The organism is Streptomyces sp. 2P-4 (assembly GCF_030167965.1).
Taxonomy (GTDB): domain Bacteria; phylum Actinomycetota; class Actinomycetes; order Streptomycetales; family Streptomycetaceae; genus Streptomyces; species Streptomyces globosus_A.
In genome coordinates this window covers 2808834-2922496 of sequence record NZ_CP095011.1, presented here as the reverse complement: position 1 = coordinate 2922496, position 113663 = coordinate 2808834, and the positions used below count along the sequence as shown (strand labels likewise).

Annotated in this window: 110 protein-coding genes and 2 pseudogenes (2 of these 112 cut by a window edge); 90 read left to right on the top strand and 22 right to left on the bottom strand. The window is 73.4% G+C overall.

Annotated features, from left to right (window positions below; genetic code table 11):
• The 42 genes from MUK52_RS12490 to glmM all read left to right on the top strand — a co-directional run.
• Positions 1-1108, top strand: partial view of a lipopolysaccharide biosynthesis protein gene (locus MUK52_RS12490; RefSeq protein ID WP_216827052.1) — the 3' portion only. The gene continues 221 nt to the left of window position 1, outside the view; 1108 of the gene's 1329 nt are visible here — the last part of the coding sequence; its start codon lies beyond the left edge, outside the window; its stop codon occupies positions 1106-1108.
• A 68-nt stretch (positions 1109-1176) separates the two neighbouring features.
• Positions 1177-1863: a glycosyltransferase family 2 protein gene (locus MUK52_RS12485; protein WP_216827053.1), complete on the top strand. Its 687-nt coding sequence runs from the start codon at positions 1177-1179 to the stop codon at positions 1861-1863.
• Positions 1863-2270, top strand: coding sequence for a DUF2304 domain-containing protein (locus tag MUK52_RS12480; protein ID WP_114053730.1), 408 nt, complete (start codon positions 1863-1865; stop codon positions 2268-2270). The genes MUK52_RS12485 and MUK52_RS12480 overlap by 1 nt, the downstream gene beginning before the upstream one ends.
• Before the next feature lie 4 nt (positions 2271-2274).
• Positions 2275-3180: a glycosyltransferase family 2 protein gene (locus tag MUK52_RS12475; RefSeq protein WP_114053731.1), complete on the top strand. Its 906-nt coding sequence runs from the start codon at positions 2275-2277 to the stop codon at positions 3178-3180.
• Between the two features lie 75 nt (positions 3181-3255).
• On the top strand, positions 3256-5169 hold the full coding sequence (locus MUK52_RS12470) for a hypothetical protein (protein ID WP_114053732.1): 1914 nt from the start codon (positions 3256-3258) through the stop codon (positions 5167-5169).
• Positions 5170-5359: 190 nt separating this feature from the next.
• Positions 5360-7963, top strand: a complete 2604-nt coding sequence (locus MUK52_RS12465; RefSeq protein WP_284576256.1) for an N-acetylmuramoyl-L-alanine amidase — start codon at positions 5360-5362, stop codon at positions 7961-7963.
• Between the two features lie 539 nt (positions 7964-8502).
• Entirely contained in the window at positions 8503-8811 is a 309-nt protein-coding gene (gene rpsJ / locus MUK52_RS12460; protein ID WP_003948644.1) for a 30S ribosomal protein S10, read from the top strand.
• Positions 8812-8825: 14 nt separating this feature from the next.
• Complete coding sequence (gene rplC / locus MUK52_RS12455) at positions 8826-9470, top strand: 50S ribosomal protein L3 (RefSeq protein ID WP_114053734.1); 645 nt, start codon at positions 8826-8828, stop codon at positions 9468-9470.
• A 4-nt stretch (positions 9471-9474) separates the two neighbouring features.
• A complete protein-coding gene (gene rplD / locus MUK52_RS12450; protein WP_114053735.1) occupies positions 9475-10125 on the top strand; it encodes a 50S ribosomal protein L4 in 651 nt (216 codons plus the stop codon).
• A complete protein-coding gene (gene rplW / locus MUK52_RS12445; RefSeq protein WP_114053736.1) occupies positions 10125-10448 on the top strand; it encodes a 50S ribosomal protein L23 in 324 nt (107 codons plus the stop codon). Before rplD ends, rplW begins: the two co-directional genes overlap by 1 nt.
• Positions 10449-10488: 40 nt before the next feature.
• Positions 10489-11325 carry a 50S ribosomal protein L2 gene (gene rplB / locus MUK52_RS12440; RefSeq protein WP_114053737.1) on the top strand — a complete coding sequence of 279 codons (837 nt, stop codon included), beginning with the start codon at positions 10489-10491 and terminating at the stop codon, positions 11323-11325.
• A 12-nt stretch (positions 11326-11337) separates the two neighbouring features.
• Complete coding sequence (rpsS, locus tag MUK52_RS12435) at positions 11338-11619, top strand: 30S ribosomal protein S19 (protein ID WP_114053738.1); 282 nt, start codon at positions 11338-11340, stop codon at positions 11617-11619.
• A gap of 43 nt (positions 11620-11662) precedes the next feature.
• Positions 11663-12010 carry a 50S ribosomal protein L22 gene (rplV, locus tag MUK52_RS12430; protein WP_030201575.1) on the top strand — a complete coding sequence of 116 codons (348 nt, stop codon included), beginning with the start codon at positions 11663-11665 and terminating at the stop codon, positions 12008-12010.
• Positions 12010-12849 (top strand): 30S ribosomal protein S3, encoded by an 840-nt coding sequence (rpsC, locus tag MUK52_RS12425; protein WP_114053739.1) that lies wholly within the window; start codon positions 12010-12012, stop codon positions 12847-12849. Before rplV ends, rpsC begins: the two co-directional genes overlap by 1 nt.
• Before the next feature lie 5 nt (positions 12850-12854).
• Positions 12855-13274, top strand: a complete 420-nt coding sequence (gene rplP / locus MUK52_RS12420; protein ID WP_114053740.1) for a 50S ribosomal protein L16 — start codon at positions 12855-12857, stop codon at positions 13272-13274.
• The gene (rpmC, locus tag MUK52_RS12415) at positions 13274-13498 is read left to right on the top strand and encodes a 50S ribosomal protein L29 (protein ID WP_114053741.1); all 225 of its coding nucleotides are present in this window, start codon (positions 13274-13276) and stop codon (positions 13496-13498) included. The genes rplP and rpmC overlap by 1 nt, the downstream gene beginning before the upstream one ends.
• Entirely contained in the window at positions 13498-13779 is a 282-nt protein-coding gene (rpsQ, locus tag MUK52_RS12410) for a 30S ribosomal protein S17 (protein WP_079429300.1), read from the top strand. Before rpmC ends, rpsQ begins: the two co-directional genes overlap by 1 nt.
• A gap of 103 nt (positions 13780-13882) precedes the next feature.
• Complete coding sequence (rplN, locus tag MUK52_RS12405) at positions 13883-14251, top strand: 50S ribosomal protein L14 (RefSeq protein ID WP_003956455.1); 369 nt, start codon at positions 13883-13885, stop codon at positions 14249-14251.
• Positions 14252-14253: 2 nt separating this feature from the next.
• Positions 14254-14565, top strand: a complete 312-nt coding sequence (gene rplX, locus MUK52_RS12400; protein ID WP_114053742.1) for a 50S ribosomal protein L24 — start codon at positions 14254-14256, stop codon at positions 14563-14565.
• The gene (gene rplE, locus MUK52_RS12395) at positions 14565-15116 is read left to right on the top strand and encodes a 50S ribosomal protein L5 (protein WP_114053743.1); all 552 of its coding nucleotides are present in this window, start codon (positions 14565-14567) and stop codon (positions 15114-15116) included. The genes rplX and rplE overlap by 1 nt, the downstream gene beginning before the upstream one ends.
• Positions 15117-15121: 5 nt before the next feature.
• Positions 15122-15307: a type Z 30S ribosomal protein S14 gene (locus MUK52_RS12390; RefSeq protein WP_003956452.1), complete on the top strand. Its 186-nt coding sequence runs from the start codon at positions 15122-15124 to the stop codon at positions 15305-15307.
• Positions 15308-15525: 218 nt separating this feature from the next.
• Positions 15526-15924 carry a 30S ribosomal protein S8 gene (gene rpsH, locus MUK52_RS12385; RefSeq protein ID WP_042812335.1) on the top strand — a complete coding sequence of 133 codons (399 nt, stop codon included), beginning with the start codon at positions 15526-15528 and terminating at the stop codon, positions 15922-15924.
• Between the two features lie 20 nt (positions 15925-15944).
• Positions 15945-16484 (top strand): 50S ribosomal protein L6, encoded by a 540-nt coding sequence (gene rplF, locus MUK52_RS12380; RefSeq protein ID WP_114053744.1) that lies wholly within the window; start codon positions 15945-15947, stop codon positions 16482-16484.
• A 4-nt stretch (positions 16485-16488) separates the two neighbouring features.
• Positions 16489-16872, top strand: coding sequence for a 50S ribosomal protein L18 (rplR, locus tag MUK52_RS12375; RefSeq protein ID WP_114053745.1), 384 nt, complete (start codon positions 16489-16491; stop codon positions 16870-16872).
• A 45-nt stretch (positions 16873-16917) separates the two neighbouring features.
• Positions 16918-17520, top strand: coding sequence for a 30S ribosomal protein S5 (gene rpsE / locus MUK52_RS12370; protein WP_114053746.1), 603 nt, complete (start codon positions 16918-16920; stop codon positions 17518-17520).
• Positions 17520-17702, top strand: coding sequence for a 50S ribosomal protein L30 (rpmD, locus tag MUK52_RS12365; RefSeq protein ID WP_005313525.1), 183 nt, complete (start codon positions 17520-17522; stop codon positions 17700-17702). The genes rpsE and rpmD overlap by 1 nt, the downstream gene beginning before the upstream one ends.
• A 2-nt stretch (positions 17703-17704) precedes the next feature.
• Positions 17705-18160 (top strand): 50S ribosomal protein L15, encoded by a 456-nt coding sequence (gene rplO, locus MUK52_RS12360; protein ID WP_114053747.1) that lies wholly within the window; start codon positions 17705-17707, stop codon positions 18158-18160.
• Positions 18161-18349: 189 nt separating this feature from the next.
• Positions 18350-19663 carry a preprotein translocase subunit SecY gene (gene secY, locus MUK52_RS12355; RefSeq protein ID WP_114053748.1) on the top strand — a complete coding sequence of 438 codons (1314 nt, stop codon included), beginning with the start codon at positions 18350-18352 and terminating at the stop codon, positions 19661-19663.
• A complete protein-coding gene (locus tag MUK52_RS12350) occupies positions 19663-20310 on the top strand; it encodes an adenylate kinase (protein WP_114053749.1) in 648 nt (215 codons plus the stop codon). Before secY ends, MUK52_RS12350 begins: the two co-directional genes overlap by 1 nt.
• Positions 20311-20407: 97 nt before the next feature.
• The gene (gene map / locus MUK52_RS12345) at positions 20408-21244 is read left to right on the top strand and encodes a type I methionyl aminopeptidase (protein WP_284576219.1); all 837 of its coding nucleotides are present in this window, start codon (positions 20408-20410) and stop codon (positions 21242-21244) included.
• A gap of 127 nt (positions 21245-21371) precedes the next feature.
• A complete protein-coding gene (gene infA / locus MUK52_RS12340) occupies positions 21372-21593 on the top strand; it encodes a translation initiation factor IF-1 (protein WP_003956442.1) in 222 nt (73 codons plus the stop codon).
• A gap of 73 nt (positions 21594-21666) precedes the next feature.
• Positions 21667-21780, top strand: coding sequence for a 50S ribosomal protein L36 (gene rpmJ / locus MUK52_RS12335; protein ID WP_003956441.1), 114 nt, complete (start codon positions 21667-21669; stop codon positions 21778-21780).
• Positions 21781-21974: 194 nt separating this feature from the next.
• Positions 21975-22355 carry a 30S ribosomal protein S13 gene (gene rpsM, locus MUK52_RS12330; RefSeq protein ID WP_079429308.1) on the top strand — a complete coding sequence of 127 codons (381 nt, stop codon included), beginning with the start codon at positions 21975-21977 and terminating at the stop codon, positions 22353-22355.
• Positions 22356-22409: 54 nt separating this feature from the next.
• Complete coding sequence (gene rpsK / locus MUK52_RS12325) at positions 22410-22814, top strand: 30S ribosomal protein S11 (protein WP_003956432.1); 405 nt, start codon at positions 22410-22412, stop codon at positions 22812-22814.
• 147 nt (positions 22815-22961) lie between these two features.
• Positions 22962-23984: a DNA-directed RNA polymerase subunit alpha gene (locus tag MUK52_RS12320; protein WP_003956430.1), complete on the top strand. Its 1023-nt coding sequence runs from the start codon at positions 22962-22964 to the stop codon at positions 23982-23984.
• Positions 23985-24116: 132 nt separating this feature from the next.
• Complete coding sequence (rplQ, locus tag MUK52_RS12315) at positions 24117-24593, top strand: 50S ribosomal protein L17 (RefSeq protein WP_114053751.1); 477 nt, start codon at positions 24117-24119, stop codon at positions 24591-24593.
• A gap of 107 nt (positions 24594-24700) precedes the next feature.
• On the top strand, positions 24701-25552 hold the full coding sequence (gene truA / locus MUK52_RS12310) for a tRNA pseudouridine(38-40) synthase TruA (protein ID WP_114053752.1): 852 nt from the start codon (positions 24701-24703) through the stop codon (positions 25550-25552).
• Between the two features lie 70 nt (positions 25553-25622).
• The gene (locus tag MUK52_RS12305; RefSeq protein WP_284576141.1) at positions 25623-27260 is read left to right on the top strand and encodes an ABC-F family ATP-binding cassette domain-containing protein; all 1638 of its coding nucleotides are present in this window, start codon (positions 25623-25625) and stop codon (positions 27258-27260) included.
• A gap of 37 nt (positions 27261-27297) precedes the next feature.
• Positions 27298-28584 (top strand): glycosyltransferase family 87 protein, encoded by a 1287-nt coding sequence (locus MUK52_RS12300; RefSeq protein ID WP_246042291.1) that lies wholly within the window; start codon positions 27298-27300, stop codon positions 28582-28584.
• A 238-nt stretch (positions 28585-28822) separates the two neighbouring features.
• Positions 28823-29266, top strand: a complete 444-nt coding sequence (rplM, locus tag MUK52_RS12295; protein WP_114053754.1) for a 50S ribosomal protein L13 — start codon at positions 28823-28825, stop codon at positions 29264-29266.
• 42 nt (positions 29267-29308) lie between these two features.
• Complete coding sequence (gene rpsI, locus MUK52_RS12290; RefSeq protein ID WP_114053755.1) at positions 29309-29824, top strand: 30S ribosomal protein S9; 516 nt, start codon at positions 29309-29311, stop codon at positions 29822-29824.
• Between the two features lie 125 nt (positions 29825-29949).
• Positions 29950-31308, top strand: a complete 1359-nt coding sequence (gene glmM, locus MUK52_RS12285) for a phosphoglucosamine mutase (RefSeq protein ID WP_114053756.1) — start codon at positions 29950-29952, stop codon at positions 31306-31308.
• 113 nt (positions 31309-31421) lie between these two features.
• Here the strand turns inward: glmM and coaA are convergent, their stop codons facing one another.
• Positions 31422-32360 carry a type I pantothenate kinase gene (gene coaA / locus MUK52_RS12280; protein ID WP_216827121.1) on the bottom strand — a complete coding sequence of 313 codons (939 nt, stop codon included), beginning with the start codon at positions 32358-32360 and terminating at the stop codon, positions 31422-31424.
• A 344-nt stretch (positions 32361-32704) separates the two neighbouring features.
• Here coaA and MUK52_RS12275 point away from each other — a divergent pair, with 344 nt between their 5' ends.
• The 8 genes from MUK52_RS12275 (at position 32705) to MUK52_RS12240 (ending at position 40627) form a co-directional block, all read left to right on the top strand.
• Entirely contained in the window at positions 32705-33475 is a 771-nt protein-coding gene (locus MUK52_RS12275; RefSeq protein WP_114053758.1) for a hypothetical protein, read from the top strand.
• 112 nt (positions 33476-33587) lie between these two features.
• Positions 33588-35435: a glutamine--fructose-6-phosphate transaminase (isomerizing) gene (glmS, locus tag MUK52_RS12270; protein ID WP_114053759.1), complete on the top strand. Its 1848-nt coding sequence runs from the start codon at positions 33588-33590 to the stop codon at positions 35433-35435.
• A gap of 24 nt (positions 35436-35459) precedes the next feature.
• Positions 35460-35828, top strand: coding sequence for a holo-ACP synthase (locus MUK52_RS12265; RefSeq protein ID WP_114053760.1), 369 nt, complete (start codon positions 35460-35462; stop codon positions 35826-35828).
• 35 nt (positions 35829-35863) lie between these two features.
• Positions 35864-37267, top strand: coding sequence for an NAD(P)H-hydrate dehydratase (locus MUK52_RS12260; protein ID WP_284576136.1), 1404 nt, complete (start codon positions 35864-35866; stop codon positions 37265-37267).
• Positions 37268-37391: 124 nt separating this feature from the next.
• Positions 37392-38540: an alanine racemase gene (gene alr, locus MUK52_RS12255; RefSeq protein ID WP_284576134.1), complete on the top strand. Its 1149-nt coding sequence runs from the start codon at positions 37392-37394 to the stop codon at positions 38538-38540.
• Between the two features lie 11 nt (positions 38541-38551).
• Positions 38552-39760 carry an alpha/beta fold hydrolase gene (locus tag MUK52_RS12250; RefSeq protein WP_114053763.1) on the top strand — a complete coding sequence of 403 codons (1209 nt, stop codon included), beginning with the start codon at positions 38552-38554 and terminating at the stop codon, positions 39758-39760.
• Positions 39705-40265, top strand: a complete 561-nt coding sequence (tsaE, locus tag MUK52_RS12245) for a tRNA (adenosine(37)-N6)-threonylcarbamoyltransferase complex ATPase subunit type 1 TsaE (RefSeq protein WP_428985476.1) — start codon at positions 39705-39707, stop codon at positions 40263-40265. Before MUK52_RS12250 ends, tsaE begins: the two co-directional genes overlap by 56 nt.
• Positions 40266-40420: 155 nt before the next feature.
• Positions 40421-40627, top strand: coding sequence for a hypothetical protein (locus MUK52_RS12240; protein ID WP_114053765.1), 207 nt, complete (start codon positions 40421-40423; stop codon positions 40625-40627).
• Positions 40628-40683: 56 nt separating this feature from the next.
• Here MUK52_RS12240 and MUK52_RS12235 read toward each other — a convergent pair whose 3' ends face one another.
• Complete coding sequence (locus tag MUK52_RS12235; protein ID WP_174250337.1) at positions 40684-41235, bottom strand: hypothetical protein; 552 nt, start codon at positions 41233-41235, stop codon at positions 40684-40686.
• Between the two features lie 157 nt (positions 41236-41392).
• Between MUK52_RS12235 and tsaB the strand changes: the two genes are divergently transcribed.
• The 4 genes from tsaB to MUK52_RS12215 all read left to right on the top strand — a co-directional run bounded on the left by tsaB (position 41393) and on the right by MUK52_RS12215 (position 44016).
• Positions 41393-42055, top strand: coding sequence for a tRNA (adenosine(37)-N6)-threonylcarbamoyltransferase complex dimerization subunit type 1 TsaB (gene tsaB / locus MUK52_RS12230; protein WP_284576131.1), 663 nt, complete (start codon positions 41393-41395; stop codon positions 42053-42055).
• A gap of 68 nt (positions 42056-42123) precedes the next feature.
• Positions 42124-42615, top strand: a complete 492-nt coding sequence (gene rimI, locus MUK52_RS12225) for a ribosomal protein S18-alanine N-acetyltransferase (RefSeq protein WP_114058420.1) — start codon at positions 42124-42126, stop codon at positions 42613-42615.
• On the top strand, positions 42608-43744 hold the full coding sequence (tsaD, locus tag MUK52_RS12220; RefSeq protein WP_114053768.1) for a tRNA (adenosine(37)-N6)-threonylcarbamoyltransferase complex transferase subunit TsaD: 1137 nt from the start codon (positions 42608-42610) through the stop codon (positions 43742-43744). The genes rimI and tsaD overlap by 8 nt, the downstream gene beginning before the upstream one ends.
• Positions 43745-43758: 14 nt before the next feature.
• Positions 43759-44016 (top strand): hypothetical protein, encoded by a 258-nt coding sequence (locus MUK52_RS12215; protein ID WP_114058421.1) that lies wholly within the window; start codon positions 43759-43761, stop codon positions 44014-44016.
• A gap of 16 nt (positions 44017-44032) precedes the next feature.
• Here MUK52_RS12215 and MUK52_RS12210 read toward each other — a convergent pair whose 3' ends face one another.
• Complete coding sequence (locus MUK52_RS12210) at positions 44033-45244, bottom strand: class I SAM-dependent methyltransferase (protein WP_350205320.1); 1212 nt, start codon at positions 45242-45244, stop codon at positions 44033-44035.
• Positions 45245-45345: 101 nt separating this feature from the next.
• Between MUK52_RS12210 and MUK52_RS12205 the strand changes: the two genes are divergently transcribed.
• Both MUK52_RS12205 and MUK52_RS12200 read left to right on the top strand, forming a co-directional pair.
• The gene (locus tag MUK52_RS12205; protein ID WP_114053770.1) at positions 45346-46299 is read left to right on the top strand and encodes a polysaccharide deacetylase family protein; all 954 of its coding nucleotides are present in this window, start codon (positions 45346-45348) and stop codon (positions 46297-46299) included.
• A complete protein-coding gene (locus tag MUK52_RS12200) occupies positions 46296-47183 on the top strand; it encodes a polysaccharide deacetylase family protein (RefSeq protein WP_246042294.1) in 888 nt (295 codons plus the stop codon). The genes MUK52_RS12205 and MUK52_RS12200 overlap by 4 nt, the downstream gene beginning before the upstream one ends.
• 124 nt (positions 47184-47307) lie before the next feature.
• Here the strand turns inward: MUK52_RS12200 and MUK52_RS12195 are convergent, their stop codons facing one another.
• The gene (locus tag MUK52_RS12195) at positions 47308-48723 is read right to left on the bottom strand and encodes an FtsW/RodA/SpoVE family cell cycle protein (protein WP_114053771.1); all 1416 of its coding nucleotides are present in this window, start codon (positions 48721-48723) and stop codon (positions 47308-47310) included.
• Between the two features lie 334 nt (positions 48724-49057).
• Here MUK52_RS12195 and groES point away from each other — a divergent pair, with 334 nt between their 5' ends.
• Both groES and groL read left to right on the top strand, forming a co-directional pair.
• Positions 49058-49366 carry a co-chaperone GroES gene (gene groES, locus MUK52_RS12190; protein WP_114053772.1) on the top strand — a complete coding sequence of 103 codons (309 nt, stop codon included), beginning with the start codon at positions 49058-49060 and terminating at the stop codon, positions 49364-49366.
• A gap of 113 nt (positions 49367-49479) precedes the next feature.
• Entirely contained in the window at positions 49480-51111 is a 1632-nt protein-coding gene (groL, locus tag MUK52_RS12185; RefSeq protein WP_114053773.1) for a chaperonin GroEL, read from the top strand.
• A 115-nt stretch (positions 51112-51226) separates the two neighbouring features.
• On the opposite strand, the gene MUK52_RS12180 is transcribed toward groL, so the two are convergent.
• The 3 genes from MUK52_RS12180 to MUK52_RS12170 are packed head-to-tail and all read right to left on the bottom strand — an operon-like array spanning position 51227 to position 53469.
• The gene (locus MUK52_RS12180; RefSeq protein ID WP_284576128.1) at positions 51227-51919 is read right to left on the bottom strand and encodes an ester cyclase; all 693 of its coding nucleotides are present in this window, start codon (positions 51917-51919) and stop codon (positions 51227-51229) included.
• A gap of 50 nt (positions 51920-51969) precedes the next feature.
• A complete protein-coding gene (locus MUK52_RS12175) occupies positions 51970-52743 on the bottom strand; it encodes an SDR family NAD(P)-dependent oxidoreductase (RefSeq protein WP_114053775.1) in 774 nt (257 codons plus the stop codon).
• Positions 52744-52788: 45 nt separating this feature from the next.
• A complete protein-coding gene (locus MUK52_RS12170; RefSeq protein ID WP_114058423.1) occupies positions 52789-53469 on the bottom strand; it encodes an MOSC domain-containing protein in 681 nt (226 codons plus the stop codon).
• A gap of 89 nt (positions 53470-53558) precedes the next feature.
• Between MUK52_RS12170 and MUK52_RS12165 the strand changes: the two genes are divergently transcribed.
• Positions 53559-54491 carry a LysR family transcriptional regulator gene (locus MUK52_RS12165; protein ID WP_114053776.1) on the top strand — a complete coding sequence of 311 codons (933 nt, stop codon included), beginning with the start codon at positions 53559-53561 and terminating at the stop codon, positions 54489-54491.
• Positions 54492-54565: 74 nt separating this feature from the next.
• Here MUK52_RS12165 and MUK52_RS12160 read toward each other — a convergent pair whose 3' ends face one another.
• Positions 54566-54892, bottom strand: a complete 327-nt coding sequence (locus MUK52_RS12160) for a WhiB family transcriptional regulator (RefSeq protein WP_114053777.1) — start codon at positions 54890-54892, stop codon at positions 54566-54568.
• A gap of 392 nt (positions 54893-55284) precedes the next feature.
• On the opposite strand from MUK52_RS12160, the gene MUK52_RS12155 reads away from it, so the two are divergent.
• The 4 genes from MUK52_RS12155 to MUK52_RS12140 all read left to right on the top strand — a co-directional run bounded on the left by MUK52_RS12155 (position 55285) and on the right by MUK52_RS12140 (position 59849).
• A complete protein-coding gene (locus tag MUK52_RS12155; protein WP_003948568.1) occupies positions 55285-55896 on the top strand; it encodes a response regulator transcription factor in 612 nt (203 codons plus the stop codon).
• Between the two features lie 399 nt (positions 55897-56295).
• Positions 56296-56925, top strand: coding sequence for a sigma-70 family RNA polymerase sigma factor (locus MUK52_RS12150; RefSeq protein WP_114053778.1), 630 nt, complete (start codon positions 56296-56298; stop codon positions 56923-56925).
• A 162-nt stretch (positions 56926-57087) separates the two neighbouring features.
• Positions 57088-58593 carry an IMP dehydrogenase gene (gene guaB / locus MUK52_RS12145; RefSeq protein ID WP_114053779.1) on the top strand — a complete coding sequence of 502 codons (1506 nt, stop codon included), beginning with the start codon at positions 57088-57090 and terminating at the stop codon, positions 58591-58593.
• Between the two features lie 131 nt (positions 58594-58724).
• Positions 58725-59849 (top strand): GuaB3 family IMP dehydrogenase-related protein, encoded by a 1125-nt coding sequence (locus MUK52_RS12140; RefSeq protein ID WP_114053780.1) that lies wholly within the window; start codon positions 58725-58727, stop codon positions 59847-59849.
• A gap of 84 nt (positions 59850-59933) precedes the next feature.
• On the opposite strand, the gene MUK52_RS12135 is transcribed toward MUK52_RS12140, so the two are convergent.
• A complete protein-coding gene (locus MUK52_RS12135) occupies positions 59934-61163 on the bottom strand; it encodes a nucleotide sugar dehydrogenase (protein ID WP_114053781.1) in 1230 nt (409 codons plus the stop codon).
• Positions 61164-61425: 262 nt separating this feature from the next.
• Between MUK52_RS12135 and MUK52_RS12130 the strand changes: the two genes are divergently transcribed.
• The 7 genes and pseudogenes from MUK52_RS12130 to MUK52_RS12105 all read left to right on the top strand — a co-directional run bounded on the left by MUK52_RS12130 (position 61426) and on the right by MUK52_RS12105 (position 74946).
• Positions 61426-63132: a glycerol-3-phosphate dehydrogenase/oxidase gene (locus MUK52_RS12130; RefSeq protein ID WP_284575967.1), complete on the top strand. Its 1707-nt coding sequence runs from the start codon at positions 61426-61428 to the stop codon at positions 63130-63132.
• 176 nt (positions 63133-63308) lie between these two features.
• Complete coding sequence (locus MUK52_RS12125; RefSeq protein ID WP_284575966.1) at positions 63309-66281, top strand: serine/threonine-protein kinase; 2973 nt, start codon at positions 63309-63311, stop codon at positions 66279-66281.
• 93 nt (positions 66282-66374) lie between these two features.
• Positions 66375-67046 (top strand): annotated as a pseudogene (locus MUK52_RS33300) (protein kinase); the annotation flags it as partial.
• 1400 nt (positions 67047-68446) lie between these two features.
• On the top strand, positions 68447-69580 hold the full coding sequence (locus MUK52_RS33295; RefSeq protein WP_502963560.1) for a serine/threonine kinase C-terminal domain-containing protein: 1134 nt from the start codon (positions 68447-68449) through the stop codon (positions 69578-69580).
• Between the two features lie 124 nt (positions 69581-69704).
• Positions 69705-71330 (top strand): serine/threonine-protein kinase, encoded by a 1626-nt coding sequence (locus MUK52_RS12115; RefSeq protein ID WP_114058424.1) that lies wholly within the window; start codon positions 69705-69707, stop codon positions 71328-71330.
• 120 nt (positions 71331-71450) lie between these two features.
• Complete coding sequence (locus MUK52_RS12110) at positions 71451-73079, top strand: succinic semialdehyde dehydrogenase (RefSeq protein ID WP_284575965.1); 1629 nt, start codon at positions 71451-71453, stop codon at positions 73077-73079.
• 64 nt (positions 73080-73143) lie between these two features.
• Entirely contained in the window at positions 73144-74946 is a 1803-nt protein-coding gene (locus MUK52_RS12105) for a GMC family oxidoreductase N-terminal domain-containing protein (RefSeq protein ID WP_114053786.1), read from the top strand.
• A 451-nt stretch (positions 74947-75397) separates the two neighbouring features.
• Here the strand turns inward: MUK52_RS12105 and MUK52_RS12100 are convergent, their stop codons facing one another.
• A complete protein-coding gene (locus MUK52_RS12100) occupies positions 75398-75700 on the bottom strand; it encodes a chorismate mutase (RefSeq protein WP_114053787.1) in 303 nt (100 codons plus the stop codon).
• Positions 75701-76002: 302 nt separating this feature from the next.
• On the opposite strand from MUK52_RS12100, the gene guaA reads away from it, so the two are divergent.
• From guaA to MUK52_RS12080, 4 genes are all read left to right on the top strand, one after another.
• Complete coding sequence (gene guaA, locus MUK52_RS12095; RefSeq protein ID WP_284575963.1) at positions 76003-77595, top strand: glutamine-hydrolyzing GMP synthase; 1593 nt, start codon at positions 76003-76005, stop codon at positions 77593-77595.
• A 184-nt stretch (positions 77596-77779) separates the two neighbouring features.
• Positions 77780-78547 carry a class II aldolase/adducin family protein gene (locus MUK52_RS12090; protein ID WP_284575962.1) on the top strand — a complete coding sequence of 256 codons (768 nt, stop codon included), beginning with the start codon at positions 77780-77782 and terminating at the stop codon, positions 78545-78547.
• Between the two features lie 138 nt (positions 78548-78685).
• Positions 78686-79951 carry a hypothetical protein gene (locus tag MUK52_RS12085; RefSeq protein ID WP_174250338.1) on the top strand — a complete coding sequence of 422 codons (1266 nt, stop codon included), beginning with the start codon at positions 78686-78688 and terminating at the stop codon, positions 79949-79951.
• Between the two features lie 118 nt (positions 79952-80069).
• Positions 80070-80561 carry a DoxX family protein gene (locus tag MUK52_RS12080; RefSeq protein ID WP_114058425.1) on the top strand — a complete coding sequence of 164 codons (492 nt, stop codon included), beginning with the start codon at positions 80070-80072 and terminating at the stop codon, positions 80559-80561.
• Here the strand turns inward: MUK52_RS12080 and MUK52_RS12075 are convergent.
• Entirely contained in the window at positions 80480-80731 is a 252-nt protein-coding gene (locus tag MUK52_RS12075) for a cytochrome c oxidase subunit II (RefSeq protein WP_284575961.1), read from the bottom strand. The two genes, MUK52_RS12080 and MUK52_RS12075, sit on opposite strands and share 82 nt — an antisense overlap.
• Positions 80718-82079 carry a PspC domain-containing protein gene (locus tag MUK52_RS12070; protein ID WP_284575960.1) on the bottom strand — a complete coding sequence of 454 codons (1362 nt, stop codon included), beginning with the start codon at positions 82077-82079 and terminating at the stop codon, positions 80718-80720. Before MUK52_RS12070 ends, MUK52_RS12075 begins: the two co-directional genes overlap by 14 nt.
• Before the next feature lie 132 nt (positions 82080-82211).
• Here MUK52_RS12070 and MUK52_RS12065 point away from each other — a divergent pair, with 132 nt between their 5' ends.
• From MUK52_RS12065 to MUK52_RS12055, 3 genes are all read left to right on the top strand, one after another.
• The gene (locus tag MUK52_RS12065; protein WP_114058426.1) at positions 82212-83519 is read left to right on the top strand and encodes an ATP-binding protein; all 1308 of its coding nucleotides are present in this window, start codon (positions 82212-82214) and stop codon (positions 83517-83519) included.
• A complete protein-coding gene (locus MUK52_RS12060) occupies positions 83516-84220 on the top strand; it encodes a LuxR C-terminal-related transcriptional regulator (RefSeq protein WP_284575959.1) in 705 nt (234 codons plus the stop codon). The genes MUK52_RS12065 and MUK52_RS12060 overlap by 4 nt, the downstream gene beginning before the upstream one ends.
• Positions 84221-84348: 128 nt before the next feature.
• Positions 84349-85458: an alpha/beta hydrolase gene (locus tag MUK52_RS12055; RefSeq protein WP_342777087.1), complete on the top strand. Its 1110-nt coding sequence runs from the start codon at positions 84349-84351 to the stop codon at positions 85456-85458.
• 19 nt (positions 85459-85477) lie between these two features.
• Here MUK52_RS12055 and MUK52_RS12050 read toward each other — a convergent pair whose 3' ends face one another.
• Together MUK52_RS12050 and MUK52_RS12045 are read right to left on the bottom strand one after the other, a co-directional pair.
• A complete protein-coding gene (locus tag MUK52_RS12050) occupies positions 85478-86521 on the bottom strand; it encodes a C40 family peptidase (RefSeq protein ID WP_284575955.1) in 1044 nt (347 codons plus the stop codon).
• A gap of 125 nt (positions 86522-86646) precedes the next feature.
• On the bottom strand, positions 86647-87000 hold the full coding sequence (locus MUK52_RS12045; RefSeq protein ID WP_284575954.1) for a hypothetical protein: 354 nt from the start codon (positions 86998-87000) through the stop codon (positions 86647-86649).
• A gap of 121 nt (positions 87001-87121) precedes the next feature.
• Here MUK52_RS12045 and pcrA point away from each other — a divergent pair, with 121 nt between their 5' ends.
• The gene (gene pcrA, locus MUK52_RS12040; protein ID WP_284575952.1) at positions 87122-89668 is read left to right on the top strand and encodes a DNA helicase PcrA; all 2547 of its coding nucleotides are present in this window, start codon (positions 87122-87124) and stop codon (positions 89666-89668) included.
• 74 nt (positions 89669-89742) lie between these two features.
• Here the strand turns inward: pcrA and MUK52_RS12035 are convergent, their stop codons facing one another.
• Both MUK52_RS12035 and MUK52_RS12030 read right to left on the bottom strand, forming a co-directional pair.
• Positions 89743-91230: a peptidoglycan DD-metalloendopeptidase family protein gene (locus MUK52_RS12035; RefSeq protein WP_246042298.1), complete on the bottom strand. Its 1488-nt coding sequence runs from the start codon at positions 91228-91230 to the stop codon at positions 89743-89745.
• A gap of 221 nt (positions 91231-91451) precedes the next feature.
• Positions 91452-92237, bottom strand: coding sequence for an esterase/lipase family protein (locus MUK52_RS12030; RefSeq protein ID WP_114053798.1), 786 nt, complete (start codon positions 92235-92237; stop codon positions 91452-91454).
• A 209-nt stretch (positions 92238-92446) separates the two neighbouring features.
• On the opposite strand from MUK52_RS12030, the gene icmB reads away from it, so the two are divergent.
• Positions 92447-92848 carry a coenzyme B12-dependent isobutyryl CoA mutase small subunit gene (gene icmB, locus MUK52_RS12025; RefSeq protein ID WP_114053799.1) on the top strand — a complete coding sequence of 134 codons (402 nt, stop codon included), beginning with the start codon at positions 92447-92449 and terminating at the stop codon, positions 92846-92848.
• An 83-nt stretch (positions 92849-92931) separates the two neighbouring features.
• Here icmB and MUK52_RS12020 read toward each other — a convergent pair whose 3' ends face one another.
• Together MUK52_RS12020 and MUK52_RS12015 are read right to left on the bottom strand one after the other, a co-directional pair.
• Positions 92932-94494, bottom strand: a complete 1563-nt coding sequence (locus tag MUK52_RS12020; protein WP_502963559.1) for a DUF5691 domain-containing protein — start codon at positions 94492-94494, stop codon at positions 92932-92934.
• 239 nt (positions 94495-94733) lie between these two features.
• Positions 94734-95858 (bottom strand): SWIM zinc finger family protein, encoded by a 1125-nt coding sequence (locus MUK52_RS12015; RefSeq protein ID WP_284575948.1) that lies wholly within the window; start codon positions 95856-95858, stop codon positions 94734-94736.
• Positions 95859-95992: 134 nt separating this feature from the next.
• Between MUK52_RS12015 and MUK52_RS12010 the strand changes: the two genes are divergently transcribed.
• The 5 genes from MUK52_RS12010 to sucD all read left to right on the top strand — a co-directional run bounded on the left by MUK52_RS12010 (position 95993) and on the right by sucD (position 103066).
• The gene (locus MUK52_RS12010) at positions 95993-97099 is read left to right on the top strand and encodes an ATP-binding protein (RefSeq protein WP_284575947.1); all 1107 of its coding nucleotides are present in this window, start codon (positions 95993-95995) and stop codon (positions 97097-97099) included.
• On the top strand, positions 97096-99414 hold the full coding sequence (locus MUK52_RS12005) for a DUF5682 family protein (protein ID WP_284575946.1): 2319 nt from the start codon (positions 97096-97098) through the stop codon (positions 99412-99414). The genes MUK52_RS12010 and MUK52_RS12005 overlap by 4 nt, the downstream gene beginning before the upstream one ends.
• 104 nt (positions 99415-99518) lie before the next feature.
• Positions 99519-100700 (top strand): VWA domain-containing protein, encoded by a 1182-nt coding sequence (locus MUK52_RS12000; RefSeq protein ID WP_284575945.1) that lies wholly within the window; start codon positions 99519-99521, stop codon positions 100698-100700.
• Between the two features lie 273 nt (positions 100701-100973).
• The gene (gene sucC / locus MUK52_RS11995) at positions 100974-102155 is read left to right on the top strand and encodes an ADP-forming succinate--CoA ligase subunit beta (RefSeq protein WP_114053805.1); all 1182 of its coding nucleotides are present in this window, start codon (positions 100974-100976) and stop codon (positions 102153-102155) included.
• Positions 102156-102178: 23 nt separating this feature from the next.
• The gene (gene sucD / locus MUK52_RS11990; RefSeq protein WP_114053806.1) at positions 102179-103066 is read left to right on the top strand and encodes a succinate--CoA ligase subunit alpha; all 888 of its coding nucleotides are present in this window, start codon (positions 102179-102181) and stop codon (positions 103064-103066) included.
• Here sucD and MUK52_RS11985 read toward each other — a convergent pair.
• Entirely contained in the window at positions 103053-104642 is a 1590-nt protein-coding gene (locus tag MUK52_RS11985) for a helix-turn-helix domain-containing protein (protein ID WP_284575944.1), read from the bottom strand. The genes sucD and MUK52_RS11985 overlap by 14 nt on opposite strands.
• Positions 104643-104770: 128 nt before the next feature.
• Between MUK52_RS11985 and MUK52_RS11980 the strand changes: the two genes are divergently transcribed.
• Positions 104771-106534, top strand: coding sequence for a cell division protein PerM (locus MUK52_RS11980; protein WP_284575943.1), 1764 nt, complete (start codon positions 104771-104773; stop codon positions 106532-106534).
• 55 nt (positions 106535-106589) lie between these two features.
• On the opposite strand, the gene MUK52_RS11975 is transcribed toward MUK52_RS11980, so the two are convergent.
• Complete coding sequence (locus MUK52_RS11975) at positions 106590-107228, bottom strand: hypothetical protein (RefSeq protein WP_284575942.1); 639 nt, start codon at positions 107226-107228, stop codon at positions 106590-106592.
• Between the two features lie 323 nt (positions 107229-107551).
• On the opposite strand from MUK52_RS11975, the gene purN reads away from it, so the two are divergent.
• Positions 107552-108175 carry a phosphoribosylglycinamide formyltransferase gene (gene purN / locus MUK52_RS11970; protein WP_114053810.1) on the top strand — a complete coding sequence of 208 codons (624 nt, stop codon included), beginning with the start codon at positions 107552-107554 and terminating at the stop codon, positions 108173-108175.
• Positions 108172-109749: a bifunctional phosphoribosylaminoimidazolecarboxamide formyltransferase/IMP cyclohydrolase gene (gene purH / locus MUK52_RS11965; RefSeq protein ID WP_114053811.1), complete on the top strand. Its 1578-nt coding sequence runs from the start codon at positions 108172-108174 to the stop codon at positions 109747-109749. The genes purN and purH overlap by 4 nt, the downstream gene beginning before the upstream one ends.
• Before the next feature lie 88 nt (positions 109750-109837).
• Here purH and MUK52_RS11960 read toward each other — a convergent pair whose 3' ends face one another.
• A complete protein-coding gene (locus tag MUK52_RS11960; RefSeq protein ID WP_284575940.1) occupies positions 109838-110473 on the bottom strand; it encodes a hypothetical protein in 636 nt (211 codons plus the stop codon).
• A 296-nt stretch (positions 110474-110769) separates the two neighbouring features.
• Between MUK52_RS11960 and MUK52_RS11955 the strand changes: the two genes are divergently transcribed.
• From MUK52_RS11955 to MUK52_RS11945, 3 genes and pseudogenes are all read left to right on the top strand, one after another.
• Complete coding sequence (locus MUK52_RS11955) at positions 110770-111633, top strand: bifunctional methylenetetrahydrofolate dehydrogenase/methenyltetrahydrofolate cyclohydrolase (protein WP_114053813.1); 864 nt, start codon at positions 110770-110772, stop codon at positions 111631-111633.
• Complete coding sequence (locus MUK52_RS11950) at positions 111623-112063, top strand: DUF3017 domain-containing protein (RefSeq protein ID WP_284575938.1); 441 nt, start codon at positions 111623-111625, stop codon at positions 112061-112063. Before MUK52_RS11955 ends, MUK52_RS11950 begins: the two co-directional genes overlap by 11 nt.
• A gap of 246 nt (positions 112064-112309) precedes the next feature.
• Positions 112310-113245: pseudogene (locus tag MUK52_RS11945) on the top strand (malate dehydrogenase); the annotation flags it as partial.
• An 82-nt stretch (positions 113246-113327) separates the two neighbouring features.
• Here the strand turns inward: MUK52_RS11945 and MUK52_RS11940 are convergent.
• Positions 113328-113663: the 3' portion of a carboxymuconolactone decarboxylase family protein gene (locus MUK52_RS11940; protein WP_114053816.1), read on the bottom strand. The gene runs 180 nt beyond the window's last position; the window shows 336 of its 516 coding nt (coding positions 181-516); the start codon falls outside the window, past its right edge; its stop codon occupies positions 113328-113330.

Sequence of the window (113663 nt, the reverse complement as noted above, 5' to 3'; positions counted from 1 at the left end):
CGTCGCCGCCCGCACGGTCCTCGGCCAGGGCGCCGCCCCCGTGCTGCGCCGGGCCACCCTGATGACCGCGGCGATGCTCGGCGCGACCCTGCTCGTCCTCGCCCTCGGCGCCGGCCCGATCGCCGACCTCCTCTTCCAGGGCGACCGCGGCCTGGTCGCCGCGCTCGGCGGCGCCTTCACCGGCATGGCCGTCTGCTACCTGACGCGCGGCGTGCTCGCCGGCCTCGGCCGGTTCGGCGCGTACGGGCTCCAACTCGGCCTCGACGGCGGCCTGCGGATCCTCCTCGCCTTCGGCTGTGCAGTGCTCGGACTGGACTCCGCGCTCGCCTTCAGCCTCGTCCTCGCGCTCGCGCCCGTCGCCGCGATGCTCGTCACGCTGCCGCCGCTGCTGCGCGCCGCCGGGCCCGGCGGCGCCGTCTCCTGGCGGGAGCTGACGGGCGGTCTGGGCCTGCTGATCCTCTCGACGCTGCTGTCGCAGGTCGTCGTCAACGCCGCGGTGATGAGCACCAAGCTGCTCGCCCCGACCGACAGCGTGCTGATCGCCGCCCTGCTCAACGCCCTCGTCCTGGCCCGTGTGCCGCTGTTCGTCTTCGGCTCGCTCCAGGCCTCGCTGCTGGGCGGGCTCACCGCCGCGTTCACCGCAGGCGACAGGGCGGCGTTCTCGGCGATGCTGCGCCGGATCGCCGTCGTCGTCGGCATGCTCGGCCTGGCCGGCGGCATCCCCGCGACGGCGCTCGGCCCCTGGCTGATCGAGGTCCTCTTCGGGGCCCGCCCCGTCCTGGGCTGCCTCGACTTCTTCCTGCTGTCCGCCGGCACCGTGGCGTACATGTTCGCGATGGTGCTCGGCCAGGCGCTGATGGTCTTCAAGCGGCACCACCTGCAGCTGCTGTGCTGGGCCGTCGGCACCGCCGTCCTCGTGGGCGTCACCTTCGCGCCGGGCGAGGTGGCCCTGCGCGTCATCCTGGCCTACGCCCTCGGCTCCCTGGCGACCGTGCTCGGTATGCTGGCCGTGCTGAGGCTGAGGTTCCCCGGGGCTCCGGGCGCAACCGGGGGGTCCGGGCACGAGGGCGCCGCACGCCCGCTGGGCGCCGGGGCGGTCGGGGAGTGACCATGCCGGCCCACGACGTCCCACCGATCAACGCGCACGCGAACGTGCCACTTTCCGCTGGAGCTACCGTGTCCCAATACGACGATGTCTGGCTGGTCATACCGGCCTATAACGAGGGCCAGGTGATCGCCGGGGTCGTCGAGGATGCGCGCAAGACGTTCCCCCACATCGTCGTCGTCGACGACGGCAGCACCGACGACTCCGCCGAGCACATCGCCACCACCGGCGCCCACCTGGTGCGCCACCCGGTCAACCTCGGCCAGGGCGCCGCCCTGCAGACCGGCCTGAAGTACGCCCTGGCCCAGCCCGGCGCCCGCTACTTCGCCACCTTCGACGCGGACGGCCAGCACCAGACCGCCGACGTCGAGAAGATGGTCGAGGTCCTGCGCCGCGACGAGGCCGACGTCGTCCTCGGCTCCCGCTTCATCGAGCAGAACGGCCAGGTGCCGTGGATCAAGCGGGTCGTGCTGCGCACCGCCGCCGCCGTCAGCCCGACGGCCCGCAAGCTGAAGCTGACCGACGCGCACAACGGCCTGCGCGTGCTGAGCCGCAAGGCCGCCGAGCAGCTGAACATCACCATGAACGGCATGGCGCACGCGTCGGAGATCGTCGGCTTCCTCGCCGGGTCCGACCTGCGCGTCGCGGAGGTCCCCGTGGACATCCTCTACACCGAGTACTCGCGCGCCAAGGGCCAGTCCCTGATCAACGGCGTGAACATCGTCTTCGACATCACCATGCGGGAGCGTGACCGCTGATGAAGTACTTCTGGATTCAGCTGCTCCTCATCGCGGGCTCGCTGTCGATGGCCCTGGTCTTCATACGGACCTGGGGCCAGGCCAAGAACCGGGCGTGGAAGCGCATCGCGTTCTCCGTGTTCGTCGTCGTCAACGTCTACGCGGTGCTCCGCCCGACGGACGTCACCTGGCTCGCCCACAAGCTCGGCGTCGGCCGCGGCACCGACCTCGTGCTGTACGTGATGGTGCTGGCGATGGGCTTCCTGACGCTCAACACCTTCCTGCGCTTCCGCTCGCTGGAGAAGAAGATCACCGACCTGGCCCGCACGGTCGCGCTCAACGAGGGCGCCCGCCACAACGACGAGCGCCTCGGCAAGCCCGAGGAGGGTGCCGGCGCCGGTGCCGGCTCCACGAAGGTGAAGGCCTGACACCGTGGCGACGTTCGACTTCATGCTCCCCTACTACGGGGACGTGCAGCTGATGCAGGACGCCGTCCGCAGCGTCCTGGCCCAGACGGACCCCGACTTCCGCCTCGTCGTCATCGACGACGGGAAGGAGCCGGACGTCCCGGGCTGGTTCGAGTCGCTCGGCGACCGCCGCGTCACCTACCTGCGCAACGAGCAGAACCTCGGCATCACCAGGAACTTCCAGAAGTGCGTCTACCTCTCCGAGGCCGACCACGTCGTCATCATGGGCTGCGACGACCTGCTGCACCCCCACTACCTGGAGACCGTCCGCGGCATCCTCGCGGAGCACCCGGGCATCGGCATGGTCCAGCCCGGCGTCGAGGTCATCGACGGCGAGGGCAGGCCGGCCCACGGACTCGCCGACCAGGCCAAGCGGCGCCTGTACGCCCCGCAGGTCGACGGCCGGCGCGTGATGGGCGGCGAGGAGCTCGCCACCAGCGTGCTGCGCGGCAACTGGCTGTACTTCCCGTCGATCTGCTGGCGCGGCGACGCCCTCCGGAAGATCAACTTCCGGGACGAGTACAGCGTCATCCAGGACCTGGCACTCGTCGTCGACCTCCTGGAGGCCGGCGAGGACATGGTCGTCGACGAGTCGACGACCGTCTTCCGCTACCGCCGCCACGCCGTCAGCGAGTCCTCGCTCCAGGCGTTCTCCGGCACCCGCTTCACCGAGGCCGAGCGGTACTTCTCCGCCGTCGCCGCCCGCATGGACGCCCGCGGCTGGCACAAGGCCGCCAAGGCGGCCCGCTTCCGCAGCGCCTCCCGCCTCCACGCGATCACGATGCTGCCGGGCGCGCTGCGCCGCGGGAACCGCGAAGGCCTGCGTACGCTCGCGCGGCACGCGTTCACGGCCGGACAGCGAGCCGACTGACGCCCCGCACACCCCAGACCGCGGCCCCCCCCCGGCCCCGCCGCGCGGTTCCCCCCGCATCCGGATTGGACGGACATGACACACCTGGCCCCCGAGGCCATCGCAGAGCCCGGTGCCACGCGCGGCGGCACCGCAGCCGGAACGAGGACGGGGGCCGGCCCGGCCGCGGCGGCCGCCGGGCGCCTGCGGGAGTGGTTCTCCCGCCGCTGGGTGCGCGCCCTCGCCGAGGCGGTCGTCAGCCTGGCGGCCGCCCTCGGCTTCATGCTGCTGAGCCGGCACATCGTGGTGAACCCGATCGTCCGCCTCGGACAGGTCAGCGGCCTCGCCGCGCTCCAGAAGTACGCGGCCGTCCTCGGCCTGCCGCTCCTCGCCCTCCTCCTCTACACCGCCTACCGCGGCTCGGCCCGGCGGCACGCCCTGGCCAAGCGCCTGGTGTGCGCGGCGCTGGCCGGCCTGGCCACCGGCATCATCGCCGGCGGGGTCGTCGTCGCCCTGCGCGGCACGCCCCACCCGCTCGGCGGGCAGGACGGCGACCCGGGCGTCCTGATCGCCATGGCCAACTCGTTCCTCCACGACGAGGGGATGTCGGGCATCTACCCGCCCGCCTTCCCGGCCCTGATGGCCCTCTGGGCCAAGATCCGCTACCACGGCCGCGGCGAGACCGGCTTCGCCCTGCACGACCTGCAGATCTTCTTCACCGCGGTCGCCGGGCCGATGGCGTACCTCGCCTGGCGGACCCTGCTGCGCCCCTTCTGGGCGCTGCTCATCGCGGTGCCGGCGGCCGTGCTGTTCCTCGACCCGATCCGCCCGTACAGCCACGTCGTCATGATCGTGCTGCTGCCGCTGCTGGGGTACTGGCTGCGGCAGATGCGCCGGCCCGAGGGCCGCACCACCCGGCAGCTGGTGCTGCGCGGGGCCGGCTTCGGCGTCGTCTTCGGCGCCCTGTTCCTGTGGTATTCCGGCTGGTACGTGTGGGCCGCCCCCGGCGTCGCCGTCCTCGCGCCGTTCCTCTTCCCGTGGCGCCGCGGCGGCGGGGCCGCCCGCAAGGCCGGCCTGTTCGTCGGCTCCACCGTGGCCGTGGCCGGGGCCGTCGCCTCGCCGCTGCTGTACCAGATGGTGCGGCTGGGCGCGGAGAACCCCGACCGGTACGCGTTCCTCTCCGTGTACGCCGACCCCGGCTACGTCCTCGGCTGGGTCTCGGACCGGTCCGGGACGCTGACGTACCAGACCTGGCCGGCCGCCGGCGAGATGGCCGGGCAGAGCGGCTTCGCCCTGCTCCTGCTGTTCGCCGTGGGCCTCGGCCTGGGCCTGGGGCTGCGGAGCATCATGGTCCGCACGGCGGCGGCGGTCCTCGCGGGGGCCTGGTTCGCCCGCTTCTGGTTCGCCTCGCAGATGGCCCACGAGAAGGCCGTGCAGCTCTACCCCCGCACCACCTGGATCATCATGTACTGCCTGATGATCCTGGCCGTGCTCGGCATGATGGCCGCCGTCGGCCGCGGCTCCGGGTGGGTCGAGCGGACCCTGCGCCCGCGGACCGGCCCGGACGGCGGCCCGCCCGCGGGCCGGGTCGTCCCGCAGCGCGTGGTGCGCCAGCTCGCCGCCGGCATGATCTGCGTGACCGCCCTGTTCGCGGCGATGGGCGCCTCCTGGTCGGTCAACCGCTACATGCCCTCGCAGGACGTCGACCAGATGGGCATCGACGCCTACCGGGCGCACACCCTGAAGGAGCGCGACGGCACCTGCCCGCGCTACTCGCCCGTCAAGGGGGAGTGCGAGGACATCAAGAAGCGGGACTGGAAGCCCGCCCCCATCCAGGACTTCATCTGGTGCGCGGGCATCCTGGCCGACGAATGGCCGTCCGTCTGCGGGCACAGGGCGCCCGAGGGCGTCCGGTCGCGGACGGACATCGAGCGGGACCGGATGGCGGAGCTCGCCGAAGCCGTCAGGAAGGCCGAGGCCGCGAAGAAGGCCGAGTCCGGGAAGAAGTAGGCGCCGCCGGAAGGCTGCCCGGGCCCCCGGCCCACCGCGTGCGCGCGGCGGACCGGGGGCCCTCGCGTTCCCTCCCTCCCGGCAGCCGCCCGGACCCCACCCGATCCCCTGTTCGAGCGGGCAAGTAGCATCCGCCCCAACAACCGTGTCTTCACCGGGTCGTACGGGCCCAAGGGGTGGGAAGGACAACGTGAAACTGAATCGTGTACGGGGGACGGCTCTGGCTGCCGTGCTCGGTGCCGCCGCGGTCCTGGGCGTCCAGGCCACGGCGGGCGCCGAGCCGGGGCCCGGGGCAGGCACAGGCGGATCGACGGCCTACAGCAGCAAGTCGAAGGCCAGGGGGCCGGTCGCGAGCGAGGTGCACAAGCTCGCGCTGAAGGCCAAGGGCGCCGGCGAGGCCGGTCTCGCCCGGCAGGACACCGAGCCGTTCGGCCTCCTCGGCGTCTCCTGGACGGACCCGGCAGCCAAGGTCGAGGGGACCATCGAGGCCCGCGCCCGCGACGCCCGCACGGGCAAGTGGTCGCGCTGGATCGAACTGGAGCCCATCAAGCCCGGCATGGACGGGCCGCGCCCCGGCGCGAAGGGTGCGACCGAGCCCGTGTGGGTCGGCGCCTCCGACGGCGCCGAGGTCCGCGTCAAGGGCGGAGCGATACCCGCCGGCATGGAGCTCAACCTGGTCGACCCGGGCGGCAAGGCCGGCGCCGCCGAGCGCAGCGGCACCCTGAACGCGGACCCGGCGGCCTTCGCCGCGACCACCGCGGAACCGGGACCGCCGTCCACCGCCCCCAAGCCGGCCGTCGTCACGCGGCAGGAGTGGGGCGCCGACGAGTCCCTCAACGACGAGGGGCCGATCTACCTCCCCGGGGGCCAGGTCAAGGCCGTCTTCGTCCACCACACCGCGGACACCCAGCCGTACGACTGCTCGCAGTCGGCCGCGATCGTCCAGGGCATCCACGTCTACCACGTGAAGACCAACGGCTGGCGCGACCTCGGCTACAACTTCCTCGTCGACAAGTGCGGCACGATCTTCGAGGGCCGGCAGGGCGGAATCGACCAGCCCGTCCTCGGCGCGCACACCTACGGCTGGAACGCCGAGTCGGCGGGCATCGCCGTCCTCGGCGACTACACCTCCGGCGGGAGCAGCCCGGCCGCCCAGGCGGCGATCGCCCGTATCGCCGCGTACAAGCACGGCCAGTACGACAGCGACATGAACGGCACCGCCATGCTGACCGCGGGCGCCACGCAGGTCAACTTCTTCGGCAAGTCCTTCACCGCCGGGCAGGCCTACCCGTTCAAGGCGGTCTCCGGGCACCGGGACGGCTTCAACACGCAGTGCCCGGGCAACCAGCTCTACGCGCAGCTCGACGCGGTCCGCGCCGCCGGCCCCGCCGCACAGCTGAAGGCGACCACCCTGAACGGCAAGCCCGTCCAGCCGGGCACCGTCCACCAGACCGGCGGCCCGGTCATCCTGGAGTGGAGCACCAGCACGCCCAGCGACCGGCTGGCGAAGTTCGAGCTGCTGGTCGACGGCTCCCCGGTCGCGACCGTGCCGGGCACCGCCCGCTCCGCCGGCGCGGTGCTGCCCTCCGGCAGCCACCAGGTCGAGGTCCGGGCCACCGCGGCGAACGGCGCCGTGTCCACCTCGCTGCCGGTCAGCGTCCTCGCCGAGGTCAGCCCGGCCACGTTCGTGCCGGTCACCCCGAAGCGGCTGATGGACACCCGCGAGGGCCTCGGCGTGCCGAAGGCCCAGGTGGGGCCGGGCGGCACGGTCACCCTGCCCGTCGCGGGCGTCCAGGGCGTCCCGGCCACGGGCGTCACGTCCGTCGTGCTGAACGTGACGGCGACCAACCCGACGGAGGCGAGCTTCGTCTCGGTCTACCCGAACGGCATGACGCGCACCAGCGCGTCGAACCTGAACTTCACCGCCGGCCGGACCATCCCCAACCTGGTGGTCGTCCCCGTCGTCGACGGCAAGGTGAACTTCTACAACAACCAGGGCCGGGTCGACCTGATCGCGGACATCACGGGCTACTTCGCTGCGGGGTCGGCGGGCTCGTCGCACTTCAACATCGGGCCGAAGCGGCTGATGGACACCCGTGAGGGCCTGGGTGTGCCGAAGGCGCCGGTCTCGGGCGGCGGCACGGTGACCCTGCCGGTGGCGGGCGTGCAGGGCGTCCCGGCGACGGGTGTGACCGCGGTGGTGCTGAACGTGACGGCGACCAACCCGACGGACTCCAGCTTCGTGTCGGTCTACCCGAGCGGGACGACCCGTACGAGTGCGTCGAACCTGAACTTCACCGCCGGCCAGACCATCCCGAACCTGGTGGTCGTGCCGGTGGTGGACGGCAAGGTGAGCTTCTACAACAACTCCGGCCGGGTCGACCTGATCGCGGACATCACGGGCTACTTCGCTGCGGGGTCGGCGGGCTCGTCGCACTTCAACATCGGGCCGAAGCGGCTGATGGACACCCGTGAGGGCCTGGGTGTGCCGAAGGCGCCGGTCTCGGGCGGCGGCACGGTGACCCTGCCGGTGGCGGGCGTGCAGGGCGTCCCGGCGACGGGTGTGACCGCGGTGGTGCTGAACGTGACGGCGACCAACCCGACCGAGGCGAGCTTCGTGTCGGTGTACCCGAGCGGCACGACGCGCACGAGCGCCTCGAACCTGAACTTCACGCCCGGCCTCACCATCCCGAACCTCGTGGTGGTGCCGGTGGTGGACGGCAAGGTGAGCTTCTACAACAACTCCGGCCGGGTCGACCTGATCGCCGACATCACGGGCTACTTCGCCCAGTGACCTGAGGAAACGATTCCGCGCGGAAACGATGCGGCGGGGGCCTTCCGGACATGACCCGGGAGGCCCCCGCCGCCGTACGCGCTGCTCCGGGCCGGGCGGGCTCGCCGCGTGGCGCTGTTTGACCACTCACCGTGGCGGGGTATTCTCTTCCGCCCGATTGGCCAGGTGTGCGCCTCGTATGGCAGACTACTCAAGTTGCTCGGCTGAGTGTCGATGCTGCGCGCCTCCCGCCGGGAGGACCGGAAGCGAGTCCCACGGTACTCGTCGCCTTTATCTGCCCCCCGGGGCAGCAATGGGGCGGAAGTACGGGAATCTTCCGGGAAGCGTCAGCACGGTGCCGGCCAGGCGCTCGGCGGGTGTTCCTCCCCCGAATCGCGGTCCTGGGACCGCACCCCCTTGGACAGGGAGTTTCCGTATGGGAATTTTCTGAGAGGGAGTGCGACACGCCCGACCGCGTGGGTCGGAGAGGAGCGGTGGAGGGATCCACAGCCGGCCGAGGGCCAGAGCGTTTCCACAAGAGACAGGACTACGGAGTAGCCATGGCGGGACAGAAGATCCGCATCCGGCTCAAGGCCTACGACCACGAGGTCATCGACTCCTCGGCGAAGAAGATCGTCGAGACGGTGACCCGCACTGGTGCGTCGGTCGCGGGCCCGGTGCCGCTGCCCACTGAGAAGAACGTGTACTGCGTCATCAAGTCGCCGCACAAGTACAAGGACTCGCGCGAGCACTTCGAGATGCGCACGCACAAGCGCCTGATCGACATCCTCGACCCGACGCCCAAGACCGTTGACTCGCTGATGCGCCTGGACCTTCCGGCCGGCGTCGACATCGAGATCAAGCTCTGAGAGGCGTCGAGAAGATGGCAAAGCAGATCAAGGGCGTCCTGGGCGAGAAGCTCGGCATGACCCAGGTCTGGGACGAGAACAACCGTGTCGTCCCGGTCACCGTCGTCAAGGCCGGCCCCTGCGTCGTCACCCAGGTCCGTACCAACGACACCGACGGCTACGAGTCGGTCCAGATCGCCTTCGGCGAGATCGACCCGCGCAAGGTGAACAAGCCCCTCAAGGGCCACTTCGCCAAGGCCGACGTCACCCCCCGCCGCCACCTGGTGGAGCTCCGCACCTCCGACGCCGCCGAGTACACGCTCGGCCAGGAGATCACCGCGGCCGTGTTCGAGTCCGGCGTCAAGGTTGACGTCACGGGCAACAGCAAGGGCAAGGGCTTCGCCGGTGTCATGAAGCGGCACAACTTCCGGGGCCTCGGCGCCGGCCACGGTGTGCAGCGCAAGCACCGCTCCCCCGGTTCGATCGGTGGCTGCGCCACCCCTGGGCGCGTCTTCAAGGGCGTGCGCATGGCTGGTCGTATGGGCAACGAGCGCGTCACCACCCAGAACCTGACCATCCACGCGGTGGACGCGGAGAAGGGTCTGCTCCTCATCAAGGGCGCGGTCCCCGGTCCGAACGGCGGCCTCGTCCTGGTCCGTACCGCGGCCAAGGGGGCTTGAGGTAATGAGCACCATTGACATCCTTTCGCCGGCAGGCGACAAGGCCGGTACCGTCGAGCTCCCCGCGGAGATCTTCGACGCGAAGACCAGCGTTCCGCTGATCCACCAGGTCGTCGTCGCGCAGCTGGCTGCGGCCCGTCAGGGCACGCACAAGACCAAGACCCGCGGCGAAGTCCGCGGTGGCGGCAAGAAGCCGTACCGCCAGAAGGGCACCGGCCGCGCCCGTCAGGGTTCGACCCGCGCTCCGCAGTTCGCCGGCGGTGGCGTCGTCCACGGCCCCGTGCCGCGTGACTACTCGCAGCGGACCCCGAAGAAGATGAAGGCCGCCGCCCTCCGCGGTGCCCTCTCGGACCGTGCGCGCCACTCCCGCATCCACGTCGTCACCGGCGTGGTCGAGGGTGACGTCTCCACCAAGGCCGCCAAGACGCTGTTCGGCAAGATCACGGAGCGCAAGAACCTGCTCCTGGTCGTCGAGCGCTCCGACGAGGCCGCGTGGCTGTCCGCCCGCAACCTGCCCCAGGTGCACATCCTGGAGCCGGGCCAGCTGAACACGTACGACGTGATCGTCTCCGACGACGTGGTCTTCACCCAGGCCGCGCTGGAGTCCTTCGTGTCTGGCCCCAAGGCCGATGAGACCGAAGGGAGCGACGCCTGATGTCCGAGGCGACCGTTACCAGCAAGACCTTCACTGACCCGCGCGACCTGCTGATCAAGCCGGTCGTCTCGGAGAAGAGCTACGCGCTTCTCGACGAGAACAAGTACACGTTCATCGTCGCGCCCGGCGCCAACAAGACCCAGATCAAGCAGGCCGTCGAGGCGGTCTTCTCGGTCAAGGTCACCGGGGTCAACACGATCAACCGCCAGGGCAAGCGCAAGCGCACCCGCACCGGTTTCGGCAAGCGTGCCAACACCAAGCGCGCCATCGTGACCCTCGCTGAGGGCGACCGTATCGACATCTTCGGCGGCCAGGCCTCCTAACGGAGTCCTGAGTCGTCCGGAATCGGACGAGGACTGAGAAATGGGTATCCGCAAGTACAAGCCGACGACCCCGGGCCGTCGTGGCTCCAGCGTCGCCGACTTTGTCGAGATCACGCGGTCCACGCCGGAGAAGTCGCTGGTCCGCCCCCTGCACAGCAAGGGCGGCCGTAACAACACCGGTCGTGTGACCGTTCGCCACCAGGGCGGTGGCCACAAGCGCGCCTACCGCGTGATCGACTTCCGTCGTCACGACAAGGACGGCGTGCCGGCCAAGGTCGCGCACATCGAGTACGACCCCAACCGCACCGCGCGCATCGCGCTGCTGCACTACGCCGACGGCGAGAAGCGCTACATCATCGCGCCGCGCGGCCTGCAGCAGGGCGACCGGATCGAGAACGGCCCGACGGCCGACATCAAGCCCGGCAACAACCTGGCGCTGCGCAACATCCCGGTCGGTACGACCATCCACGCCATCGAGCTGCGTCCCGGCGGCGGTGCGAAGTTCGCCCGCTCCGCGGGTGCCTCCGTGCAGCTGCTTGCGAAGGAGGGCACCATGGCCCACCTCCGCATGCCGTCCGGTGAGATCCGTCTCGTCGACGCCCGCTGCCGCGCCACGGTCGGCGAGGTCGGCAACGCCGAGCAGTCGAACATCAACTGGGGCAAGGCCGGCCGCATGCGCTGGAAGGGCGTCCGCCCGACCGTCCGCGGTGTCGCGATGAACCCGGTTGACCACCCGCACGGTGGTGGTGAGGGCAAGACCTCCGGTGGTCGCCACCCGGTCTCCCCGTGGGGTCAGAAGGAGGGTCGTACTCGTTCGCCGAAGAAGGCTTCGAACAAGTACATCGTCCGCCGCCGCAAGACGAACAAGAAGCGCTAGGAGCGGGTTTAGATGCCGCGCAGTCTCAAGAAGGGACCCTTCGTTGACGGCCACCTCCTGAAGAAGGTGGACGCTCAGAACGAAGCCGGTACCAAGAACGTCATCAAGACCTGGTCCCGTCGCTCGATGATCATCCCCAGCATGCTGGGTCACACGATCGCGGTGCACAACGGCAAGACGCACGTCCCGGTGTTCGTCACCGAGTCCATGGTCGGCCACAAGCTCGGCGAGTTCTCGCCGACTCGCACCTTCCGCGGCCACGTCAAGGAAGACCGGAAGTCGAAGCGCCGCTAGAAGCGGGGTGGGAACGACTATGACTTACACCGAAGGGACAACCATGGAAGCCAGGGCCCAGGCGCGGTACATCCGCGTCACGCCCATGAAGGCCCGCCGCGTGGTGGACCTCATCCGTGGCATGGATGCCACGGAGGCTCAGGCGGTCCTGCGTTTCGCCCCGCAGGCCGCGAGCGTGCCGGTCGGCAAGGTGCTGGACAGCGCCATTGCCAACGCCGCGCACAACTACAACCACACGGACGCCTCCTCGCTGTTCATCAGCGAGGCGTTCGTTGACGAAGGCCCGACCCTGAAGCGGTTCCGTCCGCGCGCCCAGGGCCGTGCCTACCGGATCCGCAAGCGGACCAGCCACATCACCGTGGTCGTCAGCAGCAAGGAAGGAACCCGGTAATGGGCCAGAAGGTAAACCCGCACGGGTTCCGGCTCGGCATCACCACCGACTTCAAGTCGCGCTGGTACGCCGACAAGCTGTACAAGGACTACGTCAAGGAAGACGTCGCCATCCGTCGGATGATGACGTCCGGCATGGAGCGCGCCGGCATCTCCAAGGTCGAGATCGAGCGCACCCGTGACCGCGTGCGTGTGGACATCCACACCGCTCGTCCGGGCATCGTCATCGGCCGCCGCGGCGCCGAGGCCGACCGCATCCGCGGCGACCTCGAGAAGCTCACCGGCAAGCAGGTCCAGCTGAACATCCTCGAGGTCAAGAACCCCGAGCTCGACGCCCAGCTGGTTGCCCAGGCCGTTGCCGAGCAGCTGTCCTCCCGCGTCTCCTTCCGCCGTGCCATGCGCAAGAGCATGCAGGGCACCATGAAGGCCGGCGCCAAGGGCATCAAGATCCAGTGTGGCGGCCGTCTCGGCGGCGCCGAGATGTCCCGGTCCGAGTTCTACCGCGAGGGCCGTGTGCCGCTGCACACCCTGCGCGCGAACGTGGACTACGGCTTCTTCGAGGCCAAGACCACCTTCGGCCGCATCGGCGTGAAGGTCTGGATCTACAAGGGCGACGTCAAGAACATCGCCGAGGTTCGCGCCGAGAACGCTGCGGCCCGCGCGGGTAACCGCCCGGCCCGTGGCGCCGGCGCTGGCGACCGTCCCGCTGGCCGTGGTGGCCGCGGTGGCGAGCGCGGCGGCCGTGGTGGCCGCAAGCCGCAGCAGGCTGCTGCTGCCGAGGCCCCCAAGGCCGAGGCCGCTGCCGCCGCTCCGGCCGAGAGCACCGGAACGGAGGCCTGACCGACATGCTGATCCCTCGTAGGGTCAAGCACCGCAAGCAGCACCACCCCAAGCGCGGCGGTGTCTCCAAGGGCGGCACCGAGGTCTCGTTCGGCGAGTACGGCATCCAGGCGCTGACCCCGGCGTACGTGACGAACCGCCAGATCGAGGCGGCTCGTATCGCGATGACCCGCCACATCAAGCGTGGCGGCAAGGTCTGGATCAACATCTACCCGGACCGTCCGCTGACGAAGAAGCCCGCCGAGACCCGCATGGGTTCCGGTAAGGGTTCCCCGGAGTGGTGGATCGCGAACGTGCACCCGGGCCGGGTCATGTTCGAGCTGTCCTACCCGAACGAGAAGATTGCGCGTGAGGCTCTGACTCGTGCGGCTCACAAGCTGCCGATGAAGTGCCGGATCGTCAAGCGCGAGGCAGGTGAGTCGTGATGGCGGCCGGAACCAAGGCATCCGAGCTGCGTGAGCTGGGCAACGAGGAGCTCGTTGCCAAGCTGCGCGAGGCCAAGGAAGAGCTGTTCAAGCTCCGTTTCCAGGCGGCCACGGGCCAGCTGGAGAACAACGGCCGGCTCAAGTCCGTCCGTAAGGACATCGCCCGGATCTACACCCTGATGCACGAGCGCGAGCTCGGCATCGAGACGGTGGAGAACGCCTGATGAGCGAGAAGAACGTGACTGAGAAGACCGAGCGCGGTTTCCGCAAGACCCGTGAGGGTCTGGTCGTCAGCGACAAGATGGACAAGACCGTCGTCGTCGCCGTTGAGGACCGCGTCAAGCACGCGCTGTACGGCAAGGTCATCCGCCGTACGAACAAGCTCAAGGCCCACGACGAGCAGAACGCTGCCGGTGTCGGCGACCGTGTCCTCATCATGGAGACGCGTCCGCTGTCGGCGAGCAAGCGCTGGCGCATCGTCGAGATCCTCGAGAAGGCCAAGTAATCACCTGAGGGGACTTCCCTCAGGTTCGTTCCGCCAGGCTCGGTGGGGGCCCGCCTCGCAGTGAGGCCCCCGCCGGGAACCGGCAGACAATCAGGAGATAGACGTGATCCAGCAGGAGTCGCGACTGCGTGTCGCCGACAACACTGGTGCCAAGGAGATCCTTTGCATCCGTGTTCTCGGTGGCTCCGGTCGCCGCTACGCGGGCATCGGTGACGTCATCGTCGCCACCGTCAAGGACGCGATCCCCGGTGGCAACGTGAAGAAGGGTGACGTCGTCAAGGCGGTCATCGTTCGCACCGTCAAGGAGCGCCGCCGCCAGGACGGCTCGTACATCCGCTTCGACGAGAACGCCGCCGTCATTCTGAAGAACGACGGCGACCCTCGCGGCACCCGTATCTTCGGCCCCGTCGGCCGTGAGCTGCGCGAGAAGAAGTTCATGAAGATCATCTCGCTCGCGCCGGAGGTGCTGTAAGCATGAAGATCAAGAAGGGCGACCTGGTCCAGGTCATCACCGGCAAGGACAAGGGCAAGCAGGGCAAGGTCGTCGCGGCCTTCCCCGCCGAGAACCGCGTCCTCGTCGAGGGTGTCAACCGGGTCAAGAAGCACACCAAGGCTGGGCAGAACCAGGCCGGCGGCATCGTCATCACCGAGGCCCCCGTCCACGTGTCCAACGTCCAGCTGGTCGTGGAGAAGGACGGCAAGAAGGTCGTCACCCGCGTCGGTTACCGCTTCGACGACGAGGGCAACAAGATCCGCGTTGCCAAGCGCACGGGTGAGGACATCTGATGGCTACCACTCCGCGTCTGAAGACGAAGTACCGCGAGGAGATCGCGGGCAAGCTGCGTGAAGAGTTCCAGTACGAGAACGTCATGCAGATCCCCGGCCTCGTCAAGATCGTCGTGAACATGGGTGTCGGCGACGCCGCCCGTGACTCGAAGCTGATCGACGGCGCCATCCGCGACCTCACCACGATCACCGGTCAGAAGCCGGCCGTCACCAAGGCCCGCAAGTCCATCGCGCAGTTCAAGCTGCGCGAGGGTCAGCCGATCGGTGCCCACGTCACCCTCCGTGGCGACCGCATGTGGGAGTTCCTGGACCGCACCCTGTCGCTCGCGCTGCCGCGCATCCGCGACTTCCGCGGCCTGTCCCCGAAGCAGTTCGACGGCCGTGGCAACTACACCTTCGGTCTCACGGAGCAGGTCATGTTCCACGAGATCGACCAGGACAAGATCGACCGCGTCCGGGGTATGGACATCACCGTGGTGACCACGGCGACCAACGACGCTGAGGGCCGCGCGCTCCTCCGTCACCTCGGCTTCCCGTTCAAGGAGGCGTAAGCGAGATGGCGAAGAAGGCTCTCATCGCGAAGGCTGCCCGCAAGCCCAAGTTCGGTGTGCGTGCTTACACGCGCTGCCAGCGCTGCGGCCGTCCCCACTCCGTGTACCGCAAGTTCGGCCTGTGCCGCGTGTGCCTCCGTGAGATGGCTCACCGTGGCGAGCTGCCGGGCGTGACCAAGAGCTCCTGGTAATCCCTTCACCCCTTGGGTGTTGAGGGTTCCGGACGCTCTCGGTAAGCATCTGGGTCGGCGGAGTGCCCAGCCCCATGGCGTAGGCTAGTGGGGTTGGGCGTCCGCCGCCCGTCGACTTACTACGCCGTAGGTCCCCGCGCCGCACCCGTCCCGCCCCTGTGTGGGGAGAGGGATGGCGCATACAGGAAACCCCGGCGAGAGAGGCCGAAGGCCGATTCATGACCATGACTGACCCGATCGCAGACATGCTCACTCGTCTGCGTAACGCTAACTCGGCGTACCACGACTCTGTCGTGATGCCGCACAGCAAGATCAAGTCGCACATCGCGGAAATCCTCAAGCAGGAGGGTTTCATCACCGGCTGGAAGGTCGAGGACGCCGAGGTCGGCAAGAACCTCGTCCTCGAGCTGAAGTTCGGTCCGAACCGCGAGCGCTCGATCGCCGGCATCAAGCGAATCTCGAAGCCGGGTCTGCGTGTCTACGCGAAGTCCACCAACCTGCCGAAGGTCCTCGGCGGCCTGGGCGTGGCGATCATCTCCACGTCCCACGGTCTCCTGACCGGCCAGCAGGCGCAGAAGAAGGGCGTGGGTGGGGAAGTCCTCGCCTACGTCTGGTAGTCGGGAACGGAGGAAAAGCTATGTCTCGTATCGGCAAGCTCCCCATCCCGGTTCCCGCCGGCGTGGACGTCACCATCGATGGCCGCACGGTCGCGGTGAAGGGCCCCAAGGGTCTCCTCTCCCACACCGTTGCCGCCCCCATCGAGATCGTTAAGGGCGAGGACGGCGTTCTGAACGTCACCCGTCCGAACGACGAGCGTCAGAACAAGGCCCTCCACGGCCTGTCCCGCACGCTGGTGGCCAACATGATCACCGGTGTGACCCAGGGATACACCAAGGCGCTCGAGATCAGCGGTGTCGGTTACCGCGTGGCCGCGAAGGGCTCCGCCCTGGAGTTCCAGCTCGGCTACAGCCACCCGATCCTGGTGGAGGCCCCCGAGGGCATCTCCTTCAAGGTCGAGTCGCCGACCAAGTTCTCGGTCGAGGGCATCGACAAGCAGAAGGTCGGCGAGGTCGCCGCCAACATCCGCAAGCTGCGGAAGCCCGACCCGTACAAGGCCAAGGGCGTCAAGTACGCGGGCGAGGTCATCCGCCGCAAGGTCGGAAAGGCTGGTAAGTAAAGCCATGGCATACGGTGTGAAGATCGCCAAGGGCGACGCTTACAAGCGCGCTGCGAAGGCGCGCCGCCACATCCGCATCCGCAAGAGCATCTCGGGTACGGCGGAGCGTCCGCGCCTCGTCGTGACCCGCTCGAACCGCGGTATCACCGCCCAGGTCATCGACGACCTCAAGGGTCACACCCTTGCGTCGGCGTCGCACCTGGACGCGTCGGTCCGCGGCGGCGAGGGTGACAAGTCCGCGCAGGCCAAGCAGGTCGGCCTTCTGGTCGCCGAGCGCGCCAAGGCCGCCGGTGTCGAGGCCGTCGTGTTCGACCGCGGTGGCAACAGGTACGCCGGGCGCATTGCCGCTCTGGCTGACGCCGCCCGCGAAGCCGGGCTGAAGTTCTAAGCCCCGGTTCCGGGACTCACGGACGTAACAGAGAGAGGTAATCCAATGGCTGGACCCCAGCGCCGCGGCAGCGGTGCCGGTGGCGGCGAGCGGCGGGACCGGAAGGGTCGCGACGGTGGCGCTGCCGCCGAGAAGACCGCTTACGTTGAGCGCGTTGTCGCGATCAACCGTGTCGCCAAGGTTGTGAAGGGTGGTCGTCGCTTCAGCTTCACCGCGCTGGTCGTGGTGGGCGACGGTGACGGCACCGTGGGTGTCGGTTACGGCAAGGCCAAGGAAGTTCCCGCGGCCATCGCCAAGGGTGTCGAGGAGGCGAAGAAGAACTTCTTCCGCGTCCCCCGCATCCAGGGCACCATCCCGCACCCGGTTCAGGGCGAGAAGGCTGCGGGCGTCGTCCTGCTGAAGCCTGCTTCCCCCGGTACCGGTGTTATCGCCGGTGGCCCGGTGCGCGCCGTTCTGGAGTGCGCCGGCGTTCACGACATCCTGTCGAAGTCGCTCGGCTCCGACAACGCGATCAACATCGTGCACGCGACCGTGGCGGCCCTCAAGGGCCTGCAGCGTCCCGAGGAGATCGCGGCCCGCCGCGGTCTGCCGCTCGAGGACGTCGCCCCCGCGGCTCTTCTCCGTGCGCGTGCTGGGGCGGGTGTCTGATGGCCCGCCTCAAGATCACGCAGACGAAGTCGTACATCGGCAGCAAGCAGAACCACCGCGACACCCTGCGTTCGCTCGGGCTCAAGCGCCTGAACGACGTGGTCGTCAAGGAGGACCGCCCCGAGTTCCGCGGCATGGTGCACACCGTCCGCCACCTCGTGACGGTTGAGGAGGTTGACTGATCATGGCTGAAAGCAGCCCGCTCAAGGCCCACAACCTCCGTCCCGCCCCGGGCGCCAAGACCGCCAAGACCCGCGTGGGTCGTGGTGAGGCGTCCAAGGGTAAGACGGCAGGTCGTGGTACCAAGGGTACGAAGGCCCGCTACCAGGTTCCGCAGCGCTTCGAGGGTGGGCAGATGCCCCTCCACATGCGCCTGCCGAAGCTGAAGGGCTTCAAGAACCCGTTCCGCACCGAGTTCCAGGTCGTGAACCTGGACAAGCTGGCCGCGCTCTACCCGCAGGGTGGCGAGGTCACGGTGGCCGACCTGGTCGCCAAGGGTGCGGTTCGCAAGAACCAGCTCGTCAAGGTCCTGGGCCAGGGCGAGATCTCCGTGGCGCTGACGGTTTCGGTGGACGCCGTTTCCGCCTCTGCCAAGGAGAAGATCGCCGCCGCCGGCGGCACCGTCACCGAGCTCGTCTGATCCAGACGGCCACGTGACACAGAGCGAGTAAACCCGACCGGGGATGCCTCACATATGGGGCATCCCCGGTTGGTCGTTCCACGGGGGGCGCAGTCGCCGGTAAGGTGGCCTGCACCTTTGCTTGTACGTATTCGTCGAACCTCAGACCGTCACCTCTGACGCAGTAGCGCGGGGGTCGCAGGAGGCACCGTGCTCACCGCGTTCGCCCGGGCGTTCAAGACGCCCGACCTGCGCAAGAAGCTGCTCTTCACGCTCGGCATCATCGTGCTGTTCCGGCTCGGGTCCCACATCCCGGTTCCCGGCGTGAGCTACAAGAACGTCCAGATCTGCGTCGACCAGGCCGGAAGCAGCAACGGCCTCTTCGGTCTCGTCAACATGTTCAGCGGCGGTGCGCTGCTGCAGATCACGGTCTTCGCGCTCGGGATCATGCCGTACATCACGGCGAGCATCATCCTGCAGCTGCTGACCGTGGTCATCCCGAAGCTGGAGACCCTGAAGAAGGAGGGCCAGGCCGGTACTGCCAAGATCACGCAGTACACGCGCTACCTGACGGTCGCCCTCGCCATCCTCCAGGGCACCGGCCTCGTCGCCACCGCCCGCACGGGCGCCCTCTTCCAGGGCTGCCCGGTCGCCGCGCAGATCGTCCCGGACCGCTCCGTCTTCACGACCATCGTCATGGTGGTCACCATGACCGCGGGCACCTGCCTCGTCATGTGGCTCGGTGAGCTCATCACCGACCGCGGCATCGGCAACGGCATGTCCATCCTGATGTTCATCTCGATCGCCGCCGGCTTCATCGGTGCGCTGTGGCAGATCAAGCTCCAGGGCAAGATCGCCGACGGCTGGGTCGAGTTCGGCGTGGTGATCCTGGTGGGCCTCGCGATGGTGGCCCTGGTGGTCTTCGTCGAGCAGGCGCAGCGGCGCATCCCGGTCCAGTACGCGAAGCGCATGATCGGCCGGCGCGCGTACGGCGGCACCTCGACCTACATCCCGCTCAAGGTGAACCAGGCCGGTGTGATTCCGGTCATCTTCGCCTCGTCGCTGCTCTACATCCCGGCGCTGATCGTGCAGTTCAGCGGATCCACCGCAGACTGGGCGGTTTGGATCCAAAAGCACTTCGTCACGGGTGACCACCCGTACTACATCGCCACCTACTTCCTCCTGATCGTCTTCTTCGCCTTCTTCTACGTGGCGATTTCGTTCAACCCCGAGGAAGTTGCAGACAACATGAAGAAGTATGGTGGGTTCATCCCGGGTATCCGCGCCGGTCGACCCACCGCCGAGTACCTGAGCTATGTGCTCAACCGGATCACCTGGCCGGGGTCGCTGTACCTGGGTCTGATCGCTCTAGTGCCGACGATGGCGTTGGCCGGCTTCGGAGCGAACCAGAACTTCCCGTTCGGCGGGACGAGCATCCTCATCATCGTGGGTGTGGGTCTGGAAACCGTGAAGCAGATCGAGAGCCAGCTCCAGCAGCGCAATTACGAAGGGTTCCTCCGCTGATGCGTATCGTCCTCGTCGGACCGCCCGGTGCGGGCAAGGGAACGCAGGCCGCGTTCCTTGCGAAGAACCTGTCGATCCCGCACATCTCCACGGGCGACCTGTTCCGGGCCAACATCAGCCAGAACACCGAGCTGGGCCGCCGTGCCAAGGCGTTCATGGACGCCGGCGACCTCGTCCCCGACGAGATCACGATCGGCATGGCCAAGGACCGCATGGAGCAGCCGGACGCCGAGAAGGGCTTCCTCCTCGACGGCTTCCCGCGCAACGTCTCGCAGGCGGAGGCGCTGGACGTGATGCTCCAGGCCGCGGGGATGAAGCTGGACGCCGTCCTCGACCTGGAGGTCGAGGAGGACGAGGTGGTCAAGCGCATCGCCGGCCGCCGGATCTGCCGCAACGACTCGTCGCACGTCTTCCACGTCGTGTACGCGGCGCCGGAGACCGAGGGCGTCTGCGACAAGTGCGGCGGCGAGCTGTACCAGCGCGACGACGACTCCGAGGCGACGGTCCGGACGCGGCTGGAGGTCTACCACACGCAGACCGAGCCGATCATCGACTACTACAAGGCGCAGGGCCTGCTGGTGACCATCCCGGCCCTGGGCGAGGTCGCGGACGTCACGCAGCGCGCGATGGACGCCCTGAAGAAGTAGTACCCCTGTGGTGCAGGTCGGCCGCGGTGTCCGGAGGACGCCGCGGCCGTACTGTTGAGTGAACCCGAAGCAGCAGATCCGAAGGTGGAAGTGCCCCATGGTCCAGATCAAGACCCCCGAGCAGATCGCGAAGATGCGCGAGGCGGGGCTGGTCGTCGCCGCCATCCACGCGGCGACCCGTGAGGCGGCCGTGCCGGGCGCCACGACGCGGGATCTGGACATGGTCGCCCGCAAGGTGATCGCCGACGCCGGGGCGAAGTCGAACTTCCTCGGCTACGGCGGCTTCCCCGCCACGATCTGCACGTCGGTCAACGAGGTCGTCGTCCACGGCATCCCGGACGACAAGACGGTCCTCAAGGACGGCGACATCATCTCGATCGACGCCGGCGCGATCGTCGACGGCTGGCACGGCGACGCGGCCTTCACGGCCTTCGTGGGCACCGGGCACGCCCCGGAGCTGGTCGAGCTCTCCCGGGTGACGGAGGAGTCGATGTGGGCCGGCATCGCGGCGATGAAGAACGGCAACCGCCTGGTCGACATCTCCAAGGCCATCGAGGGCTACATCCGCCGCCAGCCCCGCCCGTCCAGCGGCAAGTACGGCATCATCGAGGACTACGGCGGCCACGGCATCGGCTCCGAGATGCACATGGACCCGCACCTGCTGAACTACGTCTCGCGCAAGCGGGGCAAGGGCGTCCGGCTGGTGCCGGGCCTGTGCCTGGCGATCGAGCCCATGGTGTCCCTGGGAACCGCCCGGACGGAGGTACTGGCCGACGACTGGACGGTGGTCACCACGGACGGAACCTGGTCCTCGCACTGGGAGCACTCGGTGGCCCTCACGGAGGCCGGTCCGATCGTCCTGACCAGCCCGGACTGCGGCAAGGCGAAGCTGGCGGAGTACGGGGTCACCACGGCCCCCGACCCCATCGCTTAATGATCTAGACTCATGGGCAAACTTTCCGGATTCGTCTTTCTGGGTGCCCTGACGTAGACTGACTCGTCGGCTTGCGTGCATCTCCATGCCCGTGGCCGATCAAGGTAGCCGATTCGAAAGGCGAAGCGTGGCCAAGAAGCAAGGTGCCATCGAGATCGAGGGCACCGTGATCGAGTCCCTCCCGAACGCCATGTTCAAGGTGGAGCTCCAGAACGGTCACAAGGTCCTCGCGCACATCAGCGGCAAGATGCGCATGCACTACATCCGCATCCTTCCTGATGACCGGGTCGTGGTGGAGCTCTCTCCGTACGACCTGACGCGTGGCCGGATCGTCTACCGATACAAGTAGATCTTGCTCTCACTCCTGCCTGGGCGATGGTCCCGGTGCGGGTGGTGGCACTGACCCGGAGAACCTCAGACACATGAAGGTCAAGCCGAGCGTCAAGAAGATCTGCGACAAGTGCAAGGTGATCCGCCGTCACGGCCGGGTCATGGTCATCTGCGACAACCTGCGCCACAAGCAGCGCCAGGGCTGACGCACGCCGACCGACCTGCACTTCGCAGTTCTTCGCGCGACGTAAGAAAACGTACATACGCAGGACCCGCCCAGCCCGACAGGGCCGGCGATACCTCCGGCGGGGGCCGGGGACCCGGACGTACCACCGCCTTTCGGCGGTCGGCGGTCGGGAGCGGTTCTGCGGAAGACCCCCGAACACACAGGAGCCATTGAATGGCACGCGTTTCCGGTGTCGACATCCCGCGCGAAAAGCGTGTGGAGATCGCACTCACCTACGTCTTCGGTATCGGGCGCACCCGGTCCAAGGAGATCCTCGCCGCGACCGGCGTGAACCCGAACACCCGCGTTCGTGACCTGGCCGAAGAGGACCTCGTCAAGATCCGCGAGTACGTGGACGCCAACCTCCGTACCGAGGGTGACCTCCGCCGCGAGATCCAGGGCGACATCCGCCGCAAGATCGAGATCCAGTGCTACCAGGGCATCCGCCACCGTCGCGGCCTCCCGGTGCACGGTCAGCGCACCAGCACGAACGCGCGTACCCGCAAGGGCCCGCGTCGCGCGATCGCCGGCAAGAAGAAGCCGGGCAAGAAGTAGTCCTGTTCAGCGGTCTTGCGCTGTAGGACCGACCACCTCCCGTAGGAGTTTGACATGCCCCCCAAGGGTCGTCAGGGCGCTGCCAAGAAGGTGCGCCGCAAGGAAAAGAAGAACGTCGCTCACGGGCACGCCCACATCAAGAGCACGTTCAACAACACGATCGTCTCGATCACGGACCCCTCGGGCAACGTGATCTCCTGGGCCTCCGCCGGCCACGTCGGCTTCAAGGGCTCGCGCAAGTCCACCCCCTTCGCCGCGCAGATGGCCGCCGAGTCGGCCGCCCGCCGTGCGCAGGAGCACGGCATGCGCAAGGTCGACGTCTTCGTCAAGGGTCCCGGCTCCGGCCGTGAGACCGCGATCCGCTCCCTCCAGGCCACCGGCCTCGAGGTCGGCTCGATCCAGGACGTCACCCCCACCCCGCACAACGGCTGCCGTCCGCCGAAGCGCCGCCGCGTCTGACGCAAGCGCGCCTGTGCGTCCTTGAGTGTCCGGGCGGTACGACCCCTTCGGGGGCCGTGCCGCCCGTACCCTTGCTACACCGGCCGTCCTCCGGGACGGCACCCGTCGGGCGTCAAATAGTGGGCGTCCACGACTGAAGGAAAAGACATGCTTATCGCTCAGCGTCCCTCGCTGACCGAAGAGGTCGTCGACGAGTACCGCTCCCGGTTCGTGATCGAGCCCCTGGAGCCGGGCTTCGGCTACACCCTCGGCAACTCCCTGCGCCGTACCCTCCTGTCCTCGATCCCGGGTGCCGCTGTCACCAGCATCCGCATCGACGGCGTCCTGCACGAGTTCACCACCGTGCCGGGCGTCAAGGAGGACGTGACCGACCTCATCCTCAACATCAAGCAGCTGGTCGTCTCCTCGGAGCACGACGAGCCCGTCGTGATGTACCTGCGCAAGCAGGGCCCCGGCCTGGTCACCGCCGCCGACATCGCGCCCCCGGCCGGTGTCGAGGTGCACAACCCGGACCTGGTCCTCGCCACCCTGAACGGCAAGGGCAAGCTGGAGATGGAGCTGACCGTCGAGCGCGGCCGCGGCTACGTCTCCGCCGTCCAGAACAAGCAGGTGGGCCAGGAGATCGGCCGCATCCCGGTCGACTCCATCTACAGCCCCGTGCTCAAGGTCACCTACAAGGTCGAGGCGACCCGTGTCGAGCAGCGCACCGACTTCGACAAGCTGATCGTCGACGTCGAGACCAAGCAGGCCATGCGCCCGCGCGACGCCATGGCGTCCGCCGGCAAGACCCTGGTCGAGCTGTTCGGCCTGGCCCGCGAGCTCAACATCGACGCCGAGGGCATCGACATGGGCCCGTCCCCCACGGACGCCGCCCTGGCCGCCGACCTGGCGCTGCCGATCGAGGAGCTGGAGCTCACGGTCCGCTCCTACAACTGCCTCAAGCGCGAGGGCATCCACTCCGTGGGTGAGCTCGTCGCCCGCTCCGAGGCCGACCTGCTCGACATCCGCAACTTCGGTGCGAAGTCGATCGACGAGGTCAAGGCGAAGCTCGCCGGCATGGGCCTGGCCCTGAAGGACAGCCCGCCCGGGTTCGACCCGACCGCCGCCGCCGACGCGTTCGGCGCGGACGACGACGCCGACGCCGGCTTCGTCGAGACCGAGCAGTACTGATCTGCCGCCGCCGGCGGCCGGGGCCCCGCCCCGACCGCCGGCGGCACCACGAAGACTTCCCCGCGGCGGCCGCCGCGGGGGAACTGACACCGGTACCTGACACGGCCGGTGCAGATACGAAGGAGTAACACCATGCCGCGTCCCGCCAAGGGTGCCCGTCTGGGCGGCAGCGCCGCGCACGAGAAGCTTCTCCTCGCGAACCTCGCGAAGGCGCTCTTCGAGCACGGCCGCATCACGACGACCGAGGCCAAGGCCCGCCGCCTGCGCCCCGTCGCCGAGCGTCTGATCACCAAGGCGAAGAAGGGCGACATCCACAACCGTCGCCTGGTCCTCCAGACGATCACGGACAAGAGCATCGTCCACACGCTCTTCACCGAGATCGCCCCGCGCTTCGAGAACCGCCCCGGTGGTTACACGCGCATCACCAAGATCGGCAACCGTCGCGGCGACAACGCCCCGATGGCGGTCATCGAGCTCGTCGAGGCCCTGACCGTGGCCCAGCAGGCCACCGGTGAGGCCGAGGCCGCCACCAAGCGTGCGGTCAAGGAGGCCGAGGCTGCGGAGGCCAAGGCCGCCGACGCCGACGCCGAGGAGACCAAGGAGGCCTGATCCCCCGGGATCCCTCCTGCCTGAACGGCTCCGAGCGGGCCCGCCCCTTCCGGGGGGCGGGCCCGCTTCTGCATGTGTGTGAAGAGAAGCCTGAGAGGATCGGTCGCGTGAGTGACGAGGTGGAGCCCGGGCACGTCCGGGTACGGCTGGACCTGAGCTACGACGGGACGCAGTTCTCCGGCTGGGCGAAGCAGCGGACGCTGCGGACCGTCCAGGGGGAGCTGGAGTCGGCCCTGCAGACCGTGATGCGGCTGCCCCGCCCGGTTGAGCTGACCGTGGCCGGGCGGACCGACGCGGGCGTGCACGCCCGCGGCCAGGTGGCCCAGTTCGACCTGGCCGCGGAGGTGTGGGCCGAGCACGGCGACAAGCTGCTGAGGCGCCTTGCGGGCCGCCTCCCGCACGACGTCCGCGTCTGGAGGGTCGCCGAGGCCCCCGCCGGGTTCAACGCCCGCTTCTCCGCCGTCTGGCGCCGCTACGCCTACCGCGTCGGGGACCACCAGGGCGGCGTCGACCCGCTGCGCCGCAGCCACGTCCTGTGGCACCCGTGGCCGCTGGACGTCGGCGCGATGAACGAGGCCTCCGCCGAGCTGCTCGGCGAGCACGACTTCGCGGCCTACTGCCGCCGGCGCGAGGGCGCCACCACCATCCGCACCCTCCAGCAGCTGTCCTGGGAGCGCGGCGCGGACGGCATCGTCACCGCCACGGTCCGGGCCGACGCCTTCTGCCACAACATGGTGCGCTCCCTGGTCGGCGCCCTGCTGCACGTCGGGGACGGGCACCGGCCCGCCGACTGGCCGGGCAGGATCCTGCGGGCCGGCGTACGGGACTCCTCCGTCCACGTGGTCAAGCCGCACGGGCTCACCCTGGAGGAGGTCGGCTACCCGGCCGACGAGCTGCTGGCCGCCCGCAGCCGCGAGGCCCGCAACATGCGCACCCTCCCCGGCGCCGGCTGCTGCTGAGCGCCCCGTCCGCCGCCGCGGCGGCCCGCCTCCGTAATCCGTTTGGGCGGACCGCCCCGGGGCCGCGAGAATGCCCCGCATGGGACACCTCGAAGCCGGCCACCTGGAGTACTACCTGCCCGACGGGCGGGTGCTGCTCCCCGACGTCTCCTTCCGGGTGGGGGAGGGGTCCGTCACCGCCCTCGTCGGGGCGAACGGGGCCGGCAAGACCACCCTGCTGAGGCTGCTCGCCGGCGAGCTCCAGCCGCACGGCGGCTCCGTCACCGCCACCGGCGGCCTCGGGGTCATGCCGCAGTTCGTGGGGTCAGTACGGGACGAGACGACGGTGCGGGACCTGCTCGTGTCGGTGGCCCATCCGCAGATCCGGGAGGCCGCGCGGGCCGTCGACCGCGCCGAGCACCTGATCATGACGGTCGACGACGAGGCCGCGCAGATGGCCTACGCGCAGGCCCTCAGCGACTGGGCGGACGTCCAGGGGTACGAGGCGGAGACGCTGTGGGACGTGTGCACCACGGCCGCGCTGGGCGTCCCGTACGACAAGGCGCAGTTCCGCGAGGTGCGCACGCTCTCCGGCGGCGAGCAGAAGCGCCTGGTGCTGGAGGCCCTGCTGCGCGGGCCCGACGAGGTGCTGCTGCTCGACGAGCCGGACAACTACCTCGACGTGCCCGGCAAGCGCTGGCTGGAGGAGCAGCTGCGGGCCACCCGCAAGACGGTGCTGTTCATCAGCCACGACCGGGAGCTGCTCTCCCGGGCCGCCCAGAAGATCATCGCGGTGGAGCCGGGCGTCGACGGCTCGGACGTGTGGGTGCACGGCGGCGGCTTCGACACCTTCCACGAGGCGCGCAAGGAGCGCTTCGCGCGCTTCGAGGAGCTGAAGCGGCGCTGGGAGGAGAAGCACGCGCAGCTGAAGAAGCTGGTGGTCACGCTGCGGCAGGCGGCCGCGGTCAGCCACGAGCTGGCCTCCCGGTACGCGGCCGCCCAGACGCGGCTGCGGAAGTTCGAGGAGGCCGGCCCGCCGCCGGAGCCGCCGCGGGAGCAGGAGATCCGGATGCGGCTGAAGGGCGGGCGGACCGGTGTCCGCGCCCTGACCTGCAAGAACCTGGAGCTGACCGGCCTGATGAAGCCCTTCGACCTGGAGGTCTTCTACGGCGAGCGGGTCGCCGTCCTCGGTTCGAACGGCTCGGGCAAGTCCCACTTCCTGCGGCTGCTGGCGGGGGACCGGGAGCGGCCGGTCGCCCATACGGGTGAGTGGAAGCTGGGCGCCCGGGTGGTCCCCGGCCACTTCGCGCAGACCCACGCCCATCCCGAGCTGTACGGCCGCTCGCTGGTCGACATCCTGTGGACGGAGCACGCCAAGGACCGCGGCGGCGCCATGTCGGTGCTGCGCCGCTACGAGCTGGAGCGCCAGGGCGACCAGCCGTTCGAGAAGCTGTCGGGCGGGCAGCAGGCCCGCTTCCAGATCCTGCTGCTGGAGCTGGCGGGGACCACGGCGCTGCTGCTGGACGAGCCGACGGACAACCTCGACCTGGAGTCGGCGGAGGCGCTGCAGGACGGGCTGGAGTCGTACGAGGGCACCGTCCTGTGCGTCACCCACGACCGGTGGTTCGCGCGCACATTTGACCGCTTCCTGGTCTTCGGTTCGGACGGTGTGGTGCGGGAGACTCAGGAGCCCGTCTGGGACGAACGCAGGGTCGAACGGAAGCGCTAGGGGCTGCCGCCCCGGGGCGCTCGGTGGGGGAGGCGTTGTGCGGCTGCGGCCTGGGACCTGGCTCAGGAATTGGGATGTCCGCGACCGGGCCGCGCGGCGCCGCGCGGCCCGCCGGCTGCTTCTGCCGGCCCCGGCGCCGTGGATCGCCGTCTGCGCGGCGGTGGTCGTCGGGATCGCCGTCTCGACGAGCCTGAGGGCGGGCTGGGGCTCGGACAACGCCTTCGTGGTGAAGGCCGCCGACACGCTGCTGGCCGGGGGCTCCCCGTACGAGGACAAGCGGTTCCTGTACCTGCCGAGCGCGGTCCTCATGGCCGTGCCGGAGGCGCTGCTGCCGGTGCCGGTGCTGCGGTGGGTGCTCCCGATGGGGATGTCGGCGCTGCTGGCGGCCGGCTGGTGGGCCGCGCTGCGGCTGTTCTCGGTGCCGGCGCGCTCCCGGTTCGCGGTCGGCGGGTTCGCCCTGCTGGCGGTCGGTTTCCGGCCGTACGAGAACCTCGTGCTGATCGGCAACTGGACGGCGGTGTCGGCGGCCGCGCTGCCCGCGGCCCTGCTGCTCGCGCACCGGCGGTCCTGGACGGCCGCTGGGCTGGTGGTGGGGCTGGCGATCGCCTGCAAGCCGATGCTGGTGCCGCTGGGGCTGCTGTTCGTGCTGGCCCGGCGCTGGCGGGGGCTGGCGGTGGCGGTGCTGGTGCCGCTGGGCCTGTCGCTGGCGGGGGCGCTGCTGATGCCGAGCCCGTCGCTGTTCTTCACCAAGACGCTGCCGTTCCTGCTCCAGGGGCAGGACTCGTACGCGCTGCCCTGGGACGCCTCGCCGATCGCGGTGCTGCCCCGGCTGGGCGTGCCGGAGCCGGTGGCGGTGCTCCTCGCGGGGCTGGGGGCCGCGGGCGGCCTGTGGGCGGCCCGGTGCCGCTGGCGGCGGGAGGACGACCGGGACGGGGGCGAGCTGCGGCTCGCGGAGACGGCGTGCATGGTGATGCTCGCCGCATTCCTGGTCTCGCGGCCCTCCTTCGACCACTACCTGCTGGTGGTGGTTCCGCTGCTGCTGGCCTCGGCGGTGCGCGCGGGGTCGGCGCCGCGCTCGCCGTGGTTCTGGGCGGCGTTGTTCCCGCAGGCGGCGGGGGTGCCGTGGCCCTCGCAGCTGGAGGCGAAGCGGCGGGCGTTCAAGGACTGCTTCACGCTGTGTGTGCTGGCGGTGGCGCTGATGCGGCGGTGCCTGCGGCCGGCCCGGGTTAACCTGGTGGGCGTACGGATCGCAGGGACCCTTCCGGGGCCCGGAGCCAAGCGCACGGCGGAGCCCGCGGAGGCGGGGTCCAGGGCTGCGTTTTGACCCTTCCGGGGCACCGCGGGTATTCTGCTGGTTCGTTATGCGTATTGGCTTGCTCATTCTCACGTGAAAGGGCCTTACGCCGGTCCACCGGGCCGATGACCAGCGGTGCACACGGGTTGCGTCCCCGTAGTGCACCAGGGCTGTCGTGATCGTCCGTGGTGGCCTTGTCAGGACCCTTCCCTTCGGGCCGCGAGGCTCGGGGGAGAACCCATCACTGAAGAAGCGAAGGCATACGACCGTGCGTACGTACAGCCCCAAGCCCGGCGACATCTCGCGCCAGTGGCTCGTCATCGACGCCAAGGACGTTGTCCTCGGCCGTCTGGCGACCCAGGCCGCTGCCCTCCTGAAGGGCAAGCACAAGCCGACCTACGCCCCCCACATGGACATGGGCGACTTCGTCATCGTCATCAACGCCGACAAGGTCCACCTGTCCGGCAACAAGGCGACCCAGAAGATGGCCTACCGCCACTCCGGCTTCCCGGGCGGTCTGCGCTCCGTGCGCTACGACGACCTGCTGGCGAACAACCCGGAGAAGGCCGTCGAGAAGGCCGTCAAGGGCATGCTCCCCAAGAACTCCCTGGGCCGTCAGATGCTCTCGAAGCTGAAGGTCTACTCGGGCGACCAGCACCCGCACGCTGCCCAGCAGCCGGTGCCGTTCGAGATCACCCAGGTCGCGCAGTAGTTCCGGCCACCCCCTAAGACGTAGAGAATTCTGAGGAGCATCGTGGCCGAGACCACCGCCGAGACCCCCGTCGACGAGTTCGAGGGCGTCGAGGAGTACACCACCGAGTCCGAGGTCGTCGCCGAGGGCGACTACACCTCCGAGTCCCTTGCCGGCCGCTTCGGCGACCCGCAGCCGGCCGCCGGCCTGGGCCGCCGCAAGAACGCCATCGCCCGCGTCCGGATCGTTCCGGGCTCCGGCAAGTGGAAGATCAACGGTCGCACCCTTGAGGACTACTTCCCCAACAAGGTGCACCAGCAGGAAGTCAACGAGCCGTTCAAGCTGCTCGAGCTCGACGGCCGCTACGACGTCATCGCCCGCATCGCGGGTGGCGGCGTCTCCGGCCAGGCCGGCGCCCTGCGCCTGGGTGTCGCCCGTGCGCTGAACGAGGCGGACGTCGACAACAACCGCCCGGCGCTGAAGAAGGCCGGCTTCCTGTCCCGCGACGACCGTGCGGTCGAGCGCAAGAAGGCCGGTCTGAAGAAGGCCCGTAAGGCTCCGCAGTACAGCAAGCGCTAATCTGCGCCTGCTGTTCAGCACCAACCGCCCCGGCAGCACTCTCCGTGCTGCCGGGGCGGTTCGTTTACCGCCACAAGCGGAATAACTAGCGGTCTCAAGCGAAGCGCGAACGTGGGAGGACAACTGTGGGACGACTCTTCGGGACGGACGGTGTACGCGGCGTCGCCAATGCGGATCTGACGGCGGAGCTCGCGCTCGGCCTCTCCGTGGCGGCAGCCCACGTGCTGGGGGAGGCGGGCACCTTCGAGGGCCACCGCCCCACCGCGGTGGTCGGCCGCGACCCGCGGGCCTCCGGCGAGTTCCTGGAGGCGGCGGTCGTCGCCGGCCTCGCGAGCGCGGGCGTGGACGTCCTGCGCGTCGGTGTGCTGCCCACTCCGGCGGTGGCGTATCTCACCGGTGCGCTGGGTGCCGACCTCGGCGTGATGCTCTCCGCGAGCCACAACGCGATGCCCGACAACGGGATCAAGTTCTTCGCCCGCGGCGGCCACAAGCTCGCCGACGAGCTGGAGGACCGCATCGAGTCCGTCTACGAGGAGCACCGCACCGGCGCGCCCTGGGACCGGCCCACCGGTGCGGGCGTCGGCCGCGTGAGCGACTACGACGAGGGCTTCGACAAGTACGTCGCCCACCTCATCGGGGTGCTCCCCAACCGGCTGGACGGGCTGAAGATCGTCCTGGACGAGGCGCACGGCGCGGCCGCCCGCGTGTCGCCCGAGGCCTTCGCCCGGGCGGGCGCCGAGATCATCACGATCGGCGCCGAGCCGGACGGCCTGAACATCAACGACGGCTGCGGCTCCACCCACCTGGACCTGCTCAAGCAGGCCGTGGTCGAGCACGGGGCCGACCTGGGCATCGCCCACGACGGCGACGCGGACCGCTGCCTCGCGGTCGACGCCTCGGGCGCCGAGGTCGACGGGGACCAGATCCTCGCCGTCCTGGCGCTGGCCATGCGCGAGGCCGGCTCGCTGCGCGGCGACACGGTCGTCGGCACGGTGATGTCGAACCTGGGCTTCAAGCTGGCCATGGAGGCCGAGGGCATCCGGGTCGTGCAGACCGGCGTCGGCGACCGGTACGTGCTGGAGGCGATGAAGGAGCACGGCTTCGCGCTGGGCGGCGAGCAGTCCGGCCACGTGATCATCCTGGACCACGCGACGACCGGCGACGGCACGCTGACCGGCCTCATGCTGGCGGCGCGGGTCGCGGCGACGGGCCGGCCGCTGGCCGAGCTGGCGGGCGTCATGCAGCGGCTGCCGCAGGTGCTCGTCAACGTCCGCGACGTCGACCGGACCAGGGTCGCCACCTCCGGCGAGCTGGCCGCGGCCGTCGTGGACGCCGAGCGCGAGCTCGGCACCACGGGTCGGGTGCTGCTGCGCCCGTCGGGTACCGAGCCGGTGGTGCGCGTCATGGTGGAGGCCGCCGACCTGGAGCAGGCTCGCGCGGTGGCCGGGCGCCTGGCCGACGTGGTGAAGTCGGCCCTCGGCTAGAAAGTGCCTCATGCGCGCGGTGGCGCGCCCGGCGGCCGGGTCATCCGGTACCGCCGGGCGCGCCACCGCCGTATCCGGCCCCTGTCCCGGGGCGGCGGGGCCGCACCGCAGCCTCAGAGCTTGCGCAGGCTCAGCTTCTGCACCTTGTGGTCGGCCCCCTTGCGGACGACCAGCGTGGCGCGGCCGCGGGTCGGGGCGACGTTCTGCAGCAGGTTCGGCTTGTTGACCGTCCGCCACATCGTCTTCGCGTACTCCAGGGCCTCCTCCTCGGAGACCTGCGTGTACTTGCGGAAGTAGGACGAGGGGTCCTGGAAGGCGGTCGCGCGCAGCTTGCGGAAGCGGTTGAGGTACCAGCGCTCGATGTCCTCGGCGCGCGCGTCCACGTACACGCTGAAGTCGAAGTAGTCGGCGAGGCCCACCCTGGTCCGGCCGTCCTTGCCGGGAAGGGCCGGCTGGAGGACGTTCAGGCCCTCCACGATGAGGATGTCGGGGCGGCGGACGACGAGCCGCTCGCCGGGCACGATGTCGTAGATCAGGTGGGAGTACACCGGGGCGGTGACCTCGTCCTTGCCGGCCTTGATGTCGGCGACGAAGCGGGTCAGGGCCCGGCGGTCGTAGGACTCGGGGAAGCCCTTGCGGGAGGTGAGGCCGCGCCGCCGGAGCTCCTCCATCGGGTAGAGGAAGCCGTCGGTGGTGACGCGCTCGACGCGGGGGTGCTCGGGCCAGCGCGCCAGCAGGGCCTGGAGCAGGCGGGCCACGGTGGACTTGCCGACGGCGACGGAGCCGGCGACGCCTATGACGAACGGGGTGCCCTGCTGGCTGCCGTGGCCGTTGCCGCCGGCGTCGCCGAGGAAGGTGTTCAGCGCGCCGCGCAGGTTGCTGGTGGCGCCGACGTACAGGTTGAGGAGGCGGGAGAGCGGCAGGTAGACGTCGCGGACCTCGTCCAGGTCGATGACGTCGCCGAGGCCGCGCAGCCGCTCGACTTCCTCGGCCGTCAGCGGCAGCGGCGTCCGCTCGCGCAGCGCGCTCCACTCGGCCCGGGTCAGGTCCACGTACGGGGAGGCCTCGGTCCGGCGCGGGGTGCGCTCGGGCCGGCCGGGGCGCTCCGTCCCGCAGTCCGGGTCCGGCGTGCTGCTTCGTGGCGGCGAAGTGATCACACTCCATTGTCGGGGCTGGGGGCCGTGCGTGGGTGGTGGGGTCGGTCACGTGGCGCAGGAGCGGGTTTCGGTCTCACTGCTGTCACGATCACGCCGCAGGGCTTTATTCATGGCGGTGCTGTCGGAGCGGGCGCGTAGATTTCCGATCAAGAACGTTTCCGGGCGGGTTCTTCCACGGGGAGTGGCGCCGCGCCGGACCGTTCTCGTCGTTTCGCAACCGCTTCCGGGGGAGTTCCACCATGCGCAGCACCTTCGTCCGTCGTTCTGTCATGACCGCGTCCGCCGTGTCCCTGGCGCTGCTCGCCACCGCGTGCGGCTCGTCCGACTCCAAGGGCGAGGCGAAGGCCGACGCCCCGGCCCCCGCCGCCTCCTCGGCGGCCCCGGCCGCGAAGGGCAAGACCGACGCCGAGATGGCCTCGGTGATCGTGAAGCAGGCCGACCTGCCCGACCACCTCATCAAGGAGGCCACGGGGGCGGAGGCCGCCCTCGGTGCCGCAGCCACCAGCGACAAGCCCGAGTGCCTGCCGCTGGTCAGGGCGCAGAGCCTCGCCCCGGTCGGGACGGCCACCGGCGCCGCCCGTACCAAGGTCGTCGCCAAGCCGAAGGAGCCGGCGGCGAACGCGAGCGCCGAGGAGAAGGTGAAGGCCGCGATGGACGCCCTCGGCGCCTCCGCCACGGCCGTGACCGTCGCCTCGTACGACGGCAAGGGGGCCGATGACGCCTTCGCCGCCCTGAAGGCCGCGGGCACGGCCTGCGCCGGCGGCTACACGGCCACCAGCGCCGGCGACACCGGCAAGATCAGCAAGGTGTCCGCGGGCACCCCGGTCACCGCGGGCGACGCCGCCCTGGCGTACACGGTCGAGAGCGACGCCGACGGCGAGAAGATCTCGACGCAGCTCGTCGTCGTCCGCAAGGGCAACACCCTGGCGACCTTCTCCGCGGTCAGCCTGAAGGGCACCGCCGAGCAGCCGAAGGCCGTCGTCGACGCGCAGGTCAAGAAGCTCGGCTGACCGAAGTCCCGTTCGAAGCACGTCAACCCCGCTCCGGCGCGTTCGCCGCGGCGGGGTTCTCGTTTCGGCCGGGTGCGGGACGGGGCGTCAACTCGGGCGTACGCTGCGCGCCATGTGCGGAATCGTGGGTTACGTGGGAGCGCAGTCGGCGCTCGATGTGGTCATCGCCGGACTCAAGCGGCTGGAGTACCGCGGCTACGACTCGGCGGGCGTCGCCGTCGTCGCCGACGGGGAGCTCGCAGCGACGAAGAAGGCCGGGAAGCTCGTCAACCTGGAGAAGCAGCTCGTCTCCCATCCGCTGCCGCCCGGCTCCACCGGGCTCGGCCACACCCGGTGGGCGACGCACGGCGGCCCCACCGACGCCAACGCCCACCCGCACCTGGACAACACGGGCCGGGTCGCCGTCGTCCACAACGGCATCATCGAGAACTTCGCCGCGCTGCGCGCCGAACTCGAAGACCGCGGGCACCGGCTGGACTCCGAGACCGACACCGAGGTCACCGCGCACCTGCTGGCCGAGGAGTTCGACGCGGCCGGGGACCTCGCGGAGGCCATGCGCCGGGTGTGCCGGCGCCTGGAGGGCGCCTTCACGCTGGTCGCCGTGCACGCCGACGTGCCGGACACCGTCGTCGGCGCGCGCCGCAACTCCCCGCTCGTCGTCGGCGTCGGCGAGGGCGAGAACTTCCTCGCCTCCGACGTGGCCGCGTTCATCGCGCACACCCGCTCCGCGATCGAGCTGGGCCAGGACCAGGTCGTGGAGCTGCGCCGGGACGGCGTCACCGTCACCCGGTTCGACGGCTCGCCCGCCGACGTCCGCGCCTACCACGTCGACTGGGACGCCTCGGCCGCCGAGAAGGGGGGCTACGACTACTTCATGCTCAAGGAGATCGCCGAGCAGCCCAAGGCCGTCGCCGACACCCTCCTCGGCCGCATCGACGCGAGCGGCTCCCTCACCCTCGACGAGGTGCGCATCCCCGCCTCCGTGCTCCGCGAGGTCGACAAGGTGGTGATCGTGGCCTGCGGCACGGCCTACCACGCCGGACTCATCGCCAAGCTGGCCATCGAGCACTGGACGCGGATCCCCTGCGAGACGGAGCTGGCGAGCGAGTTCCGCTACCGCGACCCGATCCTGGACCAGCGGACGCTCGTCGTGGCCATCTCGCAGTCCGGGGAGACCATGGACACGCTGATGGCGCTGCGGCACGCGCGGGAGCAGGGCGCGAGGGTGCTCGCCATCTGCAACACCAACGGCTCGACGATCCCCCGCGAGTCGGACGCCGTGCTGTACACGCACGCCGGCCCGGAGGTGGCCGTCGCCTCGACCAAGGCGTTCCTGACCCAGCTGGTGGCCTGCTACCTGGTCGCGCTCTACCTGGGCCAGGTGCGCGGCACGAAGTGGGGCGACGAGGTCGGCGCGGTCGTCCGCGAACTGTCCGACATCGCCGGGGCGGTGGAGGCCGTCCTGGAGACCATGGAGCCGGTGCGGGCGCTGGCGCGGTCCCTCGCCGACAAGGACACCGTGCTGTTCCTCGGCCGGCACGTCGGCTACCCGGTGGCCCTGGAGGGCGCGCTGAAGCTGAAGGAGCTCGCGTACATGCACGCGGAGGGATTCGCGGCGGGCGAGCTCAAGCACGGCCCGATCGCGCTGATCGAGAAGGACCTGCCGGTGGTGGTGGTCGTGCCGTCGCCGCGGGGGCGCTCCGTCCTCCACGACAAGATCGTCTCGAACATCCAGGAGATCCGGGCGCGCGGCGCGCGGACCATCGTCATCGCCGAGGAGGGCGACGACGCGGTCGTCCCCTACGCCGACCACCTGGTCCGCATCCCGGCGACCCCGACGCTGCTCCAGCCGCTGGTGGCGACGGTGCCGCTCCAGGTGTTCGCGTGCGAACTGGCCACGGCGCGCGGCAACGAGGTGGACCAGCCGCGTAATCTCGCGAAGTCCGTGACCGTGGAGTAGCAGAGAGAGCGGGGGGTCGCCGTCGTGATCATCGGCGTGGGGATCGACGTGGCGGAGATCGAGCGCTTCGGCGTGTCGATGGAGCGGACGCCGGGCATGGCCCAGCGGCTGTTCACCGAGTCGGAGCTGGTTCTGCCGAGCGGCGAGCGGCGCGGGATCGCCTCGCTCGCCGCCCGCTTCGCCGCGAAGGAGGCGCTCGCCAAGGCGCTCGGCGCGCCCGGCGGCATGCTGTGGACCGATGCGGAGGTGTACGTGGAGGAGACGGGGCAGCCGCGGGTGCGGGTGCGGGGCACCGTCGAGGCGCGGGCGGTGGAGCTGAACGTGAAGTCCTTCCACCTCTCGCTCAGCCACGACGCGGGCGTCGCCTCGGCCGTCGTCATCGCCGAGGGCTGACGGCTGCCGCGCCGCCGATCGGGCAGGCTGGGCCCATGCGTACTGCTTACAGCGTGGAGAACGTGCGGGCCGCGGAGCGGGCGGCGATGGCGCGGCTGCCGGAGGGCGCCCTGATGCAGCGTGCGGCGGCCGGGCTGGCCGCCGCCTGCGCCGGCCTGCTGCCGAGGGTGTACGGCGCCCGGGTCGTCCTGCTCGTCGGGCCGGGCGACAACGGCGGCGACGCCCTGTACGCGGGCGCCCGGCTCGCCCGCCGCGGCGCCGCGGTGACCGCGGTGCCCGCCGACCCCGGCCGCGTGCACCCGGGCGGGCTGGCGGCCCTGCGCGCCGCGGGCGGCCGGCTGTCCGCCGCGGTGCCCGACCGCGCGGACCTCGTCGTGGACGGCCTGCTCGGCATCGGCGGGCAGGGCGGGCTGCGCCCGGCCGCGGCGGCGCTGGCGGAGCGGATCCCGCCCGGTGCGCCCGTCGTGGCCGTGGACCTGCCCAGCGGGGTGGACGCGGACACCGGGGAGGTCGCCGGGGCGGCCGTACGGGCCGACACCACCGTCACGTTCGGGGCGTACAAGACGGGACTCCTCGTCGACCCCGGCGCAGCCCTGGCCGGCGAGGTGCGGCTGGTGGACATCGGCCTCGACCCCGCCGCGCTCGGCACCCCGGCCGCCGCCGCCCTGGAGGACGCCGACCTCCCGACCCTCCTGCCGCGGCCCGGCGCGGCGAGCGACAAGTACAGCCGCGGCGTCGTCGGCGTCGTCGCCGGATCGGCGCAGTACCCGGGCGCGGCCGTCCTGGCCGTGGCGGGCGCGCTGCGCGGCGGCGCCGGAGCCGTGCGCTACGTCGGCCCGGCGCACGAGGAGGTGCTGGCCCGCTACCCGGAGACGCTGATCGGGCGCGGCCGGGTGCAGGCCTGGGTGGTCGGGCCCGGCCTCGGCGGCGACCGGGCCGCGGAGGCGGCGCAGGCGCTGGCCGAGCCGGTGCCGGTGCTGGTGGACGCGGACGGGCTGCGCGGCCTGGACCCGGCGGTGCTGCGCGCCCGCACCGCGCCGACCCTGCTGACGCCGCACGCGGGGGAGGCGGCCGCGCTGCTGGGCGTCCCGCGCGCGGACGTGGAGTCGGGGCGGCTCGCGGCCGTACGGGAGCTGGCCGGCCGGTTCGGGGCCGTGGTGCTGCTGAAGGGCTCGACGACGCTGGTGTGCGACGGCCGCGGGCCCGTCCGGGTGAACCCGACCGGAACGCCCTGGCTCGCCACGGCCGGCAGCGGCGACGTCCTGTCCGGCCTCGCCGGCTCCCTCCTCGCGGCCGGTCTGCCGGCCGCCGACGCGGCCTCCGCGGCGGCGTACCTGCACGGCCTGGCCGCCGGGCGCGCCGCGGCCGGCGCCCCGCTGCTCGCCCAGGAGGTGGCCGCGGCGCTGCCCGCGGCCTGGCGCGCGGTGCAGGGCTCCTGACGCACCGTAGGCCCGCCGCGGGCCCCCGCGGGGCGGTCCGCCGCAGGTCCGGGCGGATCGACTGTGACAGGGCCGGTACACGCCCTGCGGTCGGCCCGGGACGGCCTCTGAGAGACTGGGGGCGATGAACGAGACACCGACGCGCGTGTACGCCGAGATCGATCTGGACGCGGTACGGGAGAACGTGCGCGCCCTGCGCGCGCGGGCGCCCCGGGCCGCGCTCATGGCCGTGGTCAAGGCGGACGCCTACGGGCACGGTGCCGTCCCCTGCGCCCGCGCCGCGCTGGAGGCCGGCGCGGCCTGGCTCGGCACGGCCACCCCGCAGGAGGCGCTCGCCCTGCGCGCCGCCGGGATCGGCGCGCCCCTGCTGTGCTGGCTGTGGACGCCGGGCGGCCCCTGGCGCGAGGCCGTCGAGGCCGGCATCGACGTGTCCGTCAGCGGGATGTGGGCCCTGCGCGAGGTGCAGGAAGCCGCCCGGGCCGCGGGCCGCCCCGCCCGCATCCAGCTGAAGGCCGACACCGGGCTCGGCCGGGCGGGCTGCCAGCCCGCCGACTGGGCCGAGCTGGTCGGCGCGGCCGCGGCCGCCGAGGCCGCGGGCAGCGTGCGCGTCACCGGGATCTGGTCGCACTTCGCCTGCGCCGACGAGCCGGGGCACCCGTCGATCCCGCTCCAGCTCACCGCCTTCGGGGACATGCTCGCGTACGCCGAGAAGGAGGGCCTGGAGCCGGAGGTCCGGCACATCGCCAACTCCCCGGCGACGCTCACCCTCCCCGAGAGCCACTACGACCTGGTGCGCTGCGGGCTCGCCGTCTACGGGGTGTCGCCCGCGCCCGAGCTGGGCACCTCCGCGGAGCTGGGCCTGCGTCCGGCGATGTCGCTGAAGGCCTCCGTCGCCCTGGTCAAGACGGTGCCCGCCGGGCACGGCGTCAGCTACGGCCTCCACTACACCACCGGCGCCGAGACCGACCTGGCGCTGATCCCCGCCGGGTACGCCGACGGCGTCCCCCGGCACGCCTCCGGCCGCGGCCCGGTCGCGGTCGGAGGAAGGATTCGCCACATCGCCGGCCGCGTCGCCATGGACCAGTTCGTCGTCGACCTCGGCCGCGACCACGGCCCCTGGCGCGTCCGTCCGGGCGACGAGGCCGTCCTCTTCGGCAGCGGCGCGCACGGCGAGCCCACCGCCGAGGACTGGGCGCAGGCGGCGGACACGATCGCCTACGAGATCGTCACCCGCATCGGAGCACGCGTGCCCCGCGTCTACCGCAACGGCTGAGTGGGGACCGCGTGAGCGAGAACTGGCGCAGAGCAGGCTGGGCCGGGGCCGTCATCGGCGTGGTGGCCGCCGGTGCGGCGGCCGGCGTGGCCGTCGAACGGATCACGGTCGGGCGGGGCGTGCGCCGCAAGGCGCGCCTGGCGCTCGACGCCGCCGGCGACTACGGCTCCCTGCGCGGGACCGCGGGCGCCGCGTACGCGGAGGACGGCACCGAGCTGCACTACGAGGTGGAGGAGCCGGCCCAGGACGCCGAGCGGGCCCGCCCGGGGCTGCGGCCCAGCACCGAGCCCGCCCCGACCGTCGTGTTCTGCCACGGATACTGCCTCGCCCAGGACTCCTGGCACTTCCAGCGCGCCGCCGTGCGCGGGACGGTCCGCGCCGTGTACTGGGACCAGCGCAGCCACGGCCGCAGCGCCCGCGGATTCGCCCAGGCCGACGGCGAGCCCGTCACCATCGACTGCCTCGGCCGCGACCTGAAGGCCGTCATCGACGCCGCCGCCCCCGAGGGCCCGCTCATCCTGGTGGGGCACTCCATGGGCGGCATGACGATCATGGCGCTGGCCGACCAGTACCCCGACCTGGTCCGCGACCGCGTCGTCGGCGTCGCCCTGGTCGGCACCTCCAGCGGCCGCCTCGGCGAGGTGACGTACGGGCTGCCCGCCGTCGGGCTCGGCGCGGTCCGGCGCATCCTGCCGCCCGTCCTGAAGGTGCTCGGATCCCAGGTCGAGCTGGTGGAGCGGGGCCGCAGGGCCACCGCCGACCTCTTCGCCGGGATGGTCAAGCTGTACTCGTTCGGCGCGCCCCGCGAGGTGGACCCCGGGGTCGCGCGGTTCGCGGAGCGGCTCATCGAGCACACCCCCATCGACGTGGTCGCCGAGTTCTACCCGGCCTTCCAGGCCCATGACAAGACGGACGCCCTCCAGCGGTTCGGGGACATCCCGGTCACCGTCATCGCCGGCGACCACGACATGATCACGCCCGCCGCGCACAGCCAGGCCATCAAGGACGCCCTGCCCGCCGCGGAGCTCGTCGTCCTGGAGCGGGCCGGGCACCTGATGATGCTGGAGTACCCGGAGACGGTGACAGGGCTGCTCCTGGAGCTGTTCGCCCGCACCGGAGCGGTGCCCGCAGCGGCTAACGTTGGCGGACATGGAAGACGTACCGCTGGAAGCCCCCCGCAGCCCGGTGCCGCAGCCGGGTCCGGGCCCGCAGGGACCTGAGGCCGCGGCCCGGGCCCGCATCACCGTCGACTCGCCCGGGGCGATGCAGGCCCTCGGCCGGAGCATCGCCGGCCTGCTGCGCCCCGGCGACCTCGTGCTGCTGACCGGGGAGCTCGGCGCGGGCAAGACGACGCTGACGCGCGGGCTGGGCGAGGGGCTCGGCGTGCGGGGCGCGGTGACCTCGCCGACGTTCGTGATCGCCCGGGTGCACCCGCCGCTGGGGACCGGGCCGGCGCTGGTGCACGTGGACGCGTACCGGCTGGGCGGCGGGCTCGACGAGATGGAGGACCTGGACCTCGACGTGTCGCTGCCCGAGTCCGTGGTCGTCGTCGAGTGGGGCGACGGCAAGGTGGAGGAGCTCTCCGACGACCGGCTGCACGTGGTGATCGCGCGGGCCGTCGGGCACGAGGAGGTCCTCGACGACGTACGGGAGGTCACCGTGCACGGGGTCGGCGCCCGCTGGGCCGCGCCGGACGCGCTCGCCGGGCTGCGGGCCGCGGGCTGAGGCGCGCGGGGCGGGACGGGCGGCTGCCGCCGGGGAAAACGTGCCGACAACCTGTCGGGAAGATATTGCGCCGGATGAGGCACCCGTGGTGACATGGTACAGAGGGCAGGTTAGGCCTACCTAAGTACGGCCGGCCCGGGGCCAGGAGGGCAGCCATGTCGACAGGAGCAGCACCCCGCGACCACCGCCCGGCCGCCGTCCCCATGGGCACGCTCCTCGCCGCCTGCGCGGCGGCGACCGCCGTCTCCACGCCCCCCGCCCGCGAGCAGGCCCGGCCCGTACGCGACACCGCCGCCCCCGGCCGCGGCGCAGCGGCCCGCGGGCCGCTCGCGCAGCCCGGACCGGAATCCGAGGCCGCCTGACCCTCCGCTGCCGGGAAGCCGTCCTCCGAACGGGTGTATCCGCGCCCGGCGCCGGGTCAGGGAACGACGACGATCTTCGAGTTGATCGTCGCGAACGCCCACATCGCGTCGCCGTCGGCCCGGCTCATGCGGATGCCGCCGGTCTTCTTCGCCGGGTCCGGCTGCGGCATCCCGCCGTCGGTGCGCGCGCTGAAGCCCACCACGACGCCGTCGGCGCTCGCGAAGCGCACCACGTGCTCGACGGGCACCCCGTCCGAGCCGGTCACCGCGCCCGAACGCGAACTCACCAGGTAGGTGCCGGTCTTCGGGTGGACCGTGCTCGGCATCACCGGGAACGTCCGGGGCTCCCGGCCGTCCTCGCCGACCAGCCACACCCGCTTCTGGCCGAGCGAGTACACGACCCGCACACCGGTGCCGGAGTCCGCCGGCACGGCCGCCGGCTTCTCCGGGCCCGGCGCCGGAGCGGCCGCCGCGGCGGAGGGCGCCGCCTGCGGGGTCTGCGCGGGAGCCGCGGGCGCGGTCGCGGAGGCCTGGTAGCCGAGGAAGCCGACCGCGGCCAGCGCCGCGACGGTGAGCCCGGCCACGATTCCCGAGCTTCTGCTTGCCACCTTGCTCCACCTCTCCGTGCTTCCCCTGGCCGGCCGCCCCGCCGGCGGGTGCGCCCCCGGCCCCCGGTCCCGGCCGATGCCTGGGTCGAAGGTAGCAGCCGGGGTGCCCGGCGACCGGCCGCAAGGGCCGGGGCCCGGGGAGTCGTAGGCTGTTCGCGTGCTCTTGCTCGCCGTAGATACCGCCACGCCCGCCGTCACCGTCGCCCTCCACGACGGCCGCGAGACCGTCGCCGAGTCCCACCAGGTCGACGCCCGCCGCCACGGGGAGCTGCTGCTCCCCTCCGTGGACCGCGTCCTCGCCGAGGCGGGGCTGAAGCTCGACGCCCTCACCGGCATCGTCGTCGGGGTCGGCCCGGGCCCCTACACCGGGCTGCGCGTGGGCCTGGCCACCGCCACCACCTTCGCCGCCGTCCTCGGCATCCCCGTCCACGGGCTGTGCACCCTCGACGGGCTCGCGTACGCCGCGGGGGCCGCCGGCATCGAGGGCCCCTTCACCGTCGCCACCGACGCACGGCGCAAGGAGGTCTACTGGGCGCGCTACGAGGACCCCCTCACCCGGGTCGGCGAGCCCGCCGTGGACCGCCCGGCCGACATCGCCGAGCAGGTCGCCGGGCTGCCCGCCGTCGGCCAGGGCGCCCGCCTGTACCCGCAGGTCTTCACCGACGCCCGCTACCCCGAGCACCAGAGCGCCGCCGCGCTGGCCGCACTGGCCGCGCACCGGCTGGAGGCCGGCCTGGACTTCCTGCCGCCGGTCCCGCTGTACCTGCGCCGGCCCGACGCCCAGGTGCCCAAGAACTACAAGGTGGTCACCCCGCAGTGACCGCCCGCCCGTCGCCCGGCCCCCCACTCCCGGCGCCGCCGCACGCCGGCGCCGCCGCCCTGCGCCCGATGCGCTGGTGGGACATCGGGCCCGTGCTCGAACTGGAGCAGGACCTCTTCCCCGAGGACGCCTGGTCGGCCGGCATGTTCTGGTCCGAGCTCGCCCACTCCCGCGGCCCGCGCGCCACCCGTCACTACGTGGTCGCGGAGGACGCGGCGGGCCGCCTCGTCGGCTACGCCGGGCTCGCCGCCGCAGGCGACCTGGCCGACGTCCAGACCATCGCGGCCGCCCGCGACCAGTGGGGGACCGGGCTCGGCGCCCGGCTGCTCACCGACCTGCTGCGCGCCGCGACCGCGTTCGAGTGCGCCGAGGTGCTGCTGGAGGTGCGGGTGGACAACACCCGCGCGCAGAAGCTCTACGAGCGCTTCGGCTTCGAGCCGATCGGCTTCCGCAGGGGCTACTACCAGCCCGGCAACGTCGACGCGCTCGTGATGCGCCTTTCCGATCCCGCACACTCCGTCCCCGCGGACGGACCCGTACAAGGTGAGACCCATGGCTGACGAACCGCTCGTCCTCGGCATCGAGACCTCCTGCGACGAGACTGGCGTCGGCATCGTCCGCGGCACCACCCTGCTGGCCGACGCCGTCGCCTCCAGCGTCGACGAGCACGCCCGCTTCGGCGGGGTCGTGCCCGAAGTGGCCTCCCGCGCGCACCTGGAGGCGATGGTCCCGACCATCGAGCGCGCCCTGGAGGAGGCCGGGGTCAGCGCCCGCGACCTCGACGGGATCGCCGTCACCGCCGGGCCCGGCCTGGCCGGTGCGCTGCTCGTCGGCGTGTCCGCCGCGAAGGCGTACGCGTACGCCCTCGGCAAGCCGCTGTACGGGGTGAACCACCTGGCCTCGCACATCTGCGTCGACCAGCTGGAGCACGGGCCGCTGCCCGAGCCGACGATGGCGCTGCTGGTGTCCGGCGGGCACTCCTCGCTGCTGCTCGCCCCGGACATCACCTCCGACGTGCGGCCGCTCGGTTCGACCATCGACGACGCCGCCGGCGAGGCATTCGACAAGATCGCGCGGGTGCTGCAGCTCGGCTTCCCCGGCGGGCCCGTCATCGACCGGCTCGCGAAGGAGGGCGACCCGAAGGCGATCAACTTCCCGCGCGGGCTGACCGGGTCGCGCGACCCCGCGTACGACTTCTCCTTCTCCGGGCTGAAGACGGCCGTGGCCCGCTGGATCGAGGCGAAGCGGAACGCGGGCGAGGAGGTGCCGGTGCGGGACGTGGCGGCGTCCTTCCAGGAGGCCGTGGTGGACGTCCTCACGCGCAAGGCGATCCGCGCGTGCAAGGACGAGGGCGTCGACCACCTGATGATCGGCGGCGGCGTCGCCGCGAACTCCCGGCTGCGGGCGCTGGCGCAGGAGCGCTGCGACGACGCGGGCATCGTCCTGCGCGTGCCGCGGCCCAAGCTGTGCACCGACAACGGCGCCATGGTCGCGGCCCTGGGCGCGGAGATGGTCCGGCGGAACCGGCCGGCCTCGGACTGGGACCTGTCCGCGGACTCCTCGCTGCCGGTGACGGACCCGCACGTGCCGGGCACCGCGGGGGAGGAGCACGGCCACGGCCACGGGCACGGGCATGCGCACGACCACGACCACGTGCACGAGCTGAGCAAGGACAACCTGTACTCGTGAGCACCGTCGCGCTGATGTGGGAGGCCCGGGCCGCCGAGGGCCGCGGGCCGGAGCTGCTGGCCTGGGCCCGCGCACAGGCCCCGGAGGGGGAGCCGCTGCGGCGGGAGGTGTTCCGCGCGCCGCAGGACCGGGTGCTGGTCGTCACCTGGTGGGAGGCCGAGGACGGCCTGTCCGCCGTCCTGCCCGAACTCCCGGCCCCGCCCGCCGGCCTGGCCGCCCGCCCGGTCCACCGCTGGCGCTTCGAGTCGGTCGAGGCGTCGCCCGCCCGCTGACCGGGCGGGCGGGCCCTCACACAGCGGCGGCGGGCGCCCCGATCAGCATCGACGGGGCGCCCGCGACGCGGGTGAGGAAGACCGTCGCCGCGTTCGGCCCCTGCGGCTTGACCTTCCGGCGGAGCTCCTCCGGTTCGATGGCCGAGCCGCGCTTCTTCACCGTCAGGGTGCCGACGCCGCGCTCCCGCAGCAGGGCCTTCAGGGTCTTCAGGCCGAACGGCAGCACGTCGGTGATCTCGTACGCGGTCGCGTACGGCGTCGCGCGCAGCTCGTCCGCGGTGACGTAGGCGATCGTCGGGTCGATGAGCCGGCCCCCGAGCCGGCCGGCGACCTCGGCGACGAGGTGCGAGCGGATGACGGCGCCGTCGGGCTCGTAGAGGTACCGGCCCACGGGCCCGACCGGGGGTGGCGGCAGCGGTCCGGCGGCGTGCAGGGAGCGTGGCCCGGGCAGCAGGGTGGCGCGTACGGCGGGGCCGGCGCCGGGCGCGGCGCCCGCGGCCCCTTCGGCCGCCGTGCCGAACCACAGCACGGCCTCCTTCACGTCGCCGTGGTCGGAGATCCACTCGGCCTCGGCCCCCGCGGGGACGGCCTCGTGCGGGATTCCGGGGGCGATCTTGACGGCGCCGCAGGGGGCCGCGGCGGCCGCCCGGGCCGCCCAGGACAGCGGCGGCGAGTAGGCCTCCGGGTCGAAGACCCGGCCGCGGCCGCCGCGCCGGGCGGGGTCGACGAACACGGCGTCGTACCCGGAGGTGTCGACGGCCGCGACGTCCTCCTCGCGGACCTCGACCAGGTCGGCCAGGCCCAGCGCCGCGGCGTTGGCGCGGGCGACGGCCGCGGTCAGCGGGTCGCGGTCCACCGCCAGGACCCGGATGCCCCGCCGGGCCAGGGCCAGGGCGTCGCCGCCGATGCCGCAGCACAGGTCGGCGACGCTGCGCACGCCGAGGGCGGCGAGCCGGCCGGCGCGGTACGCGGCCACGGAGGCGCGGGTCGCCATCTCGGCGCCGCCGGGCGTGAAGTACATCCGGAAGGCGTCCTCCGCACCGAACTTCGCCACCGCGCGCTGCCGCAGCCGGGCCTGTCCGAGCGCGGCGGAGACGAGCGGGGCGGGGTGGTCGCGGCGCAGCCGGGTGGCGACGGCGAGCTCCTTGCCCGGGTCGTAGTCGCGGAGGGAGTCCAGGAGGGTGCGGCCCTCGGGGGTCAGGAGGGCGGCGAAGTCTTCGGGGGTCACCCGTTCATTGTCGGCCAGTGTGGGCCAGTCGGTTGAAGACCGCCCTCCGCTCCGCGGTGTCGGCGGGGCGGCGCGCGGGTGCGGTGCCAGGATGCGCTGCTATGCAGCTAGTACGACAAAAGGAACATAAGGCGCTTCATGGTCGCCGGTCGTCGGCCGGCCCCCTCGGCGGGCGGGCCGGTGTCGCGGCCGCCGCCCTGCTCGTCGCCGCCCTCGGCACGGCGTGCGGCTCCTCGAAGGACTCCGGCGCACCCGCCCCCGCCAAGTCCGGCAAGGGCGCCGAGGCGCCGGGCGCGGCCGGCGCGGCCGGCACCTACGCCGAGAAGCAGAAGGCCGCCCGGCTGGCGGTCGTCGCCGCGGCGAAGAAGTGGAAGCTCGACAAGCCGCCCCTCGTGGCCCCTCCGGCCCCCGAGGAGAAGCCGGAGATCACCACCCGCGACGGCTTCGAGGTCGACGGCCACGACGAACTCCCCCCGGTCTTCACCACCGTTCCGACCGAGGACAAGGTCGTCTTCCTGACGATCGACGACGGCGCGGAGAAGGACCCCGAGTTCCTGAGGATGATGCAGGAGCTGAAGATCCCGTACACGGCGTTCGTCAGCGACTACCTCATCCGCGACAACTACCCGTACTTCAAGGCCATGCAGGCCGCGGGCGTCACCCTGAACAACCACACCCTCAACCACCGGTACATGCCCGCGCTCTCCTACGAGAAGCAGCGCGAGGAGATCTGCGGCCAGCAGGACACCATCCAGAAGACCTTCGGCAAGCGCCCGACGCTCTTCCGGCCGCCGTACGGCAACTACAACGAGGACACCCTGCGCGCGGCAAAGTCCTGCGGCATCAAGGCCGTTCCGCTGTGGAACGCCGAAGGCTTCCCGAACCGGATGGACTACCGTGAATGGGACCGCGACCTGCATCCCGGAGATATCATCCTCACGCATTTCCGGGGGAGCGAGGACTGGAAGGGCACCATGCCCGACATGATCCGCCACGTCATGAAGACCGTCACGGACAAGGGTTACGCCGTGGCCCGCTTGGAGGACTACCTGTGAAGGACGCGCGCCGGCTGACGGCTGCCACACTCGCTGCCGGCGCGCTGGCGCTGTCCCTGGCGGGATGCGGGAACAGCGTGGACCCGATCGAGCGGCTGGGCCGCAACACCGCCCGGTCCGAGTCCTCCGCCCCGGCCGGGGACCAGGGGGCCGGGCCGGGCGCCTCCTCCCCGTCGGCCTCCGCGGCCGACGGCCAGGCGTACCGCAAGTGGGGGCTCGCCGCGCCCCTGGAGTACGCCCCCAAGCCGGCGCAGAAGCCGGCCCTGCCGCCCGGCGCGCCCGGGAAGGCGCAGGTCGTGGACCGAATACCCCTGCCCCCGGGCGAGAAGACCGTCTTCCTCACCTTCGACGACGGCGCCGAGAAGGACCCCGAGTTCCTGAAGATGGCGGCCGACCTCAGGCTGCCGATCAGCATGTTCCTCACGGACAGCGCCGCCTCGTCCGACTACGGGCACTTCGAGAAGCTCCGCGACAACGGCTCGGGCAGCACCGTGAACAACCACACGCTGACGCACCCGAACCTGCGGACCCTGCCCTTCGCCGCGCAGAAGAAGGAGATATGCGGTCAGCAGGAACGCCTGGAGAAGCGTTTCGGCACCAAGCCGCCCCTCTTCCGCCCGCCCTATGGCAACTACAACGACGACACGCTGAGGGCCGCCGCCGAGTGCGGCATCTCGCAGGTCGTGCTGTGGCGGGCGTCGATGCAGATCAAGGACTTCCAGTACGCCGAGGGCTCCGGCCTCAAGCCCGGCGACATCGTCCTCGCCCACTTCCGCGGCCCCGCCGAGCTCAAGGGCGCCACCGAGGTCCAGATGACCGCGAACATGCTGCGGAGCATCCAGGAGCAGGGCTTCCGCATAGGCCGCCTGGAGGACTACCTCTGAGGCCCTGACGGTCCCGGCCCGCACGGCCCCTGCGGCTCCCCGGCCTGCGGCCCGGTGCGGACGGCCGCCCGGACCCGGTGCGGGCGGAAGAGGCCCGGGATCCCCGCGCCTCCGGGCTGCCGGGTCAGCGGCCCGGCACCGCCGGGGCCGGGCGCGCGTACGCCGGCGCGGCGGACGGCGCCGGGGCGCGCCGGTCGGCCTCGCGCAGCCGCTCCGCGCTGTCGCTGATCCGCAGCAGCAGCGCGACCATGATCCAGTTGGCCAGCAGCGACGAGCCGCCCTTCGCCAGGAACGGCAGCGCCTTGCCGGTCAGCGGGATCAGCCCGGTCACACCCCCCGCCACGACGAACACCTGGAGCGCCAGCGCCGCCGACAGGCCCACCGCCAGCAGCTTGCCGAACGGGTCGCGGGCGCCGAGCGCCATCCGCAGCCCCCGCTGCACGAGGAGGGCGTACAGCAGCAGGACGGCCATGACGCCCGCGAGGCCGAGCTCCTCGCCGACGGTGGTGAGGATGAAGTCGCTGCGGCCGGCGAACTTGATCAGCTCGGGGTGGCCGAGGCCCAGCCCCGTCCCCGACATGCCGCCGCTGCCGAAGCCGAACAGTGCCTGCGCCGCCTGGTCCGAGGTCACGCCCGGCGGCCGCTGCTCCCGGTAGTACGACAGCGGGTCCAGCCAGGCCGCCACCCGCGCCTTGACGTGCGGCTCGGCCGAGCCGACCGCGAAGGCGCCGCCCGCGGCCATGACCAGGCCGCACACGATCCATCCGGTGCGCTCGGTGGCCACGTACAGCATGACCACGAAGACGCCGAAGAAGATCAGCGAGGTCCCGAGGTCGCGCTCGAAGACCAGGACGAGCAGCGAGAGGACCCACACCGTGGCGATCGGGCCGAGCTGCCGCATCGGCGGCAGCTGCATGCCGAGGAACCGGCGGCCCGTCAGCGCCAGCGATTCCCGGTGGACCACCAGGTAGCCCGCGAAGAACACCGCGATCATGATCTTCACGAACTCGCCGGGCTGCACCGACAGCCCGCCGACGACGATCCACCGCTTGGCGCCGTACGTGTCCGCCGGGGAGAAGGCCGGCGCGGCCAGCAGCACCAGCGCCGCCGCCATGGTGAGGTAGATGAACCGCTGGAGCCGGCGGTGGTCGCGCAGCAGGGCCAGTACCAGCAGGCAGGCCGCCACCCCGACGACCGTCCACACGAGCTGGCCGGGCGCGTACGCGTCGCCCCCGTACTGCTCGATGTACGCGTGGTCGAGCCGGTGCAGCAGCACCAGCCCGAGCCCTGTCAGCAGCAGGGCCAGGGGCAGGACGAGCGGATCGGCGTACGCCGCGAACCGGCGCACGCCCAGGTGGGCGGCGAGGGCGAGCAGGCTCATGCTGGCCGCGAAGTCGGCCAGGCTCGCCGGGAGTACGCCGTTCAGCGCGAGGCCGGCGCTCGCGTGGCCGAGGACGGTGATGCCGACGGTGAGGGCGAGCAGCAGGGCCTCGGTGCGCCGGCGCGCGCCCGCCGGCGTGAGGGGCTTCAGGCCCCGCACGGCGCGCCGGGTCCGGCCGGAGTGATCTCGTCCGCATTCGGGCGCTTTATCTTCATATCTTCTACGACGTCCCCGGCCGCCCAGGGGTTGCCCCGAACCGCTGCGAGGAGGCGCGGTATTCGGCCCAGGAGTGGCCGGAAGGTGTACGACGGCGGAGCGTGTTGGCACTCCGCTTGACCGAGTGCTAATCGCCGGAATAGTCTCGCACCTGGCACTCGCCCCCGGTGAGTGCCAACACAGCGACGGGCAGGTCCGGCACCCGCGACGACGGATCCACCTGGTCGCCACCTCAGACAGTTAACCCCGTGAGATCTCCGAAGGGGGAGGTCGGATCGTGACGACCGCCAGCTCCAAGGTTGCCATCAAGCCGCTTGAGGACCGCATCGTGGTCCAGCCGCTCGACGCCGAGCAGACCACGGCCTCCGGCCTGGTCATCCCGGACACCGCGAAGGAGAAGCCCCAGGAGGGCGTCGTCCTCGCCGTGGGCCCGGGCCGCTTCGAGGACGGCCAGCGCCTGCCGCTGGACGTCTCCGTCGGCGACGTCGTGCTGTACAGCAAGTACGGCGGCACCGAGGTGAAGTACAGCGGCGAGGAGTACCTCGTCCTCTCGGCTCGCGACGTGCTCGCGATCATCGAGAAGTAGTTCACTTCTCCCAGCACTGCTTTGAGCTGCGCCCCTGGTCACCCCGCTGATTGCCGGGCGGCGAGGGGCGCGGTTCTTTGAACCCTAGTTTTCGAGAGGGCTGAACCGCTCCCATGGCGAAGATCCTGAAGTTCGACGAGGACGCCCGTCGCGCCCTCGAGCGCGGCGTCAACAAGCTGGCCGACACGGTCAAGGTGACGATCGGCCCCAAGGGCCGCAACGTCGTCATCGACAAGAAGTTCGGCGCCCCCACCATCACCAACGACGGTGTCACCATCGCCCGCGAGGTCGAGCTGGACGACCCGTACGAGAACCTCGGCGCGCAGCTGGTGAAGGAGGTGGCGACCAAGACCAACGACATCGCGGGCGACGGCACCACCACCGCCACCGTCCTGGCCCAGGCGCTGGTGCGCGAGGGTCTGCGCAACGTCGCCGCCGGCGCCTCCCCGGCCGCCCTGAAGAAGGGCATCGACGCCGCGGTCAAGGCCGTGTCCGCCGAGCTCCTCGCGACCGCCCGCCCGATCGAGGACAAGTCCGACATCGCCGCCGTCGCCGCGCTCTCCGCTCAGGACCAGCAGGTCGGCGAGCTCATCGCCGAGGCGATGGACAAGGTCGGCAAGGACGGCGTCATCACCGTCGAGGAGTCCAACGCCTTCGGCCTGGAGCTCGAGTTCACCGAGGGCATGGCCTTCGACAAGGGCTACCTGTCGCCGTACTTCGTCACGGACCAGGAGCGCATGGAGGCGGTCCTGGAGGACCCCTACATCCTGATCCACCAGGGCAAGATCGCCTCGATCCAGGACCTGCTGCCGCTGCTGGAGAAGGTCATCCAGGCGGGCGGCTCCAAGCCGCTGCTGATCATCGCCGAGGACGTCGAGGGCGAGGCCCTGTCGACCCTGGTGGTCAACAAGATCCGCGGCACGTTCAACGCCGTCGCGGTCAAGGCCCCCGGCTTCGGCGACCGCCGCAAGGCGATGCTCCAGGACATGGCCACCCTCACCGGTGCCACCGTCATCGCCGAGGAGGTCGGCCTCAAGCTCGACCAGGCCGGCCTGGACGTCCTGGGCACCGCGCGCCGCGTGACCGTCACCAAGGACGACACCACCATCGTCGACGGTGCGGGCTCCTCCGAGGACGTCCTCGGCCGCGTCAACCAGATCAAGGCCGAGATCGAGGCGACCGACTCCGACTGGGACCGCGAGAAGCTCCAGGAGCGCCTCGCGAAGCTCGCCGGCGGCGTCTGCGTCATCAAGGTCGGCGCCGCCACCGAGGTGGAGCTGAAGGAGCGGAAGCACCGCCTGGAGGACGCCATCTCCGCGACCCGCGCCGCGGTCGAGGAGGGCATCGTCTCCGGTGGCGGTTCCGCGCTCGTCCACGCCGTCAAGGTCCTGGAGGGCAACCTCGACCTGACCGGCGACGAGGGCACCGGTGTCGCGGTCGTGCGCCGCGCCGCCGTCGAGCCGCTGCGCTGGATCGCCGAGAACGCGGGCCTTGAGGGCTACGTCATCACCTCCAAGGTGGCCGAGCTCGACAAGGGCCAGGGCTTCAACGCCGCCTCCGGCGAGTACGGCGACCTGGTCAAGGCCGGCGTCATCGACCCGGTCAAGGTGACCCGCTCCGCCCTGGAGAACGCCGCCTCCATCGCCTCCCTGCTGCTCACGACCGAGACCCTGGTCGTCGAGAAGAAGGAAGAGGAAGAGGCGAACGGCCACGGGCACGGCCACGGCCACGGCCACAGCCACTGATCCCGCGGGGGTGTGAGCCCCCGGCCGGACACCGGGCGACGGCCCCGGCCGCCACCGCCGCAAGGCGGGAGCGGCCGGGGCCGTCGCCGTATCCGCTGCCGTCAGCCCCGCGCCGTCAGCCCCGCGCTCCGATCTGCCGCATCAGGCCCATGGCGTCGTAGTGCCACCAGCCCTCCGCGATCATCCCGTCCCGGCACCGGAAGACCGTCGTCCCGGTCATGGTGCAGGTCCTCCCGGTCGGGGCGGCCCCCATGAAGGCGCCCTTGTGGCGGCCGGTCCAGGTCCACAGCGTGGTGACGATGTCGTCCTGCGCCGTCTGCGCCTCGCGCGCGAAGTCGAAGTCGAAGGCGGTGCGCCACATCGACACGTCCTCGACGACCGCCTCGCGCCCGGTGCGGCCGGCCGGGCCCATGACGTCGTGGTGGCGGTAGTCCGCCGCGAACACCTCGGCGACGGCGCCCAGATCGCCCTTGACGGCGATGTCGTCGAACACCCGGTCGGCCAGCAGGGCGCCCGGATGGTCGTCCCGGACGACGTCCAGGTTGGTGAACCGCGGCATCCCGTCGCAGAGGGCCACCATCTCCCGGAACATCCGGTCCGTCTCCGGGAGGTGAGAGTTCCTCATGGCCTCTTCGTACGAGGGGAATTCGACGACGTCCACGTAGTGCGTCTCCGCCTCCCGGTCCCTGCCGATCAGGCTGTGGGTCACCGTCCGCCTGCCGTTGGACTGCTCCAGGTACCGGTCGAAGAGCACGCCCACGGCCTCGGGTCTGCTTGTTTCGTAATCAACTATCTGTACGAATGTCATGGCATCTCCCGGGCTGGGTCGAATATCCCCATCTTAGGAAGAAAGGCCCTCTACCGGGGCCCGTACTTGCGCCCCGTCCGGGAGGAGAGCCCGCCCAGCAGCCCGCGCGGAGTCAGCTTCACCACGCCCATCAGCGCCTTGTACCGCGGATCCGGGATGGAGACGGTCCGGCCGCGGGCCAGGTCGTCGAGGGCGGCGGCCACCAGCTTGTCCGCGTCCAGCCACATCCAGCCGGGGATGTTGTCCGTCCCCATGCCCGCCCGCTGGTGGAACTCCGTCCGCACGAACCCCGGGCACAGCGCCATCATCCGCACCCCGGACCCCGCCAGGTCGCGCGCCGCCCCCTGGGTGAACTGCACGACCCAGGCCTTGCTCGCCCCGTACGTGCCCCGCGGCACGAACGCCGCCACCGAGGCCACGTTCACGATGCCGCCCCGCCCGCGCTCGCGCATGGACCCGGCCGCCGCCGAGGACAGCCGCAGCACCGCCTCGACGTGGACCTTCAGCATGGTCAGCTCGTCGGCCATGGAGACTTCGAGGTAGCGGCCCTTGTTGCCGAACCCCGCGTTGTTGACCAGCAGGTCCACGGGATGGGTGCGGTCGCCGAGGCGCTCCTCGACCGCCGCGATGCCCTCCTCCGTCGACAGGTCCGCGGTCAGCACCTCGGCCTCGATGCCGTGCCGGTCGTGCAGCTCGGTGGCCTGCTCGTGCAGGCGCGCGGTGTCCCGGGCCACCAGGACGAGGTTGTGGCCCCGGGAGGCCAGCCTGCGGGCGAAGGCGGCGCCGATGCCCGCCGTGGAACCAGTGATCAGCGCAGTCGTCATGACCGCAACCTAGCCCGTCGCCGCCCCGCCCCCCGGGCGGCCCCGCTACTTCGCGGGCACCGTCGCCTGCCTGCGCAGGTACGCCTGCACCTTCTCGTGGGCCTTCGGCTCCATCGCCGCCCCCGCCGCCAGCGTGCGCGGCAGCAGCTCCCGCTCCGTGGTGAAGGCCCGGAACCACAGCCCCACCGTGACGTCGTGGTCCGGCCGGCCGACGACCTCGATCGGGTCGCCGGGCGAGATCCGCCCCTCCCGGACGACACGCAGGTACGCCCCCGGCCGCACGGCCCCGGTGAACCGCTTCACCCAGGCCCGCTCGCCCAGCACCCCCTGGAAGGTCCGGCACGGGATGCGGGCCGAGGCGACCTCCAGGACGGCCTCCGCGCCGACCCGCCACCGCTCGCCGACCAGGGCGCCGGTCAGGTCGATCCCCGCGGTGGTGAGGTTCTCGCCGAAGATCCCGCCGGGCAGCTCGCGCGCCAGCTCGGCCTCCCACCAGTCGAGGTCCTCGCGGGCGTACGCGTAGACGGCCTGGTGGTCCCCGCCGTGGTGGCGCAGGTCCCCGATGCCGTCCCCCTCGACGCCGCTGCCGCCGACCCCGCGCGGGCCGGGCGCGGCGACGCGCACGGGGCCGGCGACCGGCCGCTTGCCGATGCCGGTCAGCCCGCTCGGGGAGTCGGTGTGTTCGGAGGGGGCCGCGCGGCCGACGTTCACGGAGATCACATGCATGGGCGCCATGGGGGACACGCTAACCCAGCGCCCCAAAGCCCGGTCGCCCTTGTGTGCGTCACCGTCAAAGCCGGGCTTATGCTCGAAGGGTGATCGAGGCACGTCATCTCCGGATCCTGCGCGCCGTCGCCGGGACCGGCTCCTTCTCCGCGGCCGCCCGCGAACTCGGGTGCACGCAGCCCGCCGTCTCCCAGCAGATGAAGGCGCTGGAGCAGTCGGCCGGCACGCCGCTGCTCGTCCGTGCCGGCCGCGAGATGCGCCTCACGCAGGCCGGCGAGGCCCTCGTACGGCACGCCGCGGGGATCCTCGCCGGTCTGACGGCCGCGGAGGAGGAGGTCGCCGCCATCGCCGGGCTGCGCGCCGGCCGGGTCCGGCTCGTCTCCTTCCCCAGCGGCAGCTCCACCCTGGTGCCGACGGCGCTGGCGGCGATGCGCGCCGAGCACCCGGGCACGCGGATCTCGCTGGTCGAGGCGGAGCCGCCGCGCTCGGTGGAGATGCTGCGCGACGGCGACTGCGACGTGGCCCTGGCCTTCCGCTACGCCGGCTCCGACCCGGCCGGCCCGCATGCCGGCGGCGCCGGGGCGCCGACTGCCGAGGGGTGGGAGGACCTGGTCGTGCGGCCCCTGCTGACGGACCGCCTCGTCGGGCTGGTGCCCGAGGGCCACCGGCTGGCCGGCTCGGCCGGGGTCCGCATGGCGGAACTCGCGGACGAGCCGTGGATCGCGGGCTGTCCGCGCTGCCGCCGCCACCTGGTCGAGGTGTGCGAGGACGCGGGCTTCACCCCGCGCATCGACTTCGCCACCGACGACTACCCGGCCGTCGCCGGCCTGGTCGGGGCGGGGCTCGGCGTCGCGGTGCTGCCGGAGCTCGCGGTGGAGTCCGTCCGCGCCAAGGGCGTGGGCACCGTGGCCGTCGAGCCCCCCGTCGAGCGCGAGATCGTGGCGCTGACGCTGCCCGACCTGGCCCGGGTGCCGGCCGTCGCCGCCACCCTCGCCGAGCTGGAGCGGGCCGCGGCGCGCTGAGCCCCGCCGCGAGCGGCGGGCAGCGCCCGCAGCGGGCTGGTGAAACGTTCCTTCTTCGCTGCGCCGGACCCGGCTCAGTCCGGTGTGATCCGTCCGATCGTGCTCGACGCGGGGATCAGCCGATGGCGGGCACGCCCCATCAGCTCCTCGCGCTCGTCTTCCGTGAGGCCGCCCCACACCCCGTAGGGCTCGCGGACGGCCAGCGCGTGCGCGGCGCATTCCGAACGCACCGGGCATCGCATGCAGACCTCTTTAGCCGAGGCCTCGCGCGCACTCCTGGCCGCGCCCCGCTCGCCCTCCGGGTGGAAGAAGAGGGAGCTGTCGACCCCTCGGCAGGCGGCCAGCAGCTGCCAGTCCCAGAGGTCGGCGTTCGGTCCGGGAAGGCGGGAGAAATCTGCCATGGGTAGTCCTCGTTGGTGCCGGTACTGAGACGGATACGGTCCGAGCCACCACACCTACTGTCCTAGTAGATGTAAATATGACTCATTGGGAATCTAGCCTCAGACACAGGCGAAACGGAAGGAAAGCCGCCAAATAGGGCATAGCTCCAGATGGAGGACAGATGGAGGGCAGGTGGCGAGTGGCGCCGCCGATGTGATCGCGTCCTCACGTAGAGTGCCGAAGGTGTCCGTCCGACCCGTAACTCTTTCGAGTGACCATCGTTGAGAGAGCGAAGGCGGTTGAACCAATGACCTCCCGGACAGGTGTCCGAGAGCATCGACCGCACAGGTGACGATACGTACCAAGCCTGGAGGCTCAAGGTGACGCGCATCAGCAGCTCCGGAGGGCGGTCATGACTTCCGTCCTCGTCTGCGACGACTCCCCGCTTGCCCGAGAGGCGCTCCGTCGCGCGGTTGCCACCGTGCCCGGCGTCGAGCGCGTGACGACGGCTGCCAACGGCGAGGAAGTCCTCCGCCGCTGGGGCGCCGACCGCTCCGACCTCATTCTCATGGACGTACGGATGCCCGGGCTCGGCGGTGTGGAGACGGTGCGCCGGCTGCTCTCGGCCGATCCGGGCGCCCGCATCATCATGCTCACCGTCGCCGAGGACCTCGACGGCGTGGCCCTGGCCGTCGCCGCCGGCGCCCGCGGCTACCTGCACAAGGACGCCTCGCGCGCCGAACTGCGGGCCACGGTCACCCAGGCCCTGGCCGACCCGACCTGGCGGCTGGCCCCGCGCCGGCTCCGCTCCGCCGAGATGGGCGCCGCGCCCACCCTCACCGCGCGCGAGATCCAGGTCCTGGAGGGCATGAGCCACGGCCGGTCCAACGCGGAGATCGGGCGCGAGCTCTTCCTCTCCGAGGACACGGTCAAGACGCACGCCCGCCGGCTGTTCAAGAAGCTGGGCGCCTCGGACCGGGCACACGCCGTGGCGCTCGGGTTCCGCTGGGGCCTCGTCCGCTGACCGCGCCCCCGCAGGCCGGACGCTGAGCCGGTCCCGTCCGCCACGGCGGACGGGGCGGCGCGCCCGGCGCGCCCCGCCCGCCCACGGCGCCGCCGCCGGGCCCCGGACCGCCGCCGGCCCCGGGCCGTCCGCCGCCCCGCTCCCCGCCCTGCCGCCCGGCCCCACCCCCGTGCGTGGCCGGGGATTGGCGGGGCACGATCCGGGGGACGTGTCGCTTCGTGCGCGATGCCGCATGCTTGAGTGTGTGGCGCATTTTCTGGGATGGGGCCTCGGAAAGCATTCGGGCGAGCGGGAGGGGAGCGTGCAGTGACGAGTCCAGGCGCACCCGCTCATAACGCTTCGGCGCACAACACGGGCCGCGATGCCGCGAACACTCCGGCGCCAAGGCACCATGGATTGATGCGCGACGACGAGGCCATGGGCTCCCCCGCGGCCACAGGGCCCACCGGAGCCGCCAGGGGCGGCGGCGCCGGGGCGGTCAGCGACCTCGTCCGGCGCGCCGTGGACGGTGACGAGCAGGCCACCCACGACCTGCTCGCCTTCGTGCACCCGCTGGCCATCCGCTACTGCCGCACCCGGCTCTCCCGGCTCCCGGGTGACGCCCGCCACTTCGTCGAGGACCTGGCGCAGGAGGTCTGCGTCGCCGTCCTGATGGCGCTCCCGCGCTACCGCGACACCGGCCGCCCCTTCGAGGCGTTCGTCTTCGCGATCGCCGCGCACAAGGTCGCCGACCTCCAGCGGGCCGCCATGCGCCACCCCGGCAGCACGGCCGTCCCGTCGGACGAGATGCCCGAGCGGCCGGACGACTCCCTCGGCCCGGAGGAGCGGGCGCTGCTCAGCAGCGACGCCGCCTGGGCCCGCAAACTGCTCGCCAACCTGCCGGAGACGCAGCGCGAGCTCCTCGTGCTGCGCGTCGCCGTCGGCCTGACCGCCGAGGAGACCGGCCAGATGCTCGGCATGTCCCCCGGCGCCGTCCGGGTGGCCCAGCACCGGGCGCTCAGTCGGCTGCGGGCCCTGGCCGAGCAGTAGCGGCCGGGCCGACGGCGGCGGATTCCCGGGTGGGCCCGGCCGCATGCCGCTCCCTAGGAGGAATCCACGAAACTTGGGAGTGATCTCGCTCGTGGAATGAGACGCCTCCCGATCCCGTTAGCATGGACATCCGCGCTGGGCAAGACCATTTGGGAAGGTGTCATGACTGTCAACTCCGACGGAGTGCCCGACAAATTCGCCGCGCTCGGACTCACGTACGACGACGTCCTGCTGCTGCCGGGCTCGTCGGACATGGCCCCGGACGAGATCGACACTTCCTCCCTCATCTCGCGGAACGTGCGGGTCAACATCCCGCTGCTGTCCGCCGCCATGGACAAGGTCACCGAGTCCCGCATGGCGATCGCGATGGCCCGCCAGGGCGGCGTCGGCGTGCTCCACCGCAACCTGTCCATCGCCGACCAGGCCAACCAGGTCGACCTGGTCAAGCGCTCCGAGTCCGGCATGGTGACCGACCCGATCACGGTCCACCCGGACGCGACGCTGCGCGAGGCCGACGAGCTGTGCGCGAAGTTCCGCATCTCCGGCGTGCCCGTCACCGACGCCGCCGGCAAGCTGCTCGGCATCGTCACCAACCGCGACATGGCCTTCGAGTCCGACCGCAGCCGCCAGGTGCGCGAGGTCATGACCCCGATGCCGCTCGTCACGGGCAAGGTGGGCATCTCCGGCGTGGACGCCATGGAGCTGCTGCGCCGCCACAAGATCGAGAAGCTGCCGCTGGTCGACGACGCGGGCGTCCTCAAGGGCCTGATCACGGTCAAGGACTTCGTCAAGGCCGAGAAGTACCCGCACGCGGCCAAGGACAAGGAGGGCCGCCTGCTGGTCGGCGCCGCGGTCGGCGTCGCCGGGGACGCCTACGAGCGCGCCCAGGCCCTCATCGAGGCCGGCGTCGACTTCATCGTCGTCGACACCGCGCACGGCCACTCCCGCCTCGTCGGGGACATGGTCGCCAAGATCAAGTCGAACGCGTCGGTCGACGTCATCGGCGGCAACGTCGCCACCCGCGACGGCGCGCAGGCCCTGGTCGACGCCGGCGCGGACGGCATCAAGGTCGGCGTGGGCCCCGGCTCCATCTGCACCACCCGCGTCGTCGCCGGCATCGGCGTCCCGCAGGTCACCGCCATCTACGAGGCCGCCCTGGCGGCCAAGGCCGCGGGCGTCCCCGTCATCGGCGACGGCGGCCTGCAGTACTCCGGCGACATCGCGAAGGCCCTGGTCGCCGGCGCAGACACGGTGATGCTCGGCTCGCTGCTGGCCGGCTGCGAGGAGTCCCCCGGCGAGCTGCTCTTCATCAACGGCAAGCAGTTCAAGTCGTACCGCGGCATGGGCTCCCTCGGCGCGATGCAGTCCCGCGGCGACCGCAAGTCCTTCTCCAAGGACCGCTACTTCCAGGAGGGCGTGGGCGGCGACGACAAGCTCATCCCCGAGGGCATCGAGGGCCAGGTGCCCTACCGCGGCCCGCTGTCCGCGGTGGTCCACCAGCTCGTCGGCGGCCTGCGCCAGTCGATGTTCTACGTCGGCGGCCGCACGGTGCCGGAGCTCCAGGAGCGGGGCCGGTTCGTCCGGATCACCTCCGCGGGGCTGAAGGAGAGCCACCCGCACGACATCCAGATGACGGTCGAGGCGCCGAACTACTCGCGCCAGGGCTGACAGCCGCCACGGGGGCGGGTCCGGGAACGGGCCCGCCCCCGCGGCATGCGTCCGCACAGCGGTCGCCGGGACGCGCGCGCCCGCCCTTCGGGGATACTGGACGGGCAGACCCAGAGGAAAGGCCACCACACGTGACTGAGATCGAGATCGGGCGCGGCAAGCGCGGCCGCAGGGCGTACGCGTTCGACGACATCGCCATCGTCCCGAGCCGGCGGACGCGGGACCCGAAGGAGGTCTCCATCGCCTGGCAGATCGACGCGTACCGCTTCGAGCTCCCGTTCCTGGCTGCCCCGATGGACTCCGTCGTCTCCCCGCAGACCGCGATCCGCATCGGCGAGCTCGGCGGCCTCGGCGTCCTGAACCTCGAAGGCCTGTGGACCCGCCACGAGGACCCGCAGCCGCTGCTCGACGAGATCGCCGAGCTGCCGGAGGAGGCCGCGACCCGCCGCCTGCAGGAGATCTACGCGGCCCCGATCCAGGCCGACCTGATCGGTCAGCGCATCAAGGAGGTCCGCGACTCCGGCGTCGTCACCGCCGCCGCGCTCTCCCCGCAGCGCACCGCCCAGTTCTCCAAGGCCGTCGTCGATGCGGGCGTCGACATCTTCGTCATCCGCGGGACGACGGTCTCCGCGGAGCACGTCTCCGGCGCCGCCGAGCCGCTGAACCTGAAGCAGTTCATCTACGAGCTCGACGTCCCGGTCATCGTCGGCGGCTGCGCCACCTACACGGCGGCCCTGCACCTGATGCGCACCGGCGCGGCCGGCGTCCTCGTCGGCTTCGGCGGCGGCGCCGCGCACACCACCCGCAACGTGCTGGGCATCCAGGTCCCGATGGCCACGGCCGTCGCGGACGTGGCCGCCGCCCGCCGCGACTACATGGACGAGTCCGGCGGCCGCTACGTGCACGTCATCGCCGACGGCGGCGTGGGCTGGTCCGGCGACCTGCCCAAGGCCATCGCCTGCGGCGCCGACGCCGTGATGATGGGCTCCCCGCTGGCCCGCGCCACCGACGCGCCCGGCCGCGGCCACCACTGGGGCATGGAGGCCGTCCACGAGGACGTGCCGCGCGGCAAGAAGGTCCACCTGGGCACCGTCGGCACCACCGAGGAGATCCTCACCGGCCCGTCGCACACCCCGGACGGCTCCATGAACCTCTTCGGCGCGCTGCGCCGCTCGATGGCCACCACCGGCTACAGCGAGCTGAAGGAGTTCCAGCGCGTCGAGGTCACCGTCGCGGACAGCCACCACCACGGCTGACCGGCCCCGCGGCCGTACGCACGCACGCCATGCCGGAAGGGCCGGTTCCCCGAGACGGGGGGCCGGCCCTTCCGGCGTACCCGGTCAGAGCCGGTGGGCGGCGCCGGCCGGGCTCGCCCCGCGCGTGTCCAGGAGCAGCTGCGCCTTGACCGCCAGGCCCTGGAGGTCGTAGGTGCGGTGGTGCTGGAGGAGGATCGTCAGGTCGGCGGTGGCGGCGGCCTCGTAGAGGGACTCGGCGCGGGGGACCGGCTGGTCGCGGACCCGCCAGCCGGCGACGTACGGGTCGTGGTAGCTGATCAGCGCGCCGAGGTCGAGGAGGCGGCTGGCGATCTCCGGGGCCGGGGAGCCCTCCTGGTCCGCAAGGTCCGGCTTGTAGGTGACGCCGAGGAGCAGGATGCGGGCCCCGCGGGCGGACTTGCCGTGCTCGTTCAGCAGGGTGGCGCAGCGCTGGATGACGTACTGGGGCATCCGCCCGTTGATCTCCTGGGCGAGGCCGACCATGCGCAGGGGGTGGCCGGGGGTGCGTGTGGTGTGGGGGAGGTAGTTGGGGTCGAGGGGGACGCTGTGGCCGCCGACGCCGGGGCCGGGGCGGAAGGCCTGGAAGCCGTACGGCTTGGTCTCGGCGCAGCGGATGACGTCCCACAGGTCGACGCCGAGGTCGTGGCAGAGGACGGCCATCTCGTTCATCAGCGCGATGTTCACGTGCCGGTAGTTGGTTTCCAGGAGCTGGACGGTCTCGGCCTCGCGCAGCCCGCGGGCGCGGACGACCTTCTCGGCGATGCGGGCGTAGAAGGCGTGGGCGGACTCGGTGCAGGCGGGGGTGAGGCCGCCGATGACCTTGGGCGTGTTGGCGATGGTGTGGGTGCGGTTGCCGGGGTCGTGGCGGCTGGGGGAGTACGCCAGGTGGAAGTCGCGGCCGGCGCGCAGGCCCGAGCCGGACTCCAGGATCGGGCGCAGGTACTCCTCGGTGGTCCCCGGGTGGGCCGCGGACTCCAGGATCACGGTGGTGTGCGGGCGCAGCCGGGCGGCCAGGGCCCGGCCCGCCTCGCCGACGGCGCCGAGGTCGAGGGCGCGGTCGGCGCCGAGCTGGGTGGGGGCGCAGATGACGGCGGTGCGGACCCGGCCGAGGTCGGCGGGGTTGGCGGTGACCCGGAAGCCGGCGGCCGACATGCGGCGGACCTCGGCGGCGGTGAGAGTGGAACCGGTGGCCGGGCCGATGTCGTAGCCGACGGTCTCGATCCCTGCTGCGACGGCGGCCTGGGCCAGTGGGAGGCCGAGGTGGCCGAGTCCGATGACGGCGAGGTCTGCGGGCATGGGGTGGTGCCGTCCCTTCCCTGGCATGCATGGAGAGGCTGGGTGCGCAAGTCCTGTGGATCCCGGGGGCCTCCGATGAGCTGGCGCGATGTCAGACTAGGCGTATATATGACCGATCTGTCGTATTACGGGGTGATGGTCTCCGTTGTGTTGTCCACAGGCGGTGGCTGATGCGGGAGTGCCGGGTCAGAATCGAGGGCGGGGGACGTGAGCGGGACCGCCCGCGCCGAGCCGGCGCGGCCCGCACCGACGGGAGGCAGCCGTGAGGACAGCGACACTGGGGCCGGCGCAGCGCGCCGACGCCCTCGCCCGGATGGCCGAGCGGGAACTGGACGTGCTCGTGGTGGGCGCCGGCGTGGTCGGCGCGGGCACCGTGCTGGACGCCGCGACCAGGGGCCTGCGGACCGGGATCGTCGAGGCGCGGGACTGGGCGTCCGGGACGTCCAGCCGGTCCAGCAAGCTGATCCACGGCGGCCTGCGCTACCTGGAGATGCTCGACTTCGCCCTCGTGCGCGAGGCGCTGAAGGAGCGCGGCCTGCTGCTGGAGCGGCTCGCCCCGCACCTCGTCCGGCCCGTGCCCTTCCTCTACCCGCTCCGGCACAAGGGCTGGGAGCGCCTCTACGCCGGCTCCGGCGTCGCCCTGTACGACGCGATGTCCGTCTCCAGCGGGCACGGCCGCGGCCTGCCCGTGCACCGGCACCTCTCCCGCCGGCGCGCCCTGCGGGTGGCCCCGGCCCTGCGCAAGGACGCCCTCGTGGGCGCCCTGCAGTACTACGACGCCCAGATGGACGACGCCCGGTACGTCACCAACCTGGTGCGGACGGCCGCGGTGTACGGGGCGCACTGCGCCAACCGGGCGAGGGTCGTCGGCTTCCTGCGCGAGGGCGAGCGGGTCGTCGGCGCGCGCGTGCAGGACGTGGAGGGCGGGCGGGAGTACGAGGTCCGCGCCCGCCAGGTGGTCAACGCGACGGGGGTGTGGACGGACGACACGCAGGTGCTGATCGCGGAGCGCGGCCAGTTCCACGTCCGGGCGTCGAAGGGCGTCCACCTCGTCGTGCCGAAGGACCGGATCAACTCGACCACCGGGCTGATCCTGCGGACGGAGAAGTCGGTCCTGTTCGTCATCCCGTGGGGCCGGCACTGGATCGTGGGCACCACCGACACCGACTGGGACCTCGACAAGGCGCACCCTGCGGCGTCCAGCGCGGACATCGACTACCTGCTGGAGCGCGTCAACTCGGTCCTGGCCGTCCCCCTCACGAGGGATGACGTGGAAGGCGTGTACGCGGGCCTGCGGCCCCTGCTGGCGGGCGAGTCGGACGCGACGAGCAAGCTGTCCCGCGAGCACACCGTGGCGCACCCGGTGCCGGGGCTGGTCGTCGTGGCGGGCGGCAAGTACACGACGTACCGGGTGATGGCGAAGGACGCGGTGGACGAGGCGGTGCACGGCCTCGACCAGCGGGTCGCCGACTGCGTCACCGAGGACGTGCCGCTGGTGGGCGCGGAGGGGTACAGGGCCCTGTGGAACGGCCGGGCCGGCATCGCCGCCCGGTCCGGGCTCCATGTGGTGCGGGTGGAGCACCTGTTGAACCGGTACGGGTCGATGGTGGACGAGCTGCTGGACCTGATCGCGGCCGACCCCTCGCTCGGCGAGCCGCTCGGCGGGGCGGAGGACTACCTGCGGGCGGAGGTGGTCTACGCGGCCTCGCACGAAGGGGCCCGCCACCTCGACGACGTGATGACCCGCCGGACGCGGATCTCGATCGAGACGTTCGACCGGGGGACCCGCTCGGCGCGGGAGTGCGCCGAGCTGATGGCCCCGGTGCTGGGGTGGGACGAGCAGCAGATCGAGAAGGAAGTGGAGCACTACGAGAAGAGGGTGCAGGCGGAGCGCGAATCGCAGCGCCAGCCGGACGACCAGACGGCGGATGCCGCCAGGCTGGGCGCGCCCGACATCGTTCCGTTGTAAGTCCGCGATCCGGAGGGGGGAACCGCGGACCCGGGGCTCCCGTCCGTTGCGGAGTGAGGAACAATAAGGGTTCTGCCGGGGCGGGTTATCGCGCGGGTTCTCCCGGGGCGGGCCGCCGGGCACTCCGGCGGGCGCCGGGGCAGCCGGAGCAGGCGGCACGATCGCAGAGGGGACGCATGTCGAAGCCGGAGCACACCGATTCGCCTGCGGCGGAGCAGGGCCGGGCGAAGCCCGTGTCGGGCGAGCCGGAGCCGTCTGTGAAGGCCGTCCCGCCTGCGCGGACGCCGGCGGCTGAGGCCGGGCCGGGCGCTGCGGAGCCGAAGGCCGCCGGTGCGGCCGCCGCCGGGCCCCAGGACACCGGGCAGTCCGGATCCGCCTCCCCGAAGCCCGACCTCGGGAAGCCGAAGGCCGCCCCTGCGGCTGCCCCCGCGCCGGAGGACGGCGGGGCGGCCGGATCCGCCTCCCCGAAGCCGAAGGCCGCCGGTGCGGCTGCCGCCCGTGCCGCGGCGAATCCGCCCGGGGGCACGCCGGCTGACGCCGCGTCCGCTGCCGCCGGCCGTCCGGAGCCCGCCACCCGCAAGCCCTCCCTCGCGAAGCCCCGCCCCGCCACCGCAACCGGTTCCGCTTCCGCGCACCCGAAGACCGCGAAGCCCGCCAACCCGAAGGCCGGCGCCGCCCCGGCCGCATCCGCTTCCGCCGCACCGCAGAACCCGCAGCCGCGCCCGGTGCAGAGCAGCGCTGCCGCGTCTGATTCCGCTTCGGCTGACCTCAAGGATGCGAAGCCGGCTGCGCCCCTGGCAGGCGCAGCCGCGAACAGTTCCGCTGCGGTCGCTTCGGAGGACGCGAAGCCGAGCCTGGCGAAGGGCGCTGCTGCCGGCGGTGGTTCCGCTTCGGAGCGGTCCGAGGGTGCCAAGCCCGGCCCGTCCCAGGGTGCTGCTGCCGCGCCGGATTCCGCTTCGGCCGGTGCGGCCAGTGCGAAGCCGGACCTCGCCAAGGGCGGCGCGGCGGCGACCGCATCCGGTTCGGCGGAGCCGGAGGATGCGAAGCCGGGCCTTGCGAAGGACGCGGCTGCGGCGGCCGGTTCCGCTTCGACCCGGGGCGAGGAGGCGAAGCCGAAGGCCGGGGCGCAGGCCGACGCCGTCCGCACGACGTCCGGGAACCCCATCATCGACAAGGCCGACGCCGTCGCCGCCGCCGTGAAGGCCGCGGCCGTCAAGGCCGCCGACGACAGCGGCCGCGAGGGCCGGCTCCTCGCCGGCCGCTACCGGCTCGGCGAGGTGCTCGGCAAGGGCGGCATGGGCACCGTCTGGCGCGCCGAGGACGAGACCCTCGGCCGCACCGTCGCCGTCAAGGAGCTCCGCTTCGGCAACGGCGTCGACGAGGACGAGAAGCGCCGCCTCATCACCCGCACCCTCCGCGAGGCCAAGGCCATCGCCCGGATCCGCAGCGGCGGCGCCGTCACCGTCTTCGACGTCGTCGACGAGGACGGCCGTCCGTGGATCGTCATGGAGCTCATCGAGGGCCCCTCCCTCGCCGAGTTCATACGGGAACAGGGCCCGCTGACGCCGCGCCGGGCCGCCGAGGTCGGCCTCGCGGTGCTCGAAGTGCTGCGCGCCGCCCACGGCCAGGGCATCCTGCACCGTGACGTGAAGCCGTCCAACGTGCTCATCGCCGCCAACGGCCGCGTCGTCCTCACCGACTTCGGCATCGCGCAGGTCGAGGGCGACCCGTCCATCACCTCCACCGGCATGCTCGTCGGCGCACCCTCGTACATCTCGCCCGAGCGCGCCCGCGGCCAGAAGCCGGGCCCGCCGGCCGACATGTGGTCGCTCGGCGGCCTGCTCTACGCCGCCGTCGAGGGGGTGCCCCCCTACGACAAGGGGTCCGCGCTCGCCACGCTCACCGCCGTCATGACCGAGCCGGTGGAGCCGCCGAAGAACGCCGGCCCGCTGACCGAGGTCATCTACGGCCTGCTGGTCAAGGACCCGGCCCGGCGCCTCGACGAGGAGCGCGCCCGGGTCATGCTGACCGCCGTGGTCAACATGCCGGAGCCGGAGGCCGTCGAGGTCCTGGCCCCGGCCGTGGAGGAGACCCGGCAGATCTCCCTGACCGCGGCGAAGGAGGCCGCGGCCAAGGCCGCCGCCGACAAGGCCGCCGAGAAGGCGGAGAAGAAGGAGCGCGAGCGCCGCGAGAAGGAGCAGCGCGAGCGCGCCCGCGCCGCGCTGAAGGCGGCCCGCAAGGCCGCCGCGGCCACCGCCGCCACGGCGGCGGCCGCGACCGCCGCCGAGCCGCCCGCCTCCGGCGGCGCGCGCACCGGCCCCGTCGCGGCGCCGCTGACGGACGTCATGTCGCGCCGCACCATCGGGCTGGCCATCGTCGGCGTGGTGGTCGCGCTGGCCGCGATCGGGTCGCTGATCGTGTACGCGTTCAGCGGCGGAGACTCCGAGGAGCAGGGCAAGGGCGCCCCGGGGCCGACGGCCTCCGGCAAGCCGAGCCCGGGCCCCTCCGGCAAGACCGGCGACGCCGGCTCCACCGGGGGCGGGGCGGGCGGCAGCAGCCCGTCGGCCCAGGGGCAGACGCCGAGCGGGCAGGAGAGCCCCGGCCAGGCGCAGGGGCAGGGGCAGGGGCAGGGCCAGGCGTCCGCGCAGGGCCAGGGCCAGGGCTCCGACCCGGGCGGTCCCGCGGCCGGGCTCCCCGCCGGCTTCGCCACGGTGACGGACCTCGGCTTCCGCTTCTCCATGGCGATGCCGCAGGACTTCCGCCACACGGACACCGCCGGTGACAACTCCGGCGCCATATACAGCCGCGACGGCGGCTTCCCGCGCATCCAGGTCGACTTCACCAGCCGCCCCGGCGAGGACGCGCGCGCCGCCTGGGCGGCGCTCGCCCCGGCCGTCGCCCGCAGCAGCAAGGGCTACCGGACGATCCGCATCGACGCGGTCGGCTACCGCGACTACCCCACCGTCGCCGACTGGGAGTTCGAGCGGGAGCAGCAGGGCATCAAGGTCCGCGTGCTCGACCGCGGCTTCAAGGTGGACGCCGCACGCGGCTACGCCATCATGATCAGCTGCGCGGCGGACCAGTGGGACGGCCCGGAGTGCCGGCAGCTGCGCGACACGGCCTTCGCGACGTTCCAGCCCCTGGGCTGACAAGCCTTTCCGGGTCCGGGACGCGGGAGCCCCCGGCGACGTATCGTGTCAGCGGGGGCCGCAGGGAGACGGCCCCGGCTCGGGGGAGGCGCAGTGGAGGACTACGCGGGGCGGATCCTGGCCGGCCGCTACCGTCTGCCGCTGCCGCCGTCGGACGAGTACGAGCCGGCCGAGACCCGTGCCTTCGACACCCGGAGCGGGCAGGAAGTCCTGGTCCGGCAGGTGCCGTTACCCGAGATCGTGGACGCCGAGCTGGTCGACGGCGAGGCTGCCGGGTACGCCGCGGAGGCGCCCCGGCCCCCGTACCCCTCCGGCCCCGGGCGGCGCCCGGCGGGCGAACTCCCCGCCGTGCGGCGGGCGATCGCGGCGGCGCAGGCGGCGGCGTCCGTACCCGACCATCCGCGGCTGGACCAGGTCTTCGACGTGTTCGCCGAAGGCGGCTCACTGTGGATAGTGAGCGAGCTGGTGCCCGCCCGGCCGCTGGCCGCGCTCCTCGCGGAGGAGCCGCTGACGCCGTACCGGGCCGCCGAGGTGGCCTCCGACGTGCTGACGGCCCTGCGTGTGCTGCACGCGCACGGCTGGACGCACCGCAACATCACGGTGCGGACCGTGCTGATATGCGACGACGGGCGCGTCGTGCTGACCGGCCTCGCGGCCGGCGCCGCGGAGGACGCGCTGTGCGGGTACGACCCGGTCCCGCCCGAGGACGACGACCCGCCCGCGGAGGACGCCTGGGGCGCCCCGCCCGCCCCCGCTGCGCCCCCGTACGCCCCCCTGATCGCCCCCGGCTACGAAACGGCCCCCCGCCCCGCGGACCACACGTCCCCGAACCCCCAGCTCCCGCCCGGCTACGCCCCGTCGGCCGGGCCCGCCCCGGGACACACCGGCCGCGCCGTCCCCGAGCGGCCGCTGCCGCCCGGCATCGACCCGCCGGCCGACCCCGGTCCCGCGGCGGGACCCCGGTACGCGGACCACGTCGCCCCGGGGCCGCCGCTGCCGTCCGGCGGCGGCCCGTCGGCCCCGCCCGGTCCGGGGACCACCGGCCGCGCCGTCCCGGAGCCGCCGGGGCTGTCCGGCCGGGACGCGCAGGGCCTGCCCGGGGCCGTGGTGGGGCCGCGGTATGCGGACCACATCGTGCCCGGGCGGGACGCGCACGGCGCCGGCCTGCTCGGCGGCGGTGCGGCGGGGGAGGGCGGCCTGCTGCCCGGCGGCGCCGCGGGCCGTGCGCCGCTCGTAGCCCCCGGATACGAGACCGGGCCGCGTGGCGGAGCCGCGGAGGCCGGTGCGTCCCGAGCCGTTGCCGCCCACGGGCCGGGGCCGGAGTCCGCGACCGCGCGGGTCCCCGCGGAGGCGGCGCCCGGCTCCGCCCCGGAGCGGCGGCCGATCGGGTCGAAGCTGCCGCAGGGGTACGCGTACCCGTACGGCGGCCCCAAGGCCCCGGAGACCCCGGAGGCGGCGGAGGCGGCGGAGGCCGGAGAGGCCGGGGACGCCGCGCCGCCCGCGGAGGCGCCCTCCGCCCCGCCCGCACCCCCGGCCCCCGCCCCGGCCCCGGCGCCGCCCGGCCGGTCCGGCGGTGGTCCCGCGGATGACGGCCCGCATGCCGGAGCGGATGTGCCCTGGCACGGCGCGACCCCGCGCCGGCAGGCCGCCCTGCCGCCCGGCCTGCCCCAGGGCTACCGGCACGCCGACGACGACACCGCTCCCCTCCACGCCCCCGGCCTTCCCGCGCCCGCCGGCGGCCCGGCCGGACCGGCCCCGGCCCGCCGGCCCGACGCCCCCGGCGGGGACTCCCGCCCCCTGGCCGCGCCCGCCGGCGGTCCCGCCGGGCCGATCCCGGCGCGCCTCCCCACGCCCCGCCGGCCCGGCCGGGCCGGTCCCGGCGGGCCTGCACAACGCCCCCGGCCGCCCGGGCGGCCCCGCCGCCCCGCCACGGCGGGAGCCCCCGCGGGGAGCGCCCGGCCCCGGGCCGCGTATGGCGGCGGTCCGGTCGGGGCCGTCCCGGCGCGGCTGCCCGGCGCCCGCGCCGGAGCCCCGCCGCCCCGGCGGCCGCCCCGGGAGGCGACCCTGCCGCGGCCGAAGGCGCCGGCGGAGGCCGGCCCGCGCCGGGGGCCGCCGCGCGCGGGCCGCGGACCGGGCTCGACGCCGAGCGGGCGCGGCAGACGCGGATGGCCGTCGTCGGGGCCGTCACCGAGCGGTGGGCCCCGGAACAGGCCCGTACCGTCGCCGGACCCTGGCAGATCGCGGCGCCCGTCGGCCCGGCCACCGACCTGTGGGCGCTCGGCGCGCTGCTCTACCGGGCCGTCCAGGGGCACCCCCCGTACCCGGAGGACAGCGCCGCCGAGCTCGTCGAGATGGTCTGCTCCGAACCGCCCGCCTTCGCGGAGGAGTGCGGCCCGCTGCGGCCGGTCGTGGAGTCCCTGCTGCGCCAGGACCCCACCGAGCGCCCCGACTTCGAGGAGCTGCGCGGCTGGCTGCGCTCCCTCGTGCGGTCGGCGCCCGAGCCCGACGCGGCGCCCGGCGCGCTCCCGCCCGCCGAGCCGGACCCGGCCCGCCTGCCCGCCGTGCGCCGGCGCGGCGACCTGCACGGCCGGCACCGCAACCCGGCGCCCCGGCGCGGCCCCCGCCGCCTCGGGCGGGTCCTGCTGGCCGGGGTCCTCGCCCTCACCGCCGGGGCCGTGGCGTACGCGGTGCTGTTCCTGCCGCGGGCAGGCGAGGGGCAGGACCGGGACGCCGCCTCGCAGACGCCGGTGGCGAAAACGGAGACGCCGTCCCCGCAGGCCCCGCGCTCTCCGGCGCCCTCCGCCACGCCCGGGCCCTCGCAGCCCGCGCCGCAGGCCCCGGCGTCCGCGCCGCCCGGCTACACCGTCCAACAGGACCCGGAGCACTTCGAGATCGCCGTCCCGCAGGGCTGGGAGCGCCGCGGCATGAACGAGGCGGGCCAGGTCCGCTACACCGACGGCCAGTACGTCCTGATCGTCGTCCCGGGCCGGGACAAGGTCGAGGGCAGCCCCGACCCGGCCACCTACCAGAAGGACAAGGAGCCGGAGCTCGCCCCGTACCGGTCCTCGACGTGGGCCAGCGGCGGCGACGTGAAGACCACCAAGGTGGGTCAGCAGCTGCGGGCGACCGGCCGGTACACGTGGATCGACGGCACCGGCCGCAGCGTCGTCGCGCGCAACTTCGTCGTCGCGCTCGGCGGCAGCTACCACGTCGTCATGGTGATGGGCCCGCAGGACGGCGAAGGCAAGGTGACCGAGGTCTTCGAGAAGGCGACCGGAAGTTACAAATCGGGCGGATGAGAGGCTTCTGACGGCAAATCAGTACGGCAATTGCGTCACAGTGCTGCCGGAACCGCGCCCTCCGTGTACCGGCTGCCCCGTGCGCTTCGTAATCTGGCCCGAAGTGCACAGAGTGGCGGGGATCGTGGAACAGCAGACAGGTGCGGGCGCAGTGCTCGCCGGCCGGTACCGGCTCGTGGAGCCCATCGGCAGCGGCGGCATGGGCAAGGTGTGGCGCGCCCACGACGACCTCCTGAGCAGGACCGTCGCCGTCAAGGAGCTGACGGCCGGGCTGTACGTCGCCCAGGCGGACCGGGACGTCCTGCACGCCCGGACGCAGAAGGAGGCCCGCGCGGCCGCCCGCATCCAGCACCCGGCCGTCGTCACCGTCCACGACGTCTTCGAGCACGACGACCGGCCGTGGATCGTCATGGAGTACGTCGACGGCCCGTCCCTCGCCGAGGCGGCCAAGGCGGCCGGCCGGATCGAGCCCCGCGAGGCCGCCCGGATCGGGCTGCACGTCCTCGGCGCGCTGCGCGCCGCGCACGCGGTCGGCGTGCTGCACCGGGACGTCAAGCCCGGCAACGTGCTGCTCGCCAGGGACGGGCGGGTGCTGCTCACGGACTTCGGGATCGCCGCGATCGAGGGCGACTCCTCCATCACCCGCACGGGCGAGATCGTCGGCTCCATCGACTACCTGGCCCCGGAGCGCGTCACGGGCGGCACCCCGGACCCGGCGTCCGACCTGTGGTCGCTCGGGGCGACCCTCTACACGGCGGTCGAGGCCCGCTCGCCGTTCCGCCGCACCTCGCCGATCTCCAGCCTGCAGGCCGTCGTCAACGACGAGCCGCCCGCGCTGCGCCAGTCCGGTCCGCTGGGGCCCGTCATCACCGCGCTGCTGCGCAAGGACCCCGAGGAGCGGCCCTCCGCGCAGGAGACGGAGCGGATGCTGCTGGAGGTGATGGAGGGCCGCGAGCCGAGGGCGGCGCAGGCGTACGTGCCGACGCGCGCGGTGAGCCCGCAGGAGCTGTCCGGGGCGCGGGAGGCCGAACCGGAGGCCCCCGCGGCGAGCGGCGCGGGAGGGACGGCCGCCCTGCCGGCCGGTCCGGCGGAGCCGGCCGAGAGGCCCCGCTCCAGCGCCGGCCGGGTCAGGCGGGCCGCGGCGGTGGCGCTGGTGGCGGCGCTGGTCGGCGGCGGCGCGGTCTTCGGGCTGCTGAAGTACACCGGCGACGGGGTCGGCGGCGACGGCGCCGACCGCAACGCGAGTGCCCCCGACCGGCAGGGCGGCGCCGGGGACAAGGACGCCAAGGACGCCTCCCCGCCCGCGGGCTGGAAGGAGGTCACCGACCCGGAGGGCTTCACCCTGTGGGTGCCGGACGGCTGGAAGCGGCAGATGGACGGCAACCAGATCGACTACACACCGGACAACGGCAGGCACTTCATCCGCATCGCCGTCGACCCCACGCCCGACTACGACACCGCGTACGCGCACGTGCTCGACCTGGAGAAGCAGGTCAGCCGGCGCACCGACTACAAGCGGCAGCGGCTGAACCAGAACACCTTCCGCGACACCACCCGCGCGGCGCTGTGGGAGTTCACCTGGACCGAGAAGGGCGTCCACGCCGGACCGCGCCGCGCCATCGAGCAGATGTACATCGCCCCGGACGGCACCGAGTACGCGGTGTACATGTCGGGCCCGACGTCCACCTGGGAGACGACCCGGGCGCAGTTCGACACCGTGCTCAAGGGCTGGGCGCCGCCCGCCGGCTGAGGCCGCTGCCGCCCCGCCGGCCGCGGGCGCGGCCATCCTGCCAGTGATCGCTGGCGGATATGGCAAAATCCGGTTACCGACGGGTACCCAAAGGGGTCCGGGCGCAATACGCTCACCGCCATGACGGACTCGCCGGCCACCGCCCTCCTCCGCCCTGCCCCGCAGCCCACCAACCCGGTCGCCCCGGCCCCCGCCGGCGCGCGCACCGCCGCGGACGTGGTGACCCCCGACCTGGTCGCCCGCCTCACCCGCGGCGTCATCGGGTCCGGGCGGACCGCGAACCACACGCCGTTCACCGGGGCCAAGCTCGCCGACCTCCCCGAGGCCACCCCGGCCGAGGTCGCCGAGGCGTTCGCGCGGGCCCGTACCGCCCAGGCCGCCTGGGCCGCCGTGCCCGTACGCCGCCGCGCCGCCGTCCTGCTCCGCTTCCACGACCTGGTCCTCGCCCGCCAGGCCGAGGTCCTCGACCTGATCCAGCTGGAGACCGGCAAGGCCCGGCTGCACGCCCACGAGGAGGTCCAGGCCGTCGCCGTCGCCGCCCGCCACTACGGCCGCAAGGCGCCCGCCTACCTGCGGCCGCGCAGCCACACCGGCGCGATGCCGACCCTCACCAAGGTCACCGAGCTGCGCCAGCCGCGCGGCGTGGTCGGCCAGATCGCCCCCTGGAACTACCCCCTCGAACTCTCCGTCGGCGACGCCCTGCCCGCCTTCGCCTCCGGCAACGCCGTCGTCATGAAGCCCGACACCGAGACCGCGCTGACCGCCCTGTGGGCACGCGACGTGCTCGTCGAGGCAGGGCTGCCCCCCGAGGTCTTCCAGGTCGTCCTCGGCGAGGGCCCCGTCGTCGGCCCCGAGGTGGTCCGGCACGCCGACTACGTCTCCTTCACCGGCTCCACCCGCACCGGCCGCGAGGTCGCGCAGGGCGCCGCCGCCCGCCTCGTCGGCGTCTCCCTCGAACTCGGCGGCAAGAACGCCATGCTCGTCCTCCACGACGCCGACGTCGAGAAGGCCGCCGCCGGCGCCGTCCGCGCCTGCTTCTCCTCCGCCGGCCAGCTGTGCATCTCCATCGAGCGGCTCTACGTCCACGCCTCCATAGCCGACGAGTTCCTCGCCCGGTTCGCCGCCCGCACCAAGGCCATGCGCCTGGGCAGCTCCCTCGCCTACGGCGCGGACATGGGCTCGCTGGTCGGCGAGCGCCAGCTGGAGACCGTCCGCCGGCACGTCGACGAGGCCGTCGCCAAGGGCGCCACCCTCGTCGCCGGCGGCACCGCCCGCCCCGACATCGGCCCGCTGTTCTACGAGCCGACCATCCTCGACGGCGTGGAGGCGCCGATGGCCGTCTGCGGCGAGGAGACCTTCGGCCCGGTCGTCTCCGTCTACCGCTTCACCGACGAGGACGAGGCCGTCGCCCAGGCCAACGCCACCCCCTACGGCCTCAACTCCAGCGTGTGGACGAAGGACGCCCGCCGCGGCCGCGCCGTCGCCGCCCGCCTGCGCACCGGCACCGTCAACATCAACGAGGGCTACGCCCCGGCCTACGGCAGCGTCCGGGCCCCCATGGGCGGTATGAAGGACTCCGGCCTCGGCCGCCGGCACGGCTCCGAGGGCATCCTCAAGTACACCGAGGCGCAGACGGTCGCCCACCAGCGGCTGCTGCCGATGGCGCCCTCGCTCGGCATGGACGACGAGGCGTACGCGGCGTTCATGACGCGCAGCCTCCGGCTGATGAAGGCCCTCCGCCTCCGCTAGTGCCGCGGCCGCCCCGACCCGCCCCGCCCCCGCCCCGTCCCGCGGCCGCCAAGGAGGCGCCCCAGTGTCAGAGCCGTACGACTACGACGTCATCGTCATCGGATCCGGCTTCGGAGGCTCCGTCTCGGCGCTGCGCCTGGCCGAGAAGGGCTACCGGGTCGGCGTCCTGGAGGCGGGGCGCCGCTTCACCCGCGAGACCCTCCCGCGCAACAGCTGGGACCTGCGGGGCTACCTGTGGGCGCCGGCGCTCGGCCTGTACGGCATCCAGCGGATCCACCTCCTCGGCAACGTGATGGTGCTGGCCGGGGCCGGCGTCGGCGGCGGCTCCCTCAACTACGCCAACACCCTGTACGTGCCGCCCACCGCCTTCTTCGAGGACCGGCAGTGGGCGCACATCACGGACTGGCGCGAGGAGCTGGCCCCGTACTACGAGCAGGCCAAGCGGATGCTCGGGGTGCGGCTCAACCCGACGACGACCGCCTCCGACGTCCACCTGAAGGCCGTCGCCGAGAAGATGGGCGTCGGGGACACCTTCCACATGGCGCCGGTCGGCGTCTTCTTCGGCGACGGCGCCGACGCCGGCGGCACCGCCGCGGCCCGGCCCGGCCAGGAGGTCCCCGACCCGTACTTCGGCGGCGCCGGCCCCGCCCGCCGGGCCTGCACCGAGTGCGGCGAGTGCATGACCGGCTGCCGGCACGGCGCGAAGAACACCCTCACCGAGAACTACCTCCACCTCGCCGAGCGCGCCGGCGCCGTCATCCACCCCATGACGACCGTCACCGCCGTCGCCGAGCACCCGGACGGCGGCCACCGCGTCCGCACCGTCCCCACCGACGCCCGCCGCCGCGGCACCTCCCGGGAGCTGCGCGCCCGGTACGTGGTCGTCGCCGCCGGCACGTACGGCACCCAGACCCTGCTGCACCGGATGAAGGACACCGGGCTGCTCCCGCGGATCTCCGACCGCCTCGGCGAACTGACCCGCACCAACTCCGAGGGGCTCGTCGGCGCGCAGACCGACGACCGCCGCTACCGCAGGCGCCACGGCCCCGGCCGGCGCGCCGACTTCACCCGCGGCGTCGCCATCACCTCCTCCGTCCACCCGGACGCGGACACCCACATCGAGCCCGTCCGCTACGGCCGCGGCTCGAACGCGATGGGCTTCCTGACCGTGCTCCAGGTGCCCTACGGCCCGCACCGCGTGCGCGGCTGGCTCGCCCGGACCGCGAAGCACCCGGTGCAGCTGCTGCGCTCGCTCTCCAACCGGCGCTGGTCGGAGCGGACCATCATCGGGCTGGTCATGCAGTCCGTCGACAACTCGCTGACGACGTACCGCAAGCCCCGCGGACTCGGCAGGGGCCTGCTCACGGCCCGCCAGGGGCACGGCGCCCCCAACCCGGTGCAGATCGAGGCGGCCACCCGGGCCGCCTCCCTGCTCGCCGAGGAGATAGGCGGCTTCGCCGGCAGCAACGTCGGCGAGCTCATGGGCACGCCGCTGACGGCGCACTTCCTCGGCGGCTGCCCGATCGGCGCCACCGCCGAGGAGGGCGTCGTCGACCCGTACCACCGGCTGTACGGGCACCCGGGCATCCTCGTCGTGGACGGCGCGGCTGTCTCCGCGAACCTCGGGGTGAACCCCTCGCTGACGATCACGGCGCAGGCCGAGCGGGCGATGGCGTACTGGCCGAACAAGGGCGAGCCGGACGCCCGCCCCGAGCAGGGCGCGGCGTACGTGCGGCTCGCGCCGGTGGAGCCGGTCCGCCCGGCCGTGCCCGAGGAGGCCTTCGGCGCGCTGCGGCTGCCGCTCCTCCCGGTGCCCGGGGTCCCGCCGCGCCGCCCCGGGGCGGCGGCCGAGCTGCGGGCCGACTGATACGCGGCGGGTACCGCGCTCCCCCTCCGAGCGCGGTACCCGCCGCGGTACCTAGGTGACAGGCGCTCGCCCCCGAAGGTTGTACCCGCGGGGCGCCGGCATGCGTGTGTGCTCGGTCACACGGTGAAGCCGGGGTGCGAGGGGCCGGCGGGGCGGGTGGGGCGGGCGGGGGAGGGGGCGGGGGAAGGGCGCGGGTACGCGAACGGCCGGCCCGGGCGTCCCCGGGCCGGCCGTCGTCGGTGTGACCGGCCTGCTGTCCCCTGCCGTCCGGTCACGCGAAGGAGCGAGGTCCCACGACGCACGTCCCACGGGTCGTACGCCTCATCGCTCCGGCGGAGCCACGCGTGGTGCTGGACCCGCGCCTGGCTGACGCGGCCACCCACACCAACGAAGGTCCGCCGGGCCGGTCACGGGCCGGACGGGTGACGAACAGGCGGCTGGAGGGGCCGCCTCAGACCCGGCCGCGGCACAGCTCCAGCAGCGTCATGGCGAGGGCGGTGCCGGGCTTGCCGAGGGCGTCGCTCCAGTGCGACAGCACCTCCATCTCCCGCGACAGGTGCACGCGGCGGCCGCCGGAGGCGATCCGGGCCTCCTGGATGACGGTCGAGACGGCCATCCGCTCCTGGATCAGGCCGATGATCCGGTCGTCGATGGCGTCGATGCGGTCGCGGGACGCCGCGATCAGCTGCTCGGGGTCCGCGTCCGCGGCGGAGGCGGCGGGGGACACGGCGGTGGCGGTGGCGGTGGCGGTCATGGCGGGGGTCTCCTGTCGGTAGGGGCCCGCAGGACCGTGGAAACGCCGCAGCGCCCGGGTCCTGCCGGACCGGGGCGCTGCGGGAAGTCAGGTGCTCTGCGCGAGCATCACGAGGACCCATGGCTGCCGGACCGTCCGGTGCCATAGGTAAAGAGGAAGCTCAGCTGCCTGCGCACGAACCGGATTATTGCCGCGCCGGCCGCCCGGGGCCAAACCGGTTCGGATGGTGAGACGAAAACGGCCCGCGCGTCCCCCGTTAGAATTGACAAAACAGCCCCCTCTTCCGCCGGAAGGCCGCCCCCGTGCCAGAAGCACCCTCCGCCGCCCACGACAGCGCCCCGGACACGGTTCTCGTCGTCGACTTCGGCGCCCAGTACGCCCAGCTCATCGCCCGCCGCGTCCGCGAGGCACGGGTCTACAGCGAGATCGTCCCGAGCACGATGCCCGTGGCCGAGATGCTGGCCAAGGACCCCAAGGCGATCATCCTGTCCGGCGGCCCGTCCTCGGTGTACGAGGAGGGCGCCCCGCAGCTGGACCGCTCGCTCTTCGAGGCCGGCGTCCCCGTCTTCGGCATGTGCTACGGCTTCCAGCTGATGGCGACCGCCCTCGGCGGCACCGTCGACAACACCGGCGCCCGCGAGTACGGCCGCACCCCGCTGAGCGTCAGCAAGACCGGCTCGACCCTCTTCGAGGGCACTCCCGCAGAGCAGTCGGTGTGGATGTCCCACGGCGACGCCTGCTCCGCCGCCCCCGAGGGCTTCACCGTCACCGCCTCGACCGACGTCGTGCCCGTCGCCGCGTTCGAGAACGACGAGAAGAAGCTGTACGGCGTGCAGTACCACCCCGAGGTGATGCACTCCACGCACGGCCAGCAGGTCCTGGAGCACTTCCTCTACCGCGGCGCCGGCCTCAAGCCCACCTGGACCACCGGCAACATCGTCGAGGAGCAGGTCGCGGCCATCAAGGCGCAGGTCGGCGACAAGCGCGCCATCTGCGGCCTCTCCGGCGGCGTGGACTCCGCGGTCGCCGCGGCCCTCGTCCAGAAGGCCATCGGCTCCCAGCTGACCTGCGTGTACGTCGACCACGGCCTGATGCGCAAGGGCGAGACCGAGCAGGTCGAGAAGGACTTCGTCGCCGCGACCGGCGTCCAGCTGAAGGTCGTCGACGCGCAGGAGCGCTTCCTCGCGGCCCTCGCCGGCGTCTCCGACCCCGAGACCAAGCGGAAGATCATCGGCCGCGAGTTCATCCGGGTCTTCGAGCAGGCGCAGGCCGAGATCATCGCCGAGGCCGAGGGCGGCCCCGAGGTGGCCTTCCTCGTCCAGGGCACCCTCTACCCGGACGTCGTGGAGTCCGGCGGCGGCACCGGCACCGCCAACATCAAGTCCCACCACAACGTGGGCGGCCTCCCCGACGACATCGAGTTCCAGCTCGTCGAGCCGCTGCGCCAGCTGTTCAAGGACGAGGTCCGCATGGTCGGCCAGGAGCTCGGCCTGCCCGACGAGATCGTCCACCGCCAGCCCTTCCCCGGCCCCGGCCTCGGCATCCGCATCGTCGGCGAGGTCACCAGGGACCGCCTGGACCTGCTCCGCGAGGCCGACGCCATCGCCCGCGAGGAGCTCACCGCCGCCGGCCTCGACCGTGAGATCTGGCAGTGCCCCGTCGTGCTCCTGGCGGACGTCCGCAGCGTCGGCGTCCAGGGCGACGGCCGCACCTACGGCCACCCGATCGTGCTGCGTCCCGTCTCCTCCGAGGACGCCATGACCGCGGACTGGACGCGCATGCCGTACGAGGTGCTCGCCCGGATCTCCACCCGCATCACCAACGAGGTCAAGGACGTCAACCGCGTCGTCCTGGACTGCACCAGCAAGCCGCCGGGCACCATCGAGTGGGAGTGATCCCGCCGCCGGCCCCGCGCCGCACGTGAGACGGAGCCGCCGCCCCCGCCCGGGGCCGGCGGCTCCGCCGTTTCGCCGGCATCCGCCCGCGCCCGCCGCCCTGCCCCTGGCCACTTGCGGGCCGCGCGGGTACCGTGCGCGCGCCGGCCCCGCGGCCGGCCGACGCCGACCGAGGAGGGCCGCGATGCCGGACCAGCCCCCACCCGTGCCCGTGGACCGGCTCCGCTTCGAGATGCCGCCCGTCCACGACGAACCCGACCGGGAGCGCGCCCACCGCAAGGAGCGGCTCGCCGGGGCGCTGCGCCTGCTCGCGCGGCTCGGCTTCGAGGAGGACCCGGCCGCGCTGGCCACCGCCCGCGACCCCGAGCACCCGGACTGCCTGTGGGTGAACCCCTTCGGGAGGGCGGCGACCGCCCTCACCGCCGGGGACCTGCTCCTCGTCGACGCCGACGGGCGCGTCCTGGAGGGCGGGCGCCGCGTCAACGGGCTCTCCTTCGCCCTCCACGCAGCCGTCCACCGGGCCCGGCCCGACGCGGTCGCCGTGGTCCGCGCGCACGGCCCGTACGGCAGGGCGCTCGCCGCGCTCGGGCAGCTGATCGCCCCCCTCACCCAGGAGGCCTGCGCCTTCTACCAGGACCACGCCCTCGTCGACGAGTACACCCGCGGCGCCGCCGATCCCGCCGAGTGCGCCCGCATCGCCCGCGCGCTCGGCCCGTACAAGGCGCTCGTCCTGCGCAACCACGGGGTGCTCACCGTCGGCGCCACCGTGGACGCCGCCGCCTGGTGGACCGTCGCCGCCGAGCGGGCCGCCCGCGTCCAGCTCACCGCCCGCGCCGCCGGCCGCCCCGCGCCCATCGGACACCGCAGCGCCCTCGCCGCGCGCGAGCGGTTCGGCACCGACCTCGCCGCCTGGGCCGCCTACCAGCCGCTGCGGGAGTCCGCCGCGCCCTGACACCCGTACGCCGCCCGGGTGACGTCAACATCATGAACGGACAATCACCTGCTCTGACATCGTGCGCAATCCGGAGCACTGCCGCAGTGGTGCACAATTCGCTGGCATCGCACCGTAGTTCAGAGAGGCGGCAGGCACGTGGCTGTCCAACAGATCTCCCGAAGCACCCACGGCGGCGCATGCACCTGCGACGACTGCCCGCACGGCGCGCAGGAGGGGCACCGCCGCGCGGTCGCGGCGTTCCTGGAGAAGCGGGACGCGTTCGCCGCAGGCCACGGACTGCCCGCCGCGGTCGCCCGGTCCGCCGGCGCGTCCCGGCAGTGGGTCTCCGACGAACTCGCCCTCTCCGCCCGCACGGCCGCCGACCGGGGCCGCGAGGCGGGCAGCTCCTGGCTGCACGTCTTCTCCCGGCGGGCCGTCCTCGCCGTGTGGATCGCCGCCGGGATCCTCCTCGTCGTCCAGGTCGGCACCGCCCTCGGCACCGGCTGGTCGCCCGCGCGCACCGCCGCCCTCCTCGCGGCGGCCTTCCTCGCCGGGCTGCTCACCCTCGCCGCCCGCGCCCAGCCGGTGCGCGGCGGGCTGCTGGCCCCGCTGGTCGGCGAGGACAACCGGCTGTCCACCTCGAAGGCCGTACCCGCGGCCTGGCTGCTGCTGACCGCGTTCGCCGGGCTGCTGCCCGCGCTGCGGCTGGCCGCCTCCGCGCCCGGCCCGGAGCGGCAGGCGCTGTACGAGGGCCTCGGGCTGGTGCGGACGCTGCCGCTGCTGTCGATCGTCGCGCTGACCTCGGCGGTGGCGGTGCTGGTGCGCCGCGTCGTCGCCGTGCGGATCCTCGGCCAGCGGCTGCAGAAGCTGCCCGCGGACCGGCCGCGCGGCGCCGACCTGCTCACGGACGACGCCGGCCGGGGCAGCCTGCCCGACGCCCAGTACGTCCTGGTCTCGACGGTGGTGCTGGCGTACGCGGCCGTGTCGCTGGCCCGGTTCCCGGACCGGCTGCCGCGGCTGCCGTGGGCGCTGGCCCTGCTCGTCGCCCTGTCGGCGGCGGTGTACCTGGCCGCGAAGTCCGCGGAGGTGACCCGGCCGCTCGTGCTGTCCGTGGTCCGCAGACGCGAGCCCGGAGACCTGGACGCGGCCGTCCGGCCCGGCGACGACATCGAGATCCGCGGGGTGGGCTTCGTCCCGCCCGGGGCGCAGACCCCGGAGATGCTGGCCCGGCTGGTGGTCCGGATCGGGGCGGTCCACGTGCACGTGCCGCTGGTTCCGGTGGCGGGCGGGTTCGCGAACCCGTCGGACACGGCCCTGACGGTGCCGGTCCCGGCCGAAGTGGAACCGGGCCGGGTCGAGGTGCAGGTGGTCACGGCCGCCGGGGTGGAATCCAACCGCTGCACCATCGACGTCGCCGAGTGAAGCGGGTAGACATGGGGGCGTGACCCGAACAGACGACCCCGCCGCGTACGGGGACCACGAGCCGGGCGAGGCCGCCGACCGGGCCCCCGCCGCCCACCGCGGCGCCCCCGCCCCCGGACTGCGGGACCGGGCCGCCCGGTACGCGCTGCTGCCGCTGCGGATCTTCCTCGGCGCGACCTTCGTCTACGCGGGCCTGGACAAGCTGACCGACCCCGCCTTCCTGTCCGCCTCCGGCACCGGCTCCATCGGCGAGCTGATGCGCGGGGTGCGCGACACCTCCGCCGTCCCGGCGCTGGTGGACCTGGCCCTGCGCTCGCCCGTCGCCTTCGCCCTGGCCATCGCCGTCGGCGAGATCCTGGTGGGCCTCGGTGTCCTCGCCGGCCTCCTGACCCGCCTCGCGGCCCTCGGCGGCCTGCTGATCTCGCTCAGCCTGTGGCTCACGGTGTCCTGGCAGGTCGCCCCGTACTACTACGGAAACGATCTCGCCTACCTGATGGCGTGGACGCCGCTGGTGCTCGCCGGGGCGCCCTACTGGTCGGCGGACTCGCTGATCCGGTCCGCCCGGTCCGGGGGGCCGGCCAGACTGCGGCGGTCGCGGCGCACCGCGTAGGCCACCAGCCCCACCAGCGCGGCCAGCGTCAGGCCGCCGGTCGCCATCGGGACCACCAGGAACCACGGGGTGTCGATCTCGCCCGCCGCGTCGAGCAGGTAGAGCGCGCCCGCCGCGGTCAGGACGAGGCCGGCCAGGAACCGGCCCGGCTGGAACTCATGACGCCGCACGGGCCACCTCCACCTGTCCCACACCCGCTTCGAGGTGCAGCTCCACCGTTCCGCCGGCCTCCGTGCCGTCGGCCGGCGCCACCGTCTCCCGCCGGGTCTCGCCCTCGCCCCGGATGCGCACGTACGAGCGGGTGTCGTCCGGCATCCGGATGTCGCCCAGCCGTACGGAGGCCTCCGCGCGGGCGGTGACCTCGCGGGGCACGATCACCTTCAGCAGCCCGGCGTCGATGCCGGCGCGCACGGTCAGCGTGCTGCCCTCCGGCACGTCGAGCCGGCTGAGGTCCAGGGTGGCGATGCCGGTGCCGGACTCGTACACCGGCTGCACGTCGGCCACCGCCGCGGGCCGCCAGCGCACGTCCCGCCAGTCGGTGCCGATCTCCGCGGGCAGCGCCGCCGACGCCGCCAGCAGCCCGGCCGTGGCCAGGGCCAGCAGGATCGTCCCGAAGCCCGTACGGCCGCGGAACGAGCTGACCGCGAGGCCGAGGCCGAACACCGCGAGCACCGAGGCGAGGCCGATCTGCAGGGCGTGCGAGAGGGTGCTGTCCTCCCACACGGCCGCCGTCGCCACCGCGCCCGCCAGCACGGCCAGCACGAAGACCCGGCCGCCGATGCCGCCGCGCGGCCGCCCCGGCCCGCCCGGCCGCGCACCGCGCGGGCTGTTGCCGGGGCCCTTGCCGCCCGGCTCCGCGGGGTCGGCCGAGTCGTCCGGCCCCCACAGGTAGCCGGAGCTGCCGACCGGGCCGGTCGTGCCGTCCTTCACCAGCGGGTCCCGCCACCACGAGGGCGTACCGGGCGCCGGCGGCGCCTGCGTCTCCGGCGGGGCGGGGCGGGCCGCAGCCTGCGGCTCCGCCTCGGGGGCTGCCGTGCCGCGGTGGCGCTGCGACCAGTACGCGGCCCCGCCCAGGGCGAGAACCACCAGCACGGAGAACGCGGCGAGCCCGCCGTTGTCCAGCATCGACAGGAACACCGCGCAGCCGACGAGCGCCGCGAACAGCGCGGCCAGCGTCGTCCCCTCGACCCGGCCGGTCAGCAGCTTCTTCGCCTCGCTGTCCTCCTCCCCCTCCACGGGCAGCACCAGCCACGCGACGCCGTAGAAGAGCAGCCCGACACCGCCGGTGACGGTGAGCACGCCCAGCACGATCCGGAAGATGACGGGGTCGAGGTCGAAGTAGCGGCCCAGGCCGCCGCACACGCCGGCGAGGACCTTGTCGCGCCTGCTGCGGCGCATGGGCGGACGCTCGGCGGGCCGGTCGGAGGAGCCGTCGGAGGGCCGCCCCGCTGCGGCCCCGGGCGCCTTCGGGCCCGCCGTCCCGGAAGCGGCCGGCGGCGGGGAGTCGTGCTCGGTCATGGCTCCATGGTGGAGGCGCCCCGCGGCGCCGGGCATCGGGGCCCCACCCTGGTGCGACCCTGAGATCCCGCCGGGAGCGGTGGGGGGATGCCCTGATGCCCCGCACCGCCCGCGCGTGTGACCATCGGTGGCATGCCCGCCTCCGCCGCACCGCGCACCCCGCACGCCCCCGACCCCGCCGACGAGGCGCCGCAGCGCCGCCTGTACCGCAGCGCCGACGGCCGCATGCTCGGCGGCGTGGCCCGCGGGCTCGCCGGGCACCTCGGGCTGCCGGTCGTGTGGGTGCGGCTCGCCTTCTTCGGGCTGTTCGTCTGGGGCGACGGGCTCGGCGTGCTGCTGTACGCCGCGTTCTGGGTGTTCGTACCGCTCGGCCTGGGCGGCCGCAGCGGGGGCCGCTCCTTCCACGAGCTCTTCGAGACCCTCCCCGACGGCGGCCGGCGGCTGCGCAAACCGGCCAGGGGGCAGATCACCGCCCTGGTCGCGCTGTGCGTCGGCGCCGGCATCTTCCTCTCCAAGGTGCAGTCCGGCGGCGCCTCGGGCCGCTACGTGTGGCCGACGCTGCTCGTCGGCGCGGGCGTCGTCCTCGTCTGGCGCCAGGCCGACAACGCCCGCCGCGAGCACTGGGCGGCCGGGCCGGGCGGCAGCCGGCGGATGTTCCAGCTCGCCCGCGCCTGCGCGGGCATCGCGCTCGTCGGCATCGGCCTGACCCTCTTCATCGTCGTCCGCGGCTCGGCCGCGCAGCTCGGCAACGTCCTGACCGCCGCGCTCGCCGTCCTCGCCGGGATCGCGCTGCTCGCCGGGCCCTGGCTGATCCGGATGACCCAGGACCTGTCCGAGGAGCGCCTGATGCGCATCCGCGCCCAGGAGCGCGCCGAGGTCGCCGCGCACGTCCACGACTCCGTCCTGCACACCCTCACCCTGATCCAGCGCAACGCCGACGACGCGGGCGAGGTGCGCCGCCTGGCCCGCGCCCAGGAGCGCGAGCTGCGGAACTGGCTCTACAAGCCGGAGGGCACCGGCAAGGAGGAGGCCGAGGAGCCGGCCACCCTCGCCGAGGCCGTGAAGAAGACCGCCGCCGAGGTGGAGGACCACCACGGCGTGCCCATCGAGGTGGTCGTGGTCGGCGACTGCCCCCTCGACGAGAGGCTGGGCGCGCAGGTGCAGGCCGCGCGCGAGGCGATGGTCAACGCCGCCAAGTACGGTGGCCAGGGGGGCCCGGTGCAGGTGTACGCCGAGGTGGAGGGGCAGACGGTGTTCGTGTCCGTACGGGACCGCGGGCCCGGCTTCGACATCGACGCGGTACCGGACGACCGCATGGGCGTACGAGAATCGATCATCGGCCGGATGCAGCGCAACGGCGGGACCGCGCGGCTGCGGTCCGCGCCCGACGGCGGCACGGAAGTCGAGCTGGAGATGGAGAGGGCGGCGAAAGCGGCATGACGGAGCGATACGCACAGGCGGACGCGGCGGACGCGGCGGGCCGGCGGGTCCGGGTGGTGCTCGTCGACGACCACCGGATGTTCCGCGCGGGCGTGCAGGCGGAGATCGGCGACACCGCCCGGACCGGGGTGGAGGTCGTCGGGGAGGCGGCCGACGTCGACCAGGCCGTCACCGTCATCACCGCCACCCGGCCCGAGGTGGTCCTCCTCGACGTGCACCTCCCCGGCGGCGGCGGGGTCGAGGTGCTGCGGCGGTGCGCCCCGCTGACGGCCGCCGCCGAGAACCCGGTGCGCTTCCTGGCCCTGTCCGTGTCGGACGCCGCCGAGGACGTCATCGGGGTGATCCGCGGCGGTGCGCGCGGGTACGTCACCAAGACCATCACCGGCGCCGACCTGGTCGACTCGGTCTTCCGGGTGCAGGAGGGCGACGCGGTGTTCTCGCCGCGGCTCGCGGGCTTCGTCCTCGACGCGTTCGCCTCGACGGACGCCCCGCCGGTCGACGAGGACCTGGACCGGCTGACGCAGCGCGAGCGCGAGGTGCTGCGGCTGATCGCCCGCGGCTACGCGTACAAGGAGATCGCCAAGCAGCTGTTCATCTCGGTGAAGACGGTGGAGTCCCATGTCAGCGCGGTGCTGCGCAAGCTCCAGCTGTCCAACCGGCACGAGCTGACGCGCTGGGCGACGGCCCGCCGCCTGGTGTGAGATGAGAGAGGCCCGCGGGGCCGGTGGGACCCGCGGGGCGGTGCCGGCCCGCCGCCCGACACGTTCTGTGACACACACCGCAGGGTGAATGGGGAACCTCGGGGCGGGTCGCGGCGTTCTTGGCTGGCGTGACGAGCTTGACCGGGACCCCCGTGTTCGTGGCGGCGATCGCCCTGACGGCGATCGCCGTCTTCCTGCCGCTGGCCGTGTGGAGCAAGGTGCGCGGCCCTGCCGCGGTGCGCGCCCTCACCCGCGTGCTGATGATGGTGTTCGCCCAGGCCACTGCCATCGCACTGGTGTTCATTGGGGTGAACCGCGAGCAGAACTTCTACACCACCTGGGGCGACCTCGTCGGCACGGGAGATTACGTCCAGGCCGCCGAGGACCTCGGCCCCGACGGCCTCGGCGGCAAGAAGGTCGACGAGGTCCCGAAGGTCAGACAGAAGTTCAGCCCCGTCGAGGACATCCCCGGCGGCCGGGTCCAGGCGACCGAGCTCGACGGGCAGATCTCCGGGGTCAAGGGCGACGTCCTCGTCTACCTGCCCCCGCAGTACGACGACCCGGCGTACAAGGACCGCAGGTTCCCCGTCGTCGAGCTGATCCCCGGCATGCCCGGCTCCGGCAAGTCCTGGTTCAAGGGCCTGAAGGTGGTGGAGAAGCTGGAGCCGCTCATGAAGAACGGCCAGGTCCAGCCCTTCATCCTCGTCTCGGCGCGCACCATGCTCCTCGGCGACACCGAGACCGGCTGCGCCAACATCCCGGGCCGCGTCAACGCCGACAGCTGGCTCAGCGTCGACGTCCGCAAGATGGTCACGGACAACTTCCGCGCCTCGGACGACCCCCGCTCCTGGGGCGTCGCCGGGTACTCCGCGGGCGCCTACTGCGCCACGAAGCTGGCGATCTCCCACCCCGACCGGTACGCCGCGGCCGTATCCATGTCCGGCTACAACGACCCGGGGATGGAGCCCGCCTCCCTGCTGCGCGAGGACCCGGTCCTGCGCCAGCAGCACAACCTGCACACCATGCTGAAGGCCGCGCCGGCGCCGCCCGCGGTCTCCCTGCTCATCACGGGCGGCCAGAACGACGGCTACCAGGCCGGGATCGCGCTCCAGCAGGCGGCGCAGCACCCGACGAGGATCGAGGTGCAGAAGACGACCGGCGGCCACACCATCGACGCCTGGGTCCGGCAGCTCCCGGAGGTCTTCGCCTGGCTGGGCACCCAGGTCAAGGCCCCGTAGCCAGAGCCTGTCCGGCGGTTCACGCCGGGCGGGAGGCCCCCGCCCAGGGCATCGAGTCGATCGGCGCCACGCGGACCGTCGAGCCCGGCCGCGGGGCGTGGACCATCTGCCCGTTGCCGACGTAGAGGCCGACGTGGGTGACGCCGGAGTAGAAGAACACCAGGTCGCCCGGGGCGAGCTCGCCGCGGGCGACCCGCCGGCCGGCGTTGATCTGCGTGTACGTCGTGCGCGGCAGGGACACCCCGGCCGCGCGCCAGGCGGCCTGCGTCAGCCCGGAGCAGTCGTACGCTCCCGGCCCGGTCGCCCCCCAGACGTACGGCTTGCCGACGGCGCCGTACGCGAAGGCGACGGCGCGGGCGGCGCGCGAGCCGTCGGCGGGCGGGGCGGGTACGGCCGCCGCCTGCCCGGCCCCGGCCTGCCCGGCTCCGCCTCCGGCCCCGTAGGCGGCGCGCTCCTCGGCGGTCAGCCGGGCCAGCAGCCGCCGGGCGGCCTCCAGCCTGGACTCGACGGCGGACCTGTGGCGGGCGAGTTCGCCCTCCCGCTCGCGCAGCTCGGCGAGGTGCCCGGCGGCCGCCTTGCGCAGGCTGCCGACCTCGTCGAGCTGCCGGCGTACGGAGGCGACCTCGGCGGCGCTGCGGTCGCCGGCCCGGTCCAGCAGGGCGGCCCGGTCCAGGAAGTCCTGCGGGTCGTCGGACATCGCCAGGCGGACGGCGGGGGACAGCCCGCCGCTGCGGTACTGGCCCGCGGCGAGGGCGCCGAGTGTGCGGCGGGCCTCGTTCAGCCTGTCGGTGCGCCGGGCGGCCTCGTCGCGCAGCCCGTCGAGGGTGCGCCGGGCCTCCTGCGCCTTCTCCTTCGCCCCGTTGTACCGCTCGGTGGCGGCCTCGGCTTCCTCGTACAGCCGGTCGACCTCCGCCTTGATCCCGGCGGGGGTCTGCCGCGGATCGGCGTGGGAGGTGCCCTCGAGGGCGGTGGCGGTGGCAGCGCCCGCCAGGGCGAGGGTGGCGGCGGTCCGGACGGTGCCGCCGCGGAGCGGGCGCTGCCTGGGCTTTCGATGACTGGCCACGCGGGCCTCACGTCCTTCCTCCGGTCGGGCTCGGCTCGGAGGAGGACGCTAGAGGGCGGGGCGGCGGTCGGACGGCGGGATGACCGCAAAGTGTCCCGACGCGACCGGTTCTGGCGGCCCGGCGATCAGCGGCAGAGGACGGCGACGAAGATATTGACCACCGTCAGGGCGCCGACGGTCCCGAACAGGGCCTTGTCGACGCGCTCCTCGTCGCGCTTGACGTAGACGAGGCAGAGGATCACGAACAGGACGGCGAGCTTGACGCCGATCTTGATGTGGTTGACGGTCCCGCCGTCCATCTCGCGGAAGCCGACCAGCAGGACGCCGGTGACGAGCATCGTCAGCGCGCCGTGCAGCATCGCGGGCGTGAAGCGCGCCGTGCCGGCACCCATCGCCTTCATCTGGGTCAGGAAACCGCCCAGCAGAGAGGCGATCCCGATGATGTGCAGGCCGACGAAGACATTGATGAGTACGTCCATGCGGTCGAGCGTACGGGGGCCCTCACGGGGCCCCGCCGGGGGGTCGGCGCCGGTGTGAGATACGGCCGATTCCTCCGGGCCGGGGCCGGGTGTCCCCGCCGCCCCCTAGACTCGGAAGGCGATGAGCAGCCTCTTTGACGACAGCTTCCTGGCGGACCTCACCCCCTCCGACGAGGAGCCGCCGCCGCCCGAGGAGTACGCGGACGACCGCGCCCCCGAGCCCGGCGCGGACGACCTCTTCGAGGGCCGCTTCGACGTGCCCCTGAGCGGTGACGCCTACTACCGCGACGGCACCCCCAGGCCGGTCATCGACCCGGCCGCCCTGCTGCACGGGCTGAACGAGCAGCAGCGCGCCGCCGTGGTCCACGCGGGCTCCCCGCTGCTGATCGTGGCCGGCGCCGGCTCCGGCAAGACCCGGGTGCTCACCCACCGCATCGGCCACCTGCTGGCCGCGCGGAACGTCCACCCCGGGCAGATCCTGGCGATCACCTTCACCAACAAGGCCGCCGCCGAGATGAAGGAGCGCGTCGAGCAGCTCGTCGGACCGCGCGCCGGCGCCATGTGGGTCTCCACGTTCCACAGCGCGTGCGTGCGCATCCTGCGCCGCGAGTCCAAGCGGCTCGGCTTCACCTCCTCGTTCTCGATCTACGACGCGGCGGACTCCAAGCGCCTGATGGCACTGGTCTGCCGCGACCTGGACCTCGACCCGAAGAAGTTCCCGCCGAAGTCCTTCAGCGCCAAGGTCTCGAACCTCAAGAACGAGCTCATCGACGAGGACGCCTTCGCCGCCCAGGCAGCTGGGGGCACCTCCCGGACGGAGTCTGGGGGAGGGTTCGAGAAGACCCTCGCCCAGGCGTACGCGATGTACCAGGGGCGGCTGCGCGAGGCCAACGCGCTCGACTTCGACGACATCATCATGACGACCGTCCACCTGCTCCAGGCGTTCCCCGAGGTCGCCGAGCACTACCGGCGGCGCTTCCGGCACGTCCTCGTCGACGAGTACCAGGACACCAACCACGCCCAGTACACGCTGGTGCGCGAGCTCGTCGGCACCGGCTACCCGGACCTGCCGCCGGCCGAGCTGTGCGTCGTGGGCGACGCCGACCAGTCGATCTACGCCTTCCGCGGCGCGACGATCCGCAACATCCTCCAGTTCGAGGAGGACTACAAGGACGCGACGACGATCCTGCTGGAGCAGAACTACCGCTCGACGCAGACGATCCTCTCCGCGGCCAACGCGGTCATCGAGCGCAACGAGAACCGCCGCGCCAAGAACCTGTGGACCCAGGCCGGCGCCGGAGCCGTCATCACCGGCTACGTCGCCGACACCGAGCACGACGAGGCCCAGTACGTCGCCGACGAGATCGACCGGCTCACCGACGCCGGCGAGGCCAAGGCCGGCGATGTCGCGATCTTCTACCGGACCAACGCGCAGTCCCGCGTCTTCGAGGAGGTCTTCATCCGCGTCGGCCTCCCGTACAAGGTCGTCGGCGGCGTCCGCTTCTACGAGCGCAAGGAGGTCCGCGACATCCTCGCGTACCTGCGCGTCCTGGCGAACCCCGAGGACAGCGTCCCGCTGCGCCGCATCCTGAACGTGCCCAAGCGCGGCATCGGCGAGCGCGCCGAGGCGATGGTCGACGCCCTCGCCCTGCGCGAGAAGATCACCTTCCCGCAGGCGCTGCGGCGCGTGGACGAGGCGTACGGCATGGCCGCGCGCTCGACCAACGCGGTGAAGCGCTTCAACGTGCTGATGGAGGAGCTCCGCACGATCGCCGAGTCCGGCGCCGGCCCGGCCGTCGTGCTGGAGGCCGTCCTGGAGCGGACCGGCTACCTCGCCGAACTCCAGGCCTCGACCGACCCGCAGGACGAGACGCGGATCGAGAACCTCCAGGAGCTCGCCGCGGTGGCCCTGGAGTTCGAGCAGGCCCGCGCCGAGGGCGGCGCAGCCGCGGCCGGCGCGGAGGAGGGCGCCGCGGCGGGCGGCGGCACGCTGGCCGAGTTCCTGGAGCAGGTCGCGCTCGTCGCCGACTCCGACCAGATCCCGGACGAGGACACCGAGGGCAGCGGCGTGATCACGCTGATGACCCTGCACACCGCGAAGGGCCTGGAGTTCCCGGTCGTGTTCCTGACCGGGATGGAGGACGGCGTCTTCCCGCACATGCGGGCGCTCGGCCAGACCAAGGAGCTGGAGGAGGAGCGCCGGCTGGCGTACGTCGGGATCACGCGCGCCCGCGAGCGCCTCTACCTGACGCGCTCCGCGATGCGCAGCGCCTGGGGCACCCCCTCCTACAACCCGCCGTCGCGGTTCCTGGAGGAGATCCCCGCCCAGTACCTGCAGTGGAAGCGCACGGGCGCCGCGCAGAAGCCGGCCGGACCGGTGCGCGGCCAGGGCTACGGGTCGGGCAAGGCCTCGTTCGGCACCTCGCCGGAGGCGTTCCTGTCCTCGGCGCGCACGCGCTCGGGCCCGTCCGGGTTCGCCACGCGGCGGGCCACGGAGAAGGCGGTCGTGGCGCTGGCCGTCGGCGACCGGGTGACACACGACCAGTTCGGGCTGGGCACGGTGATGGAGGTGCGGGGCGCCGGCGCCGACGCGCAGGCGACCATCGACTTCGGCGACGCCAAGCCGAAGCGGCTGCTGCTGCGGTACGCACCGGTGCAGAAGCTCTGACGCCGCGGAACGGGAGTGGGCCCGGGCCTCGACGGCCCGGGCCCACTTCGGGGTTTTGCGGTTGTCCGGCGGTGTCAGGACGGGTTGAGGCCCTTGCCGCGCAGCCATGCCAGGGGGTCGACGGCGGCGCCGCCGCCGGGCCGGACCTCGAAGTGCAGGTGCGGGCCGGTGGAGTTGCCGGAGTTGCCGGAGTAGGCGATGACGTCGCCCGCCTTCACCTTGCCGGACCGGATCTTGGTGCTGCTGAGGTGGCAGTACCAGGTCTCGGTGCCGTCGGGGGCGGTCACTATCGCCATGTTGCCGTAGGCGCTGTTCCACTGGGTGCGCACGGTGCCGTCGGTGGCGGCCATGACCGGGGTGCCGTAGCCCACGGGGAAGTCGATGCCGGTGTGCACCGACATCCACATGCCGCCGGCCTGGCCGAAGGAGGCGCTGAGGCCGCGCTGCGCGACCGGGATGGCGAACTTGGGGCGGGCCGCCTCCTTCGCGGCCTCCTCCTCCGCCTTCCGCTTGCGCTCCTCGTCCTGGCGCTGGCGCAGGTCGATGCGCTCCTGCGTGCGGCTCGCGCGGTCCGCGAAGTCCCCGGCGTCGGCGCTGAGCGCCTCAAGCTGGGTGTCGAGCTTGCTGTTGGCCGCGACCGGCTTGACCGACGCCGGGTCGGGCGCGGCCATCGTGGTGGTGTCCTCGGCGGGCTTCTCACTGCCGGTCAGGCCGCCGACGGAGGCCGCGGCGACACCGGCGACGCCCACCACGCATGCGGAGGGGACCGCCACCGTGAGCAGGGCGGAACGCTTCGCCGGGGTGCGGCGGCGGCCGCCCCCGCCGGCCGTGTGCCCGGACTTGGCGCCGGCGCGGCGCGAGGCCCGCGGGCCGGAGGCGGGGCCGGCGGGCGCCGGGGTGACGGGCATGGCCTGCGTCGGCATGTCGTGCACGGGGGAGGGCGCGTCGTACGCGTCGTCGGCGCCGGCTTCGGGGGCGGGTGCGGCGTCGGGCTCGAAGCCGGGCGCGAGGGCATCCTCCGCGACCGCCTCGAACACGGCGGTGCCGGTGTACGCGTCGTCCGCGTAGCCGGTGTCCTGCTGCTGCGCTTCGGCCTCGTACGCGAAGGAGAACGTCTGGGTCTGCTGCTGGTCCTGGGGGACGGTGTTCCAGGCGGTGGCGTCGTAGGCGCCGGTGTCCGTGCCGGCGGTGCCGTAGCCGGGTGCCGCCCACTGGCCGGTCTGGTCGTAGCCGAACGCGGCGGCCGTGGACTGGTAGTCGGTGCCGGGAGCGGTCCAGGCGCCGGTGTCCCACTGGCCGGTGGCGGCTTCCTCGTGTGCTCCCTGGGCCGGGATCGTCGGCAGGTAGCCGTCCTGGGCGTAGTCCGTCTGGGGGGCGGCCGTCCAGGCGGTGGCGTCGTACGCGCCGGTGGTGCCGGTGTCGTAGGTGCCGTACGCCGTGTAGTCGTACCCCTGGCCCTGCGTTTCGTAGGAAACGTAGGGGGAGTCACCGGCGAAAGTGGTGGTCGAAAGGCCGTCGTACCCGGGATCGGGGTACAGGCCCGACGAGGGGCGGTCGTTCACCAACTTCTCTTTCGCCTCGGCAGTGGGGGCCTGGGTGGCCAGGGACGGGGGAATCCCTGGGGAGAGCAGTGGCGTGACTGTACCCGGCGGTCACTGGCCACGACAATCTTCGGAGGGGTTCCGGCTGAGCGGAACCGGGCATTCGGCCGTCTTTCGGCCGGTCCCATGCCCAGCCTTGGCCTTGAGTTCGAAATTTGTTCGACTTTGGAGGGGGTGTGCGCTCAGGCGGCCGGCGCCGCCTCGCCGCGTGTCTCCGCGGCCGCCGGACCCGGCCCGTCGAGGACCCGCCGCACCGCCGCCACGACGGCCGGATGCACGGCCAGCGCCAGGTGCCCGACCCCCCTGACCTCGACGTTCTCCGCCGCCAGGTCGGGGTGTTCGATGCGCGCGGTGCCCGCCGGCACCATCAGCTCGTCCCAGCCGCTCCAGAACGCCACGCACCGGGTGCGGCAGCCGGGGGCGGGGGCGCGCAGCTCGGCGATCAGCGCGGAATCCGGGCGGATCTGCCGGACGAGGGGGTGGGCGTCCATGAACGGCGCGACGCGCGTACCGGAATGCGGCGAGCCCAGCGTGACGAGGGTGCGGACGCGCGCGTCGCCGCCGAGCCGCTGGACGTAGTACCGGCCGACGAGCCCGCCCAGGCTGTGCCCGACGAGGTCCACCCGCTCCCGGCCCGTCCGCTCGCACAGCTCCTCGACCCGCCGGGCGACGCGCCCGGCCGCCGCGCGCACGTCGCGCGTCAGGGGCGAGTAGTTGTACGCCTCCACCCGTCGGCCGCCGTCCGCGGCGAGGCGGCGGCGCAGCAGGACGAACACGGACCGGTTGTCGGTGAAGCCGTGCAGCAGCAGCACCGGCGGGTGCACGCCGCCCGGTCCGGGCGCGGCGGGCTTCTCCTGGCGGATCCCGGTCGGGTAGTGCACCACGTGGGCGCCGAACAGGACGGCCTCCAGGACCCCGGCTCGGGCGGATGCGGAAAAGGGCGCGGACAGCCACGGCGACAGCCCCATCGACGGCCTCCCCTAAGACCTTTGGGACTGCTGCCGACCGCGCCGCCGTGCCGTGCGGCTGTCGGTACGGTGGCGCGGTGCCTGGCGGTGCGGCTCCCCCGGCGGTGAATCAACGCCGTCCCACGTGTGATTTCCCCCTCCCGCTTGACCGTGAAACGGCGGCGTGCGCGATGCTGTGCTTAACGTTCGTTCACTCGGGAGGCAGTGCGATGGGTGTGACCGGTCCGATCCGTGTGGTGGTGGCCAAGCCGGGTCTCGACGGCCACGACCGCGGCGCGAAGGTGATCGCGCGCGCCCTGCGGGACGCTGGCATGGAGGTCATCTACACGGGCCTGCACCAGACGCCCGAGCAGATCGTGGACACCGCCATCCAGGAGGACGCCGACGCGATCGGCCTGTCGATCCTCTCGGGCGCCCACAACACGCTGTTCGTCCGGGTGCTGGAGCTGCTGCGGGAGCGCGAGGCCGAGGACATCAAGGTGTTCGGCGGCGGCATCATCCCCGACGACGACATCGCCCCGCTCAAGGAGAAGGGCGTGGCCGCGATCTTCACCCCGGGCGCGACGACGACGTCGATCGTGGACTGGGTGCGGGAGAACATCCACCGCTGACCGCGCCGCCCCGGGCGGCCCGCACTCCCGGGGAGTGCCGGCCGCCAGGCGGTGCGTCCCACGGCGGTGCGTCCCACGGCCCGTCACACGGCGGGCTCCGGGGCGAGTTCGGCGAGCATCGCCGCGCGCAGCCGCAGGGTGGCCGTCAGCCGCTGGAAGGCCTCGGCCCAGTACGCGCCCGCACCCGCGGTCCCACCGGGGTCCGCCGCCGGCTGCGCGGCCGCGGTCAGCGCCTCCAGCCGGTCGGCCTCGGCGGGGTCGAGGCAGCGCTCGGCCAGCCCCATCACCCCGCTGAAGCTCCACGGGTAGCCGCCCGCCTCCCGCGCCGCGTCGAGCGCGTCGACCACGGCCCGGCCGAGCGGCCCGGCCCACGGCACGGTGCATGCCCCGAGCAGCTGGAACGCCTCGGACAGCCCGTGCGCGCCGACGAACCGGGCCACCCAGCCGGCCCGTTCCCCCTCGGGCAGGACCGACAGCAGCCGGGCCCGCTCGGCGAGCGAGGCCGTGCCCGGGGCGGTCGCGGTCGGGGCCGCCGGAGAGCCGAGCAGCGCCGCCGCCCACTCCGGGTTCCGCTGCCGCACCGCCGCCCGGCACCACGCCGCGTGCAGCTCCTCGGCCCAGCCCTCTCCCCCGGGCATCGGCAGGGCCACGACCGCGGCGGCGTCCAGCCCCCCGAAGCGGTCCCGCCAGCAGGACAGCGGCGCCGCCTCCACCAGCTGGCCCAGCCACCAGGAGCGCTCGCCGCGCCCGGCGGGCGGCCGTTCGGCGACCCCGTCGCGCAGCATGCCCGCGTCGCACCCGGCCGGCGGGGCCACGCCGTCCGGCCCGACGCAGGCGAGCGCCCGCCGGGCCATCCGCCCGGCCAGCGCGGACTGCGGCAGCGCCGACAGCAGCTCGGCGGCGGTCGCCCGCACGTTCCGGCTCCGGTCGTCCAGGGCGGCTTCCAGGAACGGCTCGTCCCCGGCGGACAGCCCGACCCGCAGCGAGTCGAGGAACATCAGCCGGTCCTCGGCGCGCTCGGCGGCCCAGGTGGATGCCAGCAGCCGCACCGCCGCCGCCGGATCGCGGGCCCGTACCGCGCCCAGCAGGCCCGCCCGCTCCGCGAACAGCCCCTCCTGCCACAGCTGCCGCACCGCTGCGGCGTCCTCCGGGTCGGGCAGCCCCCCGCCCGCCCCGGCGCGCAGCGCGAACCGCCAGTCGGGGTTGAGCCCCGCCAGCCACATCCCGCGCGGTCCGGCCAGGGCCAGGGCCTGCGGGCGCAGGTCGCTGCGGGCCCGGGCCGCGTCGAGCAGCGCCGGCAGCAGCGCCGCGGGCGCCCGGTAGCCGTGCCGGCCGGCGGCCGCCAGCCACTGCGGCAGCAGTTCCGCCAGGTCCGGCGCGGCCCCCCGCCGCCCGGACCCGGCGCCCGCCCCGGCGCGGCCGGCCAGCAGCTGGGCGAGCCGCCGGCGGGCGGGCTCCGGCGGCTCCGGCCGCGGGTCCGCCGGTGCGGGCCGCGGCCGGGGCGCCGCCTCGGCGGGCCGCAGCCCGGCGCGGCGGCGCAGCGTGTGCACGGCCGCGGCGTCGAGCAGCTCCCGCGGACTGCCGCGGCGGCGCCCGGTGCCGAGCAGCGCCGCCCCGACCAGCTCCCCAGTCCCCCCGGTCCCCACAGCCCTCCCCGTGTCGCTCCTCCCCGGCCGCGGCGGTCATCGTGCCCCCTCCCTCTCGGTGTTCTCCGTGCTCCGGTCCCGCCCCCTCCGCGGGACCGGAGCGGCCTGTCGTCGTCGTGTCCGGCCTTTCAGCTGGCGTGGTTGTCGTTCATGACCGAGCCCCCCGGCTTGTCGTCCTTGCACACGGGCGCCCCCGCGCCCGTGCTCCCTCCCCTTGGTGCGGCCCCGGACCGGCCCCCTCAGCCGGTCAGGGCGACCGGCTCCGGGCAGCCCTGCTCCCAGGCCGTGAGCGGTGTGAAGCCGCGGTGGCCGCACTCGCCGAAGACCGTGACCGGCGCGCCGCCCGACAGGGCGGCCAGCTGCCACAGCCCGGCCGGCGGCCGGCCCCCGCCGGAGGTGACCGGCAGGGCGCCGCCGCCTTCGGCGTCGGCCAGCTGCCAGCCCCGATCGCCCGGTACCGGGACCACGGGGCCCAGCACGACCGGCCAGGACTCCAGCCACGGGTCCTCCCGCAGCGCCGCCCCGTACGCGTCGAGTGCCGCCCCGGTGCCGACCCCCTCCGGGGCCTGCCCGCACGGCGCCCCCGCGCCGTGCCCCTCCACGAGGTCTGCGCGCAGTCCCGCCGTTCCGGGGCGGAAGCGGGCCTCCGCCTCCACCACCCGTCCGACCGGCAGCGCGAGCCGCGGCGGCCGCCCCGGCGGACCGAAGTCCAGTACCAGGGCCGGGCGCCCGCTCCCCGTCCCGCGCAGCCATGTCCGGCGGGTGGTGAGCCGGCCGTCCGGCGACACCGAGTCGTACTGGGCCAGCACCAGCCAGCGGTCCCGTACGGCCTCCCCCTCCGCGCCGGTGTCCGGGAGCCCCACCCTGCTCCGTACCGTCGCGGCGAGCGGCTGCGGCAGGCCTGCCAGACCGAGCCATCCCCGGTTCAGCAGGTGCAGCAGCGCGCCCTCCTCCAGCATCCGGGCGGGCCAGCCGGGCCCGCAACCGGGTATCGCCCCCAACTCCCTCACCCGGGCGGCCAGTCCGGGCGCCTGGGCGTCGACCATGCGCGCCGCTGCCTCCTCCCAGAACGCGGCTCCCGCCTGCTCCTGGCCGGCCAGCCCCTCGCGGACCAGGTCGGCCAGGCGCTGCTCCAACTCGGCGACGCCGGCGCAGATCCGGGCCGCCCTCCGCTCGGCCCGGCGCCGCGCCGCCTCCGGGTCTGCGGGTGCGGCCCGCGCCCCCGCCGCCCGACCGGAAGCGGAACCTCCGGTCAGGGTCTGCGGACCTGCCTCCCCCCGTCCCGGTTCGGGCGCCTCCGGCGGGGCGCCGCGAGCGCGGGACGGCCCTTGCTCCACGGTGTGGCGGACCTGTTGGTCAGTCATGGGAACCACCGTAGGGACCGGCACTGACAATCGACCTGACCTGCAACAACCGTGCGCGGGCGGCTCGTTGTCAGTGGCGTGGTGCACCGTGGGGGCAGCAGTCGGGAACGGCTGCGGAGCATCGGAGGGGGACGATGGACACGCAGGGGAACGGCACCGGCGCCCAGGCGCTGCGACCGCACGCCGAGGACGCCTTCGCACACGAACTGAAAGCCCTGGCCGCCGCCGACGACCGGCCCCGCCCGCCCCGCTGGAAGCTCTCCCCGTGGGCCGTCGCCACCTACCTCCTCGGCGGCACGCTCGCCGACGGCACGGCCGTCACCCCGAAGTACGTCGGCCCGCGCCGCATCGTCGAAGTCGCCGTCAGCACCCTCGCCACCGACCGCGCGCTGCTCCTGCTCGGCGTCCCCGGCACCGCCAAGACCTGGGTGTCCGAGCACCTCGCGGCCGCCGTCAGCGGGGACTCCACCCTGCTCGTCCAGGGCACCGCCGGGACGCCCGAGGAGGCCGTCCGCTACGGCTGGGACTACGCCCGACTCCTCGCCCGCGGCCCCGGCCGCGAAGCCCTCGTCCCCAGCCCGGTCATGCGGGCCATGGCCGAGGGGGCGACCGTCCGCGTCGAGGAGCTGACCCGCATCCCGGCCGACGTCCAGGACGCGCTCATCACCATCCTGTCCGAGAAGACCCTGCCCATACCGGAGCTGGGCCAGGAGGTGCAGGCCGTCCGCGGCTTCAACCTCATCGCCACCGCCAACGACCGCGACCGCGGGGTCAACGACCTCTCCAGCGCGCTGCGCCGCCGCTTCAACACCGTCGTGCTGCCGCTGCCCGCCACCGCCGACGCCGAGGTCGACATCGTCGCCCGGCGCGTCGACCAGCTGGGCCGCACCCTCGACCTGCCGCCGGCGCCCGACGCGCTGGCGGAGATACGCCGCGTCGTCACCGTCTTCCGCGAGCTGCGCGAGGGTGTCACCGGCGACGGCCGCACCAGGGTGAAGACCCCGAGCGGCACCCTGTCCACCGCCGAGGCCATCTCCGTCGTCACCCACGGCCTGGCGCTCGCCGCGCACTTCGGCGACGGCGTGCTGCGCCCGTCCGACGTGGCCGCCGGGATTCTCGGCGCGGTCGTCCGGGACCCGGCCGCCGACCGGGTCGTCTGGCAGGAGTACCTGGAGGCCGTGGTCCGCGAGCGGGACGGCTGGCAGGACTTCTACCGGGCCTGCCGGGAGGTGGCGCCATGAGCCCGGCGGCACCGCCCGCCCGCGGCGGGCCGCTGCTGCTGGGCGTCCGCCACCACGGCCCCGGGTCGGCGCGTGCGGTCCGGGCCGCCCTGGAGGCCGCCCGGCCGGCGGCCGTCCTGGTCGAGGGCCCTCCCGAGGGCGACGCGCTGCTGCCGCTCGCCGCCGACCCGGGGATGCGGCCGCCCGTGGCGCTGCTCTCGCACGCCGCGGACGACCCCGGCCGGGCCGTGTTCTGGCCGCTGGCCGCGTTCTCCCCGGAGTGGGCCGCCATCCGCTGGGCGCAGGAGCAGCAGCCGCCCGTCCCCGTACGGTTCATCGACCTGCCCGCCGCCCACACCCTCGCCGCCTCGGAGGCCGGGGAGCCGGCGGGCGGCACCGCGCGGCCCGACCCGCTGGGCGCGCTCGCCGCGGCCGCCGGGTACGAGGACGCCGAGCGCTGGTGGGAGGACACCGTCGAGCACCGGGGAGGGCCGGGCGAGGCCACCGCCGACCCCCTGGCCGTGTTCGAGGCGCTCGGCGACGCCATGGAGGCCGTGCGCGGGGCCGGCCCGGAGGACGCCTCGGGCACGATCGGCGGCCGCCCCCGCGACCTGGTCCGCGAGGCCCACATGCGGCAGCGGATCCGGGCCGCCCGCCGCGAGTTCGGCGACGGCTGCGCGGTCGTGTGCGGCGCCTGGCACGTCCCGGCGCTGCGCGCCGCGACCACGGCCGCCGCCGACCGGCGGCTGCTGGCCGGCCTGCCCAGGACCAGGGTGGAGACGGCCTGGGTGCCCTGGACGCACCGGCGGCTCGCCCGCGCGGGCGGCTACGGCGCCGGAGTCGCCGCGCCCGGCTGGTACGCCCACCTGGCCGCCGCCCCCGACCGGCCGGTCGAGCGGTGGATGGCCCGGGCGGCCGCGCTGCTCCGGCAGGAGGACCTGCCGGTCTCCCCGGCGCACGTGATCGAGGCGGTCCGGCTCGCCGACACCCTCGCCGCGGTGCGAGGCCGGCCCGCGCCCGGCCTCGCCGAGACACTGGAGGCCGTCCGGGCGGTGATGTGCGACGGCTCCGAGGTGCCGCTCGCGCTCGTCGAGGACCGCCTGGTCGTCGGGGACGTCCTCGGCCGGGTCCCCGACGGCGCGCCCGCGGTGCCGCTGCAGCGGGACCTCGTCCGGCAGCAGCGCTCGCTGCGGCTGAAGGCCGAGCCGCAGGAGCGGGAGCTGGAGCTCGACCTGCGGGGCCCGACGGACGCGGCGCGGTCGCTGCTGCTGCACCGGCTGCGGCTGCTCGGCATCGGCTGGGGCCGGCCGGCGGCCTCGCGGCCCGGCACCGGCACGTTCCGCGAGACGTGGCGGCTGCGCTGGGATCCGGAGCTGGCGGTGCGGGTGGCCGAGGCCGGGATCTGGGGCACCACCGTCCTCGCCGCGGCCGGCGCCAAGGCCGCGGCGGACGCGGCCGCCGCCCGGGAACTCGCCGAGGTGACCGCGCTGGCGGAGCGGTGCCTGCTGGCCGGCCTGTCCGAGGCGCTGCCCCGGGTGCTGCGGGCCCTCGCCGACCTGGCGGCCCTCGACACCGACGCGGCCCGGCTGGCGCAGGCCCTGCCCGCGCTGGCCCGGGCCCTGCGGTACGGGGACGTCCGGGGCACCGCCGCCCCGGCCCTCCGCGCGGTGGCGCGCGGACTGGCCGAGCGGATCTGCGTGGCCCTGCCGCCCGCCTGCGCCGCCGGCCTCGACACCGAGGCGGCGGCCGGGATGCGCGGGCACGTGGAGGCCGTCCACCGGGCGGTCGGCCTGCTGGACGACGAGGAGCTCCAGGGGCGCTGGGCGGCGGTCCTCGCCGCGCTCGGCGCCCGGGACGGCGTGCCCGGGGCGATACGGGGGCGGGCGGTGCGGCTGCTGCTCGACGAGGGGCGGCTGCCCGCGCCGGAGGCGGCGCGGCTGATGGGGCTGGCGCTGTCGCCGGCGGCCGCCCCCGCGGACGCGGCCGGCTGGATCGACGGCTTCGCCGGAGCCGGCGCCGGCGGCGGCACGCTGCTCGTCCACGACGACCGGCTGTTCGGCCTCGTCGACTCCTGGCTCGCCGCGGTGCCGGCGGACGCGTTCACCGACGTACTGCCGCTGCTGCGCAGGACGTTCGGCGCGTACGAGCCGGGCGTGCGGCGGACGCTCGGCGAACTGGCCCGGCGCGGCCCCGGCGCCCGGCGCGCGGCGGCCGGCGCCGGAGCCCCCGAGGGCTTCGCCGCGGAGCCGGACGCGGCCCGCGCCGACGCCGCCGCAGACCTGGCCCGGCTGCTGCTGGAGGCCGCCGACCGGAGGACGGCCGGGGGACGGTGCTGATGAAGGGGAGGAGTGGCGCCGCGGGCGGCGGCCGGGGGGACGGTGCGGGTGAGCAGGACGGGACGGCGGTGCGCCGGCCGGGGGACGACGGGGGGACGGTGCGGATGAACCGGACGGACGGCGGTGCGGCGGCGGACGCGGAGCGGGTGCGGCGGTGGCGGCTCGTGCTCGGCGGGACCGGCGCCGACGGCACGGGCTGCGTACTGGCCGGCCGGGACCGGGCCGTGGACGACGCGCTCGGCGCGCTCTACGACAGCCCCGCCGGCAGCGCCGGAAGCGGCGGCTCCCGCCGGGCGGCGGGGGAGCGGTCCGCCGGGCTCGGCGGCTCCGCGCCGGCCGTGGCCCGCTGGCTGGGCGACATCCGCCGGTACTTCCCCGCCCCCGTCGTGCAGGTGATGCAGCGCGACGCCATCGAGCGGCTCGGACTGTCCGCGCTGCTGCTGGAGCCGGAGATGCTGGAGGCCCTCGAACCGGACGTGCACCTGGTCGGCACCCTGCTGTCGCTGGGCGCGGCGATGCCGGAGACGACCCGGGAGACGGCGCGGGCCGTCGTCCGCGGCGTCGTCCGGCAGCTGGAGGAGCGGCTCGCCTCCCGCACCCGGGCCGCCGTCACCGGCGCCCTCGACCGCTCGGCCCGCACCGCCCGCCCGCGCCGCGCCGACATCGACTGGGGCCGGACCGTCCGGGCGAACCTGGGGAACTACCTGCCCGAGCAGCGCACCGTGGTCCCCGAGCGGCTCGTCGGGTACGGCCGGGCGGCGCGCTCCGTCCGGAAGGAGGTCGTCCTCTGCATCGACCAGTCCGGCTCCATGGCCCCCTCGGTCGTCTACGCCTCCGTCTTCGGCGCCGTCCTGGCCTCCATGCGGTCGCTCTCCACCCGCGTCGTCGCCTTCGACACCTCCGTCGCCGACCTGACGGACCTGGTCGACGACCCGGTGGACGTCCTCTTCGCCGCGCAGCTCGGCGGCGGCACCGACATCAACCGGGCCCTGGCCTACTGCCAGTCCCGGATCACCCGGCCCGCCGACACCGTCGTCGTCCTGATCAGCGACCTCCACGAGGGCGGCATCCGGGGCGAGATGGCCAAGCGGGTCGCGGCGATGCGGGCGGCCGGGACCGCGTTCGTCGCGCTGCTCGCCCTGTCCGACGAGGGCGCCCCCGCCCACGACCGGGAGCAGGCGGCGGCCCTCGCCGCGCTCGGCGTGCCCGCGTTCGCCTGCACGCCCGACCTGTTCCCCGAGGTGATGGCCGCGGCGATCGAGGGGAGGCCGCTGCCCGTGCCCTGACCGGGAGCCCGTATCCGCCGTACGGGAAATGGTCAGATCGCACGAATTCGCAGCTCACCGGTCGGCCGATCTGTGAGGGGAATCACCGCGCCGGTGTGATCTGCGATTTAGGGCGGCAGGTGTCCCGGGGATAACCTGCGAGACGGACATGCCGCGTCCACGGTCACCGTGTGCGCCTCCCTTGTGACAGAGCCGTCACGTTGCCCTCCGCGGCACGCCCACGCAGACAACCGCGAATCACTGCGAATCTTTGAAGACAAGGGACGGACGCGCGTGGACCTGTTCGAGTACCAGGCGAGGGACCTCTTCGCCAAGCACGGTGTACCGGTGCTGGCCGGTGAAGTCATCGACACGCCTGAGGCGGCTCGCGAGGCCACCGAGCGGCTGGGCGGCAAGTCGGTCGTCAAGGCGCAGGTGAAGGTCGGCGGCCGCGGCAAGGCCGGCGGCGTCAAGCTCGCCGCCACCCCGGACGAGGCCGTCGCCCGCGCGACGGACATCCTGGGCATGGACATCAAGGGCCACACGGTCCACAAGGTGATGATCGCGGAGACCGCTCCCGAGATCCTCGAGGAGTACTACGTCTCCTACCTGCTCGACCGCACCAACCGCACCTTCCTGGCCATGGCCTCGGTCGCGGGCGGCATGGACATCGAGGAGGTCGCCGCGACGACCCCCGAGAAGCTCGCCAAGGTCCCGGTGAACGCCAACGAGGGCGTCTCCATCGAGAAGGCCCGCGAGATCGTCGCCCTGGCGCAGTTCCCGGCCGAGGTCGCCGAGAAGGTCGCCGAGGTCCTGGTCACCCTGTGGAAGACCTTCGTCGCCGAGGACGCGCTCCTCGTCGAGGTCAACCCGCTCGCCAAGGTCGCGTCCGGCGAGGTCATCGCCCTCGACGGCAAGGTCTCCCTCGACGAGAACGCGGAGTTCCGCCAGCCGTCCCACGAGGAGCTCGTCGACAAGGCCGCCGCCAACCCGCTGGAGGCCGCGGCCAAGGAGAAGGGCCTCAACTACGTCAAGCTCGACGGCGAGGTCGGCATCATCGGCAACGGCGCGGGCCTCGTCATGAGCACCCTCGACGTCGTCGCGTACGCCGGTGAAAACCACGGCGGCGTCAAGCCCGCCAACTTCCTGGACATCGGCGGCGGCGCCTCCGCCGCGGTCATGGCCAACGGTCTCGAGATCATCCTCGGCGACCCGGACGTCAAGTCCGTCTTCGTCAACGTCTTCGGCGGCATCACCGCCTGCGACGAGGTCGCCAACGGCATCGTCCAGGCCCTCCAGCTGCTCAAGGACAAGGGCGAAGAGGTCACCAAGCCGCTCGTCGTCCGCCTCGACGGCAACAACGCCGAGCTCGGTCGCAAGATCCTCTCGGACGCCAACCACCCGCTGGTCCAGCGCGTGGACACCATGGACGGCGCGGCCGACAAGGCCGCCGAGCTCGCTGCGGCTGCGAAGTAAAGGGACGAGGTCACAGACTCACCATGGCTATCTTCCTCAACAAGGACAGCAAGGTCATCGTCCAGGGCATGACCGGTGCCACGGGCATGAAGCACACCAAGCTGATGCTCGCCGACGGCACGAACATCGTCGGCGGTGTGAACCCGCGCAAGGCCGGCACCACCGTCGACTTCGACGGCACCGAGGTCCCGGTCTTCGGCTCGGTCGCCGAGGCGATGGAGAAGACGGGCGCGAACGTCTCCGTCCTCTTCGTCCCGCCGGCCTTCGCCAAGGCCGCCGTCGTCGAGGCGATCGACGCCGAGATCCCGCTGGCCGTCGTCATCACCGAGGGCATCGCGGTGCACGACTCCGCCGCCTTCTGGGCGTACGCGAGCGCCAAGGGCAACAAGACCCGCATCATCGGCCCGAACTGCCCGGGTCTGATCACCCCCGGCCAGTCCAACGCCGGCATCATCCCGGGCGACATCACCAAGCCCGGCAAGATCGGTCTCGTGTCGAAGTCCGGCACGCTGACCTACCAGATGATGTACGAGCTGCGCGACATCGGCTTCACCTCCTGCGTCGGCATCGGCGGCGACCCGGTCATCGGCACCACGCACATCGACGCCCTGGAGGCCTTCGAGGCCGACCCGGAGACCGAGCTGATCGTCATGATCGGCGAGATCGGCGGCGACGCCGAGGAGCGCGCGGCCGACTTCATCAAGGCGAACGTGACCAAGCCGGTCGTCGGCTACGTCGCGGGCTTCACCGCCCCCGAGGGCAAGACCATGGGCCACGCCGGCGCCATCGTCTCCGGCTCCTCCGGCACCGCGCAGGCCAAGAAGGAGGCCCTCGAGGCCGCCGGCGTCAAGGTCGGCAAGACGCCGACCGAGACCGCCAAGCTGGCGCGCGAGATCCTCAGCAAGGCCTAGCAGCCGCCTCGCGGTGCCGCCCGGCGGCGCCGCGGACACCGTACGGGCGCGGCTCCAGGCGGTCGGGCTGGGCGGCCGGGTCGGACCGCAGCTTCTCCCGGAGCTGCCGGCTCTGCTCGGTGAGCCGCTGGGGGCCGCTGAGCGGCGGCACCCCGGAGACGCTGGTGCCGGGGTGGACCGGGGGCTCGTACCGGGTGGGGGCGGTCGCCAGGGTGTAGGCCGTGGCCGCGGTGAGCAGCGCGGTCACCCCGGCGACGGTGCGGGACCAGCGCCGGGCGCGGTACTCGGCGGCCCCGCGGACGACCGCGGCCGGGCGCGGCACGAGCCGTACGGGCGGCCGCAGCGCGCCGAGCCGCTCGTGCAGCAGGGCCGCCCGCTCCTGCGGCGGTGCCGCGGCCACCGCGGGGATGCGGCCCGCGAGGTCGTCGTGGGCGTGCAGCAGGCGGTGGCCGGCGGTCGGCGTGGTGGCCTCCGTCTCGGCGGCGGTGTCGGGGAGGTCGAGGCCGACGGCGTGGTAGAGCAGGACGGTGCGGCGGTGGACCGGCGGCAGCGCCAGCACCGCGTCCATCAGGACCCGGTCGGCCGGGTCGACGGATCCGGCGGGGGGCTCGGGGTGCCGGTGCGCGCGGCGGAAGCGGTGCCAGGGGGAGAGGGCGTACTCGTGCGCGGCGGCGCGCACCCAGCCGACCGGGTCGGGGTCGGTGGCCACCTCGGGCCAGCGCGCCCAGGCCTGCTGGAACGCCCGCTCCACCGCCTCCAGGGCCAGTCCGCGGTTCCCGGTGAGCAGGTAGGCCTGCCGGGCCAGGGCGGTGGCGGAACGCCGGTACAGGGCGTCGAACGCGGCCCGCGGCCCGTCGACCGGCCCCGGGTCCGCCGCCTCGGGCACCTCGTCGGCTGGGTCGGCCGCCCGGGTGTCCTCCCCGCCCGGGGCCGGGCGGGGACCGGCCGGCCCGTCCGCGCCCGAGCGGCTCCCGTCCCCCGCGGCACCCGCCGAGGGGGCGCCGGCCGGGGCGTACGGGTCCGGGCCGGGCGGGGCGGTGTACGGACCGGGCTCCGGGGCGGGGCCGGCCGGGGCGGCGTACGGGCCGGGCTCCGGGGCGGGGCCGGGCGGGGCGGCGTACGGGCTCTGCGCCGGCGCGGCCGGCTCCGCGGCCGCCTCGGAGCCGGGGCGGACGGGCGGGGGACCCGTCCGGCCGGGGCGGTGTGCCGGTGCGGGCCGGGCGGCGGGGCGGCGCGGGGCGCGGGCGGGGGGTCCGACCGCGGAGTCCCCTGGTGCGGCGGGGCCGGCAACCGGCCCGCCGTCGGGCGCCCGTGACGGTCCGTCCGCGGAGGGGCGCCGTACGGGCCCGGCGCCGGATCCGCCGGACCTGCCGGATCCGTGTGCCAACAGGCGCACGTACGCGGCCCGCTTGTGCCCGTGCGGGTGCGCGCGGCCCGCCTCCCAGGAGCGGACGGCGGCCGCGGTGACCCCCAGCCGCTCCGCGACCTGTTCGCACGTCAGGTCCGCCGCCTCGCGGAGCCGGCGGCGGTCCTCGGGCGTGGGAAGCCCGGCGGGCTCCCCGGTGCTCTCCGTCATGCCTCACTCCCCGCGCCCTGCCGACCGCGGCAAACCTGCACGAAAAAGTACATAAACGTATATTGAGCGACACAACGGACATTCGCCTATTAACCACTCATAGCGCGTGTCGAGGGCACCATGGCGGAGTGACGCAATTGACCGACCGCGACGCGCCGTTGCCGACCGCGCCGCGCCACGCCGCCCCCCGGCGCAACCGTTCGCCCGAGGCCGCCGCCTGCGTGTTCGGCGGGGCCGTCGCCGCCGGCCTGGGCCTCGGCTTCCTCGCCGTCCTCGTGATCGTCCTGTGGATCAGCTCCCCCTACCCCGACAGCGGGCCGGGCGGGGCCCTGCACCTCGCCGCCGGCCTGTGGCTGCTCGCCCACGGCACCGAACTCGTCCGCTACGACACCCTCTCCGGCGTGCCCGCACCCGTCGGGGTGACGCCGCTGCTCCTGATCGCCCTGCCCGCCCTCCTCATGCGCCGCGCCGCACGCCTCGGCAGCGCCTCCGGCGACGGCAGCGACGGGGACGAGGTGCTGCCCGCGAGCGTCGTCTTCTCCGCCGTGCTCTGCGGCTACCTGGGCGTGGGCTGCCTCGCCACCGTGTACGCGGCCGGCGGCCCCATGCCCGCCGACCCCCTCAGCGCCGCCTGGCACGTCCCCCTCGTGGCGGTGCTCGCCGCGGCCGCCGGGGTGTGGGCGGCGAAGGGCCGCCCGCTCGGCCCGCTCCCGCGCTGGGTTCCCGAGGCGCTGCGCCGGGCGGTCGTACGGCCCCGGTACGCCGTCGCGGTCCGGGCCGGGACGGCCGGGGCGCTCTCCCTGGCCGGCGGCGGGGCGCTGCTCGTCGGCCTCTCGCTGGCCTGGCACGGCAAGGAGGTGGAAGAAGCCTTCCTCGCGCTGACCGGCGTGTGGTCGGGCCGCTTCGCGGTCCTGCTGCTCGCGCTCGCGCTGCTGCCGAACGCGATGGTGTGGGGCGCGGCGTACGCCCTCGGGCCCGGCTTCGCCCTCGGCGGCGGTGCCTCCGCCACCCCGCTCGGCTTCGAGGGGGCGCCCGCCCTGCCCAGGTTCCCGCTGCTGGCGGCGCTCCCGCCGGAGGGGCCCGGGACGGCGCTGACCTGCGCGACGGCGGTCCTCCCGGTGGTCGCCGGGCTGGTGGTGGGGTGGTTCGCGGTGCGCAGGGCGCGGGAGGTGCGGCGCGCGGAGACCGCGCTGACGGCGGCTCTGGGGGCGCTGGTGTGCGGGCTGTTGATGGCGGGGCTCGCGGCGGTCTCGGGCGGGCCGCTCGGCTCGGGGCGGCTGGCGGAGTTCGGGCCGGTGTGGTGGGCGACCGGCGCGGCGGCCTTCGCGTGGACGCTGGTGCCGGCCGTTCCCCTGGCCGTGGCGGTGCACTCGTGGCGGACGCGGCCGGTGCGGAAGGCCGCCGAGGCGGAGGAGGAGGCCCTCGCCGCCGGAGACGAGTGGCACACCGGCGGGGGGCGGGAGGTCCGCTGGGAGGCGCTGCGCCGCACGGCGGGCACGCTGGTCCCGGACCTCGGCCCGGAACCGACGGCGCCGCCCGCGGAGCCGTCCGCCCCGTCGGCGGACACCCCGTCCGGGGGCCGCTCCCGCCGCCTCACGGTGGTCAGGGGCCTCGGCATCGGCCTGCCCGCCGCCCCGGCCCGCCCGGCCCCGCAGGGCGCAGCCCGGGAAGACCGTGCTCCGACCGCCGCGGCGGCGGCGTCCGCACCGGCCGCAGGCCTCCCGCCCGGGCCTTTCCCGCAGCACCCCGCCGAGGCCCCGGCCCCGGACCCGGACCCGGCGGGCGCCGGGGCCGTATCGGGCCCGGGCGCCGTCCCCGTCCCGGCGGCGCGCCCGCTCGCCCCGCCCGTCGCGGGGGCCCGCGTCCTGGCCAGGCGCCGCCCGGCCGGCTGACGCCGGCTGCGGCCGCTCCCGTACCGCGGGGGCGGCCGCAGCGCCGGCCTGCCGGCTACTGGCGGACCTTCAGGACCTTGCCCAGCGCGTTGTCCGGCAGGAGGTCGTTGCACTTGAGCTCCGCCGCCTTCGTCAGGGCGTCGTCGCGGCAGACGTAGAAGTCCTTGTAGGCGATCTGCACGCCGTACGAGCCCAGGGCCAGGACGATCGCCAGCGCCGCCGTGACGATGCCGCCGACCGCGGCCGCCCGCTGCGGGCCGGCCGCCGGGCCGAGTGCGGCGAGGCCGCCCCCGGTGCTCGCGCCGCCGGCCGGGCGGGCGCCCGCCCCGGAGGCGTCCGCGGCGGCCCCGGGCGCCGCCGCCGGCTTGCCCCGCAGGCCGCTGACGCCCCAGTACACGGCGAGCGCGCCGAGCAGCAGACCCACCGACGGGATCCCGAAGATCCCGAAGAAGAACCCCCACATGCCGGCGAGCAGCGCATAGCGGGCCCGCCGCTGCACGGGGTCGGTCGGGTCCCAGCGCGCCGGCCCGGACGGCCCGCCCGGTCCCGTCGGCCCGCCGGGGGAGGGGTCCTGGCCGGGGCGGCCGCCGCCACCGCCGGGGCGCGGCCGCCACGGCTGGTCGGGCCGGCCCTCCGGGGGAGCCGCGAAGGGGTTGTCGTCGGTGGAGGAGTCGGGCTGGCGGCGGTCCGGCATCGAGTGCGTTACTTCCCCTGTGTCGTGGACGCCGGGCGCGCCCGTGCGGGGCGCCGGCGTCGGAATGCGTCGCGGGCGGCGTGCGTCGAAGTGCTGCGCGGCCCCCTCTCACCACGCCGTTCGCGGCCTGTATGCCAGACGCTACCCGTCGGCCGTCCCCCCGTCCCCCGTGGGCCGTCCGGTGTGCCGGTATCGTTGCAGGCGGTCGGCGGCTTCGTAGGGTCCCCCGTATCCCGGGGTGTCGAAGTTTCGTACGACCGCACAAGACGAACGCCGCGCCCCCGGGTCGCCCCGGGCGGCACCCACGCGAGAAAGGGCCTGTCATGGCCGCCTCCCGCCTGGTCGTCCTGGTCTCCGGATCCGGCACCAACCTCCAGGCCCTGCTCGACGCCATCGATTCCCACCCCGGCGGCGCCGAGGGCTTCGGTGCCGAAGTCGTCGCCGTGGGGGCCGACCGCACCGGCATCGCCGGCCTGGAGCGGGCCGAGAAGGCGGGCATCCCGACCTTCGTCTGCCCGGTCGGGGACTACGCGAGCCGGGAGGAGTGGGATGCCGCCCTCACTGAGGCCACTGCGGCCCACGCTCCCGACCTCGTCGTCTCCGCCGGGTTCATGAAGATCGTGGGCAAGGCGTTCCTCGGCCGTTTCGGCGGCCGCTTCGTCAACACCCACCCCGCCCTGCTGCCCGCGTTCCCCGGCACCCACGGCGTACGGGACGCGCTCGCGTACGGGGCGAAGGTCACCGGCTGCACCGTCCACTTCGTGGACGCCGGCGTGGACACCGGACCGATCATCGCCCAGGGTGTCGTCGAGGTCAGGGACGGGGACGACGAAGCCGCTCTGCACGAGCGCATCAAGGAAGTCGAGCGCCGGCTGCTCGTCGACGTCGTGGGGCGCCTGGCCCGGCACGGCTACCGCATCGAGGGACGAAAGGTAACGATCCAGTGACCGCCGCAGAGAGCACCACGACGTCGCAGCGACCGATCCGGCGCGCGCTCGTCAGCGTCTACGACAAGACGGGACTGGAGGAGCTGGCCCGCGGCCTGCACGAGGCGGGCGTCGCGCTCGTCTCGACCGGCTCGACCGCCTCCCGCATCGCCGCCGCCGGCGTCCCCGTCACCAAGGTGGAGGAGCTGACCGGCTTCCCCGAGTGCCTGGACGGGCGCGTCAAGACCCTGCACCCGCGCGTGCACGCCGGCATCCTCGCCGACCTGCGCCTGGAGGACCACCGCAGCCAGCTCGCCGAGCTGGGCGTCGAGCCGTTCGACCTGGTCGTCGTGAACCTCTACCCGTTCCGGGAGACCGTCGCCTCCGGCGCCACCCCCGACGAGTGCGTCGAGCAGATCGACATCGGCGGCCCGTCCATGGTCCGCGCGGCCGCGAAGAACCACCCCTCGGTCGCCGTCGTCACCAGCCCCGGGCGGTACGGCGACGTCCTCGCCGCGGTCCGCGGCGGCGGCTTCGACCTGGCCGCCCGCAAGCGCCTGGCCGCCGAGGCCTTCCAGCACACGGCCGCCTACGACGTCGCCGTCGCCTCCTGGTTCACGAACGCGTACGCCCCCGAGCCGGAGGCCGTGCTGCCCGAGTTCCTGGCCGGCGCCTGGGACCGCAAGGCCGTCCTGCGCTACGGCGAGAACCCGCACCAGGCCGCCGCCCTGTACACCGACGGGCAGCCGGGCGGGCTCGCCAACGCCGAGCAGCTGCACGGCAAGGAGATGTCCTTCAACAACTACGTGGACACCGAGGCCGCCCGCCGCGCCGCCTACGACCACGAAGAGCCGTGCGTCGCGATCATCAAGCACGCCAACCCGTGCGGCATCGCGATCGGCGCCGACATCGCCGAGGCGCACCGCAAGGCGCACGCCTGCGACCCGCTGTCGGCCTTCGGCGGCGTCATCGCCGTCAACCGCCCGGTGACCGTCGCGCTCGCCGAGCAGATCGCGGAGATCTTCACCGAGGTCGTCGCCGCCCCCGCCTACGAGGACGGAGCGGTCGAGGTCCTGGCGAAGAAGAAGAACATCCGCGTGCTGCGCGTCGAGGGCAGCCCGCACCAGCCGGGCGACCTCAAGCCGATCTCGGGCGGCGCGGTCCTCCAGCAGAGCGACGTCTTCCAGGCCGAGGGCGACGACCCGGCGAACTGGACCCTGGCCACCGGCGAGGCCCTCGCCCCCGCCGAGCTCGCCGAGCTCGCGTTCGCGTGGAAGGCCTGCCGGGCCGTGAAGTCCAACGCGATCCTGCTCGCCAAGGACGGCGCCTCGGTCGGCGTCGGCATGGGCCAGGTCAACCGCGTCGACTCCGCCCGCCTCGCCGTCGAGCGGGCCGGCGCCGAGCGCGCGCAGGGCTCGTACGCCGCGTCCGACGCGTTCTTCCCCTTCCCGGACGGGCTGGAGATCCTGACCGCCGCGGGCGTCAAGGCCGTCGTGCAGCCGGGCGGCTCCGTCCGCGACGAGCAGGTCGTCGAGGCCGCGAAGGCCGCCGGGGTGACCATGTACTTCACCGGCACCCGGCACTTCTTCCACTGAGCAGCTCCGCACACGGCGAAGGCCGCGCCCCGCACCGACGGCGGGACGCGGCCTTCGCCGTCCGCGGGGGCGGCGCCCCCGCCGGGCCTCAGTACTGCGGACGGCCGAAGTAGGCGCTGGCAGCCGCGTTGGCGAGGCCGACGATGATCCAGATCCCCAGCGCCAGCGAGATCACCGAGAGGACCATCGAGAGGGCGATGGCGGGGGCTCCGTCGGAGCTGCCGAGGGCGACCACGTTGCTCAGCACGCTGAACCCGGCGAAGAGCGTCTGCACCGCACCGAAGGCGATGCCGGAGCCGCGGACGCCGCCGCGGCCCTTGGCCATCTTGGCGGCGGTCAGGACCGGCCACAGCGCGAAGGCGATGAAGACGATCCCGACGACGGCGAAGACGCCGCCCGCGACCGCCCCCGCGTCACTCGCCGTGGAGCTGGAGGAATCGGCGAACACCGAGGCGAAGAACGCCCCGCCCAGCAGCATCAGCACGCCCATCAGGGCCTGCAGGATGCCGAGGATGTAGAGGATGACGCGGGCCGCCTTCACCCCGCCCGGCATGGGCACCTGTCCGCCGGGAGCCGGGAAGCCGCCGGCCGGGTACGCGGGGTACGCCTGCTGTCCCTGCTGCGGGTAGCCGTAGCCGCCCTGCTGCCCCTGCTGCGGGTAGCCGTAGCCGGGCTGGCCCTGCGGCTGCTGCCCGTACGGGTTGTTCGGGTCTCCGAAGCTCATCTTGCGGTGTTCCTCCGTGGAAGTGCGGGGACGCACGGCACGCATCGGAGGCCGTTCCGGTCTGCGGTCCGCCCCCCGGCACTGCCCGCGGCAATCTTGTCCCGCCATCGTCGGCGGAGCGGCCCGGACTTGTCCAGCGGTCGGGGCGGCGGCCGCGCCACCTGTCGTGCACGTGCAACGAACGGTGCAGGGCCGTGACATGCGCCCGGCCCGGCCCGGCCCGCGCCCGCCGCCGCGCGGGCCGCGCCGGACGGCACGACTGGAACCCGGGGCCCCGGATCCGGGAGGATGGACGCATGACCGCCCAGATTCTCGACGGCAAGGCCACCGCAGCCGCGATCAAGTCCGAGCTGACCGCCCGTGTGGAGAGGCTCAAGGCCCAAGGCATCACCCCCGGGCTCGGCACCCTGCTGGTCGGGGACGACCCGGGCAGCCGCTGGTACGTCAACGGAAAGCACAAGGACTGCGCCGAGGTCGGCATCGAGTCGATCCGCCGCGAACTGCCCGCCACGGCGACGCAGGAGGAGATCGAGGCGGTCGTCCGGGAGCTGAACGAGGACCCGGCCTGCACCGGCTACATCGTCCAACTGCCGCTGCCCAAGGGCATCGACACCAACCGCGTGCTGACGCTGATGGACCCGGACAAGGACGCCGACGGCCTCCACCCGGCCTCGCTCGGCCGCCTCGTCCTGAACGAGCCCGGCCCGCTGCCCTGCACCCCGAACGGCATCGTGGAGCTGCTGCGCCGCCACGGCGTGGAGATCAACGGCGCGCACGTGGTCGTCGTCGGCCGCGGCATCACCGTCGGCCGCTCCATCGGACTGCTCCTGACCCGCAGGTCGGAGAACGCCACGGTGACGCTCTGCCACACCGGCACCCGCGACCTGGCGTCGCTGCTGCGGCAGGCCGACATCGTCGTGGCCGCCGCGGGCGTCGCGCACCTGGTCAAGCCGGAGGACGTCAAGCCCGGCGCGGCCGTCCTCGACGTCGGCGTCTCCCGCGACGAGGACGGCAGGATCGTCGGCGACGTGCACCCCGGCGTCGCCGAGGTCGCCGGCTGGATCTCCCCGAACCCAGGCGGCGTCGGCCCGATGACCCGCGCGGAGCTCCTCGTCAACGTCGTCGAGGCAGCGGAACGGCAGGCCGCCAGTGCAGGCTGAGCAGGGGGCCGGGCAGGGCGCCGGGCAGGGCGCCGCCGCGGCGGCGGCGAAGTCGCGCCGCTTCCCGTCCCTCACCCGGGACACGGCCCGCCCCGAGGGCGCCGGCCGGGCCGGACCCGGGACCGCGCTCACCTCCCGCCAGTGGCCGATGCTCAGCGTCCTCGCCGCGACCGCGATCGGCCTGCTGAGCACCGCGCTGGGGGCCGTGCGCGCGGGCTGCCTCGTGATGGGGGTGGCCCTGCTCGCGGCCGCCGTGCTGCGGCGCGCCCTGCCCGACGTCGGCATGCTCGCCGTCCGCTCCCGGTTCACCGACATGATCACGTACGGGGTGCTGGGCGCGGCGATCACGCTGCTGGCGCTGGTCGTCGGGCCCGACCCGCTGCTGGAGATCCCGTTCCTGGAGGACGCGGTCCGCTTCACCGTCCGCTGACGGCCGGCTGCCGATCCACCCGTCCGGGCGAGCCCGGCGGGTGGAATCCGCGGCGGCAGCGGCCCGCCGGCCTTCGAACCCGCCCGGTCCGTGTGCCGCGGACCACACGGACCGGGGGGTTGGGCCCGTGAGGAGTCGGATAGCCTGACGCCGGATGTCTCTTCACGTCAAGATTCGCAGGGAAGCGGCGTCCGCCAGCACACGGGGCGGGGACGCCCCACCGCCAGCTGTCTAACGGAGAAGGCCATGACCCGCACTCCTGTGAATGTCACCGTCACCGGCGCCGCCGGCCAGATCGGCTACGCGCTGCTCTTCCGCATCGCCTCCGGTCACCTGCTCGGCGCGGACGTGCCGGTCAGGCTCCGCCTCCTGGAGATCCCTCAGGGCCTGAAGGCCGCCGAGGGCACCGCCATGGAGCTCGACGACTGCGCCTTCCCGCTCCTCAAGGGCATCGACATCTTCGACGACCCGAACCAGGCCTTCGACGGCGCCAACGTGGCGCTGCTGGTCGGCGCCCGCCCCCGCACCAAGGGCATGGAGCGCGGCGACCTGCTGTCGGCGAACGGCGGCATCTTCAAGCCGCAGGGCAAGGCCATCAACGACCACGCCGCGGACGACATCAAGGTCCTCGTCGTCGGCAACCCGGCCAACACCAACGCCCTGATCGCCCAGGCCGCCGCCCCGGACGTACCGGCCGAGCGCTTCACCGCGATGACCCGCCTGGACCACAACCGCGCGATCTCGCAGCTGGCGAAGAAGACCGGCGCCGACGTCACCGACATCAAGCGCCTGACCATCTGGGGCAACCACTCCGCCACCCAGTACCCGGACGTCTTCCACGCGGAGATCGCCGGCAAGAACGCTGCCGAGGTCATCGGCGACCAGGCATGGCTGGCCGACGAGTTCATCCCGACCGTCGCCAAGCGCGGCGCGGCCATCATCGAGGCCCGCGGCGCGTCCTCGGCCGCCTCCGCCGCCAACGCCGCCATCGACCACGTCCACACCTGGGTCAACGGCACCGCCGAGGGCGACTGGACCTCCATGGGCATCCCGTCGGACGGCTCCTACGGCGTCCCGGCCGGCCTGATCTCCTCCTTCCCCGTCACCTGCAAGGACGGCAAGTACGAGATCGTCCAGGGCCTCGACGTCAACGAGTTCTCCCGTGCGCGCATCGACGCGTCCGCGAGCGCATCGACGCGACACGGCGAAGGGGGCCCCGGCGCGGCAGCGCCCGGGGCCCCCTTCGCCGTTCTCCCGCGCCCTGTCAGCCGCGCGGGCCGCCCGGCGTGTAGCCGCCCGGCACCATCCGCGTCGTGACGGCGAAGCGGTTCCAGACGTTGATCGTCGCGATGACGGCGATGAGCTGGGCCAGCTCCTGCTCCCCGAAGTGCTTCGCGGCCCGCTCGTACACCTCGTCCGGGACGAAGCCGTCCGTCAGGACCGTGACGGCCTCGGTCAGTTCGATCGCGGCGATCTCCCGCTCGGTGTAGAAGTGCCGCGACTCCTCCCAGGCGCTCAGCTGGACGATGCGCTGCACGCTCTCGCCCGCGGCCAGGGCGTCCTTGGTGTGCATGTCGAGGCAGAACGCGCAGTGGTTGAG

Coding starts and splice junctions, on each gene's coding strand:
- rplP (WP_114053740.1), top strand. CDS start 12,855: ATGCTGATCCCTCGTAGGGTCAAGCACCGCAAGCAGCACCACCCCAAG.
- MUK52_RS33295 (WP_502963560.1), top strand. CDS start 68,447: ATGGCCGTCGTCGGGGCCGTCACCGAGCGGTGGGCCCCGGAACAGGCC.
- MUK52_RS12010 (WP_284575947.1), top strand. CDS start 95,993: ATGGACACGCAGGGGAACGGCACCGGCGCCCAGGCGCTGCGACCGCAC.
- rplB (WP_114053737.1), top strand. CDS start 10,489: ATGGGTATCCGCAAGTACAAGCCGACGACCCCGGGCCGTCGTGGCTCC.
- MUK52_RS12215 (WP_114058421.1), top strand. CDS start 43,759: ATGTGGGAGGCCCGGGCCGCCGAGGGCCGCGGGCCGGAGCTGCTGGCC.
- rimI (WP_114058420.1), top strand. CDS start 42,124: ATGCGCTGGTGGGACATCGGGCCCGTGCTCGAACTGGAGCAGGACCTC.
- icmB (WP_114053799.1), top strand. CDS start 92,447: ATGGGTGTGACCGGTCCGATCCGTGTGGTGGTGGCCAAGCCGGGTCTC.
- rplX (WP_114053742.1), top strand. CDS start 14,254: ATGAAGATCAAGAAGGGCGACCTGGTCCAGGTCATCACCGGCAAGGAC.
- rpsK (WP_003956432.1), top strand. CDS start 22,410: ATGCCCCCCAAGGGTCGTCAGGGCGCTGCCAAGAAGGTGCGCCGCAAG.
- MUK52_RS11975 (WP_284575942.1), bottom strand. CDS start 107,228: ATGCCGGACCGCCGCCAGCCCGACTCCTCCACCGACGACAACCCCTTC.
- MUK52_RS12275 (WP_114053758.1), top strand. CDS start 32,705: ATGCGCAGCACCTTCGTCCGTCGTTCTGTCATGACCGCGTCCGCCGTG.
- MUK52_RS12100 (WP_114053787.1), bottom strand. CDS start 75,700: ATGACCGCCACCGCCACCGCCACCGCCGTGTCCCCCGCCGCCTCCGCC.
- MUK52_RS11985 (WP_284575944.1), bottom strand. CDS start 104,642: ATGACGGAGAGCACCGGGGAGCCCGCCGGGCTTCCCACGCCCGAGGAC.
- map (WP_284576219.1), top strand. CDS start 20,408: ATGGTCCAGATCAAGACCCCCGAGCAGATCGCGAAGATGCGCGAGGCG.
- MUK52_RS12015 (WP_284575948.1), bottom strand. CDS start 95,858: ATGACTGACCAACAGGTCCGCCACACCGTGGAGCAAGGGCCGTCCCGC.
- MUK52_RS12070 (WP_284575960.1), bottom strand. CDS start 82,079: ATGACCGAGCACGACTCCCCGCCGCCGGCCGCTTCCGGGACGGCGGGC.
- rplR (WP_114053745.1), top strand. CDS start 16,489: ATGGCATACGGTGTGAAGATCGCCAAGGGCGACGCTTACAAGCGCGCT.
- purN (WP_114053810.1), top strand. CDS start 107,552: ATGGCCGCCTCCCGCCTGGTCGTCCTGGTCTCCGGATCCGGCACCAAC.
- groL (WP_114053773.1), top strand. CDS start 49,480: ATGGCGAAGATCCTGAAGTTCGACGAGGACGCCCGTCGCGCCCTCGAG.
- rplQ (WP_114053751.1), top strand. CDS start 24,117: ATGCCGCGTCCCGCCAAGGGTGCCCGTCTGGGCGGCAGCGCCGCGCAC.
- MUK52_RS12000 (WP_284575945.1), top strand. CDS start 99,519: ATGAACCGGACGGACGGCGGTGCGGCGGCGGACGCGGAGCGGGTGCGG.
- MUK52_RS12390 (WP_003956452.1), top strand. CDS start 15,122: ATGGCGAAGAAGGCTCTCATCGCGAAGGCTGCCCGCAAGCCCAAGTTC.
- MUK52_RS11960 (WP_284575940.1), bottom strand. CDS start 110,473: ATGAGCTTCGGAGACCCGAACAACCCGTACGGGCAGCAGCCGCAGGGC.
- glmS (WP_114053759.1), top strand. CDS start 33,588: ATGTGCGGAATCGTGGGTTACGTGGGAGCGCAGTCGGCGCTCGATGTG.
- rpsS (WP_114053738.1), top strand. CDS start 11,338: ATGCCGCGCAGTCTCAAGAAGGGACCCTTCGTTGACGGCCACCTCCTG.
- rplC (WP_114053734.1), top strand. CDS start 8,826: ATGGCAAAGCAGATCAAGGGCGTCCTGGGCGAGAAGCTCGGCATGACC.
- MUK52_RS12180 (WP_284576128.1), bottom strand. CDS start 51,919: ATGACATTCGTACAGATAGTTGATTACGAAACAAGCAGACCCGAGGCC.
- rplF (WP_114053744.1), top strand. CDS start 15,945: ATGTCTCGTATCGGCAAGCTCCCCATCCCGGTTCCCGCCGGCGTGGAC.
- MUK52_RS12160 (WP_114053777.1), bottom strand. CDS start 54,892: ATGGCAGATTTCTCCCGCCTTCCCGGACCGAACGCCGACCTCTGGGAC.
- alr (WP_284576134.1), top strand. CDS start 37,392: ATGAACGAGACACCGACGCGCGTGTACGCCGAGATCGATCTGGACGCG.
- pcrA (WP_284575952.1), top strand. CDS start 87,122: ATGAGCAGCCTCTTTGACGACAGCTTCCTGGCGGACCTCACCCCCTCC.
- MUK52_RS12320 (WP_003956430.1), top strand. CDS start 22,962: ATGCTTATCGCTCAGCGTCCCTCGCTGACCGAAGAGGTCGTCGACGAG.
- MUK52_RS12205 (WP_114053770.1), top strand. CDS start 45,346: ATGCAGCTAGTACGACAAAAGGAACATAAGGCGCTTCATGGTCGCCGG.
- guaB (WP_114053779.1), top strand. CDS start 57,088: ATGACTGTCAACTCCGACGGAGTGCCCGACAAATTCGCCGCGCTCGGA.
- MUK52_RS11955 (WP_114053813.1), top strand. CDS start 110,770: ATGACCGCCCAGATTCTCGACGGCAAGGCCACCGCAGCCGCGATCAAG.
- rpmD (WP_005313525.1), top strand. CDS start 17,520: ATGGCCCGCCTCAAGATCACGCAGACGAAGTCGTACATCGGCAGCAAG.
- rpmJ (WP_003956441.1), top strand. CDS start 21,667: ATGAAGGTCAAGCCGAGCGTCAAGAAGATCTGCGACAAGTGCAAGGTG.
- MUK52_RS12260 (WP_284576136.1), top strand. CDS start 35,864: ATGCGTACTGCTTACAGCGTGGAGAACGTGCGGGCCGCGGAGCGGGCG.
- MUK52_RS12125 (WP_284575966.1), top strand. CDS start 63,309: ATGTCGAAGCCGGAGCACACCGATTCGCCTGCGGCGGAGCAGGGCCGG.
- MUK52_RS12110 (WP_284575965.1), top strand. CDS start 71,451: ATGACGGACTCGCCGGCCACCGCCCTCCTCCGCCCTGCCCCGCAGCCC.
- MUK52_RS12030 (WP_114053798.1), bottom strand. CDS start 92,237: ATGGGGCTGTCGCCGTGGCTGTCCGCGCCCTTTTCCGCATCCGCCCGA.
- rpsQ (WP_079429300.1), top strand. CDS start 13,498: ATGAGCGAGAAGAACGTGACTGAGAAGACCGAGCGCGGTTTCCGCAAG.
- MUK52_RS12240 (WP_114053765.1), top strand. CDS start 40,421: ATGTCGACAGGAGCAGCACCCCGCGACCACCGCCCGGCCGCCGTCCCC.
- MUK52_RS12005 (WP_284575946.1), top strand. CDS start 97,096: ATGAGCCCGGCGGCACCGCCCGCCCGCGGCGGGCCGCTGCTGCTGGGC.
- MUK52_RS12060 (WP_284575959.1), top strand. CDS start 83,516: ATGACGGAGCGATACGCACAGGCGGACGCGGCGGACGCGGCGGGCCGG.
- MUK52_RS12090 (WP_284575962.1), top strand. CDS start 77,780: ATGCCGGACCAGCCCCCACCCGTGCCCGTGGACCGGCTCCGCTTCGAG.
- rpsC (WP_114053739.1), top strand. CDS start 12,010: ATGGGCCAGAAGGTAAACCCGCACGGGTTCCGGCTCGGCATCACCACC.
- MUK52_RS12175 (WP_114053775.1), bottom strand. CDS start 52,743: ATGACGACTGCGCTGATCACTGGTTCCACGGCGGGCATCGGCGCCGCC.
- rplE (WP_114053743.1), top strand. CDS start 14,565: ATGGCTACCACTCCGCGTCTGAAGACGAAGTACCGCGAGGAGATCGCG.
- rpsH (WP_042812335.1), top strand. CDS start 15,526: ATGACCATGACTGACCCGATCGCAGACATGCTCACTCGTCTGCGTAAC.
- MUK52_RS12135 (WP_114053781.1), bottom strand. CDS start 61,163: ATGCCCGCAGACCTCGCCGTCATCGGACTCGGCCACCTCGGCCTCCCA.
- MUK52_RS12045 (WP_284575954.1), bottom strand. CDS start 87,000: ATGGACGTACTCATCAATGTCTTCGTCGGCCTGCACATCATCGGGATC.
- sucD (WP_114053806.1), top strand. CDS start 102,179: ATGGCTATCTTCCTCAACAAGGACAGCAAGGTCATCGTCCAGGGCATG.
- rpsJ (WP_003948644.1), top strand. CDS start 8,503: ATGGCGGGACAGAAGATCCGCATCCGGCTCAAGGCCTACGACCACGAG.
- rplD (WP_114053735.1), top strand. CDS start 9,475: ATGAGCACCATTGACATCCTTTCGCCGGCAGGCGACAAGGCCGGTACC.
- MUK52_RS12155 (WP_003948568.1), top strand. CDS start 55,285: ATGACTTCCGTCCTCGTCTGCGACGACTCCCCGCTTGCCCGAGAGGCG.
- MUK52_RS12470 (WP_114053732.1), top strand. CDS start 3,256: ATGACACACCTGGCCCCCGAGGCCATCGCAGAGCCCGGTGCCACGCGC.
- MUK52_RS12170 (WP_114058423.1), bottom strand. CDS start 53,469: ATGCATGTGATCTCCGTGAACGTCGGCCGCGCGGCCCCCTCCGAACAC.
- rplO (WP_114053747.1), top strand. CDS start 17,705: ATGGCTGAAAGCAGCCCGCTCAAGGCCCACAACCTCCGTCCCGCCCCG.
- rpsE (WP_114053746.1), top strand. CDS start 16,918: ATGGCTGGACCCCAGCGCCGCGGCAGCGGTGCCGGTGGCGGCGAGCGG.
- MUK52_RS12305 (WP_284576141.1), top strand. CDS start 25,623: ATGCCCCGCATGGGACACCTCGAAGCCGGCCACCTGGAGTACTACCTG.
- MUK52_RS12065 (WP_114058426.1), top strand. CDS start 82,212: ATGCCCGCCTCCGCCGCACCGCGCACCCCGCACGCCCCCGACCCCGCC.
- rpmC (WP_114053741.1), top strand. CDS start 13,274: ATGGCGGCCGGAACCAAGGCATCCGAGCTGCGTGAGCTGGGCAACGAG.
- MUK52_RS12150 (WP_114053778.1), top strand. CDS start 56,296: ATGCGCGACGACGAGGCCATGGGCTCCCCCGCGGCCACAGGGCCCACC.
- rplV (WP_030201575.1), top strand. CDS start 11,663: ATGGAAGCCAGGGCCCAGGCGCGGTACATCCGCGTCACGCCCATGAAG.
- MUK52_RS12480 (WP_114053730.1), top strand. CDS start 1,863: ATGAAGTACTTCTGGATTCAGCTGCTCCTCATCGCGGGCTCGCTGTCG.
- MUK52_RS12350 (WP_114053749.1), top strand. CDS start 19,663: ATGCGTATCGTCCTCGTCGGACCGCCCGGTGCGGGCAAGGGAACGCAG.
- tsaD (WP_114053768.1), top strand. CDS start 42,608: ATGGCTGACGAACCGCTCGTCCTCGGCATCGAGACCTCCTGCGACGAG.
- rplW (WP_114053736.1), top strand. CDS start 10,125: ATGTCCGAGGCGACCGTTACCAGCAAGACCTTCACTGACCCGCGCGAC.
- rpsM (WP_079429308.1), top strand. CDS start 21,975: ATGGCACGCGTTTCCGGTGTCGACATCCCGCGCGAAAAGCGTGTGGAG.